Source organism: Peribacillus sp. NPDC097197 (assembly GCF_050278025.1).
Taxonomy (GTDB): Bacteria; Bacillota; Bacilli; order Bacillales; family DSM-1321; genus Peribacillus.
Genome location: NZ_JBNNST010000002.1, coordinates 299,969 through 415,311 on the forward strand (window position 1 = coordinate 299,969; position 115,343 = coordinate 415,311).

Here is a 115,343-nt window from a genome sequence, read left to right on the forward strand (position 1 = left end):
ACTTTCCCTGTTTCAAGATGGACCTGCGGATGATAGTGAACCTGAAGCTCGTTGTTTTCGATTGCTGTATGTAGCCTATTTTCTATTGTTCTTCTCCGGGTATCATTCCCCGTTTGTAAATCTTCATGATATAATTCAAAGCTATTAACCCCATTGGCCTTCGCTTTTTGTAACGATTTTTCAGCATTTATTAATAATGTTTCAACCTGTGAGCCATCAAAGGGATATAAACTAATTCCTACACTAACTGATGTATATACCTCTTCGTCATATAAATAAAAAGGCTGTTTGAGTGTTGAAATGACATCCTCAGAGACGTGGACAGCTTCTTTTACATGCTTTAAATGGGGCAAGACAATGATAAACTCGTCGCCGCCAATTCGTGCAATCACATTTTCGTTTTTCAACATTCTCTTTATTCTTGCTGCAACTTTTTTCAGCAATAAATCCCCATATCCATGACCTAGTGTTTCATTAATCGCTTTAAATCGTGCAAGGTCTAAGTGTAACACAGCGAGTGTTTGATTGTATTTTTCAGACATTTCGATTAAGCGGCACAGCTCTTCATTCAATAAAGAACGGTTAGCCATTCCTGTCAAAGCATCATACCGAATCAGTTTTTGCAGTTGATTTTCCTGATGCTTCCTATCGGTGATATCAGAAAACAACGCAACATAGTGTGTGACTTCTCCAGATTCATTCGTAATGGCAAGAATCGTTAACCACTCAAGGAAAACCTCACCATTTTTTCGTCTATTCCAGATTTCTCCGCTCCATCTTCCACATTCCCCTATCTCTTTCCACATGGCATCATAAAAATCTTTTTTATGATATCCGGATTGAAGAATATTTGGCTTTTTTCCAACTGCCTCTTCTTCTGTATATCCTGTCACGATTTGAAAGGCTGGGTTCACGGATAGAATGACACCATGCTTGTCCGTATATAAGACACTCTCTTCAATATTCATGAAAATTTTTTCAGCAAGGATCCTTTCTGTTTCTTCCCTTACCCGAAAATCATGATGATCAAAAATAACAGAGTAAAACATTTGTCCCTTTAATGAGATTCCACTAATTTTCATTTTACTTTTAAATCGCTCTCCATTTTTACGGATCATAATTGGAGAGCCAGTATAGGATTGACTACTTCGTAATTCCTTACTCATCATTTCAACCTCATGCTCACTGGCAAATAAAGAAGGAAATAAATGGCCACATTGTTTAAAATCAGAGTATCCGATAATTTTCTCCGCCGCCTTATTCCATTGGATAATTAATCCTTCTTCAGTATAGACCAAAGCCCCCTCCTGCATTTGCTGCAGCATGGTATCAGCCAATGAAAACACTTCCGGAAAACCAACCTGCATATCCCTCATGTTGAAAACCTCCGATAGTACACTAGTTTATACTTCCATGATAAAGTATTTTACACACGTAGTGTTAAGAAGGGGAAATCCGACATTGTTTTGACATATTTAGATTAGATAAAATTTCATAAACAAAACAAAAACTCTCCTTTCACAAGGAGAGTTGTTCTTTAATTGTTATATGGTAACGTTCTGTAAGCCATGTTTTGTTCCTCAGTACTGCAAGCGACTTGCGTCTCGTACTTCGGCGGTAATCATCTATCTACAGAAGCAATGCTTCTGTCCTTCTCCTCGTTCAATTCCAAGGAAGAAAGCGCCCCTACCATTAATTTGGGTTTCTCGCTCGTGGGGTTTACCTCGTTCCACCCTTTGCATTTCTGCAAAGGCTCCGTCACTGTGGCACTTTTATAGGTATTCATGCCATATCCAAAAGGACTTAGGCATTTTCCCGGCCGTCAACAGTCAAAGACTGCTGCCCAAGCTTATTTTTTCGCCAGGCACGAACACTACGGGCATCTCAGCCCGTGCGAGCATGGACTTTCCTCAACTGCATAAATGCAGCAGCAATTACCCAAACGTTAACATAACATTAATGATTATAACCCATAAACAAATAAAACACAATACAATTTCAAAAAAGAAATAAAACCAAGCAATTAATCGAACAGTTTATTTCCAAAGACATGCTTTTCTAAGTTGGATAACCGTTTTAAAATATCAAAGTTTGTAGTACCAGGAGTTGCTCCTGGAGCAGGTTGACTCGGACGTTTCGGATTCTCTTCGGTTTGTTTTTTCAATTTAAGATTTTCTTGTTTAAGATCTTCAATTTCCTGATGAAACACTTCATAATCCTTGATGATAAGATCTAGAAACTGGTCTACATCTTCAGGTTTATAACCTCGCATAGCCGTTTTAAAATCTTTTTCAAGAATATCTTTAGCCGTTAATTTTATCTTATCGGATAGCATAAGACTTCACCTCAATACTTTCGCCAATACAATCGACTTTTTATTATTTTTTCAAATCTGCTTGGATTTGTCAAACAAACACATTTTTATTTAAAATAAGGACAAATTTTTTACGACTTGCAGGACTACCTTTTGTTTCTAATTTTCATCATAATATGATTATGCTCTGGAAACAACATTTAGTCCATGATTTATTGCTTTATGGTTTAATCGTTAGCCCAGTTATCCTCTTCCGCTACTTGCTGCAAATCGTCAAAGCTAATCTGGTAAATGGGATAGGCTAGGGATTCCGCTTTTTTCATGGCTTCATAATATGGATATTTTGCAGATCCTTCCTTTTCAGGATCGAAAACAATCAACATGGCATCACTTTTCTTGACCATGTAACGATTTTTAACTTTCAACTGCTGTGGTCCTTCATAAGGCTTCTTGAAAATTGATTCGACAAAGTCGGCACGTGTCAAAATGGAACGGTAGAAATCCTGATTCGTCTCATTCCATGACTCTTCCTGATTCAAAAAAGGAGTAAGCACACCCAATTTTAAGGAAGGGTACTCCTCTTTCACCTCGAATACCACCTCAGCCCCCCATAGCTCCGATCCTAACTGGCCGGAAATGATCACCCATTCAAGTCCATCCTCGACTAAGGGAATGAGCCGTTGCCTAATCGCTTTTTTTATGTATTGTACGCCTTCATGATCATTTTTAAATATCCCTAATTCGAATGCTTTATAACCAGTTAGATACAAAACCTTCATCTAAAGACCACTCCCCCTTTCAGACATTATGTAAGAAAAATAAGGGCTTATTAGGCCCTTAATTTTTTCAGTATCCAAATTGCCTAGGTGGGCAGCAAGGATTGACTGGTGGCATACCACAAATCAAGTTTTGAGTGTAACACTCGTTCACTACAGATTGAGTATGCGGGAAATAGTGTTTATATGTGTTGCAATGTTTATTAACCGTTGTTGTATGAGATGGGTGAATAACAGGAATCACTGTATTAGATACATTTGTGTTTACGTATTGCTGAGTAGGAGATACTTGTGCCGGTGCCGTTTGCGTAGGAAGAGCCTGGGTTTGACCATGTACTGGAGAAACAGCAGTCGGATAGTGTTGCGCTCCCATCACATTGGATTGTGCCCCCATTACATTGGATTTTGCTCCCATCACATTGGATTGTGCCCCCATTACATTGGAGTGTGCTCCCATTACATTGGATTGTGCCCCCATTACATTGGAGTGTGCTCCCATTACATTTGAGTGTGCTCCCATTACATTTGAGTGATATCCCCCACAATTACGAAAATACATATATAATTCGTCCCCTTTCATCAAGATAAGTTTTGCCTTACCATTACAGACTATGAAAAAAAGGGTAGACGTGTACTGATGAAATAACCTATTTATATCAATTAATCCAATAATCAAGGAAAATTCAAACTACCTTTCATCTTATGTGGGCAGCTTTACCTCGTGCTTTTTATAAAAAAGAATAAAAACTATCTTTTAATGATGTAAATAAAACAATCGTCAAACATAGGACAACAAAAAATAGAAATAATGTGGTTTTATACATTTCTTCGCTCCGCTTTCACTATTAAATTTATTGAACGGATGGATGTTTCTACATTCATCCTCGACGACTATCATTTTACACATTATGACTTGAGGCTACAATACTTGTTTACTACATTTTTATCACAAGAAGAATTTGGCAATTGGTAGTTACTTATTAATCATTAGAGCTTTTAATGTAGGAGTCTATTTTTCCTTTCAAGCCGCAACATCCTTTTTTCTAATTCCAAAAGTTTTTTCTCCAAGTTCAGCCTATTCCCATTGCCCATTTCCAGCATTTCTTGATATGCCTTCTTGGTACAAGTAAGGGCAGCAGCGGGATTCTTGGATTGGTGCTCCAAAATTTTTGCGCATTCTATCTGAGCCTGAATCCTCATCCGAGGTATCCCATTTAACGCTACTTCCTTCCAGATTGTAAGTGCCTCGTCATATTTCCCTTGTTTCTTTTTCTGAAAAGCTATTGCATGACCTGCCGAGATCCGGTCTTCCTCATTTCCGACTTCCCTTATTTTTTCATACGCCTCCACAGAGTCTTCCTTTTTCCCTAAGTAGGCGAACCAACGGGCAATCTCCAATGATTCTTCCGTATATCCGTCCATTTGTAGGATTTTTCGGGACAAGTGAATATACAAGGTGATTAGCGATAAAATATCCAATTCATTATGTTTCATGATTCCAAAAAGAATGTCCGGATTCTTCCGTTCAACAAAATCGAAATAAATCATTGGTGCCAAGTACCCTGGGATATCATCTTCGCGTTCAAACCCTAAAATGTCCGTTTCCACTGCAGATAATTTCACTCGTTCTAATTTATCTTTCCAGAGCCGTCTTGAAGCATGATATAAATCAAAGTGACCGAATTCCGGAAGCTTCGGGACATGTTCCTTTATCAAGGTATGCCTTGATTTTAACTGTGGCCAGTCAAATGCCTTTCCATTATACGTAACAAGTGTTTCATAATTGATGTTCTCAAGAAAGCTTTGGTAAAGCGGGACCTCGCTACCAGGCTGGGGCAGGATATGCTGTTTGACGACGACTTCATCCCCTTCAAAATAAGCGTAACCCAGTAAAAAGATGGTGTTGCCTGCCCCACCACCTAGTCCTGTCGTTTCCGTATCAAAGAAAAAGAGATCTTCGCCCTTAATCCCTTTAGCAGACAAGGGGTGCTCTACAGAAGATTGATTCCATGCCTTTACTATCCCCTTCAACTCCAGGAACGAATACAAACCATGTTTATGTTCCAAGGGATAACGAACTTCACGGACGAAGCAATAATCTCCATCAAAATGGTAGGCACTCGTGTCATTTCCAAGCCACTTTTCAAGAAATGGAATGTCAGTTTTCACCATGTCGTCGCATTCCTTTATCAGTGGTTGTCTATCTTGTGTTTCATGGTTCATATGGGGCTTCATGCGATTCAGTTTATTTTTCAATGACAAAAAGCTACACCTCTATTCATGTAATCCGGCCATTGAATGGTTTTACCGAAAATACAGGTTCAACATCCGGAGAGCTTTAAAATTAACTCGTTCTTTCTTTCAACTAAAATTGGTCTAGCAACTCCACACTTCTCTTTTTGGCACGTACCCCTTCTATTTCAGTCCCTATACATGAAGGGCACCCATCTTTGCATGGGCATTTTCTTATAAGATTCTTCGCTGCCTCTTTCACCTGGTCAAAACGCTTATAAACATCTTCAGCTAGCCCTATTCCACCTGGATAATGATCGTACATAAATATAGTGGGTAGCTGGGTATGTGCCGCTTTTATTTGGGCAACAACATGGATATCATTCCTATCGCACATAACAAGAATGGGAACTACGTGTCCCAAAACATTAGCAACCCCTTGTAGGAGCTGCTCCAGTGTTTTTTCGCCAAGTGTGGAATCAACTTCTTTTATTTCCAACCAAGTTGCGCTAGTATGCAGTTCTTCCTCTGGTAAGTAAATGGGACCTGACCCTATGTTTTCAAATGTCGTTAGTTTTATCTTTTTAAAGATGCTTGGTAAGATATTGATGCTAACATCGCCATAATTGATTGACGATTCCCTCGTATTGACCGTTTTATCTATTTCCAGTACTTTTAGCTGTACGGCTAAGTTTGCATCTGTGTAATATTCCACGTCCACTTCCCGCACATATGCCTTTTTATGTTCCCAATCTAGTTTTTCAACTTGATATTGGACTCCTTCATGTAAATAAATTGCCTCATCATGTAGGAGTGTCATAGCGCTAAACCTATCCATTTCCCCGATTATTTTTACATTTGCCGTTTCTGATTGATCGACTATAACGACATTTTCTTGGGACGCAGACCGTAAACTGATATTTCCAGCCGGGAAAGATTGATTGGCCCAGTAGAATGTATCACCATTTTGGTGAATAACCCTTTCTTCCACTAGATACTCCAAAATTTCTTTCACATCCAAGGGACCAAATTCTTCATTTTCCTTAAAAGGGAGTTCGTAAGCGGCACACTTTAAATGGTCAACCAGAATAATTAAGTTTTCCGGATTAATCCGGGCCGATTCAGGAGAACGGTCAAAAAAGTATTCTGGATTTTGTACAATGTACTGATCTATGGGGGTAGAACTTGCCACCATCAGTATCAAAGCTTCCCCATGCCTTCTCCCTGCTCTCCCAGCCTGTTGCCATGTACTCGCCACACTTCCCGGGTATCCTGTCATGACACATACCTGTAACTGCCCTATATCCACTCCCAATTCTAAAGCGTTCGTACTGACAACACCTAGAATATCGCCTTCCCTTAAGCCCCGTTCTATTTCCCTTCTTTGTTTTGGGAGATATCCTCCGCGATAGCCCCTAATGGATTTCGACCCGATTTGACCTTTCACGAGGTCCTGCAAATGACTTAATATGATTTCCACTCTAACTCGGCTACGAGCAAAAACGATGGTCTGGATTTTATTCTTCAAGAATTCCTTTGCTAGGTTGTTAACCTCTACAGTTGCACTTTTCCTGATGTTCAAGGGCTTATTAACAATTGGCGGATTATAAAAAACGAAGTGTTTTCTACCGCTAGGCGCTCCGTTATCATCTATTAAGCGCATGGGATTACCAGTTAGCTGCTCCGCCAATTCCTTCGGGTTGGCGATTGTAGCGGATGTACATATAAAGATCGGATTACTTCCATAAAATTCACAGATTCGTTTCAACCTTCTAATGACATTGGCAACATGGCTTCCAAACACGCCCCTATATGTATGGAGTTCATCAATGACGACATACTTGAGATTTTCAAAGAGACTCACCCACTTTGTATGATGCGGTAAAATGGCCGAATGCAACATATCCGGGTTTGTAATCACGATATGACCAGCCTTTCTCACCACCTGGCGAATGGCAGGCGAAGTATCCCCATCGTAGGTGTAGCTTTTGATGTCTATCCCCATTTCACTGATTATCTCGTTCAGTTCGCTTTTCTGATCTTGGGCTAGAGCTTTAGTCGGGAAAATATACAACGCACGGTTTTCCCCATTTTCTGCAATGGATTGTAACACTGGAAGGTTATAACATAGTGTTTTTCCCGAAGCCGTAGGGGTTACGGCTACAATATTTTCTCCTTTCCTCAATGTTTCATATGCTGTGTATTGATGGCTATACAGGTCACCAATCCCTCTTTTTTGCAAAGCATTTTTAATTCTATCGTCAACGCTGGAAGGCAACGGTCTCGTCTTCGCTTCCCGCGGTTCAATTTCATGCCAATTAATGATATTTTCATTTTCCCTTAATTCTTTTATTAATTCCGAAAGTGATTTCTTTCCAATCATACTAGTCACCTCTTTGTACATAATAGTTTACCGAATAAACGTTTGGTTGACCAGTTGGGATATACTGCCAAACAAAAAAAGACCAAAAACTGCTTAGGTCCATAGTTAGCGTAATTTTAGCTTTCACCAATTGATAAAATTTTCACCTTCTACTATTTGACTTCTTCAATGAAATGTTCAATTTCACTCGCAAGCCTTTCAGGGTCTTCAAGCATTCCCATATGGCCGCATCCTTCTAGGACTACCTCTTTTATATTCTTACCCTTTATGGAAAAGGTCTTTTCCGGGGCGATGACTTTATCCTTTTCACCTGCGACCAAAAGGACTGGTAGCTTGGTATCCTGTAAGACGTAATTTTTATCTTTTCTATTTCTCATAGCATGTAACGATCCAATTGCCGCTGTTTCCCTCGTTTGATATCCAATCCTCTTAACCTGCTCGATTTGAGGGTCATTGGAATCCGCAAATAACTTAGGGATGAGTCCATCAATGAAAGGCGGCATACCATCAGCCTCAATTTTTTCAACTGCCTTCATGCGCCCTTCCTTCCCTCCCTCATCATCCGGAAAAGCAGTAGAATGAATAAGTGAGAATCCGTTCAATTTTTCCGGGAACTTCTCAGCAAAGGCCAAAGTTATATAGCCTCCTAGAGAATGCCCGAATAAATATACCTGCTCGATATCCTGGTCTTCTAAAAAGAGTGCAATATCCTCAGCCATATCTTCAATAGAAAAAGATGTTACATTCGATTCGCTTGCTCCATGGCCACGCAGGTCGACCGCAATGACTCTATACTTTTTCTGCAAGTTTGGAATTAGCTTCTGCCAATATTCATGGCTCCCGCAAAATCCATGAATAAACAATAGTGTATCTTTTCCTTCGCCTCGATCTATGTATGATAAATTACTGCTTCCAGTCATCTTCAATCCCCCATCCCCAAGATTATGTTTAATATTGTTATTCCCCGTGGGTCTATATCTAAACCACTTATGTCCATTCACACATCTTTAGCCTCTACATAGCCTATAGGCAAAGGAGTTTTTTAGATAGGAGGACCGTGATGACCCCTTTTGAAAAGAATGATCAACCCCAAGAAAGAAAAGAACCTTTTACCCACTTCATTAACAAAATGGATCGTTTGTTCTCTGAAAGGCCCGCCAGAGGCATGCTACAGTCCCTGGACGGATTCTTTGGCTCAGCTAAAGAACAAACTTTCCCCATCTACCTTGATGAAACAAATTCGGAATATATCCTTACCGCAAGCTTGCCCGGTATTCCCAGGAGCCAAATTTCCATCGATTTATTGCCACAATCCGTGACCATCTCCACGAAGTCCAAAGTAGGGGAAAAGTTTCGCCAACCCCCAGGCTTCATTCAAAATACGCAATCATCTAGTCAGTTAACAAAAACCATTTCCTTTTTAAAACCAATCGATGAACAAAATGTAAGGGCTAGGCATCGCGATGGCATCCTAACGCTTAATCTGCCTAAAGTGAAAGGGAATCGAATTGAGATCAACGATTGAATTAGGGCAAACTTAAGTAGACGTAAAAAGTGGCTGGGTCACTTTTTACGTCTACTTTTTTATTTTACCCATCTAAACTTTGAAGAACCCCCCTACTCCCTTGACCATCGAAGAAACTTGAGAGACCGTATTCATCATTTGTCCAGCTGTATTCATCATTTTTGTAATGTCCATCGATCCGTCCTGTGTTTTAAATTGGTTCATGACAGACTTAATTCCCGAAGGCTGCTGCTTTTGCATGAATTGTTGTTTTGGATATGGGTTATAAACTTGTTGTTGCATTTGCGGAGGTCGTTTCGTCGGCTGTAGCGGGTTATCAAAAGGGTTGAAGCCTTGAGTTTGTTTTGGCATGTATTGATTGACAGGCATTTGTTGATTGGGGTACATAGTCTGAATAGGTGGCATTGGTGACATGGGTGGCATTGTCTGATTCGGTGGCATCGGCTGCATTACACTACTGCCCGGGGCCGCCCCTGTATTCATGGCCTGTTGTGGCACCGGTTGGTAGGATGGAAAGGCAGGTTGCTGGTATGGGTCTTGATAGGGTGGCACCAAGCCTCCATTATACTGGGGAGAGTAATGGTGCATATTCGGGTCCTGAATGGGTGACTGCTGAGGGTATTGCATTGGTTGCTGATATCCCCCCCAGTATTCAGGCATGGATTGCGGGTACTGCTCTTGATTAGGGAAGACAGGATTATAATCCGATCTCATCATGTTCTATGCGTCTCCTCTTTTTTCCTGACATGGTTCCATTATTATATGAAAAAAGAGGATTTTAGTGTTTGGAAGATCATGATAGTAATCTGTCCACTTCTGATTTCACATTGTGAAGGATATACTCAATGGATTGAACATGGCTTTTAAACCGTTTATAGCTGGTCTTCGGAAAGAATGCCTGAACCGCGACATCCGAAAGATTATTGGCCGTTTGTTCGATTTGCTCAGGAAATAGATGTTTGAATGGCGTTTCTTTCATCCACTCTTTTATACCATGCTCCCATTCCGCACAATTTGCTTGGACTTGATCGGCAAACGGCTTGACCTCCGTAAAGAAGTCTTTTTCTATTCCTTCCTTTCGAACACTTTCATAAATTTCATTCGCTTGACTTACGTAATGTATTAATTGTTCGGTTAATTTTTGAAGTTTCTCTTTTTGCACGATGAATTCCTCCGTAGCATGTTTCCAACAGTATAATCGAATTGATGAAAAAATGAAATTCTAGCGACTCATACTTATACACTTAAACTTCTGCTAAAATTTTGGGTACCATCATTGATTTTATTGATTTAACGGGATAAGGTCGGCTTATTTCTTCTGTCTCAACCAAGAAATCCCCGGCTTTCTCCATCGCTTCCTGTGCGTCATCCACTAAATTGTGCTGCTCCGCCCATAGCTTACAACGAGCCGTATTCATGGTCTCACCATAAGCATTTTCCAATTGATCCAGACTGGTACTGATTTCAGCTATCATACTTAAAATTTCTTCTGTTGCTACACTTTTATTGATCATGCTGACCCCTCCCATTCTATACCTGTTACTATTCTTTTTTTAAATAAAAAGCCCTTCTAGGTTGACAAAACTAGAAGGGAATCGGCAAAGAAAGTGTAATTTTCTTAATTTATAGGGGCCTTCGACAATATGGAGCGAATGAAGCTGGCCATTTTAAACAAGAATACAAGCAGGAGGTGATTTATTTGCAGTCGAATGAAAGCAGACAGCAAAAAAACGAAAAACGACAAAAGCCGCCGGCAGAAAAGGCAGGAAAAGGTAATCCAAAACTTAGTGGTGAAAACAAACCCTCTACCTAAACGAATAGGGGTATGACCACACATCAGGGAAGGCGGAAACATCGCCTTCCCTACTTCTTTTTCAAGACCAGCTTTTTGAGCAAGATGACCGTATGCAATTGTTTTTGTTTACGATCGAACCAATCGGTCAAAAGAGGATTTTCTTTCCACTGCGGTTCGAAAAACCATTCTTTTTTTAATCTTTTCTTTATACACCATTTCTCCGGGAGAATGGGATGATGATCGATGATTGGATAAACCATACGCAGCATCGGCGTTTCATGTAGCCTGGGTATCTTTCTGTACTGTTCATAATCAAACCTCGATCCGGTCGGCTCCGTTCGACTGGCGAATTCCAAAAATAATGGAAAAAGCTCTTTCCTAAAAAGAAGATCAGCCAATCTTTTCCCCAATTCGATTCTTTCATCTAGATTCCGAAAATGAGAAACGGATGCGCCATATAACACCCCTTTACATGTGGGAAATAATACGGTGCTAAAATGCATACAATCCTGTAGAAAAAATAAGATGGAATGAAATACGAGAGATCGCTTTTTTATGATGGGTTCAATGATATTCTGTTCATTTATAATAAGGGCGGTGATTAATCTTTCCTGATTTCCATCCTCCCAAAAAGAGTACCACTCATTTATGATGAAATCAGTAATAAAAAAATATGGACATAAGTGAAACAAAGGGCGCTTAAATTTCGTCGAATAATGATAGATGAGTAACTGCGGATAGGCATCCTCAAAAATCCGCCAATTCGCTTCTTCGTAAGCAAGGAATAACTGACGTTTATATTTAGAACCTAATAATTGCGAATACCAGACCCCTTTAAGATCACACATATTCCAACCTGCATTACGGGAAACCATCCCTGCTAGAAAGGACCATTTTATTTCAGGATGAAGTAGGAAGAATTTTTCATAAGCTTGGGTTCTGGATATATTATCTTTGTTCCATTTAGCAGTTTGACCTTTTATAATAGATAACAATTGCTTTTCCATGCTTGTAATCTGATACATAAGAACCACCATTTCCAGGAATTATGACATTTTTCAATTGTTAAATCCTATCGTTCTAAGAAACAATTCTTTTTATTCACATTTTGGATTCTTTTTTTGCTAATATAGATAGGTGAAAAAAAAGGAGGGGTAAAAGTGGCATTCAATTATCCCAACGGACGGAAGTTCGTACCGCAGCCCATGAAAGAAAGGAAAAGTCCACTAAAGAAGTTCAGTTACAGTAATCGTGGAAAAACATTAGAGGATGATTTGAATGAAACCAATCAGTATTATTTAGCGCACGGGATTGCTGTCATACATAAAAAGCCGACACCCGTACAAATTGTGGATGTCCACTATCCCAAAAGAAGTGCTGCCGTTATTAAAGAAGCTTACTTCAAGCAAGCATCGACCACGGATTACAATGGGGTCTATAAAGGTAGATATATTGATTTTGAGGCCAAGGAAACAAAAAATAGGAACTCTTTCCCTCTCAAGAATTTTCACGAACACCAAGTTGAACATATGAAGCAAATCGTTCAGCATGATGGAATTGCATTTGTTATTATCCGCTTTTCTGCGACGGATAGTATATACTTAATGAGCTCCGAACAACTGGTGTTGTATTGGAATCGGATGAAAGACGGTGGACGCAAATCCATTACCCTTGAAGAGGTCAAGACCAGTTCAAAGAAGATTGCGCTTGGCTTTCAACCGAGAATTGACTATATTAAAGTAGTAGATTTACTTATCGCAGAAAATTTTTAGTTTTTTTCTAGAAAGGCAGGTTAGCTGTAATGGCTGAAAAATATAATACAAGAGAAGAACGTAGAAAGCAGGGTCAGGCACAGAAGAAGGCACCAAAAAAAGGGCCGAAAAAACCCACGAACATGCTTAAGCGAGTTTTTCTCATTCTCGTCACAATTGGAATTATTTGTTTAGTTGCTGGAGGAGCTACATTAGCTTACTTTATCAGTGATGCTCCCAAGCTCGACGAAAGCCTTTTAAAAGACCCCGTTACCTCGAAGATCCTTGATGAAGAAGGTAAATTACTTGGAGAGGTCGGCACTGAGAATCGTGACTTTGTCAATTATGAAGATATACCTGAACTAGTCGAAGACGCATTCCTGGCAACAGAAGATTCCCGTTTTTATTCCCACCATGGGGTTGACTTCCTTCGTTTAGGCAGCGCAGTCCTCGCCAATGTCAAAAATGGCTTTGGTTCAGAAGGTGCTAGTACTTTAACCCAACAGGTTATCAAACGCTCTTATTTAACACCTGATAAAACGATTAAAAGGAAAGTCCAAGAAATGTGGCTGGCCATACAGCTAGAAAGAAAATATACAAAACAAGAAATACTGGAAATGTATGTGAACAAAATTTTCTTTGCCAATCGTGCAAACGGAATTCTGACGGCTTCGCAAACATATTACGGGAAAGACTTGGATAAATTGGACCTTAACGAAGTGGCCATGCTTGTCGGGTTACCGCAAAGCCCAAGTCGCTATGATCCATATAAATATCCAGAACGGGCAAAAGAACGTCGCGATATTGTACTTCATCTCATGAATAAACATGGATATATTAGCGAACAGGAAATGAAAAAGGCACAAAACGTTAAAATAACAGCCGGACTTCAAGAAGTCGATAAAAACCAAATCGATACGACTGCTTATGATGCCTTCATAGATTTGGTAATAGAAGAAGTCGGAAATATGGGTGACTATAATGTGTTTACAGATGGTCTGGAAATCCAAACGACCATTGATAAAGACGCCCAAGAATACGTTTATAAAATGTTGAATAGTAATGATATCGTTAGTTATCCAAGTGAAGATCTACAAGCCGGTGTTACTTTGCTTGATACGCAAACAGGCGAAATTAAAGCCGTTGGCGGTGGCAGGAACACGAACGTCAAACGCGGGTGGAACTATGCAACAGATGCTAAGCGTTCACCAGGGTCGACAATCAAACCTATCTTAGATTATGGTCCAGCTGTCGAATATTTAAACTGGTCAACCTATCAACCTATTAAAGATGAGGAGTATACCTACTTTGATGGAACTCCCCTCAAAAATGCATCAGGCACTCATTATGGAACGGTTCCTATTCGAGAAGCTCTCGCGAGATCATTGAACATACCGGCCTTGAAAGCGTTCCAAGAAGTCGGGAAAGAACGTGCACGTGATTTTGCAATTGACCTTGGCGTTCCTTTTGATAAAGATAAGGAAATCAACGAATCTGCTTCAATTGGCGGTGGCACAGATGTTTCCACTCTAGAACTTGCCGGTGCATATGGGGCCTTTGGTAATGGTGGGATTTATAACGAACCACATACCGTCAAGAAAATTGTATTACGTGATAAAACAACCATCAAGAACAAAACAGAAACAAAACCTGTCATGAAAGATTCCACGGCTTTCATCGTCACGGATATGCTGAAAAGCGTCATGACAGAAAGTTACGGAACAGGGAGATTGGCCAACATACCTGGGCTTCCAGTCGCTGGTAAGACTGGATCCACTAACTTCACTCCCGAGCAACGTGCAGCAAACAACATACCTGCTTCAGGGGTAAAGGACAGCTGGATGGCTGGTTACACGACTAACTATACCGTTGCCATATGGGCGGGTTATGATAATAATGCAGGTAAAAAGATGGAATACCTAGGCGATTCATCTCAAAGAATACCAAAATACATCTTTAAGAATTTGATGGAACACATGGCCCAATCAAAAACAACGAAAGACTTTGAACAGCCGAGCAGTGTTGCAAAAGTTGGTGTCATTAAAGGGTCGAATCCTGTAGTGAAAGCCAATCAATACACTCCAAGTGATAGAATCAGTTATGAATACTATGTTAAAGGCCACGAGCCAACACAAGTTACCACAGAATATGAGAAAATAGATACACCTAGTGTCAGTGCGTCTTATAATCAGGAAAGCAACGAAATACAGCTTTCATGGTCTCATAGTGATGGAGATCCACAATTTGAAGTCCAAATGTCTGTTGACGGCGGCTCAAAAAGTGTTCTGAAAAAATCGAAGGATACTAGTTTAACCATTCCAAACCCTACACCGGGAAGTAAATATACTTTTTCTGTCGTAGCCATCGTTGATAATCAACGAAGCGACCCTGCTGGTGCTACAGTACAGATTCCTAGTGCTATTGAAGAAGAGCCTGAGGAAGAGGAAGATATTGAAGAGCCAGCCGAGGATGAGGATCTGGAACAAGATACTCCTACTGAAGACGAGGGTAATGAAGACGAAGATAAAGATAAAAACCCAGACCAGGGCAACACGGATAACAACGGGAACAATGGAAACGGTAATGGTAATGGCAATGATGATGCCACCAAAGACGATGAGGATGTCGAAGATGAGGATCCAGGAAAAGTTGATGAGGATAAACCCGCGGATACTCCTGAGCCCGCTCCCGCTCCTGACCCAGAAAAAGACAAAAATAAAAACAAAGATAAAGAAAATGGCAATTAAAAAAAGGTCTAAGCTTAACCGCTTAGACCTTTTTTCGCTTTTCTTAGCTTGTTTCTTACAAAGAGCTTTTCCAATTCGATGAATAATTCGCTAAGCTGTCTGAATGAATGGTAAAACGCCGGTCTTTCCATGATGAAAGATAATCTTTCAACCAAGTTTATCGGTTTAACCGGACAGGCTTCCATCTGTTTCTTCCATGCATTTAGCTTCACGGGTATTTCATTCATCCAATAGACTGCCGAAAAGAATAATCCAATTCCTTCTTTCATAGGCTCTAAAGCCAGTCCCGCTTTTCTATTCGAAAAAAACAATTCGCAATCCTTTTTAATGAGCCTCCATTTTTCAAACAGTTCAGGTATATGCATTTCCCCACTCTTCCAAGGTGAATAAACTTCTTCCCCCCTGTAAAAAAGCAGCTCATATGAAAACACTTCAACTTCACTGGGATTTCTCCACTCTTGATAGTCTTCCTTTTTTAAAGCTTTTATTTCTTTAGGGAAGAAGAATGGATCGTCTAATTCGACCGGCACATTTATTGAATTTAAATCGTTCATTTGGCTTCTATCCTTTTTAGCCGCTTTTTCCCTTCACGACACAAATCAAGAAGCGGACAGGTTTCACATTTTGGAGACTGGGCTTTACAATGATAGCGACCAAAGAAAATGAGTCTATGATGTGTAACGGACCATTCATCCATTGGCACTTTGGTCATTAAGGTTTTTTCCACCTCAAGGACATTGTCTTTCCAGCGGCATATACCCAGCCGTTTGGACACACGCTCTACATGGGTATCCACCGCTATCGCCGGCACGCCAAAAGCCACTGAGACGACCACATTGGCCGTTTTCCGACCGACACCCGGTAACTTGGTAAGCTCATCACGGTCCCTAGGAACTCTTCTATCATATTCGTCTATCAGCATTCTAGACAACTTTTGAATGTTCTTTGCTTTATTACGGTACAGACCGATTGAACGAATATCATTTTCCAATTCTTCAATCGGTACACTAAGATAATCCTCAGGCGTTTTATATTTTTGAAATAAATTTTGAGTAACTTTATTAACCAATACATCTGTACATTGAGCCGAAAGAGCAACAGCAATCACCAATTCAAATGGATTGGAGTGATTCAGCTCACAATGGGCATCAGGAAACATCTCGCCCATCGTATCCAGACAGTAACGAATTTGAGCCTTATTCAGCATGTTTGTTCTCCTTTAATTCACATTACTGTTCGAGCCAATTATAAAAGGGTACATCTTTCAGTGGTTGTGTCGGTTCTATTTTACGGTCCCTTTTTTGATGGACTCTGAATTTTTGTCCTTGCTCCCTTGCTTGCTCCAAGGTTTTAATCCCATTCTTTTTCCACTCGAATAAAATTCGGTCTATATAACGGAAATTCAATTTCCCTGAAATGACAGCCTCCCTTAAAGCCGCCTTGATGATATCTGGTTGATGGTCATCCTCCATCCACATTGCCAGGGTTTCACACTCAAAAGGAGATAACGGACGCCCGAACTCCTGTTCAAATATTGTATACAGGCTCTCCCCTGCCTTCTGTACCTCGGCAGATTCAGCCTGTTTCAAAGACTTCAAGAAGCAGTCCATCATTTTCTCATATAGTGGATCGAGCGAATACTTTTCCTGACCAATTTCCTGATTATTTTCAACGACCATCTGGACGAATCCTCTTTGAACCAAACGTTGTATTAAATATAGGCATTCAGATTCCTGTAATGTCATTCGGTCGGATAGTTGAGACGGTGCTGGGAATGGATTATCTCCATCGATAAAATTCTGCAATTGGAGTAGTAGAACCATTTCTTGCTCATTCAGCCCCATTGTCTTATAGTGAGTCAACAAAAAGGATGGAATCGTTATCGTTCCTTCCTTAAACCAAGCATATAAATGTTCTTTATTCATGTTTTGGACACCTCTAAATTAGTATAACATGAAAAATGTGATACGAATAAGCTTATAATTTTAACAGAATTAATAGAAAAAAACGGTTATTCGCCCAGTATGGCTAAATAACCGTTTTTTTTTACAAATCAAGGATATAAGCGATTTAAAAGACGTGGGAAAGGAATAGTTTCACGGACATGTTCAACGCCGCTAATCCATGCCACTGTCCGTTCTAAGCCAAGGCCAAATCCAGAATGTGGGACAGATCCATATTTCCTTAATTCCATATACCATTTATAAGCATCTTCACTCAAACCATGTTCAGCAATGCGCTGTTCAAGAAGCTCCTGATCATGGATTCTTTCCGACCCACCGATAATCTCACCATATCCCTCTGGTGCGATCAAGTCGGCACATAAGACGACTTCTTCCCGGTTTGGATCTGGTTGCATATAGAACGGTTTAATTTTAGTAGGATAGTGTGTAATGAAGACCGGCTTATCATAGCTTTCAGCAATGGCCGTTTCATGTGGTGAGCCGAAATCGTCTCCCCATTGAATATCTTCAAACCCTTGTTCGTGAAGGAACTTGATAGCTTCATCGTAAGTGATCCGCGGGAACGGAGCCTTGATTTGTTCAAGTTTTGTCGTGTCACGTCCAAGTGTATTCAATTCTAGCTGACAATTCTCCAGAACAGACTGAATGACGGCTGTGACAAATTGTTCCTGGACTTCTAGGTTTTCTTTGAATTCCACGAAAGCCATTTCCGGTTCAATCATCCAAAATTCGATTAAATGCCTTCTTGTCTTAGATTTCTCTGCCCGGAAAGTCGGACCGAAAGAAAATACTTTTCCTAATGCCATGGCTGCAGCTTCCATATAAAGCTGACCGCTTTGTGATAGATAGGCATCCTCATCAAAATATTTTGTCGCAAACAACTCACTCGTTCCCTCTGGTGCGCTACCAGTTAAAATCGGCGGGTCCACTTTGACAAAACCTTCATCATTGAAGAATTCATATGTAGCACGAATGATTTCATTACGGATTTTCATAACCGCATGTTGACGCTTCGAACGAAGCCATAGATGACGATTATCCATTAAGAATTCTGGTCCATGAGCTTTCGGAGTGATTGGGTAATCAACTGAATCATGAATGATTTCAATATTGTTCACCTGTAGCTCATAACCAAAAGGTGAACGCTCATCCTTCTGAATGAATCCCGTAACATACATGGAAGATTCTTGTGATACCGACTTTGCAGTAGAGAAAAGGTCTTCTCCTACATCAGCCTTCACGACTACCCCTTGGATGAACCCAGAGCCATCGCGGATTTGAAGGAAAGCAATTTTACCACTAGAACGCTTATTAGCAAGCCAGCCTCCAATTGTCACTTCTTGATCGACAAATTTGCTAGCATCTTTTATTGTAATTTTCACCGAATTTCCCTCCAAATATAACTTAACTACTAAGAAATTTACTCTATTTATTATACCTATAGGGCTCATTACAAGCAAATTATTCAGCTAATCTACTATAAATGTCTACTTTACTGCTCATAATCTTTTATCCATATAAAAAATAGGGAAGATATAAAAAAGCCTACAAATCCCCTAAACGAAATAGGGGACCTGTAGGCTTTTCAAATACTACGCCATTTTCGCTTTAACGAATGTATGAATTCTTTCAACGGCTGCTTCAAGTAGGTCCAAAGAGGTTGCGTAGGATAATCTGATGTTATCCGGAGCCCCGAATCCTGAACCTGGGATGACGGCCACTTGAGCCTCTTCTAATAATGCGGTAGTAAACTCTTCGACATTGCTGAACCCTGTTAATTCAATTGCACGTTTCACATTCGGGAACAAATAAAATGCCCCCTGCGGTTTAATGCAGCTTACTCCCGGTATATCTACTAATTTTCCATAAATCGTATCCAATCTACTTTCAAATGCTTGACGCATTTCCTCTACCGGTTCCTGTGGGCCATCATATGCAGCAATTGCGCCATATTGAGCCGTGGTAGTAGGATTGGATGTACTATGGCTAGCTAGGTTTGTCATGGCCTTAATGACGGCCTCATCACCTGCTGCATAACCAATTCTCCATCCTGTCATGGAATGTGATTTAGAAACCCCGTTGATGATGATCGTTTGCTTTTTCAATTCAGGAGAAATTTCTGCAATCGATATATGTTTTGCAGTTCCATATACCAATTTTTCATAGATTTCGTCCGAGATGATTAAAATATCATGATCTAGGCAAACTTTACCGATGGCTTCTAACTCATCTTTAGAATAGAGCATGCCAGTCGGGTTGCTTGGAGAGTTAATGATGACCGCTTTCGTTTTATCAGTGATGGATTCTTCGAGTTGTTCCTTTGTGATCTTATACTGGTTTTCTTCAGAGCCAACAACATACACGGGTTTTCCGCCAGCAAGCTTAATCTGCTCTGGGTAGCTTACCCAATATGGTATAGGAACAATTACTTCATCTTCTTCATCCAAAATCGCTTGGAACAATGTATAAAGCGCATGTTTTGCACCAGATCCGACAATAATTTCAGAAGGCTTATACTCTAGGCCTTGATCACGTTTTAACTTTGCTGCAATCGCGGCTTTCAGTTTTGGAAGCCCAGCAGAAGGCGTGTATTTGGTTTGTCCTTCATTCATGGATTGCATGGCTGCATCGATAATATGTTGAGGAGTATTGTAGTCAGGTTCGCCGGCCCCTAAGCCAATAATATCAAGACCTTGTGCTTTGAGTTCTTTTGCTTTTGCTGTGATTGCCAGTGTTGTTGAGGGTGTTAATGACTGAACCCGATTAGCTAATTTCATAGTAGTAAAATCCTCCATTCTATATACTTCGATAATACTTAAGCCATTCCCCTGTTTTGAAATCGTAATAATCATAATTATACCGTTCAGAATCGTCGAGATATGTTACCTCCCAAAGGGGAACATCCTTTTCCATACCAAGCTTAACAGATATGATTTCTTCAGGTTTTAGCTTATCATTCACTATGTTTAAAATTTCTTTTTTTGTCTTACCGTCTTTAAAATTCCTCACAACTATTTTTTTCTTCTCGTCCTCAGGAATCCAGACGATTTTTTTACTTCCATTTTTCGTCTTGCCAATGATAACAGAATATGAGGTTTGACCATTATAAAGGTAAAACTCATCCTTGGTATCAATTCCGCCTGCTTTCTTTGCCTTTTCAAAAGCCTCATTACCAGCTTCTTTTTTATGCTGTAATGCTTTAATGTATGCTCCGCTGACAAAACCGATAAAACAAAGGACTAGGATAGAAGCAATAACCAACCATTTTTTCAAAGCCGCTTTCCCTCTTTCTATGTACGATAAATAGTAAATATCGCTTTTTCTTGATCTTGTGAATCCAATGCCAGCCCGAACATCAAATCGTCCTTTTTCAACGTTCGATTCAAAGAATCCACAATCTTATACAAATCAGGTGAATTTTGCAGCCTGACTGTCGAGATCACTTCAATTTTGCTCTCCATGAAAATGCTCCTCCATTTTAACTAAAAATTGTCAACAACCACTGGTATGTATGGAATTTGAAGGCATAACTACCTTTCACATTATACCAGTTCATAGGTTATTTTTCTTCATTATTTCGCAAAATTCCACCTATAATAGGAAAAGAATAGAAGAGTCATTAAATCCACTCTTCTATCAAATCCGCCATTTCTCTGATGGAGACATTTTTCCAATCGATAGGGGGAATCGATTTTTTAAACTCATGCCCATATTTAGCCGTGATAACACGTCGATCCAATACGATCAGCAAACCCCGATCCTCTGGCGTACGGATTAACCTACCGAATCCCTGACGGAACCTTAACAGTGCTTCAGGTAAGGAATATGCCGAAAAGGCGTTCTTCCCCTGTTTTTCGAGTAGCTGACATTTTGCAGCCGTAACCGGCTCATCGGGAGGTGAAAAAGGAAGCCTGACAATGACCAGACATGATAGATCTTCTCCTGGTATATCGACACCTTCCCATAGGCTCGTCGTCCCGAAGAGCACTGCTTTCTCGAAATTTTGGAAATTCCTTAACAACCTCATCCTGCTTCCACCAGAAATCCCCTGTGCAAACAAAGTGAAATCATCCAAGACCTCGGAATCTTTTATGGCATAATATGTGGCACGCAACATCTCATGTGAAGTAAATAAAACCATCATCCTGCCCTTGGCAGCCTGGGCAGCAACAATTATATGGTTAGCTGCATTCTCGGAAAACTCATCCACTGTTAAACAGTTTATATCGGGGATATCATTCGGCACCAACACTTTTACCAAGTCCTTATAAGGGAATGGTGAAGGGTAGATGGCCGTCTGTATCAATTCTTTTTCCAAACCAAGCTGTGCCTTGAAATACTGGAAGGAATGTTTCACGGCTAACGTAGCAGATGTCATGACTACACTCTTCTGACGTCCAAAGTAAGAGTCCCACAACCATTTGCTTCCTGATATCGGTTGAACCGTCAACGTAACACCGTGCTGTGGCGCCGCTTTTGTATAATCAAGCCAATAAATATTTTCTTCATGAGGCTTAATGAAACATTCATGCAAGGAATCTCTTGTATCCTGAAGATGTCCAAGCAACACTTCGATATCATTCAGGTAAAACAAGGCATTTTTCCCTAAAGATGATTCATTATCCATTAAACGATGCAATCGCCTCTCAAGTTCCATGATCATTGAACCTGATAGATCCACTAACCGTTCCGCTATAAGTATCGCCTGTTTCCAGGAAGGGTCTTCTATTTTAAAGGCAATTCGCTTCGGACCTATAGACCGTGAGAGTTTTTCTGCTTGATTGGACAAGAAATAAAAAAGTTGATCGAATTCATATGAAAAGTCACTTAGCTTTTGATCAAATGTATAGGTTGGACTGCCATCCGACCATCCATTGTTCGAAAGCAATTTTTCAAGTCTATAAAATAACTGCTTTTGATCGAAGGTCCCTAGCCTGTTTAGCATGGTCTTTACTGAAATATAATGGAGCCTCCTACCAAGTTGTGTGGAAGCCGCCTGTTCCAAGTGATGGGCCTCATCCAAGACTAAATACCCTTCTTTGGGAATAAGGGCGTCTTCTGTAAGGAGGTCACTCATTAAAAAGGAATGGTTTGTAATGATAATATCTGCTTTTGCGGCTGTTTTCTTGGCCCGTTCAAAGAAGTCCAGTTCAATCCAGGGTTTTTTCAAACCTACATATGTAAGACCATCACTTTGAAGCCTGTTCCAAAACAATTGTCCACCACTAGTAAGATTCAATTCATCTTTATCCCCTGTTGCCGTTTCCGTCAACCAGACCAATATCTGCATTTTCGTTAAAGCAGTTTCATAATTATCTTCTTTTTCTCGCAATGCCCGCTCAAACTTTGCCAGGCTCAGGTAATTGCTTCTTCCTTTTAGCAAAACGGCTTGAAAGGAAAAAGGAAGGATCTTCTTCAGTTTAGGTACTTCATTTTGAAGGAGCTGATCCTGCAACTGAAGAGTATATGTCGAAACGACGACAGGTTCATGATGTTTCTTGGCAAAATATACGGCCGGCAGTAAATAACCCAATGATTTTCCAATTCCCGTGCCAGCTTCAATTATCGCATGCTGTCGGGATTCGAAGGAATCATGAATTAAGTTCATCATGCTAAGCTGTCCATCTCTTGCTTCAAAAGCGGGGTATGCATTTTGAAGCATGGCTATTTTCCCCTCGTCATCGAGTGGGAATTCTGTTTCTTGTTCAATATGCTCACTATCATCGGTTACTTTTTTAAATGCCAGTCCTCTAAATGTCGTAATACCTGGTAAACGGACCTCGGCTTTTGTAAGTTTGCTCGCAATGCAAGCATCTATTAATTCGGAAACCTCGCTCTGTAAGGAAAAAGATAGCCGGTATAATTGCTTAAGTGTCATCAATGGTAGGTCCAACAGCTTTTTTTTCAATTCTAACAATAATAAAGCGGTAGCATATGCATCGCTATCCGCTTGATGTGGCCTCGAATGGTCTAAATTTTCCTCTTTGGCCAGCTGATGCAATTTATATCCATCGGAAGTCGGTTTCATGATTTTCGCCAATTCTACCGTATCAAGCGTAGAACCATAAAAGGGCTCAAATCCGCACCTTACCAATTCTTCCTGTAGAAAAGATAAATCAAATAATACATTATGGGCAACAAAGCAAGCCCCTTCTATAAGATGGGCAATTTTTTCCGCGACATCTTCAAAATCTGGCGCATCCTTTACTGTCTCATTACTTATCCCTGTCAATTCTTCAATGAAAAGGGATATTTCCTGCCCAGGATGGATGAATGTTGAATAGGTATCAACAATCTGATCATTTTCAATGACCACACCAGCAAACTGAATGATCCTATCCCCTTTTTTGGGTGAATTCCCTGTTGTTTCTAAGTCAACCACTACATATCGTTGTGTCATGAATTGTACACCTCAAACTTCACTTTCTCCACTAGCTGATGGAATTCTTTATACCTTTTTTATACCATACTACACAGAATAAAGGAAACACTCCGATTGCCAGATGGACATAGGTTCAGGAGTCTGGTTGCATAAAAAAGGGGCATGCTCAACATATAGATGTTGAGCCGCCCTCTTTGCTTACAAGATTGTCGCTGCAGGTTCGTGTGAAATCAATTCAATGATTTGGTTCCTTTCATTCATGATTGCCACTTTAGGTTGGTGATCACTCACCCTTTCTTCAGCCACCATCACATAAGAAATGATAATGACAATATCATCAGGCTGGACTAATCTTGCTGCTGCTCCATTTAAGCAGACAACCCCACTTCCACGTTCTCCCGCTATCACATATGTTTCCAGTCGAGCACCATTATTATTGTTGACAATCGCCACTTTCTCATTGGGCACGATGCCCACTGCATCAATAATATCTTCATCTATCGTGATGCTTCCCACATAATTCAAATTGGCTTCAGTCACCCTTGCCCGATGGATTTTCCCATTCATCATTGTCCGAAACATGATCGTTCCCCCTACTATTCGAATTCGTTTTATAGCGTTACTATAATATTATCAATGAGTCTTGCATGTCTGAACTTAACGGCCACAGCAATGATAATATTTCCATTCAGGACATCAAGTAGCTTCAGTTCCGGATATTGATAAATTTCAACATAGTCAATTTTGCCTTTTGTCCGGGCTTTGATATGCTCCTCGACGAGAGCTATCACCTTTTGAGGGTTTCTTTCCCCAGAAATAATAGCATCTTTCGCCTTCAATAAACTTTGGTACAGTTCTTTTGCTTCATGACGCTCATCCTCAAGCAGGAAGACATTCCGTGAGCTCCTTGCCAAACCATCTTCCTCACGTACTATATCAACGGCCACTAGCTCAATGGGGAAATTGAGGTCCTGTATCAACCCGTCGATTATTGCGACCTGCTGGGCATCCTTCATCCCGAAATACGCCCTATCAGGGAGGATGATATTAAAAAACTTCGTCACGACAGTTGCTACGCCATCAAAATGGCCGGGTCGCTTTCTACCACATAAACAATCGGTGCGGTTTTGAACAACTACTTTGACTGATGGATTTTCACCATACATTTCATCCACGGTCGGATAGAAAAGATAATCGACGCCCGCATTGACTGCCAGATTTTCATCCCGGTCCAAACCACGGGGATAAGACGCAAAATCCTCATTGGGTCCAAACTGCAACGGGTTGACGAAAATACTTAAAACTACGATATCATTCTCTCTACGGGCATTTTCTATAAGGGAGGCATGCCCTTCGTGTAAGTACCCCATCGTTGCAACATAGCCTACACTTTTTTTATTGGTTCTGTCATGACGGAGTACTTTCTGCAATTCTATTGCTGATGTAAAAGTTTTCATTTTCCTCCTCCGTAAAGCGCATGAAGTTGTTCTTCCTTCATCGTAAATGAATGATCTCTCGTCGGAAAATCGCTTGATTTTACTTCTTTCACATAACTTTCAATTGAGTTTCCAATTAATTCATTGGCATTTCCATATACCTTGACAAATTTTGCAACCCGTTCAACCCCATACGTAATGAGATCATGGAAAACCAATACTTGTCCATCCGTTTCGGCTCCAGCTCCAATTCCAATCGTCGGGATTGTAAGGTCTTTAGTAATACGCTCTCCCACTTGATAAGGTACACACTCAAAAACAATGGCCAGAGCCCCAGCCGCTTCGCATTTCCTTGCATCTTCCATTAGCTTTTGGGCAGCTTCGGCATCTTTTCCTTGAACCTTATATCCTCCGAGCACGCCTACAGATTGGGGTGTCAATCCTAGGTGTGCGACTACCGGAATTCCTGCCTTCGTCAAAGCCGAAATCTTTTCGACCACATCGTCCGCCCCTTCAACCTTCACAGCATCGGCATGGCCTTCCTGCATAATGCGAGCTGCATTCTTGAGCGTTTCATCCAAAGATAGATGATAGCTCATGAAAGGCATATCCGTTACGACAAATGTATCAGGAGCCCCTCGTTTCACCGCTTTTGTATGGTGAATCATGTCTTCAACAGTCACAGGAATGGTGGAGTCGTAACCTAGAACCACCATTCCTAACGAATCCCCGACCAAAATCATATCAACCCCTGATTGCTCGGCTAACTTTGCCGATGGATAATCATAGGCGGTCAGCATGACAATTTTTTCACCTTTTTGTTTCATTTTCAAAAAATCACCGGACATCAACTTCATTACGTTTCCTCCTTTATTAGAGGAGATGAAAACATCAGTGTTTTAAAAAACTGGTGTCTAAACATTCGCTGCACAAAAAAGACCGACTAAATAGAGTCCCTAGTTCGTGAAGATAAAAATGGCCGAACAAATGGCCTTTATCATCAACGTTCAAAGTACTTTCCTTTTAGTCGATCTCTTTGGTATCTTTAGAAGTTTCATCCCTCCGTCCCCGTCCAATCATTTGGATCAAGGCAGATTTTCAAATATTTTTGTGTTATTGGGGTGCAGTTCTTTCACGATACTGCCCACTTGAATTATATCAAGCCACATTCGATTATTCTATTTATTTTTCTTATATTCTACAAAAATCTACTGAATTTCTATATCTGCAGAATAAATAGAATGGATGGTCCCTTGATCATCTTCGAGAAGAAGAACGCCAGCATCCGTGATTCCAAGTGCCTTGCCGACAATGGTATCATTAACGGTACTTGCTTTAAGAATTTGCCCTAAACTGATTGCATAACTCTCCCACAGGAGCTTAATTGGCATGAAACCTTCTTGTAAATAAAGTGTATACAGATCTTCTAGACGAAGCAGGACTCTTTGGATGACCTTGGCCCTTGAAATCTTCACTCCACTTTCTATTGAAAGAGAAGAAGCTTTCTCCTGAAGGTCCTCTGGAAAGTCTTCTTTTTGTTGGTTGATATTCATTCCGATCCCGATGATGACGGAATGTATTCTATCCGACTCAGCCTGCATTTCCGTTAAGATTCCCGTAACTTTTTTACGATTAATAAGTAGGTCATTTGGCCATTTGATCTGAGGTTGAAGTTCTGTAACATCCTCGATTGCCTGTGCTACAGCAACTGCAGCCAACAAGGTTAACTGCGGCGCCTGATGAAGAGGGATTTTTGGACGTAAGATCAGACTCATCCAAATTCCGCTGAATTTTGGAGAATGCCAAGATCTCATGAGCCTTCCTTTTCCTGAAACTTGTTCCTCGGCTATCACAAGGGTGCCTTCCTCCGCCCCTTCGTTAGCCAGCTGGTGGGCAATTTTTTGTGTCGATTCAACGGATTCCTGATATTGGATCATCTTTCCAAGGGCTTTCGTCTCCAGCCCGAATTGAATTTCACTTTTCGATACTTTTTCTGGAGCCGATACAATGCGGTACCCTTTCTTCCGGACTGCTTCAACCATATATCCTTCACCGCGCAAATCCTCTATATGTTTCCAAACGGCGGTACGGGAACAGCCAATATACTCAGCAATTTCCTGTCCTGAAATAAATGTTCCATTCGCTTTAGAGAGGGCTTGCATCAGTTTAGTCCTTAAATCAGATTGCATGTCATAAGCCACTCCTTAATTTCAGCTTTTTCATTTGTTATTTCCGAATTCAATACAGCTGCCAAAATCAGTTCCAAGTATTTTCTAACCCAAGGACCCGGTTTTTCTATATGCCATGACAATAAGTCCTCTCCAGTTACATCAAGATCTGACATACTCTTTAGAAGAAGGTTTTCGTACTTGATAGACATGGACTTTTCCGCTTCTAATACGTTTCTGCCTTCGAGAATTGCCTTAACTTTGGCTGCCTGAACCGCTTCGATATGACCTGCCTGGAATACATCAAAAGTGGAATCTTCAAATCCAGGTTCCTTTTCGACCAATTGTATAATACGTTGGACATTCCTGATTGATTTTAAAGGAAGCTTCCATGCTCTCAATACTTCCTCAATATCCTCCATATCTGCCTGGATGAGGACGACCGCCCATAACTCAGGCACTGTCAATTGATGAAGGGGGAGAAGCAATACCCTTTCCAACTTTTCCTTTTGACCAGCAAATTGGGGAAGAAACTGATATAATCCACTATCCAGTAAAAGACTTAGTGCCTTTATCCGATTGTCGCCGGCTAATAGCTTTTCAAATTCTACAAGAATTCTTTCAACGGCAATCTCCCGTAAAATAGGCCCGTTCTCCTTTAAGGATTGGAATGTTTCTTCATCAAGTTGAAAATTCAGCTGACTGACGAACCTTAATGCTCGCATCATCCTAAGACCATCTTCAGCAAAACGATCATGTGGGTTACCAACAGTCGTTATCTTTTTTTGAAAAAGGTCAAGTTGGCCCTTGTATGGGTCGAAGATGACCCCCGATTTGTCCATAGCGATTGCATTTATCGTAAAATCTCTTCTTTGTAGATCCTCAGTCAAAGAACGGACGAATTTTACTGAATCAGGCCTACGATAATCCGTGTATCCACTCTCTGTTCGAAAAGTAGTAATTTCATATGTCCCTGACTCCAGTATCACTAATACAGTTCCATGTTCGATTCCCACATCCGCCGTTTTTGGGAATATCCCTTTAACTTCCAAAGGTGTAGCGGAGGTTGCGATATCCACGTCATTAATGGGCCTGCCGAGAATATAGTCCCTGACCGATCCACCAACAAAATAAGCTTCGAACCCCGCTTCTTCAATTCTTTCAAGAATGGGTACCGCTTCTATAAATAACCGATCCAACTATGTCTCCTCCTCACTACTCCAATGAATTGGTCCCAAGCACCTGCATATAGATTTCTTCATATTCTTTCATGATCGTATCTGAGTGGAACTCAGTATTGGCACGATCCAAAGCAGCTTTTGAGAACTGTTCATGTAAGGTGGGATCACTTAATAGTTTGATCGCTTTTTGAGAGATCATTTCGACGTCTCCTAATTCACATATGTAACCCGTTTCTCCGTCAACAATGACTTCAGGTATCCCGCCGACATTCGTTCCGATGCAAGGAACTCCACAGGCCATCGCTTCTAACAGTACAAGCCCAAAGCTTTCTTTTTGGGACAACAATAAAATTAAATCACTGATTGAATATAATTCTGCCAGGTTATCCTGCTTGCCCAAGAATAGAACCTTATCGCTGATGCCCAGATCTTCCGCCAACTTCAATACAGTAGTCACTTCAGGTCCATCCCCGACAAGTAAAAGCTTGGCTGGCACCTTTTTTTGCGTTAAATAGAAGGCACGGACCACATCTTGTACTCGTTTAACTGTCCGGAAATTAGAAACGTGGATGATGACTTTTTCATTCTTCTCAAATCCGTATTCGTCCCGTAAATATCCTGAGTCGGTTTTATGATAATCGCGTTCATCAATAAAGTTATAAATGGTTTGAATTTCCTTATCCGGAGCAATCAACTCATGTGTTTGCTTGACGAGTGAATGAGAGACGCCTGTGACGACATCCGAATTTTCTATACCGAATTTGATTAAATTAGATAATGATGGGTCATGACCCAATACCGTGATGTCCGTTCCATGAAGCGTTGTGACAATTTTCACTTTATTACCTGACATCTGCTTAGCCAGAATTGCACAAACCGCGTGAGGTATCGCATAATGAACATGTAAAATATCAAGTTCTTCCCGTTTAACAACCTCGGCTATCTTGCTTGCAAGTGCCAAATCATAAGGAGGATATTGAAAAACGGAATACGAATTCACTTCCACTTGATGATAATAAATATTATGGTACATCTTATTTAACCGAAACGGGAGACTTGAAGAAATAAAATGAATCTCATGCCCCTTTTCCGCAAACATTTTGCCCAACTCGGTAGCCACGACACCTGACCCACCTACAGTCGGGTAGCAGGTAATTCCGATTTTTAATTTCATATGATTAATTTTCCCCTAACAAATCGTTTTCGACCAAAAATGGTTTTTTTGACATGAACCCTTCCGCATAATCGACACCGACTTCTTTACCGAACATCCGCTCACGTGCTTCGACTGTTTCGATATAACCGTTAACAAGCGGAGTATCCACAGTGGTATCCTTCTGTTCAAACTGACTTTCGTAAGCTCTAAGACTGTCAAGTTTCTTTGATATCGTAGAGGAAATGTCAATGACAAAATCAGGCTTATGAAAACCATTTATCATGTAATAATACATATTTTTGACACGGTGGGCTTCCAATCCAGCATTCTCCATATATTTTCTCACACCAGCAGAAAAAACTGCTTCTTCAACTAACTTTGCACAGTTTCCATGGTCAGGATGGCGATCTTCTAGAAAAGGTGCAAAGACAAGTTTGGGCTTATACTGACGGATGACCGCTATTACTTTCTGTATGTATTCTTCTTTCATATAAAGCCCACGGTCAGGAAGGTCTAGGGAGATTCTATCGACCCCGAGGATTTCCGCCGCCTTTGATGCTTCCTTAATCCTTAATGGGACAGTCCCATTGGATGACATTTCAGCCTTGGTCAAATCACAAATAACAATTTTTTTACCTTGCTGTGCATATTTAGCTATCGTGCCCCCCATCCCGATTTCTACATCGTCTGCGTGGGCCCCGAATGCCAGGATATCTATATTATTTTTGTTTGTCATTTATCTCACCTTGTTTTTCTCTAAGTTTGAGCCAGTCCATATATCCATGTTTAAGTCCTTGAATAAGGACCTCCGCTGTTCCCATATTCGTTGCCAGCGGGATTTCATAGACATCAGATAGGCGGATAAGTGCTGATACATCCGGTTCATGGGGTTGGGAAGTTAAAGGATCACGAAAGAATAGCACCATATCCATTTCCCCTCTAGCTATCATCGCCCCGATTTCTTGATCTCCTCCAAGTGGTCCAGAATGGAAACGATGGATTGGCAAAGATACTTCATCTATAATCCTTTGCCCCGTTGTACCAGTCGCAAATAGTTCATGTTGTTGAAACACATCTTTATAGGCAATTACGAATTGAATGATATCTTCCTTTTTCTTATCATGAGCAATTAAAGCAATCTTCATCATACGCCTCCTTAATCCCTACTCGATAATATTTTCCAAGCCATAAACAAGTACATCGAGTTTCATGACTGTTTCCACAGCAAGCTTTACTCCTGTCATGAATGATGCACGGTTAAATGAATCATGGCGTACCGTCAAGAGTTCCCCATCGCTCCCGAATAGTACCTGTTGATGGGCAACAAGTCCTGGAAGGCGTACACTGTGGATATGCATGCCATCGATCTTGGCTCCTCGAGCCCCTTGAATCGTCTCTTTCTCGTTTGGATGCCCTTGTTCTTTTGTTTCGCGGACTGCCGCTATCATATCTGCCGTTTTTGAGGCAGTTCCGGAAGGTGCATCCAATTTTTGATCATGATGCATTTCAATAATTTCAACATCCGGAAAGTATTTGGCTGCCATTTGTGAAAACTTCATCATCAAGATTGCGCCAATCGCAAAATTGGGTGCGATGATACAACCAATGCCTTTTTCCTTAGTCAAAGAATCCAGTTTCTCTAAATCCGATTTAGAAAAACCTGTCGTACCTACAACAGGGCGAATACCATGGTTCAAGGCTGTTTCTGTATGGTACATCCCAACTTCCGGTGTTGTTAAATCAATCAATACATCTGCTTCCACCTTGGAAAAGCATTCATTAATATCTGAATACACTGGTGCCTCAATGCCATTGAACCCCTCGATAGTAGATAAGTTCTCTCCATTAAACTTACGATCTATAACAGCGGCTAATTGAAATCCATCTGTGCGATGTACCAATTTCACCGCTTCATTTCCCATTCTGCCACGCGGCCCCGCAACAATCACTCTCACTTCACTCATCCTTCATTCCCCCTACGTTCTCATCTTTTTTTGTCCATCTGTCTTTATCCCGGGTTGTAAATTTATGCATGACCATATCATGCGATTTTTGTAGATCAATGCCAAGGGAATTAGCAAAACAGATCATCACGAACAACATATCCCCCAATTCCTCTTCAACTGTATTTTCTTTTTCAGTCAATTTTTTAGGTTTTTCGCCATAGTAATGATTGACTTCTCTTGCAAGTTCCCCTAGCTCCTCTGACATGCGTGCAAGCATGGCCAATGGGCTAAAATATCCTTCTTTAAATTGTCCTATGTATTGATCGACCTCAGCTTGCATTTGTTGAATCGTTTTCTGTTCCATTTTGTCACCCATTCTTGATATTCGATTACAAATATTTATTTCTACTCCATGTTAGCTAAAAGTGCAAGAGATGACAACCGATACGCCCACCGTAATTAATTGCTCACAAATGGTTAATTGGTTATAATAAGTAAATTACTTGAATACATACGTTTTGGGGGTCTCTAGACATGCTAAACGGTTTAAAAGTGAAAAACATCCTGTTCATCCTAATTGGAGCTGGAATTTTTGCATTCGGCCTTGTCCATTTCAATATGCAAAATAACTTGGCAGAAGGCGGGTTCACTGGTCTTACCTTGATTATATATCAACTCATTGGTTTAAATCCGTCATATTCCAATTTGATATTAAATATTCCCCTTTTCTTCGTTGGTTGGAAATACTTGGGCCGAACTTCTTTTTTTTATACAATCGTTGGCACTGTCGGTTTATCGGCTTGGCTTTGGATTTTTGAAAGGTATCAGTTTGAAATAAATCTTGGCCAAGATTTAATGCTGGTTGCCTTGTTTGCAGGGGTCTTTGTCGGTGTTGGCCTGGGCATCATATTCCGGTATGGCGGAACGACGGGCGGAGTTGATATTATTGCCCAATTTGCTCATCGTTATTTAGGGATGGGGATGGGGCGTACCATGTTTATATTCGATGCGGTCGTCATTGGTCTTTCCATTTTAACTTATTTGGATTATCGAGAAGCGATGTATACCCTCGTAGCCGTATTCATAGGGGCGCGCGTCATCGACTTTATGCAAGAAGGTGCCTACGCTGCAAGAGGAGCCATGATTATCAGTGAGAAAAATGAAGAAATTGCTGAAAGGATCATGCATGACATGGATCGGGGGGTAACCGTCTTGAAAGGCTATGGTTCATTCACAAAAAATAATCGTGAAATTCTATATTGTGTCGTTGCCAAAAATGAACTTGTCCGATTAAAAAGTGCTATAACGTCAGTCGACCCCCATGCTTTTGTGTCTGTCAGTGAAGTACATGACGTTCTAGGAGAAGGTTTTACGTTAGATGAAAACAAAAATCCAATAATACGATAACGCTTTCGGATGATCCTTGAAATATCCCTGTAGTTCGTAAGATTGAAAAAGGCATGATTTCAAAATGAAATCATGCCTTTTCTTAATCTTCTTCCCTCATACCTGTGTACATAAGCAGAAGGCGAACTAATTCGAGTACAGCTACAAGAGCAGCAGCTACATAGGTCATCGCGGCAGCACTTAAAACTTTTTTCGTTTCTCTCTCTTCATCATTTCGGATGACTCCAACGGAAACAAGTTGATCCATTGCCCGTGAGGAAGCATTAAACTCAACTGGCAGAGTGACTACCTGAAATAATACAGCTGCAGCCATGAATACGATACCCGCTAATAATAAAGCTGGTATGTTCGCAAACATACCGACTAAAATTAAAATCCAGGAAATATTCGAACCAAAGTTTGCGACTGGGACTAACGCATGACGAATCCGCAAGAATGCATAAGCTTCCTTATCTTGTATCGCATGTCCAACTTCATGGGCTGCAACAGCTACACCAGCAACTGAATGTCCATGATAGTTATCTGTGGATAAGCGTACTGTCTTATCTCTTGGATCGTAATGATCGGATAGCATGCCTGGTGTTTCTTCGACTCTTACATTGTAGAGACCATTTTGGTCGAGAATGGCCCTAGCAGTCTCTGCACCATTCATACCTGATGAAGCAGGCACTTGAGAGTACTTTTTATACGTACTCTTCACTTTCATTTGTGCGTAAATCGGGATTAAGATGATAATCGCCAAATAAATGAAATACATGGTTTCCTCCTAAGAACTATAATTACTTTTATTCTATGGATACGGGACGGTCATGTCAAATATAGTGTTCTTCAGGGTAGCGCCTTTCAATCATTACGTTCCTTGGTTGGCTTTTCACGATCTCCCTTATATTTTCTCCAACCTACATAGGATAGCGTCATAATTATTATACTGCCCGTTGAAATGATCACCCACCATAAGGAGGGGTCTGAATCGTCTTCTCCCATTTCCTCAAAGACAGCCGTCAATTCATCCTGCAGGTCTTCCATTTCTTTTTGATTTCCACCTTTCCTAATCACTTCAGGACGATATTGATCCATATACTGAATTCGGGTATCCAACTGTTGAATTGTTTCCCTGGAAAGGTCCACTTTTAAACTGGGATAAATCATTTCATATTGCGAGAGGAATAAGTTCAATTGATCATTAAAAGTGATGGCATCTTGAATGGTTGCCGCGTCTTTTGTTTGTCTAAAAGAATTCATCATTTGATCTTCCATTTCAGTCCAGAGGGGTTGATGCGTAGACTTAACTGCATCCATTACAAGTCTAAACTTAGTGACGGAATTAATCTTTTCGGAATCTCCCTTACTACTATCCTTTATCGTCATCAATGCTTCATTATGAGCAACGGTAATGATTCGAAGTTCGTCCATATCAAGAATTTGCTCTATTGCAGTCTTTTTTATAAACTGATCAGAAAAAAATGTCAGCATCTTTTCTGAATCATCATATCGCTTCAGCTTGGCCATTTCGAGAGCTTTATCCGAAATGTTGTCCAACTTCTCCAAATTTGAAGAGGATTGTGCATAAACAGGGAAATTCAAGACGGAAAATAAAAGGGCAGTGGTTAAGATGAATTTTTTCAACATGATACTCGTCCCTCCTCATATCTCTACTAAAACGATATGAGCAAAAAAACATGAGTAGACCATGTTCATGATAAAAAAATAACCTTGCCCATTTAATTATGAACAAGGTCATTTTTACTTTATGAAAGAAAGCGTAAATCTCCCTTTTCTGTATCCGAAATACCAAGCAACGAAAATGGACAATATACTGAGCCAAAACGTGAAATAACCGATCATATCCATATACTCAAATAAATCACGATAGCTGGGCATCATCTTAAAAACGTAATCGATTATATCATTATGTATGGTCCAGATTCCGGCCACAATTAAATGCCAAGGTTTTATTCTGTAAAATGGTGCGTATAATATCCCCTGAATTGCCATCCCTAAATGGGATGCCATTAACATATAGCCTTCTATTGGCAATGTGCCGGTCGTCAATAAAGTGAGTACGTTCATCACAACGGCCCAAATACCATATTTGAATAAAGTCATGATTGCCAAGGCTTCCATGAAACCAAAGTTTTTCTTGAGTAGAAATCCTACTAATACAAGTGAAAAAAACAAAGAAGCCGTTGGGCTATCAGGTACAAATGGTAAAAAGATAGCAGGTGTTTCAGCTAATTGATAACCATACCAATAATATCCATATGCCGTTCCGAATACATTCACTATTAACAAAAAAACAAGTACTTGCCGATGCGCAAACCAACTATAAATCACATTCATCCACTTTTCCCTCGCATTCTCTATATATTCATATTACAGATTCTATCCTCCAAATCCAAGTTTTTCTTTTAAATTGCCATTCAATAAAAATGACTGACAACGGAGTTGTCAGCCATTTTATTCAACAGTAGCGAAATAATGCTACCTGAATTCATTTATTTTGCTGATAAACCAGAAACGAATTCAGCTAATGTCTTCAATTCTTCATCAGAACCTTTGAACATACCAGCTGGCATCGCCCCTTGACCTTTGACAGCAATTTTAGAAACTTCTTCTGGAGTTAAACCGGTGTCAATCAAGCTAGGTGCTCCTGCCCCACCTGTCAATTCTGCTCCATGACAGCTTATACATCCGCTTGAATCCATAAGCTTATAACCATCGCTATCTTTATCGATGTCAGCACCTTCTACGATGGCCCCCTGCTTTTTAGAAGCTTCCCAATCGTGATGGGCCGCCGATTCCCATGTTAAATAAAACACTCCAGCAATAGCTAATAACATAAACCCTACAGCAAATGGGCGTTTAGCTGGACTACGCTCAGGACCGCGATCTAAAAACGGTGCCAGAAGCAATGCTCCAAAAGCTAAACCTGGTATAACCATGGCTCCAATTGCATTGTACGGACCTGAAGCATAGGTATACTTAAGTAATTGGTAAAGGAATAGAAAATACCAGTCAGGCAGCGGAATGTACGCTGTATCTGTCGGATCGGCTATCCTTTCCAATGGGGACGGATGTGCAACTGTCAAGCATAAATAGCCAACTAAAAATACTGCTCCGACCATCCATTCCTTTAAAAGGAAATTCGGCCAAAATGCTTCAGTTTTCCCAGGATATTCAGAATAATCTTTCGGAATATTCGGTTTACGGTTCGCAGAAATACGCGAGTCGCCTACGAATTTCATACCTTTCCCACGATGCATTGAATGATCCCCTCCTTTATGAAAAGGTTTTTATGATTCTTGTTCCATATTCTTTTATAGTGGACCTGAAATACCTTGCTTACGAATCATTAAGAAATGAGCCGCCAATAATGCAAATAATGCCGCAGGAAGGAAGAATACATGAATCGCGAAGAATCGAGTCAATGTCTGTGCACCAACGATTGTTGGGTCTCCTGCTATCAATGTCTTAAGTGCCGGTCCCATTAAAGGTACCGATTCGACAATGGTCAGTGTAACTTTTGTTGCAAATAGCGCTTTCATATCCCATGGTAATAAGTATCCTGTTAAACCCAATGCCAGCATAATAAAGAAGATTAATACGCCAACCATCCAGTTCAATTCGCGCGGTTTTTTGTAAGCTCCCTGGAAGAAGACACGAAGAGTATGTAAGAACATCATAACGATAACTAGACTTGCTCCCCAGTGATGCATGCCACGGACAATTTGACCGAAGGCCACTTCGTTTTGTAAATAATAAACCGATTCCCAAGCATTCTTGATATCGGGTACATAATACATCGTCAAGAACATACCTGACAAAATTTGAATGACCGTGATAAAGAAAGTTAACCCACCAAAACAATATACGAATGCAGAAAAATGATGCGCAGGGTTAACATGTTCCGGAACCTCATGGTCAGCAATATCCCGCCATAACGGCGTAATGTCTAAACGCTCGTCCACCCAGTCATATAACTTTGTTAGCAATGTTTACGCCTCCCCGTGCGGTTTTAGTTGACCTAAATAAAGAATTCCGTCTTTTTCTTTCGTGTCAAAGACATCCAAAGGTGAAATCGGTGGTGTCCCTTTCACGTTCATGCCATCTTTCGTGTACCTGCCATAATGACAAGGACAGAAGAACTGGTTTGGATTAGATTTATCCGTATTCCACGCTACCGTACAACCTAAATGCTTACAAATTGGAGATAGTGCAACTAACTTCCCATCATCCGTTTTATAAACCCAAGCTGTGTTTGTTTCTTCAGACTCATACCACCCGTCGACCTGCTTAAAGCTAAAATCAACTCGGACTGGTTCTGTAGTCAGTTCGCTTACCTTCTGCTTAGTTGCAATGTAATCCCCGCCTTTATCAGCTGATAGTACTGGATCAATTGCAAACCTAACCATAGGCATCAACATACCGGCCGCCATAAATCCACCAACGCCAGTAAGTGTGTAATTAAGGAATTGACGTCGTGAAACATTATGTTTGCTCATGCGTTTTCCCCCCCTCTATTACTATATTGAGAGCCCATTGGACCACTAAATAGCAACACTATAAAACTAGGACATTTCCATGATATATCAATAATTTCCCAAGGTCAATATTTGTAAAACCCAAAAGGTGGCAACTATGTGTCAAAAAATGAAAAAAACCCTTATTTTATTAGCTTTTCCAGTAATGAGTAAATATGTCTAGAATTTGATTGACTTGTTGGCTAATCATAGCCCTAGCTTGGGCATTTTCTAAATTTTCAAGCGGGATGGAAGGAATCCAAACCAAATGATGCTCCAATTCCAATTCATTCTTTTTCCACTCGATATCCGATGTAAGGAAAAATACATGCTTAAAGTTGTTTGCTTCCAGTTTTTCAGACCAACGCTTTAGAATGGAAAGCTTGTCCTCCTCATCACTTAGGTAGTGAAATGTTGGCATTAAAAGCATTCTGCCCTTCATTTGCTTTTCGATTTCCATACTCAAAATAGTAATGAATTCGTTATTCGAACCGGACTGTTTCATTTGTTCTCCAAAAGAGAGGGGAACCAATGGTATTAGTGCCGTATCCACAAACTCTTTTGCATGGATATACATATCCAATTCTTTTGCTGACCACTTCATATTCTTTACTCCACTCCCACTTTATCGAATCAACTCCTTTTCATTGTACCATTTATCGTAATATCTTTACCATATACCCCTAGTATTCATAAAAATGTAGTTTTTAACCATATTTTTTAAAAAAATAAAAATAAAAAACCTTTCCTGCTTCAGGAAAGGTCTTTGCAATTTATCCCAGTACTTTTAGTTGATTGAGTTGTTCCGTTAAATTCTTAAAAGCTTGTTCATCATGTTTATCCAACGCTTCATCGATTGCCTTGAGTATTCGGTCTCTCTCGAAATGAAGCATACTCTTCTCTAAAAACTGCTCAGCAAGTAGCTGATCTTTTTCATTAGCGGCTGTTGATTTTGGCATGAACGGGTTATTTTCCAATACTGCGGCGTATTGATAAGACGAATAAGCTGATTTAAAATTTAGCTGGATATAGATATCCTCATCCCGATTCAATCGAATATCATGAAAAGATTTCTCTGCATCGGTTGTCATGATATTGGATTTATAAAATCTGAAAGGCACTTCCTCCACACAATGGGTAGACATGATAAGACCACGGGGACAATATTGTGCATTCTCTACAAAATGGACCTTTTTCATTAATTGGTCGTGACTCATTAGATAATTTAAAATCCAAACACATTCTCTTCTTTTAAGTTGATAATGATTTAAAAACCACCGAATAAAATCCTTTTTCTCATTTACAGAAACAGGGGTAGCCACCATGAATTCCCTCCTCTGTCTTACTATTTTTTTTATAGCCCTGAACTTTCACCTAAACGTTCCAAAATCATCGCATATTCATCATTTGCCGGATTTATTACGAGCAGCTTGTTAAATACTTCTCTAGCAGTAGCGCTGTCTCCTTCTTCAATTAAAAAGAAACCGTAATCCTCCAGAAAATCCGGATTGTCTCTGAAAGAATTATATGCTTTACCATAGCTGGTTAATGACTCTTTATATTGCTCTGTTTTTTGATAACAGACAGCAGCTATCCATTCAAACTGTGGATCATCCTCGCCATATCTCCTTACCTCACCAATGCATTCTAAAATATCTTCATACCTTTCATTATGCATATAGAGCTTCAGTAGGGTAAGGGCAGCTTCTAAGTAGCCGGGATCGATTGCCAAAGCCTCTTTGAATAGGTTTTCCGCTTCATCCTCCAAACCGCTTTTCAAGGCGATTTTACCACCGAAGAAATATAGTTCCTTATTGAACTCATCTGCCTTGATGCCTTCCTTAACCGTATTCAAAGCCTTATCAAGATCCTCTAGATGTTCATAGCTTTTTGCTAAGTATAAGTAGAGGGAATGGTACTCATGGTCTATTTCCTTCAGTTCGATAAACTTGCGCACGGCAGTTTCATATAGACCAGCTTGGAAGGCAGTAAAGGCGTATTCAAATAGCGTATTGATTTCGACGCTACCATCTAAGGCCTTCTCGAAGTAAGGAAGGGCCTCCTCAAATTTCCCCGAACTACTCAACGCTTCCGCAAGACGCTGATTGACGTTCACCCCTGCAATTTCATGTTCCCGTTCTAATACCTTTATGTAATTTGCAATGGCATCCTGGTCTCTTCCTTGATGATAAAATAGTTCAGCTAGTGCAAAATCAATGATGATCTCATCCGGCAATAATTCCTTAGCCTGCAACAATTTCCTTTCACTGACCTCGCTCATCCCCTGTAATTGATAAAGGTCTGCTTCTAGTAATAGGGCACTTGGATAGACCTCATCTTCCGGGCTGACTTTTTCAAGCATCAGCATGGCTTCATCTTCTTGATCCATATCGATAAGGATTTCTGCTAAAGAAACAATCAACTCGCCCTCGTCTGGATACAGTGCCAGTAGATGCTCAAAAAGATCCTTAGCTTCCTCGACAAACCCAAGTTGGAACATTTCCTCAGCCAACAATAAGATGTCCTCTGCCGACTCTGATGATTTAATTCGATTTATATGTTTAAGAGCTTCTGTTAATTCCCCTTTTTTTAAATACTGAATAACTTGTTCTACTATATTCATAGCTGCTTCCTTCCTTTTGCATAAACTTAGTCTCTAGACAAACAACATCACGCAAAACGTCAACTTTCCTATCATAAAAAGGATGAAACGGATCGTGAAGATGTTTAGTAAAAACAGTAATATTTAGTTTACCATACTGCAGCCCGGTAATTCCATTGATGTAGTTCCCCCCATTCTTCATAAAAAAAGGTTACTATCTAATTCTCCATGGAAAGGAGAATCTCCTTTTTGATTAATCGGACCTTTATCATCAGTCCCCACCGTTATATTTCATAAAACGTTATTTTGACAACGCTTACAAAGGGATAGGAGCAAAAAACAAAAAAATAAAAAAAGTTTGCAGCACCAAAATATCTGCAAACTTTTTTCAATTCACTTAATCAAGTATGTTAAATGGTCAAAAAATTCCGGATACGAAACATCAATGGCTCCTGGGTCTTCCAGTTGAACATCCCCATTAGTAATTAATGCCGCTATTGCAAGCATCATTCCAATGCGGTGATCTCCATGGCTCGTGACCGTCCCTCCCTGAAGGGATTTACGCCCACTAATAATCAATCCATCTGCAGTCGGCGTTATATCCGCTCCCAGGATTTTAAGCTCATTGGCCACCGTGTCTATCCGGTTCGTCTCTTTTACCTTTAACTCACTAGCATCCTTGATTGTGGTAATACCTTCCGCTTGAGTGGCTAGGAGAGCAATGACCGGAATCTCGTCAATTAAACGAGGAATCAAATCACCACTGATCGTCGTCCCTTTTAATTGGGAACTCCGTACAGTAACGTCTCCTGCGGGTTCACCTTCTCCAGAATGTAAATCGACCGTTATATCCGCTCCCATTGCCTTCATCACTTCTATAATGCCTGTTCTTGTGGGATTAAGGCCTACGTTTTTCAAAACAACTTCACTATTTTTTGTAATCGCTGCAGCTACCATAAAGAATGCAGCCGAAGAAATATCGCCAGGCACATGTATAGTAGTTCCTTTGAACAACTGATTGCCACTTACTTTAATCGTTTGACCGTCTTTTTCAATTTTTCCACCAAATTGTTGGATCATCCGTTCAGTATGGTCTCGTGTCGCTTCCGGCTCCACGATGATCGTTTCTCCTTCAGCTTGTAGCCCCGCAAGGATAATAGCAGATTTGACCTGGGCACTAGCTACAGGCAATTGATAGCGAACCCCTTGTAATTGCCCTCCCCTTATGGAAAGGGGCGTGTATTCGCCGTCTTTACGTCCGTCTATGAGCGCTCCCATCTCACGGAGGGGATTCACCACTCTTGTCATCGGCCGTTTAGCAATGGAGGAATCACCAGCGAGGACTGCAGAAAAGTCTTGTCCAGCCAAGATACCTAGCATCAATCGAATCGTAGTTCCAGAATTTCCGACATCCAGGACTTCACGAGGCTCAGTCAACCCATTGAATCCTTTCCCCTCTATACGGACTAGCTGACCCTCTTGTTCTATGCTCACGCCAAGCTGCTTGAAACAGGAGATTGTACTTAAGCAATCCGCACCAGGTAAAAAATTAGTAACCTCCGTAACCCCTTCAGCTAGCGCTCCAAACATAATAGATCGATGGGAGATAGACTTATCCCCCGGTACAGCGATCGTTCCACGCAAAGATTGAATGTTCGTTGGCAACCTTTTTGTCTTCATACAACCATCCTTCACCATGTATTATTTTATGCCAGAATCGTTTCATAATCAGTATGCCTCGCCACACAATCAGCAGCTTTAATACGGTCTTCCTCTGTCTGGAAGCTGATTACTAGTACGCCATATATTTCTTCCCTTGTTTCGATGATTCGTATATTCGTTATACTGATTCCTTCCTGTGCCAAATAACCAGTAATCTCTGAAATGACCCCTGAGTAATCTGGTATATCAACATATAAATCATAAAACGCCGGAATGGCACCTTTCATATTGCTCGGTAAGTCATCCCTATATACCTTGGCATCAGTAAAGAAACGAAAAATTTCTTCGCTATCTTCATTGGCTACAAGTTCTTTGATATATTCCATTTCCCTTAACCAATCATTCATCAACACTAATAGCACTTCACGGTTATGTAATAAAATATCACGCCACATTTCGGGATTACTGGAAGCTATTCTAGTAATATCACGAAAGCCTCCTGCAGCAAGCCTTGAAATCAGCTCATTCTCCTGACTGTATGCTTCCGCCTGTTTGACAAGGCCTGAGGCGATGATATGTGGAAAATGACTGATCACTCCTGTAATTCTGTCGTGGGTATCAGGTGAGACTACCAAAAAATTAGCTCTTGTGCCACTTAACCATTGTTTTAACTGCTCTATTCTTTCTTCCTCGACATGTTCCTCTGGAGTAAGTAAATAGAACGCGTGCTCAAATAAGTGCAATTTGGCTGCCCCCGCTCCACTCTTGTGGGAACCAGCCATTGGATGGCCCCCTATGAAGGTGTAACCTCTATTGATCAAGCTGCTGGCCGCATTCACAACGGTTGTTTTCGTACTTGCAGCATCCGATATGATGACATCCCTTTTTAAGTCCAGATGAGCTAATTCCGCTAAAGTCCGGACCGTTTCATTGACAGGGACCGCCATTAAGATTAAATCGGCATCACAGGCGCCAGCTTCAAGAGAAGATACGGAATCATCAATGATTCCTAATAAGGTGGCTAGTTGTAAATTCTTTTCGTTTAAATCATAACCAACAATTACAGCGTCAGGATGAGCATGGCGGATAGCCATGGCCAACGATCCACCAATTAGTCCGAGGCCAATTACGAAAACCTTTCCTTTCACTCTTCTCTCCCCCGCTCCTTTAGTCCTCTAACCTAGATGAAATTAATGTATTGAATTAGAAGGCAAACTTACTTCAGTCAAGAATGATTTAATAGCACGAATCATTCCTTCATTTTCCTCCGTCGACCCAATCGTCACACGGACGCTATTTGGGAAACCGAATGACTTACCTGATCTTGCGATATATCCCCGCTCCAATAAAAACTGAAATACTGCATCAGCGTCATGATTGAAATGAATGAAAATAAAATTACCCTGAGATGGATAATATGAGAGATTTTCCGATTCACAAAACTCATAATACTGTTGTAGACCTTTTTGGTTTTCCGTCCTACATTTTTCTATGAAGGCCTGGTCCTCTAATGCCACGACGGCAATCTTTTGTCCGAATGTATTCACATTGAATGGTTCACGCGATGGATCAAGCTTCTGGATAATGTCTTCATCAGCCAATCCGTATCCAACTCTAAAGCTGGCAAGACCGTATATTTTTGAAAATGTTCGAAGTATAATCAGATTCTTATATTTATTGATCCATTGATTGGTTCTCGGATAATCCTCAGCCACTGCATATTCACTATAGGCTTCATCTAAAACAACAAGTACATCTTCCGGAACCTTTTCAAGGAATGCAATTAAATCAGGTTCGGGAATGTATTTTCCTGTCGGATTATTAGGTGTACAGATCCAAATAACAGATGTGTTTTCATCAATAGCATTAAGCATACCTTCTAGGTCATGAGCTCCGTCAATGTGCGGCACTTCTCTAATTTCCGCCCCTTCAAGGGTGGCATTATGTCGATACTGTGAAAAAGTCCCCGTAGCCATAACAGTGTTTTTTCCCGCTCCAAGCAAACTCCTTGATATTATTTGAATATTCTCATCTGATCCATTCCCAAAAATAAGTTGTGTCTCTTTAACACCTGTATGTATAGCAACGGCCTCTCTAAGCGAGGTTGCATATCCGTCAGGGTAAATAGCGAAAGAATGGCTTGCATTTTTTATGCTATCTTTAACTTTTTCGGAACACCCAAACGGATTTTCATTTGAAGCAAGTTTCACTATTTTTTCAAGACCATACATTTTCTTCACTTCATCGGTTGATTTTCCCGGTTGATAAGATTTCAAGGAAAGGACCGCTTCATTCCATTTCATATCATTCACCCCTATTTTCACTACTTTAAAGCATCAAAGTGTACAAATATTATACCATATCTTTTTTCTTGAATTCTAATTTTTTAGTTAAATCCGGCCTCAAAACAGTGGCACCCGCTTGATATACATGCTCAATATCTCTCTGCGATTTCGTCGTCTCTACATGAAGCATCACTCTTATACAGGAAGGCAAAGAATTTATCACAGGAATTTCTTGCATACAAGTGACCGGTACATATGTCCACCCTTCAAATTTCCTGAGGGCTTTGGCAGGGAAGACGGAGCGTATATCATCCGTTGCAGAAAAAAATACGGAGGCAACCATTTCAGGTTCAATATCGTTTTTTCGAATAATTTCTTCCAACAGTAGTTCAACAGCAGAAATCACTTCTGATTCTGTGTCATTTTCTACGGTTGTTGCGCCCCTTATTCCTCTAATCACACACGATTCCCCCATTCTTCAATCACATTAAATCAGTCATTTCTTCTAACAGTAGCGAATCTTCCATATCCATTAACACAGGAGAACCCAATTGTTTTAGCAAGACAAATGTAGCACCGCCATGGACGGACTTTTTATCAGTTTTCATCAAATGGAGCAATACTTCTTTTTCAAGCTGCTGAGGTATAGTTGTTTGATAACCTAAAGAGGAAACCCATTGTATGAACTCGTTAAGGTTAAAATCCAGATCCTGTTTCTTCTGACTTAATTTCAGGGCGTAGACCATTCCTATTAAAATGGATTCACCATGAGTAAAGTTACCATATCCCATAGAGCCTTCAATAGCATGACCAAGTGTATGACCAAAATTTAAATAGGCACGGATACCCGTTTCTTTTTCGTCCTTTTCTACGATGGATGCTTTTATGCTTATCCCTTTTGTAATCATGATTAGAAATTGCTCATCCGTTACATTGGTGAGATCCACAATATTCAACCTTAACCATCGGTAAAAGTCTTCATCAGCAATCAAGGAATGCTTAATTACTTCGGCAAAACCCGAACGTAACTCTTGTAATGGAAGCGTATGTAAAAATTCAAGGTCATAAAAGACCGCTTCAGGCTGGTGAAAGGCACCAACCATATTTTTTCCTAGTGGATGGTTGATGGCAACCTTGCCACCAACAGCACTATCATGCGCAAGTAAAGTCGTCGGGATCTGGATAAACGGGATTCCCCTCATAAAAGTGGCCGCAACAAATCCAGCTAGGTCGCCGACTGCACCACCGCCAAGAGCAATAATCATTGACTTCCGATTAAGTCGTTGGGATAAGGCGTAGCTTTGGCACTCGTAAAATACGTCAAATGTCTTAGCATGCTCCCCTTCCGGAACAACATGGTGCAACACCGGTTTTCCCGTCTTAATTAAAGCGCTTTTGACTGTCTGTAAATGCAATTCTGCTACTTTTTCATCCGTAATGATTAAAATCTTGCTTACATGACTATATTCATTGGAAATGAAATCGGATAATTCATGAATCGCATTCTTGCCTATTACAACCGGGTATTGCTTGGAAGCCGTTTTAATTTGTATGGATTCCATCGTTAAAACTCCTTTACTTCTTCCCGATAAGAATTTATGTATTCTTCCAATCGATCAAAGCGGTCTGAAGGAAATTGTTCCACGATTGCCGTCGCAAGTTCCCAGGCCACTACTGCCTCGGCAACCACGGCTGCAGCTGGCACAGCACAGCTATCAGAGCGCTCCACACTTGCTTCAAATACTTCCTTAGTATCGATATCAACGCTTTTCAACGGTTTATATAATGTCGGAATTGGCTTCATGACACCACGTACAACAATCGGCATACCAGTCGTCATCCCGCCTTCAAAACCACCCAGGCGATTCGTTTTCCGATAGTAGCCCTTATCCTTGTCCCAAGCTATCTCATCATGAACATCACTACCGAATCGATGAGCCGCTTCGAATCCTATACCTATCTCGACACCTTTAAAAGCGTTAATGCTCATAATTGCCGCTGCAAGCTTAGCATCGAGTTTACGGTCATAATGAACATAGCTTCCAACGCCCACTGGCATTCCTTCAACAATGACTTCCACAACGCCGCCGATTGAATCTCCCTTTTGTTTAGCATCATCAATGGCATCCTTCATTTGTTGCTCGACATTCTTATCAAAACATCTGACTGAAGATTCTTCCGTCACATGCTGTAACTGCTGAATCGACTCATATTGAGGAGGATCAGCCTTTATACCACCGATTTCAAGTACATGTGATGCCACTTCAATTCCTAACAAAGCCAGTAATTTTTTAGCTACTGCACCTGCTGCCACACGCACGGTCGTTTCGCGGGCCGATGAGCGCTCCAAAACGTTCCGTAAATCACGATGACCGTATTTAATGCCACCATTCAAGTCTGCATGACCTGGACGTGGACGCGTAATTTTGCGTTTGATCTCTTCAGCTTCTTCCTCTGATAGACCTTCACTTCCCATGATCTTGGTCCAATGCTTCCAATCGTCATTCTCGACTACCAATGCGATCGGTGATCCCAACGTGTAACCATGTCTGATTCCAGAAGATATGAAGGCTTGATCCTTTTCAATCTGCATTCTTCTTCCTCGGCCATGCCCTTTTTGCCGGCGACCCAAATCTTTGTTAATATCCTCATTTGTAATTGGCATACCCGCTGGTAAACCTTCAATAATAGTAGTTAGCTGCGGACCATGTGATTCTCCCGCTGTTAAATATCTCATTTTCCTGCCCCCTTTTAGCACTTTAAAGGATTTATGTATCAATATAACACAATTTTATGAAAAGTGGGAATACAGTTAAAGCAAAATCAATATTTCTTTATATTTCAACACTTTTCTTTTATTATTTTACATGTTCTCAAACAATTTCGATATAGTTTAATCTTTCCCAAGCTAACATTTCACCCCCATCTTCTCTCTCAGCTTACCAAAAATGGCCCTTTAGTCCAATAACGTGCATAGAAAAGAGAACTGAATGTTCCATTCAGCCCTCTATACTGTAAATCTATTTACTTTTTCTTATAAAAGAATGTGTCTATGGTTTCAAATTCATATTTTCCCGGATTAAAAATCTGTTCTGTACTCCCCACAAAAAAGACACCACCACTTTTCAAAGATGCACTGAATTTATCATATAAAAGACATTTTGCGTCTTCAGTAAAATAAATCAAGACATTTCGACAGACGACTAAGTCAAAACCCTGTTCAAATCGATCTGCAAGTAGATTATGTTTCTTAAAGGTGACTGTTCGCTTAATTTCATCTTCAACACGATAAAAATCATCTTCTTTTTTAAAGTGCTTGTTCTTTATATCATCTGGCACTTCATTCAAAGAACGCTCAGGATACACCCCTATTTTCGCCCGGGCAATTACGTTTTCATCTAAATCCGTTGCCAATATTTCAATTTGGCTTAATGGAACAAGATTCGATAAAATCATCGCAATTGTATATGGCTCTTCACCGGTTGAACAGGCAGCACTCCATATTTTTAATTTTTTTTTGCTGGCTAAGAGGGAAGGCAGGACTCTTTTCTCTAAAACTTCCCATCTCTTCGCATTCCGATAAAATTCCGAAACATTAATCGTCATTCTGTCTAAAAACTCATTTAATACTTTAGAATTGGACTGAATGTCTTTAAAATATTCCCGGAATGATCGATACCCTCTTTTCTCATACAGAGAGGTGAGACGACGTTTCATTTGCCCTTCCTTGTACAATGACAAATCAATGCCTGTCAACACTTTAATATTGCGAATAAACTCTTCATATTCTTGAGGCATTGCTGTGACTCCCCCGAACTTATTGATTTATGTCGTTCTTCTCTTTATATCGGAGTGGGCTTGGGATTCTTTAAATAATAATGCCGCTTTACGCCTTTAATTTCAATAACTGCAAAGATACAAAAAAAGCGGGTCTGTCGAATCATTCGACAAAACCCGCTTTTATATTCTTACCTACCTAATTAGTAAACCCATTCGTTAGCGATTTTAGAATACTCAACTAGTTCTTCTTCTTTGAAGAATAAACCAATTTCACGTGCAGCGCTTTCAGCTGAGTCTGATCCGTGAATGATGTTTTTGCCTACAGTAACTGCGAAGTCGCCACGAATTGTAGCTGCTGCAGCATCTTTAGGATTAGTAGCACCCATCATTTGACGAGCAGTTGCAATTACGTTTTCACCTTCCCAAACCATTGCGAAAACAGGGCCTGAAGTGATGAAGTCCACTAATTCACCGAAGAAAGGACGTTCTTTGTGCTCTCCGTAATGTTGCTCAGCTAATTCCTGAGAGATAACCATTAATTTTGCTCCAGCTAATAGGAAGCCTTTCTTTTCGAAACGAGAAACGATTTCACCGATTAAATTACGTTGAACGCCGTCAGGCTTTACCATTAAAAATGTTTTTTCCATAATTGTCACTCCTAATATGTATCATAGTTATTTGCCTTTATAAGGCAATCCTTTTAGAATACTACCATGGTTTGTCCAGTTGCGCAACTGCAAGCTTTAAAACTTCCTTTTTCCGATGTTTTTTGCTATGTCAGATAATGTCTTCCTCGCCTTTATGGCGGGAAGTCCTTTCAATTCCGAGAAAGCCTTTTCTAAATAAAGGTCACTTATCTTAGCCGCTTGTTCAATGGCACCTGAAGACTTGATAGCTGTAATGATTTTCGATAAATCTTCTTTGGACATATCTTCCCTAACCGTTTCGATTAGCTTTTTAAGCATTGGGTCTTCCATTGCAATCAAAACGGGTAAGGTGATGTTTCCCTGTATCAAATCACTGCCTGCCGGCTTACCCAATTCTTCTTCAGATGCAGTGAAGTCCAGGATATCATCTGTTATTTGATAAGACATGCCAACATAATAACCAAATCTAAATAACTTTTGATGGATTTTTTCATCAACACCGGCAGCAATCGCCCCGAGCTGGCAGCTTGAAGCTATGAGTAACGCTGTTTTTCTCTTTATCCTTCGAAGATAAATTCGCCAGTTTTGATTGAAATTGTATTTATCCTTAATTTGCTCTATTTCCCCGAGGCACAATTCGACCATGGTATCCGCGAGAATCTTATGTGCAAGCGGGGTCTCAATCACTGCCATCATTTCCAGTGCTCTTGCAAAAATGAAGTCGCCGGTATACATGGCAACACGATTGTCCCATTTCGATTTAATAGTGGCAGACCCTCTGCGTAAATCCGCATCATCTACAACATCATCATGTACGAGTGAAGCCGTGTGTATCAGTTCCAATGTCGCTGCAACATGCTTGACTACATGGATATCATAATCGCCAAACTTCGCCCCTAAAAGGACGAATACCGGGCGAATACGTTTTCCACCTGATTGCAGTAAATGTAGTGAAGCTTCCCGCAAAACCGTGGAATCCGCTATAATTGCCGCTTCTAATTCTTTTTCAATTAATTGCAAATCTGTATTCAAGAAGGAATACATCATTCTATATTTCATAAATTCCACCCAGCTTTGTCCATTGCTTTTATGCTTTATTTAAAGGCTTATATCCGAAATGTGTTGCAGCAACGCCACCAAAATGCGCTTTATAACTCACTTTTTCCATGCCTGCCTGCTTAAACATACTTTCAAGTTTTTTCATACCCGGGAAATCGCGTGCAGATTCCTGAAGCCAAGAATATTCATTATAGCTTTTAGCGAACAACTTGCCGAAAACCGGCATGATAAAACGAAAATAAAAATAATAGCCCTGTTTAAAACCTAGCATCGTTGGCTGCGAAGTATCGAGACAAACGACCATTCCCCCAGGCTTTACCACTCGGTTTAATTCTTTAAGGACTTGCATGTAATCTGGCACATTCCGAAGGCCAAAGCCAATCGTTACGTAATCAAAGCTATTATCATCAAAAGGGAGTTCCATTGCATTACCATGCATAAGAGAAACATGATCCAATTTAAGATCTTTGACTTTTTGTTCGCCAATTTTCAGCATGTTCTTACTGAAATCCAACCCTATTACTTTTCCTTCCGGTCCGACTTCATTAGCGAGCGCAATGGTCCAATCCGCCGTTCCACAGCATACATCGAGTGCATGGGCGCCCTTTGGGACTTTCATGATATCCATGGTCGCCTTTCGCCATTTTAGATGCTGCTTAAAGCTGATGAGGGAATTCATCTTGTCATAATTTCCGTATATCTTTTCAAAAACATGATGAACTTTTTGCTCTTTAGACTGTTCCATGGCTCAACCTTCTTTCACACATGAATTCGCTTGATTCTTTGTTTGCTTAAGTATCTCGCTCACTCTTTGTAAGATTTCTTCATTTTTTTTTGTTACATTCCGAGAGGAAAGTTCTACAGCTTTACTTACATCTCTTAGACATCTATCTATTTCAATCCTTACTCGTTCTTCTTTTTCTGATGAATGGACGTCATTACGCTTACCTTCATCGATGATATTTCTCATGTTATCAAAGACAATCGATTGGCCAGTAAGCAAATAGTTTGTCTTTTCAGTCTGCAGTCGATTTAAAAGAAGCAGGTCTTCCGAAATCTCCATCCAATCAGGTCGTTTATAATATTCGGCCATTTTATAAACAAGCGAGGATTCGATTGCCTTTAGAGTATTTAGAAGTGTAGGAAGATCGCTTATGCATTTTTGATAAAGAATAATTTTATTATCGTTGATTTTCTTTATCGCACTTGAAAGTACGCGGATCATCTCAATGTTTCCGATACTCGCTAGCCCCTGATAATACAGGCCGCTGTAGTAATCACCTGCAAGGACTTGTAATTGCCGATTTTTCAAAACCTGAGGCGTTTCCGGCCCATCGAATGAATTAGAGACGATTTCATGGGTATCAAGAGCAATTTGAACGAGCATGGTCGATTCAATGTATTGATTCCGCTCTTCGTTTAAAACGTCCAGATCATTAAACAAGCCCCAAAGTAATATTAATTTATTTTCATCAACTAATGGCTTTTGGATATATTTAAGTAAATAAGGATGTTGAGCCTTTGTTTCTATCGTTTGTTTTAATTGTCTTAAGTCATTCGTTATGTTTAACAATTGAGATCACCTTTGCATCCCCGAAAGATAATTTTTTCATACATATTCGTTTCTTATCTGTGTAAAATACACATTATTATACCATAAAAACAATCAGTTGAAATGAACAACGTTTATAAAATGATACATCCCTGAATGGGAAGGAGTATCTTTTATTCTTTCTAACCAACTGGATGCAGAAGTTTTCTTAAATAAATGTGTGAAATAGGTGAGGAATAACCTTTTAGGTGAGAATCATTTACTTAACGGTTGAATTCTTTTTTGACTCACTTTCCATTTCACCGTAGGGAGTGTAAATCTTTGCATGTCCTCTTATTTTTATGGCCGATGTATGCTCCGTGAATTGAGCTATCATCACTTCCCCTGAGTCAAGCTTCTCAGAATGATGAAACTTGGTATCGGTCCCTCTTGTCAACCCAATCACGTTTACGCTATCTTCAATGGCTTTAATGACTACAAAATCACTTGAGAATTTTTCGTCCATTTCTATTCTCCCCCTATATCCTTAGTCTTTAATGAATGCCAATACTTCGGCCCGAGTACGATGGTCCTTTGCAAAAGACCCTCTAACCGCTGAGGTCACTGTTTTAGACCCTGGTTTTTTCACGCCCCGCATGGTCATACACATATGTTCAGCCTCTACTACAACCATCACACCATGTGGCTCCAGCTTCTCCATAATCGCATTTGCGACGGTCGATGTTATGCGTTCTTGCAATTGTGGTCGTTTTGAAACCGCCTCGACAGCTCTGGCTAACTTACTCAAGCCTGTCACTTTTCCGTTTTTAGGGATGTAAGCGACATGGGCTTTCCCGTAAAAAGGCACTAAATGATGCTCACAAACCGAGTAAAAAGGAATATCCTTCACAAGAACGAGCTCTTCATGATCTTCACCAAAAACCGTATCGAAATATTCTTTTGGATCCTGATTCAGCCCTGAAAATATTTCTTCATACATTCTAGCCACGCGCGCTGGAGTATCTAGTAACCCTTCTCTCCCAGGATCTTCCCCAACTGCCTCAAGAAGCATCTTCACCGCTTCTTCTATTTTTGCATGGTCGACATTTGCCATTCCCTTACCCCCTATTTAAATTGAACTAATATGTATTAGAAAAAAACACAAGACAAAACGCCTGGCATTTAATGTTCTTTCACCAAAAAGCTTTTTAACCCAGTATAAAGATCAATAAATAATTCATGTACCATTCATTGCATTCATTGATACTTATTATTATATTATCTTTTCTTCAGTATTCACTGCCTTTTATAATAGCATAGATAGAAATTAAGAAGCAAAAAAAGACCGCGTATGCACGCGGCCCTTTTTGTCGGTTAAGCACCCGTATGTAATGGTAAAATTACTTCACTGCATCTTTCAGTGCTTTACCAGGTTTGAAAGCTGGCACTTTGCTAGCTGCAATTTCGATTTCGTCACCAGTTTGTGGGTTACGACCTTTACGAGCCGCACGTTCACGAACTTCAAAGTTACCAAAACCGATCAATTGTACTTTATCTCCAGATTTTAGAGCTTCTAAGATTGTATCAAAAACAGCATCAACAGCTTTTGTAGCGTCTTTCTTAGAAATTTCAGTTGCTGTAACAACTTCATTAATTAATTCTGTTTTGTTCATGCCATTCACCTCCTCCCAAAAGGATCTTTATAAAAAATCATTATTACAACACGATAATAGTGATTTGATATTTAATTCAATGGGAACTTTTCCTACTGCTAACCATGTGTAACCTATCTTGAATAATTTTCCAAAAGGACACATCAGCTAAGTTAAAAATAGGTTGAAACCGCTGTTATAACGCGTTTTCTGTATGTAGATTATCACAAATCCTATTCGCTTAGCAAGGGAATTCAAAAAATAATGGGAATCTTTTCATAAAAAATTGTATAATTTATAAATTTTGTCTCCCGCTAATCATCATTTCCCTTTTTTATAGAAAGTAAACTCCTAATCCCACTGAAAATCCCATAACACTAGGGTTTTTAGAGATTCCATTAAAAACTTACTAAAAAATCGTATCGGTCAGATTCTTTTTACCCTTATAAGGACTGATGTAATCCTAACAATAAAAAGACCAATCCCACGAACGGAATTGGTCCCATTTAATATGGTTCCTTATAAAATGATCGCTATTAAACCACCACTACCTTCATTGATGATTCTTTCAAGCGTCTCCTTCAACTTATACCGAGCATTATCTGGCATCATGGCTAGTTTCACCTGAATTCCTTCTCTAACATATGAGCTTAGGCTTCGGCCAAAGATATCGGAATTCCAAATGGAGAGTGGATTATCTTCGAAATCCTGCATTAAATACCTGACTAATTCTTCACTCTGCTTCTCCGTACCAATGATCGGTGAAAACTCTGATTCGACATCTACCTTTATCATATGAATAGATGGGGCAACCGCCTTTAACCTGACCCCGAACCTGGCTCCCTGACGAATGATTTCCGGCTCATCCAAGCTCATATCGTTCAAAGATGGAGCCGCTACACCATATCCGGTTTGCTTAACCATCCTTAAAGCATCTGCTACTTGATCATATTCGGCCTTGGCATATGCAAAGTCCTGCATAAGGGATAGGAGGTGATCCTTGCCACGTATCTCGACACCGACAATTTCCTTCAGGATATCGTCGTAGAGTTCATCTGGGGCATATAAGTCGATTTCAGCCACACCCTGCCCCATTTCTATCCCCGCGAGTGCAGCATGGTCAATAAATTCAAACTCATTAAAATGCCCGACTACCCGGTCAACATCCCTTAGACGTTTGATGTCTTTTACAGTCTCTTTGACCGCTTCCTGATAGCTTTCCCTTAACCAATGGTCTTCTCGGAGGACCATTACCCAACTCGGAAGGTTGACGTTGACTTCAAGAACCGGAAACTCATAGAGAGCTTCACGAAGCACACTGTATACATCCGATTCGCGCATCCCTTCCACACTCATCGCCAATACAGGGATATCGTACTTTTCCTGTAAAGAATCCCTCAGTGCCACCGTATTTGGATGATGGGGTTGCACGGAATTAATGACTATAATAAACGGCTTTCCAACCTCTTTCAATTCTTCGATGACCCTTTCCTCGGCCTCTAAATAATCACTGCGGGGAATTTCACCAATTGTCCCGTCTGTTGTAACCACAATCCCTAAAGTCGAGTGATCCTGGATTACCTTCCGTGTACCAATTTCTGCTGCTTCATTGAAAGGGATCGGTTCTTCGTACCATGGAGTATGAATCATACGGGGCCCATTTTCATCTTCATACCCTTTGGCCCCAGGTATTGTATACCCTACACAATCGACTAATCGAATATTCACTTCTAGACCTTCCGCTACCTGAATGGAGGCTGCCTGGTTAGGCACGAACTTAGGTTCAGTCGTCATGATTGTTCTTCCCGCTGCACTTTGCGGCAGTTCATCTTGAGCTCTTGCTCGGTCTGCTTCTGACGGTATATTCGGAATGACAACAAGCTCCATGAATTTTTTTATAAATGTGGATTTCCCTGTCCTGACAGCTCCAACTACACCTAAATATATGTCTCCACCGGTTCTTTCAGCAATATCTTTAAAAATATCTACCTTTTCCAAGGTATCCCCTCCCGAATTAGCGTTTTGGGATCACGATTATCCATTTACTCATGTTTAGGACACTATATGTCTATGATGTTGTCCGAAAAATTTATTCCGATTATTCCCGTACCCATACTCCTCCACCAACAGATTTTATATAAGGGTTTTTATTTTAAAAGTAAGATAAAATGAAGATAAAGAAATAACCCTTCCCCTACAATATATTTTGTAGAAGAAGGGTTATGACTATTTTGTGAGAAATATTGGGCTTTTACTTTTTTCATCGATGGTATATGGCAGTGAATAAGCTGGAACGAATTCCGAACTATCCACAAGAAGTTCCCGAATATCTTCTCCCGTCTTGATTTTTCCATCATGCTGCTGCAGTACATCATATAAATCCGGTGTGTAATCAACATAAAGATTTCCATCCCCATCCACCACTAAATAAAGGTCCTTTTGTGAGTAGGGGCTCGTAACAGTTGGTGCTTCCTTTAGACCCATCTTTTTATAATCAAGCGTAAAGACATTTTCCGATATCCTCTCTTTATAAGGGGGATACCCGTTACTTTGCTGATATGCCTGCAACCGTAAAGAAATATCTTGAATTTTCTGGGCCATCCGGACATCCAAAAGTTTCACCGTCGGATCGTTCTCTACGTTCACTAAGACATATTGAAAAACCCCTCCCGATTCATAAGCATTATCAGGCGGTTCCGCCATATACCTTGGTGAGATTTTCGTGAACTTGATTACATACTTTTGATAAATCGGAGTGTCCGCTTCTTTCGTCACAATGGGAAGAATCCCGCCTTCGTCTTCCTTAAATTGATCAACAGCGCTTTGAACAGATTGAATTTGTTCTTTATATGGTAATTGATTTTGAACTTTTTGCTTCTGAGGATACAAACAGCCTGTCAATAATCCAGAGATGCATAATAAACATAATATTTTGAAAGAATTTCTCATCATATCTCCTCACCTATTAAGTGGTTGGGCCGCTCAGAACAACGATAAGGATGATCAAGCCGGCTAGAAGCATAAGTATGTATGCAATAATTGCTGTTAAGCCTTTCCAGATTCCTTTTAGTTTATAACGACTTCCATAAATAAGTAGGATAGAGATAACCATAAAGCCCATCGCTATAAAGGATATCCACATTTTTTGCAGAGCTGGTGTCATATCATCTTCACTCCTTTTTCCAGAAATTATTATAACATACCAAATTACGTTAAAGGTATTAAATCGTTGTCCAAACTGTTTAAATTATTGCTCAATTAGCTTTTTCGTTTAAAAATAATGTTTAAAAAGTTAAGAAAAGAATAACCAGTTTGACAAAATAACAGCCCAGCAACAACTTTTTTCATGAAGGATGCTATAGTCATTCACTTAGCCGAAAAGAGGCCAACACATGGTTTTGAATTGTTTCATAGCCCAATAGAAACAATGGCACTTCCACACGTCCAAAACCCTCTTGTGGAGTCACGATTCGAGTGATGATGAGTTCCCTTGGTTAACATTTACTGCTGACAGGGGAAAAACTTGAACATATGAAGGATATTTCTCCATAAAAAAAAGCAGAAGATAATAAGATATCTTCTGCCATTTGACTAAATCCCCCGTGCCGAGGTCAAATTACTAGTTTACTTTCGTTGCATTGTATGCTGATACCTTGTAACTCGCATCCTCAAATGCCCATTTTAATGAAATTCTTTTAACAGATTTACAGTCCATGGAATTATTTTTCCTGTCTATTATCCAATATGTTAAAAAGTTCTTCCATTTCATTGGTTTTTGAACGGTTCATCAAGAGATCAACAGCCTTCTTCACTTCTTCCCCATTAAATAACACACGATATAGGGCTTCAGTGATTGGCATGTTCACATCATACTTATGAGCTAGCTGATAGGCTGCTTTAGTCGTTCTGACACCTTCAACGACCATACCCATATTTTCTAATACTTCTTCTAGGTTTTGCCCTTTACCAAGCAAATTTCCGGCTCTCCAGTTCCGAGAGTGCACGCTTGTACATGTCACAATCAAATCGCCGATGCCAGCTAAACCTGAAAATGTAAGGGGATTGGCACCCATTGCAACTCCTAGTCGAGAAATTTCCGCCAGTCCACGCGTAATCAAGGCAGCCTTTGCATTATCCCCATAACCCAAACCATCCGTTATTCCGGCAGCCAAAGCTATGATGTTCTTCAAGGCTCCTCCGATTTCAACACCAACCAAATCCGGGTTCGTATAGACACGGAAAGAATGATTGATAAAAAGGTCTTGAACCTTTTCTGCGGCTTTCATATTTTTAGATGATACGGCAACCGTTGTTGGATGGCGCTTACTTACCTCTTCAGCATGGCTTGGCCCAGAAAGGACCACTATATCTTTAAGCCATTCCGGCGAAGAGACTTCTTCAATCATCTCGGAAATACGAAGTAGAGAATCTGGCTCGATACCTTTACTCACATGTACAATCGTTAACGGAATATCGTGAACCGCTTCAATTTGCCCAAGCACTTCACGATAGGCTTTAGTCGGAACAGCCAAAATAACGATTTCAATGCCACTTAAAGCCTTCTCCATGGAGGAATAGCCCTTAATCCCCAATGGCAGCTCAATGCCTGGCAAATATTTATTATTGGTATGTTCTACATTTATTTCATCAATCTGCTTCGGGTTATGTCCCCATAATCTCACTTCATGCTGGTTATCGGCTAACACCATGGCTAGAGCGGTTCCCCAGCTACCGGCACCAATAACAGCGATGCTTTCTTTTTCATTCACCATTGTACATACCGCCTTTCTATTTTCTTTGGCGTCCAAAAATCCGTATCGGCGTTCCTTCGAATCCAAAGGCATCCCGAATACGATTTTCTAAAAATCTCTCATATGAGAAATGCATTAACTCTGGATCATTAACGAATACAACGAAAGTAGGCGGCTTGATTGCCACTTGTGTCGCATAGTAAATTTTCAAACGGTTACCATTATGTGTAGGTGTTGGATTCATGGCCACTGCATCCATAACCACTTCATTCAGGATATTTGTTTGAACGCGTATAGCATGGTTTTCGCTAGCTCGATCAATGACCGGCAACAATGTATGCGTGCGTTTCTTAGTTAGGGCAGATAGATAAATAATCGGAGCGTAATCAAGGAATTGGAAATTATCCCGGATTTTTTCTTCAAATTCCTTCATCGTCTTTTCGTCTTTCTCGATGGCATCCCATTTATTGACCACGATGATAACCGCTCTACCCGCTTCATCAGCATATCCAGCAATTTTCTTGTCCTGTTCGCGGATGCCTTCCTCCGCATTCAGAACGACAAGAACAACATCAGAGCGTTCAATTGCTCTTAAAGCACGAAGAACACTATATTTCTCTGTGCTTTCATACACTTTCCCTTTTTTCCTCATACCTGCCGTATCAATGATGACATACTCTTTGCCATTGAATTTGTACGGTGAATCAATTGCATCACGTGTCGTACCTTCGATATCACTTACGATAACACGTTCTTCCCCCAATAAAGCATTCACTAGGGATGATTTACCGACATTTGGGCGTCCGATCAGACTGAATTTGATTACGTCGTCAGCATAATCCTGGCCACCGTATTTAGGGAAATGTTTAGCGGCTTCATCCAACAGATCACCAAGCCCCAGTCCATGTGAACCTGAAATTGGGAATGGATCGCCAAAACCTAGAGCATAGAAATCATAAATTTGATCTCTCATTTCTGGGTTGTCCACTTTATTGACAGCAAGAACGACTGGCTTTTTCGATCTATAGAGGATTTTAGCAACCTCTTCATCTGCTGGAGTTACACCTTCACGTCCATTCGTCATGAAGATGATAACATCTGCTTCATCAATGGCGATTTCAGCCTGCGAACGAATTTGTTCCAGGAATGGCTCATCACCGATGTCGATTCCACCTGTATCAATGATATTAAAGTCATGAGTTAACCATTCACCTGAACTATAAATCCTGTCTCTTGTTACTCCTGGAACGTCCTCAACGATTGAAACACGTTCTCCCACTATTCTATTAAAGATTGTTGATTTACCAACGTTTGGCCGACCAACTATCGCAATTACCGGTTTTGGCATTGCTATTCACCCTTTCTGCTACTATATCTCTGTCAAAGTCACGAAATTCATGAATGCATTCTTTTAATATTTCATCTGCACTGTGATTTTCATTAATTCCTTTTTAAGGAAAAGGCTGTATGGATCATCATATAAAGGAAACTTCCATCAGTACAAGAAAATACCTATACTGTTGGCAAGTTAAACGTATCAAGTATATACAGGCATGAGTCCGCCTATCCCCTTGTTCCTAAGAGAACATATGGCAAATCCGCTGCTTGCTAAACATGATTAAAAACAGCCAAGAAAAAATGAAGACAGCCAAAAAACACCTTCGGCAACAGCTTCCATTTAATATAATTAGAGCACTTTACGATTTATCTACAGACCTCTAACTATCCTATAGTACCAAATTTCTCACTAATCAACAATGATTGTATGCATAAAAGCCCATTCTCCTACAATATTCCCCGCAAAAACTCCTTATGAAAAGTATTATATTAAACAAATTTTCATCCTATCTATTGGGTAAAGTTCTCCTTCCTTTCCTCCGACAATACCCTTGCTTGTGATGATGCAAAAATATATCCACATAAGACCTCGAGCAATCGCCAAAGAGCATTGGTCGTCAATACCATGACTACATTATCATGCCATGCATAAGATAGCGCCACGTAAGTCATCGAATGGAAATGAAGGAGGCCTGAATACACAAGATCGCCCAGCGTCATTCCTAACAACAGTACCGACATGCGCGATTTCCAGTCTTTAAACAGTAAGAGAATCAAATAATTCAGGAAAATGCAAAGAAGATAGGGCGCCTTGATAAATAGCCAAATGGGATCTAGTAAAGAGAACAACTGAAAACTTGCATAGGCCAGAGTGACAATCAAACTTCCTATAACAAGCTCTATTGTTTTCAAGGGAGATCGCTTTCTTATGTATACACACAGAATAAGAAAAAGATATAGCCCACTAATATGCATAGTAAAGGAGGATACCTCAAGGGTATATCCCACAAGGACCATGATAGCTAACAGATGGAAAAGGAAATCGAATCGATAGGCAACGGTTTTGGGAATAAAAAACATGACACATACCCACACTATCCATGAAACCCAATAAAAAAATATTCCATCCATAATAGCTTCTCCCCTTTTTAAGAAACATTATGGGTTATTTATGGTAAGAATAAACATGGCGATTTTTTTGATAAGTTACTAAATGCATGCCTGACAATAAAGGAGGTGTAATCTCGTGGGCAAAGACCGCCAGGAAAAGAAATTAAGGGAAAGCAAACGTTTGGAATCGGATCGGGACCAGTCCCTCGATAAAAAAGGGGCAACCAAGCTGGAAAGTCCTGAAGATGCAAGAAATAGAAACCATTGACCACTAAAAAAAGAGCACCTCTATTGTCATGATAACAATAGATGGTGCTTCTTTTATTGTCATTTTGCATAGGAAGTGCAGTCTATCCCTCTTTGAGTCAACCAGTGATAGGTATCACCGGAGATCACGACCTTTGCCTTTCTAAGCTCGGAAATATTAATAGCACCAAGTGCCGTCATAATAATCTTAAAATCGTCATGTATGTAATTTATTTCCCTAATTAGCTGCTCTAAACCGCTTTCTTTGTGCACCTTCAAGAAATGGCCAGCTATCCCTATTCCTCTTGCTCCTAAAGCTAAGCTTTTGGCAATCTCTAAAGGATTCTGAATACCGCCTGAACCCACGACTGACAATGCGGGTGAAACATTTACCGCTTCTACTATGGAAGCAGCAGTGGGAATACCCCATTCATTAAAATATCCGAGTATTTTGGAGCGTCTTTCATTTTCAATCCTAGCAAAATTCGTTCCACCGAAACCGCCCACATCTATTATGGAAACTCCAACAGAATGCAATTGCTCTACGGTTTCCTTACTCATGCCAAACCCTACTTCTTTTATTATGAGTGGAACTCCTAAATTTTTATTGATTTCTTCTATCCTAGACAGTATACCTGCAAAATCCCTATCTCCTTCAGGCATGGTCAACTCTTGAATGGCATTGATATGAATCTGGAATGCATCAGCCTCAATCATATCGCTCGCTCGCTTTGCTTGTTCAACAGTGGCTTCACCACCAAGATTTCCAATGAGGATTCCATTAGGATTCTCTTGTCTTACCACTTTATATGAAGCTTCCTGACTTGGATCTTTAATGGCTCCCATTTGTGAACCGACTGCCATTGCCATTCCAGTTTCCCTGGCAGCAATGGCCAGTTCCCTATTGATTTTTTCAGTTTCCAGTCCACCGCCGCCGGTCATGGCATTTATGAAAATTGGCGAACTTAATGTAAGTCCGCCAATTTCCACCGTAATATCCACATTATCCAATGAAATCCCAGGTAAGCTTTGGTGAACAAACGAAACATCTTCAAACCCGGATTTACGTTGCTGGCCTGTTTTCAATGCAATGTTTATATGGTCTAATTTTCGTTGTGCTCTCTCCAAGGCTCTCTCCAATTATTATCTTATTTTAGTTTTTTTAATTGATCGCCAATCATTTCACCAAGCTGGAACCCTTTTGTTTCAGCTGGAATTTCATAATCCGACGAGTAATTAGATTGTGGATCTTCCAGTTCTTTGATGCTTAATGATAACCGTTGATCCGCTTCATTGACGTCCAAAATCTTCACTTTGACCGACTGACCCTCTTGCAGGACTTCCTGCGGTGTTGCTATATGTTTGTGAGATATCTGTGAAATATGGACCAATCCTTCCACTCCGGGAAAGATTTCAACAAAGGCACCGAAGGAAACAAGACGTTTAACTACACCTTCTTGTATCGATCCTTTTGCTGCTTTATCAGCGATATCCACCCATGGACCAGGAAGGGTGTCCTTTATGGATAAAGAAATTCTCTCGTTATCACGGTCAATCGAAAGAACCTTCACCTGTACTTTATCGCCTTCAGTCACGACATCTGACGCTTTATCGACATGTTGGTGAGACAGTTGAGAAATATGAACAAGTCCGTCTACGCCACCAATATCAACAAAAGCTCCGAAATCGGTTATTCTTTGTACAGTTCCCTCAATCACTTGGCCACTTTCAATTCCATCAAGAACACTAGCTTTCTGCTTTTCCTTTTGCTCCTGTACAACTGCCCGATGGGAAAGAATCAAACGGTTCTTATCCTTCTCTAGTTCGACAATCTTGAATGTTAAAGTTCGGTTTTTGTAATCAGAAAAGTCCTCAACAAAGTAGTCTTCTACTAAAGAAGCTGGAACAAAACCACGTACGCCTAGATCTACAACAAGTCCGCCTTTGACAACATCTTTGATTTCTGCTTCAAATACGACTCCATTTTCAAATTTTTCTTCTAGGTCATCCCACGCTTTAAGAGCATCAATTTTACGTTTTGATAGAATAAGAGCTTCTTCTTCCACTTTGATAACTTCAAGCTCTAAGATGTCTCCTTCTGAAACGGCATCAGATGCTTTTTCGACATGCAGGCTTGACAACTCACTGATAGGAATGATCCCACCGGACTTGCTGTTTTCCACATCGACAATGACCTGTTTTTCTTCTACCTTTGAAACGGTTGCTTTAACTTGATCCCCAACATTGTAATTGTTCACTTCTACTTGATTCATATCTTCTGTCATTACTAACTCCTCCTTAACCCATGACTGATCAGCAAATTCATCGGCCATATATTTTATTTAAAGTGATTGGATAAATACACTTTTTATAAAGATAAACCAGCCTCTTTTTAGGGTAAAAAGGTCAAATTACCTTTTTTATTCCTATAAAGGAATATTACCCCTAATTTATAAATTCTAACAAAATCAGTGAATTGTCAAGCGGAAAGGATTATTTATGTTCAGAAATCAATTTTCCGATATGCGCCATAACGATCTTGGTCGCTTCATCAGCTGAAATCCTTTTCTCCCGATATTCTGTAAAGTCAATTGGTGGGCCGTAAACGACCTTTAGAGGGCGCAATAATTTATATGGTCCAATTATCGCACAAGGAATTATCACAGCTTCGGATCGCAATGCGAAAAAACCGGCTCCTGCCAATCCTTCTTGCAATTCACCCGTTTTGCTTCTGGTACCTTCGGGAAATAGCCCAAGTACTTTGCCTTCTTTTAAAAGCTTCAGCCCTTTTCTAAGTGATTCCCGATCGCTATTTCCCCGCTTAACGGGAAAAGCGTTTACCCTAGGTAATATACCCTTTAATATAGGTGCATGAAACAACTCTTCCTTCGCCATGAAGTGAATATCCCTTGGAGACGTCATTCCGACGACGGGCGGGTCCAAATTATCAATGTGATTGGCACAAATCAGCACCCCTCCCTCTTTAGGTATATTTTCCTTCCCTAACGTTTTAACCCTATAAGCAGGCATTAAAACGCCTTTTACGACGTTTTTACCAAAAGTATAAAAATCCAAGGTCATCTTTTCCTTTCTTCTATCAATGACATGATACTTTCTGCCACTTCTTGGATGGAAAGCGAAGTCGTGTCAATCTCGACAGCATCCTCTGCCTTTTTCAAAGGGGAAACTTCTCTCTCGGAGTCGAGCTTGTCCCTAGTTGCAATTTCTTCTTTTAAGATCTCAATATCAGAAGGGAATCCTTTTAGTAGATTTTCCTGATGTCTTCGCTGAGCCCTTTCATCCACAGAGGCAATTAGGAATACCTTAACCTCGGCATTCGGCAGTACATGGGTACCTATATCTCTGCCGTCCATGACCACTCCGCCATTTTCACCAAACATTTGCTGCCTTCTAACCATTTCTTCCCGAATGCTTCTGTGCTTTGCCACTTCTGAGACAGACCCAGTCACTTCATTGTTTCTAATTTGAGCGGTAACATCCTCATTATCCACAAACACCAATTGTCCCGCTTCACTCGGTCTTAAAGATATATCGGTATCGATCAACATATTGAATAAAGCGTTCTCATCATTCAGGGCAACCCCGTGATTCAACGCTTTATAAGTTAATGACCGGTACATCGCACCTGTATCTACATATATGTAATTGAACTTTTCTGCAACAATTTTTGCAACCGTACTTTTTCCAGCAGCAGCTGGTCCATCGATTGCAACTGATAATTTTTTTGTCATAAATCCTCCCAAGAATCCTACGATCATGATGATAGTTTACTACCCCTTCATTTTATCACAATTAGCGAGAAAAAGATTAATAAAAGGGCGTGTCAATTGAAAATCACGTCTGTTTAAAACACCTTATCGGTATTTATCCGAGATTCCTTGCTAAAGGCGTGTTCATCTAGAAAAAGGCGGGAATCCCGCGCTTTTATTTTGATGTCCCATTAAAGGTTTCAATAATTTTAGTATAGTTATTTGTATTGACCCCTTCATACTTTGAAAGCTTTGTCAGCTCAAAGATGCGATCTTCCTTACTTAGAAGAAGTTGAAAAAAAAGCAAACAGATTAGTTGGATGATTATCACTTTAATTAAAAGCCTTTCAATTGTTTTCATGAACTGTCCCTTCCAAACTAGGTAATACAATCAGTATGGAAAGAAATCCGACTTCTCATTCACCTCAATTACATATACAGACCTTTTTTCTTCAAGTCCACTTGCTTTTCAAAAATGAACCTCATCAATGTTTGAACCTCATTTCTTGGAGGGTCTATAAATTGAATATGAAGTAACCTATTGCCATGGTCCTTCTCCGTCACCCTTATCACTTTACTTTTCAACCGCAAGTATTGAATTTCCCCTGACTTTAATGTAAGGGCCATCCATAGATATAGTTCTGAGACAGATCCGATATCCACCCCTTTTAAAAGCCTGATTGAAGCCCCACCCGCACTGATGTCCTCGGTCAGGGCTCGGAATGGGGAAAACTCATACTGTATGGGATGCAATGCGATATCCACCGTTACATCAAGACGGACATACTGTCTCCTCTGAATTTTCACAAACGTCTCTACTTCGGGTACCATTAGTTGAATCATCGGGATTTGCCCTTTCACTTTGCCCAATACCTCGGAATCAAAAATATAAACGGCTTGTTCCTCATCCGTAAAGGAAATGTTCAGTTGAGTTCCATCCACTAGAAATACAACTTTTCCCGTCTCGATATTTATGGGGTAGTCTACGTAAACGCAACCAGATTCCATTTCTACGACCATACATTTAAACTTTTCCTTTTGGGAAGAGTATTTTTGCTCTAGCGTCAGCATATCGCCTATTTTAAACATTGTGTCTACACGTCCTTCGTTATTCTTAAAAAGGATCACCACTGAAGGAATTAATGAAATTAAACCCTTAATTTATTCCACATAATCCATAAAAAGTTTATTTGTATTATGTCATGGAAATGGAAAAAGGAAAAGTACCTAGGCACTTTTCCCTATATTTATTTTAGATATTAGTGTGGATGTTATATTAGATTAACTTTTCATAAACAGGTTCTGCATTTTTCAATTTTTCTACCTTTTCTTCCCTGCCGTTGTCAGCATTAATGAAAATTCGGTAGGTATCTTCCTTAATCGTTCCAAGAAACTCGTAACAAAGTACCTCTTCACCTATGTCATTTATAATTAATGCCTTTCCCTGCTCCATGATTTTGACGTTCGGATTAATTTTTTCTTTCGCTTCTTTTTCTGTAATTGTGGCGTCACCAATATCCCTAATCTTATTTGCTTTTAAATATTCTTCTGCAGAAAATCCGATGATGGATCCATCGTCCAAAGCCACTTTTACCTTGACCGAGTCTGGGTAAACCCTTATTCCATTGACAGAAGAGACAAAATTAAACAGACCTATGTGACCATATTGCACACTTTCAAACAACTCAAGCGATCTAAAGTCATGTTTCTTAAGAAAAGCGGATGCTTTACCGTAAGCTTGATTTAAATCAATATTCGTTTTTTGCACCTCCCGATTATTGATATACCAGATGGGATAACCACCCTTTTTGGTCATATCCATATTCACCTCGGTATCCTTTTCCTTATCCAGGATACTTATGCTATAAAATCCATAATCAGAGCCTTTTCCGTTTTCTTCAACATTTACTTTTACATTTTCACTTTGATTATTTGAATACGCTCGCGCGGCCGTGACAGCCTCTTTTTTCGTCAATGCTTTCCCGTTTAAATTTTGATAATTTTTGTCCTTCTGCTCTGCAGAGATATATGTTGGATTCATTTCATTCGTTTCACCATATCCTGCGACTTTTTTCTCTACCGTTTTAAACCCATCAATGATTGTATTATCATTATTCTCTTTACCCGTCGCTAGCGCTAACTCGACATCCATCCATCTTAAATTATTTTTAAGTACAAGATATTGCACTTTTCTTAACTCACCTTGAATATCTCCAGCTTGAGTATACAAAGAATTTAAATTCGCGTATTCTTTATCGCTCAGCGGTTGCTTTTCCAAATCACGAACCGCCGTTCGGTAACTGAAGTCTGCGATTTTCGATAAAAATTCTTCTGTCTTATTAAAAGGAAGTAAGGTCAGTGGCAGCTGCCCAACATCACTCTGTGCCTCAGAAGTGATTCGCCAAACGTCGGTAAGGGCTGGACTTAAAGAATGTTGTGAATTCATGGCGAGCGTACTCCCAATTTTGTCATGTAATAGGTCCACCTGATAGCTTAAATCATGAAAGGCCCGCTGATACGTGTTTTCGGCATTAATTAATACAGCATTTTTTTCTTTATGTTCTTGGTATCCCCAAAAGGCAGTTCCTCCAACGACTAAAACAAGCAGGACAATTACTATATTCCTAACCATAATTCATCACCTCTTTACTTACAGAAAATATGCTTTCCGATTTTTTTAATTTGTGGTCTGGACCAAATCCACTTGCTTGTTGCTGTTTCAGGATTGAAATAATATTCCGCATTACCGCTTGGGTCCCAACCGTTAATCGCATCCAAGACCGCTTCTTTCGCCCTTTCGTTCGGAGTCAACCAGATTTGCCCATCCGCAACTGCCGTGAACGCACGAGGCTCAAAAATCACGCCTGAAACGGTATTTGGGAACGAAGCGCTCTCCACCCTATTGAGGATCACTGCGGCCACTGCAACCTGCCCTGTATATGGTTCGCCTCTGGATTCCCCATATACGGCATTTGCCATCAGTTGGATATCATTCTGTGAATATCCTCCTGGAAGGTTCGCAGATGTAGCGGTACCTGTAGACTTATTATCCGATGTAGAGTCATTCGCCTTACTTGTAGAGGCATTCTCTTTATCTTTAACTTTTACTTGCTTATCAATGTCGACTCCCCCGTAATAGGTAAACTCATTTCCTTTATTGATCTGGTCATGGACAAATTCCTTATTGAAATTAGATGCATCTGAAAGTTTCTTTTTTGTCGTTGACCCTGCAAGACCGTCGATTGGCAGGCCGAAGTCTTCTTGGAAATTACGAAGTGCCCAGTAAGTTCCCCAGCCATATGCCCCATCGATTTTCCCTTGATAATAACCAATGTTTTGTAAGCGTGCCTGTAATTCAATTACATCATCGCCAACAGCGCCCCTTTGAATAACTTGACTCGAAAAGGCATTTGTTCTTGTTTCCGGGAAAATTCCGAAACAAATCGTTATGCATGAAAGTAGCAAGAGCCATTTCCACGTTGACGAAATTCCTTTCATCAAAAACACTCCTCTTTACTTGAATTAACGTTATTCTATTTTCTTCTTAACCCGCGCTTTTATTCCAAGGCAATAAAAAACGGAGTGGGCAAATTATGCCAACACTCCGAAATAAGAAATAATATTATTTACTTAGATAATGATTTTGAGAAATCTTTTCTGCATGAAACTTTGACAATAAGCGGGCTTTTTTCACTTTTTTCATTCCCAGCCACCATAGGTAAACCATAAAGGGCATGATTAAATGTACCCAGAACTTCTGGGAAATTAAAATATAATCATAGATGCCATGTAACAAAATCGGGATAATCAATGCCAGGAATACGTACAACCTATTATTATCAGCGGAAAATTTTGCTTTACCCAAATAATACCCCATGATTACGCCGAACAAGGCATGGCTCGATACCGGCAGGATCGCTCTACTGAAAGCATGCTCCACACCATTCGCTAGCAGGTACAAAATGTTTTCCATTGTTGCGAAGCCAAGGGAAACTCCTGCCCCATAAACGATCCCATCATATGGTTCATCAAAGGCAATATGCTGATAAATGACGTAGATAAGTATGAACCACTTAAAAAATTCTTCAAGCAAAGCTGCCCATAAAAATGCATTGGCGAGATTAGTATCTAAAATGTGTTCCGTTTCGAGCACATATTGTATAAACATAATTGGCAGAACAAGGAATACACCGAATAGAAAAGTTTTGATGACCACCGAAATGGGTTCGGTATCATATTGATCTTTCAAATAAAAGTAGCTGAGTAACGCCAACCCTGGCGCAATAGCCGCTGACAAAATGACCAGCATGGCCGACCTCTTTTCTTTTCCTTAATCGTACCATGGAATGGAGAAAAATAAAATCCTGTAATTAGTCTTCCTGTTTTTTTACTTGGTCAATATTTAAAGTGCTTTCCGTCTATAGCTGCTTCACTCGCCAGAATGATTGCTAATTTAATACGCGCTTTTTTACTGTCATAATCCGCGCCTAGAATCACTCCTCTATGCTTTAAGTCTGCAGCACTACCTACATAGTCATATGCGGGGTATACCTTCCCCTCCTCGGCAGCTGTAGTCATGACGATGGTAACCCCTTTATCGATTGCATCTTGGATGGCAGGCACCATGTGCGGGGTTACTTGACCTCTACCAACCCCCTCAAGTACGATTCCTTTGGCATCATGTTCGACAGAAGCCTTAATATAAATACCATCGGCGCCGGTGTGGCATTTGATGATATCAACTCTCGGTATATTACGTTGAATCTCAAAACTCTCCCTGTATAATGGTTTTTGATAGATGCTAACGACTTCGTTATCAATAATCCCCAAGTACCCATACCCATAGGATTCGAATCCTTGTAAATTGGAAGCATGTACTTTCTTAACATACTTTGCCGAATATATCCTTTCGTTAAAAACTACGACTACCCCTACATTTTCAAGAAGAGGGCTCGCAGCAGTTAAGATAGAGTTTCTTAAATTGGAATACACATCTGTTCCAACTTCTTGCGGAGACCGTTGCGAACCTGTCACCACAATCGGGCGATTGTCATTAATTGTGAGATCCAAGAAGAAAGCCGTTTCCTCTAATGTATCCGTACCATGGGTCACAACTATTCCAGCCACATCCGGATCTTTCAATTCTTCTTGAATTGCTTGTTTAAGTTCATCCATTCTATTTAAATCCATGGACATGCTCGGTATTTGAAAAAGATCAACCAGTTTAACTTCAATTTCCTTTGGTAGCTCGCAAAGGGATGCCAACTCTTTTCCACTCAAAGCGCCTGATGATAACATGCCGCCCGTGGTTTCTTTACTTGCAATCGTTCCACCTGTCGTGATTAATGATATTTTCTGCATTGTTACCCAGCTCCTTATTTACATATCCTTTGAAGCTAAATGTTGAGCAATTAATCCGCCGTGGAACCTGCCATTTTCAATGAAAATTTCATTGGCATTATTTCCTGCTGCCAGGACACCCGCGATATAAAGGCCTTCAACATTTGTCTCCATCGTCTTCTCATCATAAGTAGGTCTTCCTGTTTCTTGATCAATCGAAATGCCCATTGCTGCTAAAAATGAATGATCGGGGTGGTAACCCGTCATGGCAAATACAAAATCGTTTTTAATTACCTTTTGCACGTCACCAACATGATAAGCCACACTATCTTCAGTGATCTTATCTACAGTGGCGTTAAATTCCATCACGACTTTACCATTACGGACCAATGACTCGAACTCAGGAAGAATCCATGGTTTAATACTTGTAGAAAATTCGGATCCTCTATAAAGGACTGTAACCCTTGCCCCGGCCTTGACCAATTCCAGTGCTGCATCCACACTTGAGTTTTTACCACCAATGACAGTAACGTCACAGTTAAAGTAAGGATGTCCCTCCTTGAAATAATGGAACACTTTAGGAAGCTCTTCGCCCGGAATGCACATATAATTAGGATGATCATAATAACCTGTAGCTACGATGACACGTGACGCCGTATAATTACCTTTAGATGTTTTAACGAAAAAGCGTCCGTCATCCTGTTTTCTCACTTCTTCAACCTTCTCGAACTTATGTACCCGTAATTCTTTTCTCCTGACAACTTCCCTATAGTAGGCCAGTGCCTGATTTCGCACGGGTTTCCGATTTTCGGTAATGAATGCCGTATCCCCTATTTCTAACTTTTCACTGGAACTGAAAAAGGTCTGATGGGTAGGATATCGATAAATGGAATCGACTACGTTTCCTTTTTCTATAACAAGGGCCTGAATTCCCTCTTCTTTTAGAGCAATAGCAGCTGACAGTCCACATGGGCCCCCACCGATTATAATTACTTCTTCTTCATTCATTTTACACGCACTGCCTTTCCAACAATAATATTAAGTTATATTCTTCTCCTATTAAAAAATCCTATCATTAAATGATAGGATTTTTTACATATCTTTTCAATGATAATGCTCGTACGCTCTAGCAATACAAGTTAATCATACATCATTAAATTATTAAATCCATCCACGGAAGCGAGATGCTTCTGCCATTTTCCTAACACCGACCATATATGCTGCCAATCGCATGTCAACACGTCTGGATTGGGAAAGATCATAAATATTATTGAATGATTTCACTAGTATTTTTTCGAGCTTTTCGTCAACTTCTTCTTCAGACCAATAATATCCCTGATTGTTTTGGACCCATTCGAAGTAAGATACGGTAACGCCCCCAGCCGAAGCCAAGACATCAGGAACCAATAAGATTCCACGATCCGTTAGAATTTGCGTAGCTTCTATAGTAGTCGGGCCATTGGCTGCTTCAACCACGATGGAAGCTTTAATGTTTGAAGCATTCTCTTCCGTGATTTGGTTTTCAATGGCGGCTGGAACCAAAATATCGCAATCCAATTCTAGAAGTTCTTGATTAGTGATTGTCGTTTTGAACAGTTTTGTAACCGTACCGAAACTGTCTCGACGGTCAAGTAAATAATCAATATCCAAACCATCTGGGTCATGAAGTGCACCATAGGCATCGGATATACCGATCACTTTAGCACCGGCATCATGCATGAATTTCGCTAAGAAACTACCTGCATTCCCAAATCCTTGTATGACGACTCGTGCCCCTTTAATATCAATGCCGCGTTTCTTAGCCGCTTCATTAATGCAGATGGTCACACCTTTAGCTGTTGCAGATTCACGTCCATGAGATCCACCTAGTACAAGAGGTTTACCAGTAATGAAACCAGGCGAGTTGTATTCATCTATACGGCTATATTCGTCCATCATCCACGCCATGATTTGTGAATTAGTAAATACATCTGGTGCAGGAATATCCTTTGTGGGTCCTACGATTTGGCTGATTGCACGGACATAACCCCGGCTAAGTCTCTCCAATTCCCGGAAGGACATATTACGTGGATCACATACAATTCCACCCTTCCCACCACCATAAGGAAGATCAACAATGCCACATTTCAAGCTCATCCAAATGGACAGTGCTTTTACTTCACGTTCCGTCACATTCGGATGAAAACGAATGCCACCTTTTGTAGGACCAACAGAATCATTATGCTGTGCCCTATATCCTGTGAAAATTTTGACGGAACCATCATCCATACGAATTGGCATTTTCACCGTCAATAATCGTAAAGGCTCTTTTAAAAGCTCAAATACTTCTTCAGGATACCCCAGTTTGTCCAGTGCTTTATGTATTACTGTCTGGGTAGACTTTAGCACGTCATGTTTTTCTTCCTCATTCACATGGCTATTCCCTTTTGCCGATTCCATTATAGTACCCCCTATATAATCTAGATCCATTATTATTAGTGATAAGTGCTCTTCAGTGCTAGTATACACCTTCGCAATATTAAAGCAAAGAGTAAAAATGGGAATTTAAAAGTTAGAAATATTCAAAAAATGAAAACGGTAACATTTACGTTTATATACTTGATACTTCCCCTAATCTTAGAGGTTAAACCGAAAAGGAACGAGGTTATCCAGGCAAACCGTTTTCGGCTATATTTGAAGTGTCTGCCCTGTCTCCTCTTTTCTACTAAATGAAATGCGTGATTAAAACATGTATGGCTTCCTTTTCAATTAGGCGGGTTCCGTATTCATTTATGCGGGATAATGTCAGCGTCGAAGCATGGCCATATTCGGCTGCAAGGGAGATGACCGTTTCATAAGTTGCATCCCTAACACCCTCAATCAATAAATAGTATTTTCCTTCATAAAAATAAAGGGCACTATTGAGCATCCCTTGGAGGGTCAGACGATGACACAACTGAATTACATCTTCAAAATCGTGGAAAACATAAAGAATATGGGGAGATTCATCAACTTTAACCTGCAAATCCAGAAATTCTTCTTCCTCAGTAAATAATTCTTCTTCATCCTTCGTTACTATAATGATCAACCCTTGAGCAGGTAGGGAAAATATTTCAATGGCAATCGAACCACTCATTTTAAAACTGAGCTCTTCACAAGCTTCTTCCACCATATCTTGAAACAATTTGTGCACTTTCAAGGAATTCCCTAAGATGTCTTCTTTTGTGATGCCTCTATCAATTAAATCATCGAGGGTCAAAAAAATCTTAATCTTATTGTTCGTTAATCGTTCCAGTTTCATAAAAAAATGCCCCCTGGTTTCCATCTTCATACATCATATGAAGACTTGGTCTCAAGGTGCATATCCATTATTTATGAGGAAAACATTAAAATTTCAACCACTTATTCCAATCCGATTGGAGACCGCCAATGAATACATGCTTGAATTTATTACGGTCATCGTCAGAAAGATGATTCAGCGCTTCTCCCCCAAGACCTATTTTCAGGTCAGGGAACTCCTGCCATAGCTCATCTATCAACTTTAAAGTTCCCGGGAGATTCTCAGAAAGCGAACATGACATAAAGAGGTAAGATGGTTTGATTATATTCAATACAGTAAAGAGGTCTTCATCAGCTATCGATTCACCTAAATAAACCGTTTCATACCCTTTTCTTTTTAAGAAGATTGTGAAAATCAGCAAACCGAATTCATGCTTTTCCCCTGGCGCACAAACGGTTAGTGCTTTTGGCAATAAACCACTTGTCGGGATAGTATGCATAATCGAACTGATTCTAGCTTTGATAATGGATGAAGCAAAATGTTCATGGGCTGAAGTAATTTCACCATTTTCCCATTTATTGCCTATTTGAACCAAGATACCTCCAAGTACTTCAACTACCGTTTGCTCGATACTGTACATACTGAATGCCTGACTAATAATCAGCTGGGCCTTATTTTCATTGAAGCTTAACAGTGCATCAAGGAGTTCATTCGCTAATTTGAGCGTTTGTTCATTATTTTGCTTGGTTTCGTGGACATCTTCCGCTATCCTTTCAGATCCTTCAAGCAACGAAACGGCTTGACTAATCGTGAACCCTTGGTCTGTTTTATTGATTAACCACTTTAGGATTTGCAGATGCTTTTCCGTATACAATCTGTGACCTGAATCATTCCTGATAGGTTCAATAAAGTGATAACGTCTTTCCCACGCCCGTAAAGTACCTGGCTGGATACCTAGCAGTTTAGAAACTGCCTTAATATTATATTTACCTTCTTGCATAAGTTTACAAGGCCTCCAATAACAGAACATCATTGATGAAATTATAGTGGATTAATTCCACTCTGTAAAATTCAAATATGCTCATTGAGTTAACGGCCTAATAGATTTTCTCCAAAACCTCTCCATATTCTGTAGATTTCCCTTTTTTCAATGTGAACAGATGGGTTTCCGGCTTTGCCTCAAGCCTTAATGGCACAGTACTTGTCCCATATCCATTACTAGTTATGTACATGCATTCCGTTTCGTTCCTTATGCCTCCCAAACGATATGGGCCAAATCCAAATATGCGTATCTGCCCACCATGGGTATGCCCCGAAAGAACGAGACTGATACGATTTTCTGACTTTAGTTGTTCTTTAACAAGTGGATTGTGACTGATCAAAATCCGAAAATGCTCATCCCCGCAGTCCGAAAGAGCAAGGTCGAGTCTGTCTCTTTCAACTGAAATATCATCTATGCCTAAGAGAGCAACCTTTTCTCCTGACTCCGACTCAAAAGAAACGGAAGTGTTATCCAATATCTTGACCCCGAGATTCAGAAGTGAGGCATCCAATTCATGAAAGTCCCCTTCGTAATCATTATTCCCCCATACAAAATATATAGGACCAATCTCTTTCAGTTTCAAGATATTTTTTTCTACCCGCTCTAAAGGGACTCCACTTTCCCTAATATCCCCTCCAATAATGACTAAATCCGCTTTACCAACGACATCTTCGATTAAACGATCCGATATGATTCTCCGATGTAGATCGGAAATAAAAAAAATCCGAATTTCCCCAAATCCTTCCGGAAAGTTGCTGAAATATAAATCCTGGATAAGTAGCCTATCTTGTTTAGCTGTACGCCACATGTAAAAAACCATCACACATATAAGCAGTACCAAACCCAAAAACACATAAACCAAAAACATCTTTCATTAAACCTTCTTTCTTTTCAATTACCGAAATCCTTCCGAAACTTACTCATAAAACCATAATACCCGCTATTCAATATTCCTAACTAGGAGTTTATTTATTTTCATGAAATAAGTTAATATCATAGTTCTTCTTCATCATGTCAAATACCTTGTGCCGATTTTTCCATTCATCCTCTTTTTCCCACAACTGTTTGCTTTTGTTGATAATTTCACATCGAAGCAATTGAAATTCCTTTTCTGCTTTATCCATTTTCTTTTTGATCATCATCATATAACCATAGATTCCGGTCGTCGCAGCCAAAAATAAAAAATGGCTAAAATGGTCAACAAAGACACTGAACATCTTAAAGAACGAATAGGAATAAGGAACAACTATATATAAATAAAGATATATCAAGAAAAGAGCAGCGATAATCATTGTTGCCCATAAACTATGAAGATGCTTCTTTTTGAGCGTCTCGAATTTTTTTTTGCGGACCACAACATTCTGTAACATTTGTTTTGCCGCCTGATCGGTTTTATCATCCAATAAAATGATTGCCGGTTCCATTTATCTTCCCCCTCTTTCCTAATCCTTCAAATCATGATATGAGGTTGTCTTGGAAAAAATGATAATGGGGGCGGACCTTTACTATAAATAACCCAACCTTAGGAAAAAAAGCACCCTGTCGATCTTAAGAGACAGAGTGCTTTTGCTTTTACTTTTTCAGTGGTATCTTCAAGACTTGTCCCTTCGAAATCTCATTGCCATTCAGCCCGTTCCATTTCTGAATTAGCGCAATGCCTTCCTGCGATTTGTAGTAGTTCATCGCAATCCTGAACAATGTCTCTTCTGCCTGAACCGTATGGTAAACAACTTTATATCCGTCAGCCTCCGATTTGGTAGCTGCGGCATCCCCAGAAGCTACTTTATTATCTGCTTCTTGTTTGGCTTTCGCTTCCGCTTCTGCTTTAGCCTTTGCTTCTGCCTCTTGTTTGGCCTTCGCTTCCGCTTCTGCTTTAGCCTTTGCTTCCGCTTCTTGTTTGGCTTTTACTTCCGCCTCTGCTTTAGCCTTTGCTTCCGCTTCTTGTTTGGCTTTTTTCTTTGCTCTTTCTTCTGCAGCCTTATCTTCCTCTTGCTTTTTTTCTTTAAGCTTAGCAGTATCTTTTTCTTCTTTTTCCTTAATATCCCCGGCCGTTGCCGTTGTCGGCACAGCCTCTTCTATAGTTTCTTCGTCATCACTAAAATTCACCACTTCACTACTTTTGGTATCCTTTTCAGGCCTATCCTGAAGGTATGTATAAAGACTATAAAATCCTATAGGAAGCAAAATGAAAAATAGCGATAATAATTTAATCATTGGGAACTTTATCTTCACTTTGCTTTTTTTCTTTTTACTCTGATGAACCTCACTTCTTTTTGGTAAAGATGACTTCACCTTATGACGATCGGATCGCGTACGAAGTTCTCCAGCTTGATCGTTTTCATTCTCTTTTACACGACTCATCTAAGTCACCACCCTCTTCACATACTGCCAGCTTTACATACTTATGTCTTATTAATATACCGAGGATAAAATCTATTAAAAAATGGGCTGTGATCGTCACTAAAATATTTTGGGTCCATTCAAACAAAAATCCGATGAGAAAGCTTAAAAGCGTCACATTCAAAAATAAAAACCAATTAAATAAGTAACGATAATGAACCGCCGCAAAGATAATGCTCGTCCACAATAAGCCTATATGTGTCTGCATAACACCACGAAATAATAATTCCTCGCTAACCGCTACTAACAAAGAGACGATAAAGATCATGGGATATGGTAGGCTACTGAAAATGCGTTCATTGACTCCACCATCATCCTGATAGGAAACAGGGGTCACTTTCATCATGACCACATCAAAAATGACCACTAAGATTCCAGCAGGGACACCTATCAACAAAATATCCATATCTTTAATGTCAAATAAAGAACGAAAGGTAGAAAAATCTTCAAATAAGATAATACCTAAAAAAAAGCCAATCGTTAAGAGAATAATTTGGGTCAGGAACAAATTATATAGTAACTGTTTGTCTGTCAGCTGTTTAATTAATTGCGCCTGCTTATTTTTCATGCCCATTATCCTTATCCAATAAGATAAAAGCTAATTCCTGTTTCCATGTAGAATATGAATTACCCTGCTGTTCCTTTACTGCCGGCCATACATCCAAGATATTTTTTGCATCTATTCCACAACGATCGCAACATACGTCATTCCCTTTTCGCTGCTCTTCTTCAAAATAATGCAAAATGCCCAAACGCCTACATATTTTAGTATGAATCCAATTCAAAAAAACGTTCAGCTTTGCCTGATTTTGCATCTTTCTTGTATGACAATAGTCTTTCATCCTTGTTCTATGCAATGGTGAGTCATCATCCGTCAGAAATTGTGTAAAAAAACGGAATTGAATATCATTCAAGGAAAAGCTCTGAAGAAGATGCTCTTTTTCAGAAAGACTTAAATCAGCCATACTTCTATTCGCTTCATTTAAATACGAACAAACGGCCTCAATTTGATGGTCAGTTGGTAGCTGTTGTTCCATCAAATGCAACGGAAGTCCTTCATCTCCTTCGCTATATAGTAAAATGGCTACACTTTGTTTTTGGTCACGGCCTGCCCTCCCTATTTCTTGAAGGTATGATTCCATTGTGGATGGCATATGAAAATGGATGACAAATCTAACATCAGCTTTATTGACTCCCATTCCAAACGCACTCGTTGCACAAATGATTTTTAACTGGCTCAAGATGAATTGCTGCTGAATGAGCATTCTTTGCTCCTGTTCCATACCTCCATGATAATAATTGACACTACCGACTCCATTTTCCTGTAAAAAACCCGAGACCGCTTCAGCCACTTTTTTCGAAGAAAAATAAATAATTCCACTACCTGGGAATTCCCTGACAAGCGAGAGGACACGGGCAAGCTTTTCTTCGTAGCTATATATATTTTCCACAAGTATCCCGATATTTTCCCGATCAACGGATGAAACGATTTCCTTATGTTGGGATATATTCAATTTCCTGATAATATCTTCCCGTACTTCTTTTGTTGCTGTTGCCGTCAAGGCAAGCGTTAATGGGTTATTTAACTTACGCCTCACTTCTCCCAAGTTCAAGTAATCCGGCCTGAAATCATATCCCCATTGAGAAATGCAATGCGCCTCGTCAATGACAAATAAGCCTATGTCAATTTTCCTTAAAGACTGGATTACACTTTCTAGCCCAAGCATTTCGGGAGACAGAAAAATAAACCGATACGTTTGCAATCGTTCAAATGCCTGTTTTTTTTGATACGCGGTCAAAAAAGAATTGAGGGTCAGAACACTTTTTTCCCCTCTCATCTTAAGCTGATCCGCTTGATCCTGCATCAGGGATAATAACGGCGAAACAATTATAGCCGTCTTATTGATAAGGTAAGCAGGGAGTTGATAACATAATGATTTACCAGACCCTGTGGGAAGCATTGCCAATGTGTGGGTCCCTTCTAGCAAGGATTCGATTACCTCATGCTGTCCAGGACGAAAATTGTCAAATCCAAATTTATCTTTCAGGACTGTATTCAAGTTCATCCTCTATCACCTATTTTCGCAAGTACAAGCCTTATTTGAAAAAAACTAATTTGCTCATTATCGACAGCTTCCTTGATTACCTTGAGTTTTCTCGTATTCAACCGTTTAATGACCGTAATGATTTTGTCTTCATCCTCTATTGGAACATAGTCATTTATCGAAAAACTTTTGTCCGATAGCACGATTTCTACGAGATGATCCTCAATCGTATTTCCTTTTAAACGACGAATCTCTGCAATTTCCTGTAGCGTTTTCCCTGCCTGAATATATTGCAGAGTCGTATGTGTCGATTGTGTTAGATGAGGATGCCCACCATTTTTCCAATCATGGATTAGAGAAGCCAACAGAGGGTAATCGCGTACTGTTGATATCTCTGCGAGCATTTGATGCAATGAATCGAGAAAAACGTAGTGCACAAACCACTCATCAATTTCTTTCCTTTTTCCAATCTGCTCAAACGTAAGTCCGATTCGATTGACTCCCGTAATTTTCAAAACAAAAATGTCACGGTTCAACTCACTTTGCATCTCTAAGAGGGTGACCAATTCATCAAAAAGATGCTGAGCAAGTAACTCTCGATTTTGTTGGTTGGCATATAAAAAACCCTTTACGAATTCCTGTACTCGTTGATTCTGTTGTATCGGATAAAAAGGCCTTTCATTGTGGACAATATGGGATATAGTTTGGATAAGAAGATTGAGTCTTCTCCAAAAATCCGGGGTGATGTTTTGGTATTTCCACCCATTTAGTGATAAAGGAAGAGGCCACTTTTTGAAATAAGAGGCCAACGCCCCTCCTCCTTGTTCACTAATCAAATACACATCGTTTTTTTCCGTTGGTTCGATTAGTTTCAGTTCAAGAAACAATTTTATGTTTTGAGATAACTCCTCCCGGGTAAAACGAGGCATAGTCCCAAATATGTTCGTCAGCCCAAATAAGTGCGCATCCTGAATAGTCTGGGACGATTTTTTACCCTGAAGCATATGATAAATTGCGTAGATGGAACGCTCACCTTGGAACTTTTGTATCGCATATAAAATGATTGCTTGAAGATAATTGTTCATGAAACTCACATCCTTGTTCCATTTATCCAATTATATTGTAACAAAAATCTGCAAATACCGCCTTTTTTTATGTCATATATGCAATGATATTTGTGAATAAACAACTAAATACGTACTCGTTATAAAGAAATTTTCCCAATAATTTGTGTTGACTTTTCATATACTTCCGTATTATCGTTACATTTTCTATTGATAAGTTCGGCTTTCGGTCTTACAATAAGAAAGAGATGTTAATCTATAATAAAAAAGGTTTTGAGTTGTAAATCAACTTAGGAGGGGTTTTATTCATGGCTAAATTTACTATTGTTGATAAAGAAACATGTATCGCTTGTGGAGCCTGTGGAGCTGCAGCACCAGATATCTATGATTATGATGATGAAGGAATTGCTTTTGTTACGCTAGATGATAACGAAGGAATCGTTGAAATCCCCGATGTTCTTATAGATGACATGATGGATGCATTTGAAGGATGCCCCACAGACTCTATCAAAGTCGCAGACGAATCATTCGAGGGCGACGCTTTAAAATTCGAATAAGTATAAAAGCCATTTTCATTTTGAGAATGGCTTTTTTTATGTATTTTTTAAAACTCTCCCCATACATTAAAGAGGCAGAAACAACCCAGTTATCATCTGGTTGTTTCTGCCTCTTTTTATATATTAAGCATGTTTATATAATACTTGTTTTATTGATCCATGTTTGGAGTTTAACAAATAATAGCATGAAAACGGAAGTGATGAGCACCCCTTTAATGATGTTAAAAGGGAGTATTGCCGCAGTTACGAATTGTCTTGACTCTGGTGCGGTCATGGCATCCCATCCCATAAAGAAAGTATATGCCGGTAAAAAGACATAATAGTTTAAGACACTCATAATTAGCGCCATGGAAACTGTTCCGGCTAGCAAGGCAAATGTCATTCCTTTTTTCGAACTTATTTTTTTATATACATAATATGTTGGCAGTATGAATAATACCCCCGCTATAAAGTTAGAGATATGTCCAACCGGTACACCCGTATCGCTTCCAGTCATGACCATATCCAATAAGTTTTTCAGGAATTCAACTAAAACTCCTGCAAGCGGTCCGAAAATCAATGCCGCCATCAGTGCTGGGATGTCACTAAAATCAATGTTCAGAAAAGGCGGAAATCCCGGAAATGGAAAATTCAAAAGCATTAGTAGGTAGGAAAGACTTCCTAGCATTGCAAGTGTGACCATCTTTTTAACTTTGTTCGATTTCATAGTTCTCTCTCCTTCTTTTTCTTGATCTACCTTGAAAAAGAGGTTAGGGATCCTTCATGAATGTTGATGTTCAATAAAAAAACCCTTAATTCCGACAGAATTAAAGGGATAAATTAAAGGTTTCATCAAACAAACGTTCAGCACTTGACTGTTTGAACGCATTCAGGAACCTCCATCTTCTCCCATCCAGACTATACTGTCGGCTTTGGAATCTCACCAAATCCTGCCCTAAGGCTCGCGGGCTTAGAAGAATTTTTCTTCATCACCGCCGGTGGGGAGTTACACCCCGCCCCGAAGATAGACCTATAAAATTAATTTACAATTTTCATTATAAATGATTTTTCTTTTTTTGAATAGTATTTTCATCGCAACTATGAATTTACGACAATCAAATATTACACTTTTATTCATTTTAAACAAAATATGTATTTATAATCACGACGTTTTACTCGGTCTAAAATAATTTTTATTTTTAGAAAATTACGACTCAAACCCTTTGCCCTTGCGGTTTTGGACGAGTGAATTTCAAAGTAAATTTAATTAAAGCGCTTACATATAGGTATGCCAAATTGACAGTTTTCCTATTTCAATTGTAAAATTAACTGAAATTTAAGAGAATTTTACCTAGGAAGGTGTTTACACGTGTATCAGATTTTAGTAGCAGATGCCATCAAACCAGAAGGACTCGGACCGCTTTCAGAGGCATCCAATATTCTTCTTATTCAGAAGACTGTAGAAGAAGCAGCAAACGAACTTGATCAGATCGATGCAATACTGGTTAGAAGTGCAACAAAAGTTACAGAAGATTTAATGAACCGCATGCCAAAACTAAAGATCATTGCTCGCGCAGGTGTCGGCGTTGATAACATTGACATTCCTGCTGCAACAAAACGAGGAATCGTTGTTGTGAATGCTCCTGACGGAAATACAATTTCAACAGCTGAACATACATTTGCCATGATGGCTTCTTTGATGCGCCATATTCCGCAAGCTTATGCTTCCCTGAAAAATGGAGAATGGAAACGATCTTCTTATACAGGAACGGAACTTCGCGGAAAAACTTTAGGTATTGTTGGTTTCGGACGAATTGGTGGAGAGATTGCCAAACGCGCAAAAGTTTTCGGCATGGAAGTCATAGTTTATGACCCATTCTTAACAGCTGATCGTGCAAAAAAAATGTCCGTAACTTCCCTGACTTTAGATGAATTGCTCCCTAAAGCAGATATAATCACTGTACATACACCTCTAACGGACGAAACTAGAGGGTTAATCAATAAAGAAAAGTTACTAACCTGTAAAAAAGGCGTGTACGTATTAAACTGTGCACGTGGCGGAATCCTTGATGAAGATGATTTATATGAAATGATTGTCGAGGGACATGTAGCTGGAGCCGCATTGGACGTTTTTGTTGAAGAACCACCGCTTGGCCATAAATTACTTGAACTTGATAACGTCATCGCTACTCCTCATTTAGGAGCTTCCACTAAAGAAGCCCAATTGAATGTTGCCGTTCAAGTCGCCCAAGAAGTATTAACCTATTTTGAAGGTAATCCTGTATCAAGTTCAATTAACCTTCCAGCCATTTCTAAAGAGGTGTTTGAAAAGGTTCAGCCATTCTATCAACTAGTCCAACAAATGGGCTCCATTGCCTCACAATGCATGAAAGAAGGCATTCAGGAGATTTCCGTAACTTATGCAGGTGAGTCATTGGACTTCGACACCGCTATTCTAACAAAAAGCCTAATAGCAGGCTTCTTCAAATCAAGAGTAGATGCTTCAGTTAATGAAGTGAATGCGCTATTGGTTGCTAAAGAGCGTGGCATTACCATTGGCGAAAAGGTTTCTACTGACTCTCTAGGTTATTCTAACCTGATCAGTCTAAAAGTAAAAGGCGACACTCGCGAATTAACCATTAGTGGTACTCATATCGAGAACTATGGTTCCCGGATTGTCAATCTGAATGGTTTCAAAATTGATTTCCATCCAGAAGCTAATTTACTTTATATCCAACACACTGATAAACCTGGAGTAATCGGTAACGTCGGTAAAATTCTTGGTGATCATGCCGTAAATATCGCGACTATGCAAGTTGGTCGTAAAGAAGCTGGCGGGGAAGCTATCATGGTATTGAGTTTCGATAAACCATTAGAAGATAATATGAAGCAATTCTTAGAGGAAACACAAGAAATTACTTTCATGGCCCGAATAGCTTTATAATTTCCACTTAAGGATGCCCCACTAGCGGGCATCCTTTTTTTGTTGAACGACCCTCATCTGCCTCTCACATCGCAAGCATGCACTTGACCTTTAATTAACTAAGTTAGGAGCAACGGGTACTGTAATCTCTTCCGATAAATTCAGAGAACCTACCATTTCTACAGGGGAGTTTTCAAACTTCACCTTTGCATAGCCAAAGTCTTTAGCTGTAAATAGAATGACTTCCAAACCTTGAAGCGACTCTGAATCATTCTTCAAGCGGCCATCTTGTGCCAGTTCTACAGTTACTAAACCCCCATCATATGTTAGGTTCTCCCACTTCAAACTCTCCGGTAGAGCAGAAGAAATCCCTTCTATGCCAGGTTCCTCCTTTGCCGCTTGTAGGGCCTCTTCCATGTTCTGATAATCGATATTGCTAGGCACAAGGAAACTTGAAGATGATTTATCCGTGTGATAAAGAAAGAATGTGCGATTCTTGTGCTGGGGAATTTCTTCTTCTATTACTGTTCCGGCATGAGCAAAACTGGCACCAGATTTTCCGTCCGTTGTAAATGTCACTTTATCAATATTTAGATAGGATAAGGTTTCTTCCATGGTTCTAAGAAACACGATATCCTCATCCAGCAGATTACTGCCTGCCCGTAATTCGATATTTGCTGTGTTGTTGGTGGGAACATGGGATACCTTAATATCTAGAGGGAAATAATCGGACAGGCCATATTTTTTCTCATTAATGGTCGACATCTTTTTTACCACCTGATCCAAGGCTTCCGTTTCTTCGATAGTATCGACTACAAAAGATAGAGGTACGATAAAATTCTGTTGGTGATCAGGCACGCCTAGAGTTATTGTCGACTTCCCCTGCAAATCTTCTGAGTAGATCGCACGAATGGGTGTTTTTTCTTTTTCCACTTGTTGAGATTTACTTTTCAATTCATTTTTTTCTATTGGTTCGCCCTCAATATCTTCCTTTACATCCTGCTTTTCATTTGATTCAATATCATGCTTTTCTTGCTTATCCAAAATGATCTTACTTTCTGAAATGGCCAATTTTCCATTGCCGTGGCTATTAACCTCCTGCTCTTGAGATTCATCTTTTCCAATCATCAGTGAAGATCCAATGATCATCATTAAGAATAAGGAGGCAATGCCCACAATACGAGGAATCCAAAGTTTTTTACGGTTTCTTCTTTGCTTACCTTCTATCCTCGAAAACACTTCTTTCTTCGAGCGTTTATCTTTTACCTCCGGAAGTTGGCGAAGCAAGTCCTCAATTTCTCTTTCTTTCCAACGGGATTTCTTCAAAGGAATTCCTCCCCTCTTCTGATGAATCATCCATCATTTTTTTAATCGCTTTTAAAGCGCGGTGTTGCGTTGTTTTTACCTTACTTTCACTCCAATTCAGTACATCCGCGGTTTCTGAAATGGACATGCCTTGTATGTACCGTAAAATAATGACTGCTTTTTGATTAACAGTACATCGATTCAAGCAACGATATATCTCTCTGACATTATCATTCATAATGGCCACTTCTTCGGGAATCGGATGATTATCTTTAATCATCTGACCATCCCAATCAATAGTGGGAATGATTTTATTCTTCCATCCTTTTTGTTTCCGAAAATAATCAATGGTCACATTTCTCGCAATGGAATACATCCAGGTTTTTTCACTACTATTGCCTTCAAAACGATTATAGGCCTTCATTATCCTGATATAAACTTCTTGAACCAGGTCCTCTGCCGTTTCACGGTCTTTGGTCATATAATAAATGAATTGATAAATTTCCTGGTGATATTTTTCATAAAGATCGTGGAAAATGGAATTCATTATTTCTCCACATCCGTTCATAATTATAGTCGATATTTTCATATGAAAGTTACATACTTATTTTATACTAATTACCCAATTTACTCCATATACTGCCCGCAAATAAAATATGGGCAAAGGCAATTAGGAGAATCCAATTGCCTTTGCCCACTCTGTTTCTCATGTATCAAGATTATTTGCCAAGCAATCTGACATTTATTCAGCATTTTCCAATATTCGAGGTAGAATAAAGCTGAATGTTGTTCCCTTTTCTGGTAAACTGTTCACCGAAATATATCCATCATGTGCATCAATGATATTTTTAACAATGGCCAGACCTAGGCCCGTACCAGACCGTCCACGGGTACGTGCTTTATCCGCTTTATAAAATCTCTCGAATACGAATGGTAAGTCTTCTTCCGGAATACCTGAACCAGAGTCCTTCACATCTATAATCAAGCCTCTGCGATCACTCATTTTTTGAATGACATCGATTTTTCCGCCTGCAGGAGTATGACGGATTGCATTATCAATTAAATTCGTCAATACCTGCTCAATTCTATCAGGGTCAAAATTCCAGTTGACCCCATCGTCTTGAAGATGCGTCGTAATCGTGATCCCTTTATCTCTAGCCAGTCCATAGAACTTACTTGTAATCCTCTTTAAATAGGGGGAGACGGAAACCAGGTCATAAGTAAGGTTCATTTTCCCTGATTCCAATCTGGCTAAATCCAATAAATCATTAACTAAACGTCCCATCCTCAACGATTCATCATAAATGATCTGAGCCATTTCCATTTTTTCAGCTTCACTGCCTGCTATATCATCTACAATGGCTTCACTATACCCTTGTAGCATCGATATCGGGGTCCTTAACTCATGGGACACATTGGCAATGAAGTCCGTCCTTAGTTTATCCATGCGACGTTCATCACTCATATCACGGATGATGGCGACAGCACCGCGGATATTATCTGCAGTTGAATATAAAGGACTGACAATCAGTCCCCAATTTCTACCCTGTAAAGTAATTTCTCCAACTTGTTCCTTATCATAGGACTCTGATTCGTCAAATAGATTCATTAGTACTGATGGTACATTCATATTGTCTTCCCGATTGTATCCTTTTTCAAAGTACCATGCTTGCAAGAACCGGTCAGCTGGAGGATTCGTCTCAAGTATAGTACCATCTTTATTAAAGGTAATAACCCCGTCTGCCATACTGCTTAGAATGCTTGCAAGGTGTTCCTTTTCTTGACTGAGGGCATTCATGTTGAATTTCAGCTGTTTTCTCATCTGATTAAATGCAATGGCCAACTCACCTATTTCATCCTGGGTGAGGATGGGAACCTTGGTATCAAATTTACCACGAGCTATGGCCAAGGCAGCTTCCCTCATTTTTACTAGTGGAGCATTGATTCTCGTAGATAAAAAGAAAGCGAAAATCGTTGTCAATATTATAGCGATCCCTGCAGCTAAGAGGATGAACTGCGTTGTGGATTTCGTTGTTTCTTCCATCGATTCCAATGACTGAATCAAGAAAACCTCATCCTGCTGACCATTTAATTCAAGAGGAACCCCCACTACAATTGCTGACAATGTATCTTCATCTGTCCCCTCAGTCGAAAGCATCATCTCTTTTTTTACAGTTTTTCTCTCTGTAAATACCTTTAATAATTCGGGATCATCTTTAATGAATTCAGGCGTTATCTTAAACCCATTCTCATCAACAGATGAAAAGACCATTTTATTGTCATTCAAGATGATTACTTTCGTTTCATCACCTATCAATTCAGAAGCTATTTGGAGTACTTCGTCTCCAGTGCCCCCATGTTCATTCGTGACCGTAATGATTTGCTGTGCCATTTTGGTTAAATCATTTTCGACATTCTCTATCTGAAAATTATCAAAGAATTCAACCAGAAGTACAGTCAAAACAATCAGAACAAAGGATACCAGCAAAAGAATCGTTGCCCAAAGCTTACCAACAACACTGCCCCATAGCATCAGTCGTTAATAACTTCGAACTTGTAACCCACGCCCCAAACAGTGACAATCATTTTGGCAGCATTTTCGGATATACGGTTTAACTTTTCACGCAAGCGTTTGACATGCGTGTCCACAGTTCGAAGGTCTCCAAAGAATTCATAATGCCACACTTCTTTTAGCAACTGTTCACGATCAAAAACTTTATCGGGGGATTTCGCCAAGAAATATAATAATTCATATTCTTTTGGCGTGAGAGATACTTCCTTGCCATCCGCGAGCACACGATGGGCATCATTATCAATCGTTAGGTGGGAAAATACGATTACATCTTTTGCTGATGCTTCGGTTTGCATGTAATTTGCATTGGAAGAACGGCGCAATAACGCCTTGACCCTTAATACAACCTCACGTGGACTGAAGGGTTTGACAATATAATCATCTGTCCCCACTTCGAATCCTTGGACTCTATTCACTTCTTCACCTTTAGCGGTAAGCATGATGATAGGTGTCGTTTTTTTCTCTCTCAACTCCCGACAGACTTCAATACCATCTTTGCCAGGCATCATAATATCCAATAAGATTAAATCATAATCATTTTCTAGAGCTTTCACTAAAGCCTCATCACCATTTTCAGCTTCATCAATTATGTATTCTTCTCTTTCTAAATACATTTTTAGCAAGCGGCGGATTCTTTCTTCATCATCCACCACAAGAATTTTAATAGCATTATACATTTCGTAACCAGCCTCCTATCATTTATTTTACAAAATGAAAGCTTTAATGCCTAATATTATTTCTTAACAAATCCCGATAAACAGCCAATTCTATAGGCTCTTCCTTAACTTTTCACTATATTGTCACAATAATTACCACAAGCTATCTAAAAGCCCTCTAGGATTTATTTCCCTAGCAATAACGCTTTAATCATAAAAAAGGGATCGTTTGGTAGGAATATCGATAAAATTAACGACATTACTATCAAAAGACCCCCTTCATCTAATGATAAGGTTCCCTTAATTAGGCATATGAATGCAAACCAGCGATAACCAAATTCACAAATATCAAATTGAATATCATGATGGCAAAACCAATGACCGCAAGCCAGGCTGATTTTTCTCCCTGCCATCCCTTAGACATACGCAGATGTAAAAAGGCTGCATAAAACAACCAGGTGATAAGGGCCCATACTTCCTTCGGGTCCCATCCCCAGAATCGTGTCCAAGCAATCTGGGCCCAAATCATGGCAAAAATAAGTGCCCCGAGTGTGAAGACCGGAAATCCAATTAGAACGGAACGGTAACTGATTTCATCCAGCAAGTTCAAATTAACATTTTTAACAAGCGGTTTTATTAGAGCAGCGACTCTTTTCCGAGAAATCAACCTTATCAAGCCATACAGGACCAGTCCTGCACCAATCGACCATATGACTGTGTTCAGTTTTTTCGCATTGATTATTGCAGGCATCTCCATCAATGGTTGGAATTGTCCCTTTTCAAGCATAACCCCTTCATGAGGACCAACCAAGGCAGGAAGTGTATATTCCTGTTTGGCTGCCATATCTTTTTTATCAACCCAATCAAAACTAGCTTTATAATCCATCATGGAGAAAGTGGAGGATACTATTACAAGTGCAAGTGTACTGACTAACGTATACATGATGATTTCAAGAAAAAATGTCCGTTTACTTGCTTTTGTCTGTTCCACCGATTTAACCAGATAAATGATAGCGGCGATAAAGCTGATGGCAAGAATGGACTGCCCTGCCGCTGCAGTTGTTACATGGATATGTAGCCAATCACTCTGCAAGGCTGGTATGAGCGGCGATATTTCCGTCGGAAACAGACTTGCATACGCAATGATCAATAATGCAATGGGGAGGGCAAACAACCCAAGGACGGGCGTTTTATAAAGAAAGTAAATCAAGATGAATGCCCCTACCATCATCATGCCGAAAAATGTTGTAAATTCAAACAGGTTACTAACAGGTGCATGGCCCGCAGCAATCCATCTTGTAATAAAATAACCCACCTGCGCTGCAAATCCTAAAATGGTCAAGGTGATTCCTAATTTTGCCCAGTTATTTTGTTTTTTCTCCTCTGCTCCTTTTTTATCCTTTATCGAGCCTCCAAAAATAAAGGTCGCAATTAGATATAAAAAGAAGGCCGCATATAATAAATTACCGCTCAAATCAGCCATTTAAAACTTCCCCCTTATTAGAAGATTTCTCCTCTTCTAGTAAATCTGTTGGTTCACAAAGTGGTGTTGATTCAATCGCATTTTTTATATCTTTCTTAATGCCATGCCAGTTTTTATTGGTATGGCCGGCTATCAAAATCTCACTCTCATTTCTTTTAATCCATATACGGCGATGATTCCAATACGAACCTTGGATAACACCTATCATGAAGATAATTCCCCCGGTGAAAAGAATCCACAATGTAAGATCTTTCCTGACAGTCAAAGCTGTAACGTCTTTCGTTTCAACTCCAGCAAAAGCCAGTTTATATGTATTTTCTCCTAATGGTTCCACCGTCTCTTTTATAGCTACGAAACTCACTTCTCCATCTGGTTTATCTGGGGTCTTCATATTAAAGATAAATGCCGGATTATTCGGAACCTTTGATATCGTCGTCGGTTCTCCTTTTTCATCAAATTCGAAATCGGGGAAATAACTCATTAACTCGACAGAATACCCTTTATTCAATTCATACATCTTCTGCGGATTATTCAAATCCACCGTGATATTTCCAAATTTCTCTTCTGTCTCTTTATTGATAAGATTAAAAGACATGGTACTAAGCTCGTCCAATTTATAATCCACCTGATAATAAGCAAAGTGATCGTGTTTCAAGGGTTCATTCACTTTTATTTTAAAATCCTTAACTTTATCAAGTTCTGCTTTTTCACCTGGCAACGCTTCATTTTGACGCTCGAACAATGTCACATCTGCTTCATAAGTCTTAGCTATCGTACCAGTTTTATCAATGGCGGCACTGAATTGCTCGTCTTCTTCATTCTCTTTATCATAGACTTCCAGTGTGAATTCATTATTCTTAAGATAATACTCACCATTTGTACCAGGAATCTCTTTTGTCTCGCCTTCCCTTAGCCAAAGCACTTTATCAATATACATTCCAGGTACTGAGCGTAGTAAAGCCCCAATTAAAAAAATGATAAGTCCGATATGGTTGACGTAAGGGCCCCAACGTGAAAAACGGCTTTTTTCTGCAAGAATGTTCCCATTTTCCTCACGTATATGATAGCGCTGCTTTTTCAACCGCTCTTTTACTTCTTCCAAATCTACTCCCTGGCCCTCAAGCTTCGTCACTCCCGATACCCTTTGTCGCTTCATGAAACCATCATGGCGAGTAATTCCTTGTTTCTTTAAAGACCGATATAATGGGAAAAAGCGGTCGATACTTGCAATCAGAAGGGATATGCCCAACATCGCTATAATGATTAGATACCACCATGAACTGTATAAATTATGAAATCCGAATTCATAATACAACTTCCCTAACGTTCCATACTCCGATTGGTAATGTTCGGCGGGTGTTACAGAAGAAGGGATATACATTTCCTGTGGAAATATTGTTCCGATTGCAGAAGCAACCAAGGCCAGGACTATAAGGGTAACCCCAACCTTAACGGAAGAGAAGAAATTCCAGACTTTATCAATGATCGTTTTGTTATAAGTCTGTGAACGTCTGGCACTTCCCTCATAGCGCATATCAATTAATTTTTTATCTTCTTTATCCAGGATACTCCCGCAAACTTCACAAATTTTTGTACCATATGGATTTACATGGCCACAATCGCATTTTACTTCTTTCATGTCAAAAACTCCCCAGTATTATGGTTTAATTCTCTCCATATGCTTTTGGATGCTCTCTTCTGTCAAGGCTCCGGTAATGATATCTATCACCTTTCCTTCTTTATCTATCAAGAAGGTGACCGGTAAAATATCAACGCGATACGCATTCTCCACTTCCCTGCCTTTATCAATCATGATTGGGAAGGTAAGATTATGTTTTGCAGCATAATTATTGACCGAATATTCAGATTCCCCGACATTGACTGCTAATATCTCAACACCCTGGTCCTTGTATGTTTGATATTGACTTTCCATATAAGGCATTTCGTATTCACAAGGCTTACAATATGTACCCCAAAAGTTCAGGAAAACACCCTGTCCTTTATAATCCGACAACTTATGTTCTTTGCCTGCCATGTCAGTCAAAACAAAATTAGGAGCTTCCTTTCCTTTTTGAAGACTGTCATTCTTATCTTTAGTGAAGTTCGTATAAAGGGCAAACACTAAAGCTGCACCTAATAACAGTAGAATGATGGTCCTGCTCACTAGGCGTCGCTTTTTTCTATCCATAGAAATCCTCCTAAGGCAGCTCTATATTTCACCATACCAATATAACATGTAACACGATGACCATATATTGAAGATTCGTCGACACCTTTTTCGTATCATGAAAGAAAAGGAATTTACAGGCTGTTTTCCACCACCCCATTCAACCGCTTGGATGAATGGGGTAACGGTTTCAACCTGTTAATAAAGAGAAAAAACGTATTACATTCTCCGCTGTTTAGGGTCAGTCGATGCCATCGTCCGCATTAATTTAACTTCATGGGGAGTTAACTCTCTTGAATCTCCCGCAGTCAGTCCATCTAATGTTAAGAAACCATATTGCTCCCGTTTTAATTTAATTACAGGATGGCCTATCGCTTCAAACATCCGACGGACCTGGCGGTTTCTCCCTTCATGGATAGTGATTTCTATAATGGCCGTTTCCTTTTTCTTATCAGTCGTCAGTACTCTGGTCTTAGCTGGAGCTGTTTTTCCATCTTCAAGCATGATTCCTTTTTCTAATTTCCTTAGGCTCTCACGTAAAGGAATGCCCTTCACTTTAGCTACATACACTTTGTCGACTTCATGTTTTGGATGCATGAGTGTATTCGCAAAATCCCCGTCATTCGTTAAAACCAATAAACCGGAAGTATCATAATCGAGACGACCTACAGGATAAATCCGTTCTTGGACGAATGGGAAGTAATCCGTTACGACTTTTCTATTTTTATCATCCGAAACAGCTGAAATGACTCCGCGTGGTTTGTAGAATACGAAATATACAGGTGGTTCTTTCTCGAGTGGGATTTCATTAACCTGTACTTTGTCATTAGGACCTACCTTCACACCTAATTCTTTCACTACTTTACCGTTCACTTTTACCTTGCCTTCTAATATTAGCTCTTCGGCCTTGCGACGCGATGCTAATCCTGCATGTGCTATTACCTTTTGTAATCTTTCCATCTATCTTCACCTCATAGTATAATCATTCGTTTGTTATTGTCTGTACATACACAATCATACAATTATTACATATAGCGAGGCAAAAACAAAAGGTTTTTCGTGAATATGGCCGTTTCTTTTATTATTTCATCCATTTAGGATCTGTTATATAGGCTGGTTTCCATAATGAGTGTAACATAGCTTAATTTTCCATGGCAAAAAAATGTATCCTTTTCTTAAAATCGTAAAATATAGGATATCAATAAAAAAAGGAAATGGATACATCCATTTCCTCGGCTTACTTTGTACCAAAAACAAGCGTGACCACAACCACTGCTGCTATAACCCCGACTAAATCCGCCAATAAGCCAACCTTGAGTGCATCACCCATTTTTTTAATTCCCACTGCTCCGAAATATACAGTCAACACATACAGGGTCGTATCTGTACTTCCCTGGATCGTAGCCGCCAAGCGACCAACAAAGGAATCCGGACCATATACGGAAATCAAGTCACTCGTCATCCCTAATGCAGCCGTTCCCGATATAGGACGGATGATCGCCAGGGGGAAAACCTCAGCCGGGAAGTGAAGAAAGGCTAGAATCGGTTTTAATGCCTGTACGAAGGAATCAAGAGCCCCCGAGGCTCTAAACACCGAAATGGCGACGAGCATTCCCACCAAGAAAGGGATAAGGGAGAAAGACATACTGATTCCTTCCTTCCCCCCCTCTACGAAGGTCTCATAGGTGGGAACCTTCTTATACGTACCGTATAATAAAATCGAGAGAATCAAAAGTGGTATCAACCAAATCGAAATGGCGGTCATCCATTGTAGCATTCCTATTCCCTCCCATTCCGCTTTCTCCTGTAATAAAAGTATCGATCTATCGCTATTCCCCCTACCGCCGAAATGGCTGTAGCCACGATAGTTGGAAACACTATGTCAGTCGGGGAGACGGCATCGTAATTCATCCTTATAGCAATGACGGTCGTTGGGATCAATGTCACACTTGAAGTATTCACCGCTAAAAAGGTAACCATCGAACGGCTTACGGTCGCTTTATTACCATTTAATTTCTTTAACTGCTCCATGGCTTTAATCCCTAATGGTGTCGCTGCATTTCCCAATCCAAACGTATTCGCCATCATATTGGATAAAATATAGCCCATTGCAGGATGATTGGGAGGGACTTCAGGGAATAACCATTTCATTAAAGGCTTGAACAAAACGGATAGTTTTTCGAGCAGCCCCGATTCTTCCGCGATTTTCATTAACCCCAGCCAAAAAACCAGAATGCTCATCAAGCCTATCGAAAGGGTGACAGCTTCCTTGGCGCTAACAAAAAGTGCTTCATTCACCTGATTCATGGTCCCATTAATCATGGCGAATACTATACCGATTACTGTCATTCCAACCCAGATATAATTAACCATTTCTATCTATTCCCAATACTGCTTCGAATAGAGCAGCCCACGAGGATTGAAAAGATTGCTGGTTGAAACTTTCTACAGTTTCACCATAAAAGATGGAACGCGAACCGACCTGTTTTCCATCCAGATAGATATAAGCCTTGCCCACTACTTCCGGAATATTTCGTTTATCTTCCCAACTCTTCTTCGGCTTCAGAAATTTCATTTTAACCTTTATTGAATTCCTTTCGTCCTTAGTAAGAGGATAGGAAAAATCATTTTTGAAATAAACATGCCCTCTATACGTTTTATTCTTTATGTCCTTTATGGCGCCTTCAGGAAGAATTTCAGTCAAACTGTAATTCTTGAAAGCAGATTCATACATATTGATGTGGTCATTCCAATCATCCGGCCCATTCAACGTGACAGCGATAAGATTATGATTATTTTTAGTCGCTGTAGTGACCAATGTCCGCTTTGCAAGTTTAGTATAGCCCGTTTTCCCGCCGGTACAATACTCATATAATTGCGTGAGTAGCCGATTCTTATTTTTCCATACATAATCCCAATTCTCGGTCGAGTTAGGGGCCCGATGTACTTTAGTGCCAGCTATTTTGGCATATGTCTTGTTTTGCATAGCATAACGGGTGAGTAAAGCCATATCATATGCCGTTGAATAATGATTCTTGGTATTATCCAATCCATGAGGGTTCGTAAAGTGGGAGTTCTTCATACCGATTTCTTCCGCTTTTTGATTCATCATCCAAATGAAACCATCAAGGCTCCCTCCCACCTTTTCGCTGATCGCAACAGCCGCGTCATTCCCCGAACGTAACATCAAGCCATAAACCAAATCTTCAAGCTTGATCTTTTCACCTTCTTTCAAATAAAGGGAAGACCCTTCAGTACCAAAAGCATTACTACTGATTGTTACGGTCTCATCCATTTCTCCCGATTCGATAGCTAAGATAGCAGTCATGATTTTCGTGATACTTGCAATTCGGTTCTTTTCGTGAGCATTCACTTCATAAATGACCCTTCCACTTTCTTCGTCCATTAAAATGGCACTATGGGCACTGACGGCTACGTTGGCTTGAACGCTCTGTAATGGTGCTAGAAAAGAAAACATGAGAATGACCATACACAATTTGGGTATTTCTTTATATAGAAAACGCATGAGTGCCCTCCCGTTTCTTTACTTGTTTTTGTACAAGTTTATGCAAATGGACAAGGGTTATGATTAAATAATCGAAGGTCTTTAAAGATAATAGGAAGGGTACAAGCATAATTCAATTAGGTTAAGGTACAAAAAAACGAAAAAAAACCGATGAACAGACATGTTATGTCCATCCATCGGTTTTTCATCTATTAAACTAATAAAGCAGCAATTTCATCGATCTTCTTCGCTCCGAACACTACTTCCTCATCATTGATGATCATAGCCGGAACACTCATAACTTTATACTTTTTCTTAATGTCTTGGAAATTACTGATGTCGACCATCTCAGCTTCAACATTAGGATTTTCAATGGCGATTCTTTGTGCTCCAACTACAACGTCAGGGCAGAAGTGGCACGCTAAAGATACCATGACTTTAATATTTGTCTTCTTGCTAATTGATTTGATTGAATCCCGAACAGCAGCATCCATCGCTTGACCCGGACCAGCAAGATTGTAGATAGCTAAAATGAAGGAGTTCAGTTCATGTCCGCCTGGTACACCGTGATATTTGACCCCACTGTATTCCCCATTCGAATTTAACAGGGAGACTACAGGGAATTTATCGGCATTCACTTTTTCTTCCATATCTTTATTTTCACCTTTATTATATAGCTCAAGATGAAGCTTGTCCCCTAATTCTGCAACATCTAATAAGAAGTCACGTAATTCTACCGATTTGGGTAGGCTTTCATCCACGATTGATACTAAGGTCACGTCATTCTCCATCTTATCGAAGATTCCTTTTAGTTGGCCTCTTAACGTATCGCTCAGTAAGGAGCTCTTACCTGCTGGTGCAGCAGCTTTTTTCTTTTCCTCTTTCTTTTCTTCCACTACCGGCTCATCTTTAATGCCTAAGCGGTCTTTTTCTTCTGCAACATATTTACCCGCATCCGTAGCGGCTATCGCTCCATCAGATACTGCTGTAATGATCTGACGCAAGGACTTCGGTCTCAAGTCACCTGCTGCGTAAACACCCTTTACATTTGTTTTCATATCATCGTCAGTTAGGATATAGCCAGCACGGTCCATTTCAATATGGCCTTGGAAAATGGCCGTTTGAGGTTGATAACCAATGAACACGAAAATGCCAAATGTACTGTCTTCTTCCTTCGCTTCATATTCCCACTCTTCTTTTGTTACGTTATTGATGAAGCGGGCACGTTGAATCATGCCGTCGCCATAAGCACCAAGAATCTCTGTATTGAATTTGACCTCGATTTTCTCATTGGCCATTACTTTATCGACAATGGAAGGGGCACATGAGAAGGCTGATTCGCGGGCGATAATGGTTACTTTTGTTGCAAAGCGAGTAAGGAAAATGGCTTCTTCAGCCGCTGCATATCCTGCTCCAATGACGAAAACTTCCAAGCCTTCAAAGAACTCTCCATCACAGGTTGAACAATACGCTACGCCTCGGCCAGTGAATTCTTCTTCTCCTGGAAACCCAAGTTTTCTTGGGGTGGCGCCCGTTGCAATGATTACAGCGCGTGCATGATAGTCCCCACTAAGCGTTTTTACGATTTTTACTTCCCCAGAGAAATCTACGCCGGTTACATCTGATTTAGCGAACTCCACACCAAAATCTTCGTTTTGAAGTTTCATTTCCTCCACTAGCTTTGGACCTGAGATGTTGCGAATACCAGGATAGTTAGCTATTTCTGAAGTGGTGGCTGCTTGCCCACCGCCAGTTCCTTTTTCAAGGATGATCGTTTTTAATTTTGCTCGACCTGCATAAACTCCCGCAGAAAGACCTGCTGGTCCTCCCCCGATAATCAATAAATCATATATTTTTTCCATAGTTGATCTCCTTGCTGTTTAAAAAATTTTATTTTTAAAGGACAAAAGGCACTTATTGAAGTAAGTGCCTTTTGTCAATCATAGCTGTTTTATATATCAACTAGTTGATATATGTATAGGGAAATATCCTAAAATTAAAGTTTTCCTACTAGGTCAAAGCTTGGCTCTAATGTATCTTCACCTGGAGTCCATTTAGCAGGGCAAACTTTATCTCCATGTTCTGCTACGAATTGTGCAGCTTGAACTTTTCTAATAAGTTCTTCAGCATTACGGCCGATTCCCATGTCATTCACTTCATATGATTTGATTTGGCCTTCTGGATTTACGATGAAAGTACCACGTAAAGCTACGCCATCTTCTTCGACTAATACTCCAAATTGACGAGATAGAGCTAGTGCTGGATCTGCTAGCATTGGGTATTCGATTTTACCGATTGTATCAGTAGCATCTGCCCATCCTTTATGGCTGAAATGAGAATCAGTTGAAACCGAGTAAACTTCACAACCGATTTCTTTGAATGTTTCATAGTTATCTTGAAGATCAGCTAATTCTGTTGGACATACGAATGAAAAGTCAGCTGGATAGAAGAAGAATACAGCCCATTTTCCTTTTACATCTTCTAGTGTCACTTCTTTGAACTCTCCTGATTGGTATGCTTGAACTTTAAAATCTTCAACTTGTTTATTAATTAATGACATATTATTATTCCTCCAGAAAAAATATTTTTTGCTTCCTGTTTATAATAATTATTATTTAGTAACTAGTCAATAAATATAACTTAATAATTGTCATGTTCACATTTTCGACACAACTTTATACTAATATACATAAAAACAAGTTATAATCCCTATGAATGGTCTATTTAACATACCCACATTACTATATCAAGAACTAATATGAAAAATATAAAATTATTTTAGAAGAAATATCACGCCCTAATTCTAATAACAATAATTTACAATTGAGAATATTCACCTGAAGTATTCACTCCCTTTCGGTCCCTAATTTCCTCTTCCTGTCATTTTTCCATACTTTTCATACCCCCGAAAATAATCTAAACGAAAAAGATGGAACCACTATGGCCCCATCCATCCCTTCCTATCTTTTCGCGAGAACTCATTTACTATTCATTGTTGTTTCCAAATCAGTTTTTTTGCTTTATTGAACCGTAATGTGGTTTGCGGCCAATTTATGACATTCCACCATTTTTTTACATAGGCTGCCCTATTGTTCTTATATTGAAGATAATAAGCATGTTCCCAGACATCCAGAACAAGGACAGGGATGGTATCCCATTGTGTCAAAATCATATGTCGCTCAGATTGAAGGATCTCTAACCTACGTGATCGGGGAACCCAGACCAAAATGGCCCAGCCAACGCCTTCCACCTGTTTGGCCGCTTCGCTGAAGTGACTTTTAAAAGCCTCGAAGCTTCCAAAGTCTATCTCAATCTGTTTTAGGAGGTCCCCCTTCGGCTGACCTCCACCTCCGGGCATCATGCCTTCCCAAAATAATGTATGCAGATAATGTCCGGAACCATGGAATGCCGCCTCTCTTTCCCAATGTTTCAAAAGTGAAAAATCATTGGATTCTCTTGCCTTTTTCATCATTAACTCCGCTTTATTCAAACCATCCACATATGTTTGGTGATGCTTATCATGATGCAAGCGCATAATTTCTGCCGAAATGATTGGTTCAAGTGCATCGTATGAATATGGCAAGGGGGGAAGCGTATGTTTCCCGATACCTACAGATCCCTCTGTTTCGTTCTGAGATTGGAACCCATTTGCCCTTTCTTTGATTTCTCTATAAATCCTGTTTATTTCTTCTTCAATCTTTTGTAGTTCTTCATTATCTATATCTCCGGTTTCCAATGTCTTTGTCCATCGTGAAAGCTGTTCCATATTTGCTATCATTCGTCGGTCCTTAATATCAATACTCTCCATGTACCCCATCATTTGTTCGATCCATTCACTGACATCCATCACATACTGTCTTATATCCAATAAGCACACCCTCCAAAAATCTCAAATAAGACATCAACCCATTTTATGCTCCAAATAAAAGAAAAGACCATTAACAAAAAAAACAGCAAGGCTATTAGGCCCTGCTGTTTCCTTATCGAGATTGCAACATCTTAGTTCGATAATCGGTTTCGTAAAACTCCAATTCTTCACGCATGTTCTGGAATCCACTCTCTACGGTCTTAAGAATGGTGATGATACTATCCGGTACCGTTTGATGGAACTTGATGGAGTTTTTCCCTGTATAAGCTGAACGACTGTCTTCAAACCATCGGTCCGATTTTGGTGAAAAGTACTCTTCGATACATTGATGATACACTCTATAAAGCGTCTTTTCCGCAGCAGCTTTATTAAAAACCTCATTTTTAAGAACGATTTGACATGCTTCCAAACCCTCTTCACAACTTACAAGCATTCTTCTTAAACTAGAGAGAATTCCTTTATAATAGCTTTCTTCACCATTTTTTTCCTGTTGCAACTTAGAATAAGTCGTTTCATTCAGAAACTCCTCTAGCTGAGCCACTGTCGTTTCTAAAAAGCTTTTTACATCCTCAAGCTGTGATTTTACCAATGTATTCCCCAACCGTGAACCCTCCTCATAATGATTATGATTGATAAAAGTCTAAATATGTTTTAATATCATATGGTTTAGCTTGTTCAATAGATCTAAACACTTCCTCTAGTTTTGGAAAGTTTATATTTAGAAAGTAACTTGCTAACTCTTTTTCTGAATTTATATATATTCGCTTTCGGCTGGATAAACTTGGTTCTTTGATGAGACAAATCAAAGCGATAATATCAGCCATATAGATATCTCTAGTCAGGCTTTTGAAAACGGGATTTTGAGAATATGGAGTCCAACGGGCGATCATCTCATCGAAGTAACGAAGATACAATACATTCAATACCTTTTCTTCACCGGCCTGTATGTATTTGACAGTGGAACGGTTAAAGAAGTCCTCGGGAGAATTTGATTTTTCTTTTTCAAGCGCATACCCATTGCACGCTACAATGCGCACCTGCAACCCCTCCAAACATCCATTTTTTTCTATATTATCACAAAATCATGAGGATTTGTTATTCGATTGTTTTTTGGAAGTTCTCGAAAAACAGATCAGCTTCTCCGTTTTCGAAGCTTTCTTCCGTATTATCGGCAAGTGGCGGCAACTCGTTTATGGATTTTAGTCCGAAGTAATCTAAAAACTCTTTCGTTGTGCCGTATAAATAAGCGCGACCAGACCCTTCAGCTCTACCGACCTCTTTAATTAAAACTTTCGTAACAAGCGTATGAATAGGACGGTCTGTTTTCACTCCGCGTATCTCATCTATTTCCGCTCTCGTAATCGGCTGTTTATAGGCGATTATGGCCAACGTTTCCAAAGCTGCCTGTGTCAACCCTTGTGAACTGGATGTTTCCACAAGTTTCTTTAAATAATCGGAGTGTTCTTTCTTAGTTGCCAGCTGGAACACACCGGCTATTTCAATAATTTGAATCCCCCGTGTATCCGTGAGATAGTCTTCCTTTAAACTTTCAATGATGTCCGTTGCTTGATATTCTGTGATTTCAAGGACTGAGGCAATTTGCTTGATGGAAAGACCTTCATCTCCGGATGCAAACAAAAGGGCCTCGAGTATCCCTTTCCAATTAATAACTTCCAACTGGTTCTACACCTTCCTTAGCTACAATCATGATTTCCGAAAAATTATCTTCTTGTTCAACTTTAATTTCATTTAATTTCATCAGTTCCAATACCGCTAAAAATGTAATCACTATATGCTCCTTGACTGGCTCTGGAAACAAATCAAAAAAGCTCTTCTTACCTTTAAACGTTTGGAGGTCTGCCATAATTTCTTCCATGCGTTTTTCAATGGAAATCTCTTGTTTCGTCACTTTTGTATAAAGGGGCTTTTGAATCTTTTGCCGGCGAAGCAACTTTTGCAAGGCACCCAACATATCGTAAAGGCTAACATTTAACTCCTGCAATTCACTTTCCGTTTCTTTTACATATTCAGACAGATCACTTGGCGGTTTAGTGAATATCAAGTTCCGTTCTTCTTCCAGTTCTTTGAATTCTTCTGCTGCAGATTTATACTTTTTATATTCCAATAGTTTCTCTACAAGTTCGTCACGAGGATCTTCTTCGAATAATTCCCCATCTTCATCCATCAATAGCTCATCTTCATGCTTAGGCAGCAACATTTTACTTTTGATGGCGAGTAAAGTAGCGGCCATGACTAAATATTCGCTCGCAATATCTAATTCAAGATGCTGCATCGTATGGATATAGCCTAAATATTGCTCTGTGATATCAGCCATAGGGATATCATAAATATCTATTTCTAGACGGTTTATCAAATGAAGGAGTAAATCCATCGGTCCTTCGAATGCATCAATTTTAATATTATAACCCATCAAAATACCCCATTTAAATCTAATTGGCCTTTAATTGGCCTATTTCTTCATTAATCAAGTATAGAGGATTACCGGCCCTTTATCCATTACAAATAAAGCTCTGCTTGATTTAAAGTTTTTTCATGCGGATTTTTTAAATTGGGTCGTTGCCCAATCATATTGATAAAATGAACATAGTCTAAGAATGTAAGATAAGCAGAATAAAGGAGGTACTTATATGGGTGGCAATGCAGGAGGTTTTGGTGGCGGATTTGCGTTTATCGTAGTATTATTCATTTTATTAGTTATCGTCGGTGCTTCTTGGTTATAATTGAAAACTGACGACACAAGCTGATTGCATAGCAATCAGCTTTCCTTATTTTTCTGGACATTTTTTTATGGTACTATGGTATTTATACTTAAAAAGCGGTAATCGTCTAAAAAAGCTTTCTTAACCTAAGGGAAAATAAGGCACAAGGAGGGGTTATTATTGCATTTACCTGAAGACTATCTCTCTTTCCTCATCCATTTTCACGGAACTCGAGATTACTTTGAGTGTCACGAAATACTTGAAGAGTATTGGAAAGAAACAGCTCCTAAAGAACGTGATTCACATTGGGTCGGCCTGATTCAAATCGCCGTTGCCCTATACCATGATCGCAGGGGCAATAATGCAGGGGCTACAAGAACTCTTGCAAAGGCCATATCCAACCTTCATTTAAAAAAAGCCGAGCTGCGACAATTGGGTCTTGATCCCGAAGCCCTGCTCGATTTGCTTCAACAGACACATGAACGAATGTTGCTTAAAAAACCCTATAGAAGCATTAACCTTCCCATTAATGACCCGGAACTACTTGCACATTGCCAAACCTTATGCAAACAGAAAGGATACACGTGGTGCATGGACAGTGATTGTACGAATGTAGGGTTGGTCGATAAACATTTAACACGCGATCGTTCTGACGTTATCTTGGAAAGGGCCAAACAACTTTCCTTAAGGAAATCAAAAATAGAGGACCGCTCATGAGAGCATCCTCTATTTTTGATTAGATAAGTTTTTCAACACTTTTCAATAAAACTTTCCGTATGCTCGTTTGCCTTTAATTCTTTGTCAGGGTATTGTTCCTTCACTGACCTAACCATTTCTTTGCCTATCCCTTGCTTACGGAAAGAAGGATTTACAGATATATGTTGAATCTCGATGAAATTGGAACTTGTCTCTATTCCAATCAAGCCGACGATTTCTTCATCTTTCCATAAGAACAACTGCAAATTTTCATCTGTTTCATAATTCTTCATGGTATTCCGAAGCACTTTTATCTCTTTTTCATTTGGCATGAAAGATAATAACCCCATGGCAAACTTTTCATAACTTTTCTTATACTTAATCAACATAATATCCCTCGTTACTAAATAACGTTTTTTATTATTTACCTGTTTATCTAGTTTATACACTTTGATGATTACTCTCACTTATGACATTTACATCATACATAAAAACTTTATTCGTTTCAACATCACTTTCAGCACTTGAATTATAGATTCCCTAGTGCTACGCGATAAATGTCCAGTAGATAATTCCCCATATCAAAGCCACAACAAGCATCATAAGTAAAAGTGTTTTATTACTCCTTCTCATCCCATACTCCCTTTATTTTTATGAATAACTATTTAAATATCGAATTCATTCTACTATAACTTAGCACATTTTGACAAATCCCCTTGCAATCTCGCTCTGTTTTTACTACATTGATAAAGGATATAATGGTTTCATGGCCTGTATCTTCATTACGAATGATGGAAGATCGTTCAGCTACTTTAATAGGGACTAATTTTTGGTGAAAAAAATTAATAAAAACTGTATCTTTTTTTCGCTTCGATTCGTCCAATCTAATGTAACCCTATCAGTAGGTTATAATCTATTAAGAACAGAGGAAAAGTTAAGGAGGAAAATCATGAAAAGTCCAAAAAAATGGGTCATTGTGACCATTTTATTATGTCTGTTATTGCCTTATAAGGCCTTTGCGGATGCCGCAGTTGGCGATATGATCGTTACACTAGGAGAAAATTTGTCTAAAGAACAAAAAAGCATGCTCCTTTCAGAAATGAAAGCACCTGACGATGTGGAGGTCCTGACAGTCACCAATGCGGAAGAACATGAATATTTGGGAGATTATATAGCTAGCAGATTAATAGGTACAAAAGCTATATCCTCTTCTGCCATTACGCTTGAGGAAAAAGGCACAGGCCTAAAATTGGAATCCAAGAACATTAATTGGGTAACTGATGAAATGTATATCAATGCCCTTGCGACTGCTGGGGTTAAAGATGCTACCGTTTATGTCACAGCACCTATTCCAGTTTCCGGTACAGCTGCCTTAACAGGTGTCATTAAAGCCTATGAATTATCTTCTGATAAAGCAATCTCCGAAGATGTAAAACAGGCTGCCAATGAAGAAATGGTCACCACTGCTGAATTGGGAGATGAAATCGGTACGGAAGAGGCTTCTGCACTCGTAACGAAAATCAAAGAGAAAATGGCAGACAACCCTCCTGCCACTACAGAGGATGTTCGTAAGATCGTAGAATCCGCTGCAAATGATCTTGGCCTAGTCTTAAATGAAGGGCAAATTCAAAGCCTGATCGATCTATTCAATAAATTAAAAGAATTGAATATTGATTGGAACGCCGTTGGTGACCAATTGACAGAAGCTAAAGATAAATTGTCCAACTTCCTTGAATCTGAAGAAGGACAATCATTTCTAGATAAATTAAAGGATGTCTTCAATAGTCTAATAGATGCTATCAAATCTTTTTTTAGCTGATTCACAATAAAATGGCGGTACCTAGAAGTACCACCGGTAAATAAATAGCAAAAGGCAGAAACGTTCATCACGTTTCTGCCTTTTACTATTTTAAAAAAGGAGTTACATCCTCTTTTTGATTATTCTTTATTCAAACCAACCGCTTCGTGAAAAGCTAAATCATGACGGATAAGATCATCGAAGGTTTCACGCCTGATGACTAAACGCGCTTCCCCGTTTTCAACGAAAACCACCGCCGGTCTCGGAATCCGGTTATAATTGTTAGACATGGAATACCCATAAGCCCCTGTACAGAAAACAGCTAAAATATCTCCTCGTCCAGCTTTTGGCAAGGGTAAATCCCAAATCAGCATATCGCCGCTTTCACAACATTTCCCGGCAATAGCAACCGTCTCCTCCACTGGATCAAGTGGGCGATTGGCTAGTACCGCATCGTACTTCGCTTCGTATAAGGCTGGACGAATATTATCGCTCATGCCCCCATCGACAGCTAGGTATTTGCGGACGTCCGGCACTTCCTTTTCTGAACCCACTTTATATAAGGTGATACCTGCATCTCCGACCAAGGAGCGACCAGGTTCAATCCAAATCTCCGGCATTTCTAAATCAGACTGGGCAATCTGTATTTGCACTTCCCTCACGATTTCTTCTACATATTGAGATGCTGGAAGCGGATCGTCTTCTTCTGTATAACGGATTCCGAAGCCTCCGCCTAAATTTAGCACCTTTGGCTGAAAACCAATTGCTTTATGCCACTCTCTTAGCTTGCCAATGATTTTTTGGGCGGCCAAAAGAAAGCCAGTGGTTTGAAAGATTTGGGAACCTATATGGCAGTGCAACCCGAGCACTTCAAGCCACTTGCTTTTTAACGCCTGTTTAAGGGCGCCTTCCGCCTGACCATTAATTAGATCGAAACCAAATTTCGAATCTTCCTGCCCTGTTAAAATATAATCATGTGTATGCGCTTCAATGCCAGGTGTCACACGTAAAAGAATTCTGACCTTTTCTTCTCGGTTTGAACAGATTTCTTCAAGTAGTGTCAATTCAGAAAAGTTGTCCACCACAATACACCCTATTTGGTAATCTAGTGCCATATGTAACTCTTCGACACTTTTATTATTCCCATGGAAATGGATACGTTCGGTTGGGAAATTAGCCTTGATGGCTGTATATAATTCCCCCGCTGAGACCACGTCGAGTGACAAGCCCTCCTGTTTGGCCAATTGAATCATGGCAATGGATGAAAATGCTTTACTTGCGTACGCCACCTGAGCCGGTATTCCCAATTCTTCAAATGTCCGCTTAAATCCTCTTGCCCGTTCGCGTATTAACTCTACATCATAGACATATAACGGCGTACCATATTTTTCTGTTAACTTAACAGTATCCACTCCGCCAATTTGTAGATGTCCACGGTCATTTACATGACTAGTCCCAAACAAATGCATAATAGTCTCACCTTCCTGATCCAAACTTACGGTTAAATGAAGTGAGGGATCGTAAGAGGTTCCTCGAAAAGGATTATATCCCTTTAAATCTCCTCATCCAAATTCCTCGTTTACTATTCTTATTTACCTGTTTCTACACGTTCCCATTAAATATAATTGCGTAGTTCGAAATCAGATTGGTTTAACTCCATAGAGCCCAAACTCTTTGTGAAGCCACTTTACTGCTTTATTCGAATAAAATTAAATTAACACAACTTTTCGACAACATCAACCTTAAGATTTCCTAGGCTGCCTGTATTTGTCCTGTGGATGGACGATACTCGGCCGTTCTCTGGAACCTGGAAAAGGTCTTCTTAATATAATATGTGACAAGGCTCTTGGTTGAAACGGGATTAACGGCCATAAATAGGGTGTATTCAATGCTTTTATGCTCGTTAATAAAATGATATATAGCGTTATTCCTATGATTAACCCAGGCAGCTTGAACAAGGCAACCAAAACGATCAAAGCTAATCGAGACAGTTTATTGGCAACCCCTAATTCCAAACTTGGGGTGACAAATGTCCCAATGGTCGCAACCGATGCATAAAGAACGACTTCCGGCACAAATAACCCTACATCAATAGCAATCTGTCCGATCAAGACCGCAGCAATTAATCCCATTGCAGTTGAAAGTGGGGTCGGGGTATGGATGGCGGCCATCCGTAAAAATTCGATCCCGATATCCGAAATGAAAATTTGGACAACAATCGGAATATGCGTTTTTTCATTTGGCCCGATAAATTCCAGTTTATCCGGAAGGAAGTCAGGCTCTAAACAAAACAACAACCACAATGGAAGCAAAAATAACGAAGCGGCTATCCCGAGAAATCTGGTCCACCGTACCATTGTTCCAACAGCGGGGGATTGTCTGTACTCTTCTGCATGCTGCATATGATGGAAGAGGGGAGCAGGGGTGATGATGACACTAGGTGAGGTATCCACATAGACTAGTACATGGCCTTCCAGTAAGTGTGTTGCGGCTACATCAGCACGCTCTGTATATCGGACAAGAGGATATGGATTATATCCTTGCTTAACGATAAATTCTTCTACCGTTTTATCCGCCATCGTTAGCCCATCTATTTTTATATCTTCCAATTTCGTACGAACGGTTTCAATTAAACCCGGGTCCGCTATATCTTTAATATACCCTATCGCAATATCCGTTTTAGAGCGTTCGCCGACCTTCATGATTTCGAAACGTAATCTCTCATCCCTGATTCTCCGTCTAGTGATGGCTGTATTTACAATGATATTTTCTACAAATCCATCCCTAGAACCACGGACAACTTTTTCTGTATCGGGTTCTTCAGGCTGTCGTCCAGGGTAACTCCTGACATCGACAACCAACCCTATATCGTATCCATCCATCACAATGACGATTAAACCGGAAAGGACTTGGTCAACCAACTCATCCATCGTACGTATTTCTTCCACAGATTGGTGAACGAGTAAATTTTTCATGAAATCAAATACTTTTGTCGTTTTTATTTCAGTATTTTGAGAATGGACCATCGAGTTAAGAAGTTCAATGATGAATTCCGTATCCGTAAGTCCATTCACATAATAAAGGTGAACTTCTTTTCTTAAAACTTTTATTTTCCTTACGCCTAAATCAAAACTGACACCCAGACCGACCCTCTTTTCCATGAAAGTATCGACTTCCACCACGTTAGTCGGAATGGGCTTCATATTTTGTTTATCCTCTGATGCCATCAAGACCGCTCCTTTCCAATATAATTTGCACAGCAAGTTTTGTGATTGGTGCTCCTTTTTTAAAGTCGTCCTGGTGTGACATTTTTCCAATGTCTCCAATGCCTACAACGATCGGAGCTTTTAACTCATCAATGCAATACACCGTATCCCCGGTTATCTTCCCTATCTCAAATTCCTGGGCTCCGAATTTGTCCACCCCATTTTCCGTCAACTGCCCATCCCTATCGATACAGACATCCACCTTAGTCCACTCTTCCCTTCTACTTTTCGAAGCAACGGCTATGATGCCCAGGACATGGATGTCAGGATGGCTTGCAACCACCTTCATCGCCGTTTCACCGAATCCCTCACCCATGAAGCCACTATCATCGAACATGACCAACACGGGGTCATTCTTCGCTTTCTTTATAAGGTCTACCAGCTCCAAACCTGTATAACGGGACGGATTCCCTTGTGACATTGAAATGCAGCGCCCTCCGATTTCTCTTGCAACTAGCTCAACAGCACGATTTGCATATACATCTCCATCTGTTATCAATATCACTTTTCGTTTGGTCACCATCAGGAGCCTTCCTTTCATCAGGTATGCGTATGGTCGTTCTTATAAATCGACAAAATAAATCCATTGAAATAAGGATCCAACTATTTTACCTAACACTAGTGCCATTAACAGATAAATGATTTTATCTTGTATGCCTACTCGTTTGGACAAGATCGGGAAAACATTCAACACCTCAGTCAGTGCAGCTGCAAGCATTCCATTAAAAATACCGTCCGCAAGTCCGATTGGAATTAATAAGAAAGAAGGAAGAGCAAAGGTCGTCCCCTGTAGGCCAAACCATGTTCCTCCGACCACTCCTGAAATTATGGCCACTTCATAATACCGAACCATTTTTAACGTTTTTGTCAGCTGTGTCAGCCTTGGTATGACACCAAGTACAGTCAGAAAAGCTACAAAACCAGCACCTGTAGCGACACCGCCGGCTAGCCCAACAAAAATCCCGAAAATGATATTACCTGTCATCGAGATGACGCACGCTCTCATTATTCTCATTCATAATGACGTACCGATCTAAATCCTGCTGGTAATTGAACATTTCAACCTCGAGTGGGCTAGGTTCTTCATTAAAGCGTTTTTTAAAGAAGTGATTAAAAAACAAAATCATTCCAATCCCAATACCGAAACTATAGGGTATTTGGATCAACAAAGGCTTTTCATCAACCCTTCCTGTTATTAGCGTAAAGAGTTTTTGATGAACTTCTCCCATACTTACATCCACATGGAAATTCATGATGGTAATACCCCCTCCAATGAACATAAGCAACCAGATAACGGCGAAAGTAACGAAAGACATTTTCTTTTTGGGATAAATGACTTCGATGATTGTCTGGGAGGGACCAAATGTCTCCACTTCGATATGTGGATCGATTGCCTGTATGGCCATGATGAGTTGGGCCAAATCGATGATAATGATATTCTTATCTTCACTATTCACCGTTAATAAAAGGGCCCCTTCAATACTAGAAACCAATTCTTCAGGACCAATAATTTTTGCAATATCTTTTATTCTTACCTTTTGGTTTACATTTACATGCACCCGGTTCCTCATTCTGGTGTAAATGACTGCCATCACTTTTCACATCCCGACCTTTTATTTCCTTATAATAGTAGTATGGATTGGAAACAGAGTGAAAATGCAGAAAGAAAATGATGTCCAAATATTACTAATTCAAAGAAATGAAATAAAAAAAAGACATGCCGGATATCAGCATGTCTTTTTGTAAAATATTTATAAATTAATGAGTTGGGAAGAAGATCATTTGAATCAAGAAAACCACGCCAAAAATATAAATGAGCGGGTGAACGGATTTACCTTTTCCACTGAAGAATTTCATCAAAGGATAGGTAATGAACCCCATTGCAATCCCTGTCGATATGCTTGAAGTAAGCGGCATCGTTAATATGATTGCAAATGCCGGAAAAGCTTCATCAAATGTTTTCCAATCCACTTTCGCAAGACCTTCCATCATCAAGCAACCTACAATTATCAATACAGGTGCCGTGATGGCAGAAACGGAGGAAATGGCCGCTATTAATGGAGAAAAGAAAATGGAAAGAGCGAATAAGATGGCAACGACCGTGGCCGTTAAGCCCGTACGTCCCCCAGCTGCTACTCCAGTACTCGATTCAACATAAGCGGTTGATGGGCTTGTTCCAAACAACGAGCCAACCGTCGTGGCAATAGCATCTCCCAAGAAGGCCTTTTTAGCACGAGGGATCTTTCCATCCTTCGTTAATCCCGCTTGTTCCGTCACTCCAATTAATGTACCTGTCGTGTCAAATATCGTTACAAGTAAAAAGGCAAATACGACAGTATATAAAGAATTGCTAAATACTCCAGCAATATCAATATCGAAAAAGACCGGTGAAGGTGGTGTTGATAGAATTCCATCAAATTTCAGCATCCCCATAAAGTAACCAATGATTGCTGTAACAATCATGCCAATGAAGATAGCTCCTTTAACATTCCGAGACATCAAGATTAGAGTGAATAATAAACCTATAAGGGCCAAAACGGTGCCTGGTTGGTGTAAATCCCCGAGTGAAACCATGGTTCCTTCATTCGGTACGACAATCCCCGCATTTTTCAAACCCATAAATGCGATGAATAGACCAATACCAGATGTGATTCCAAATTTCAACGAATTTGGGATGGCATCAATAATCATTTTGCGCAAGCTCGTAACACTTACCAGAATAAATAATAGACCTGCTATGAAAACTGTACCAAAAACTGTTTGATAAGAAAGACCGTGTGCACCTACCACACTGGCAAAATAAGCATTCAGCCCCATACCTGGTGCAACGGCAATCGGATACTTCGCTAATAATCCCATAATTAAGGTACCTAGGACTGCAGAAATGACGGTCGCCATAAAGACCTGTTCAAATGGTATTCCTATTGAAGATAATAAAGCAGGATTGACAATAATAATATAAACCATGGTGAAGAATGTCGTAACACCTGCCATAATTTCAGTGCGAACATTCGTCCCATTTGCTTTTAAGGAAAAAAACTTTTCTAAAAACATATTTTTCTGACCTCCATATATTAAGGAAACACCATTCAATCGCTTGCACAAAGGTGACCTTGCATTAATACTTCATCTTTCATCTTTCAAATTTCAACGAGATAAAAACCTTATGAAAATAGTTTTAAATCCGAATGAAACCAGCGACCTTTACTATAATATTCGTTTTTAACTTCAAATTCAACTAAAAAATTCGTTTTTCTTCTTTTTTCACAAATATATATTTCCTTTTCAACATTCCTACCAAATGTTGTGTGGCACACTTCCCCTTCACTTCCTTACTATTTCCAAAATCCCACTTTTTCTCCCAGCAAATGAAAGACCACATGAATCAACGATTCATGTGGTCTTTCATTTGCTGAAGGATTTTTTTCTCCAACCGTGATACTTGAACTTGTGATATTCCTAGCCTAACGGCGACCTCCGACTGAGTCTGGTCTTTATAATATCTCAAAAAAACAATTAACCTTTCCCGTTCATTCAATTCTTGGATGGCTTCTTTTAAAGCGATTTGGTCGAACCACGATGAATCATTATGGTCGGCAATCTGGTCGAGAAGAGTAATTGGGTCTCCATCATTTTCATAAACCGTTTCATGAATGGAAGAAGGGCTACGGCTAGCTTCTTGGGCCATGATAATTTCTTCAGGTGATAATTCAAGATGTTCTGCCAATTCATTGACAGTCGGAACACGACCGTGCGTTTTTGAAAGTTCTTCTCTGGCCCGACGGATTTTATTCGCCATTTCCTTTAAAGAACGGCTTACTTTCACAGTACCATCATCACGGATAAACCGTTGAATTTCACCAATGATCATGGGGACAGCATACGTCGAGAATTTCACTTCAAACGTTAAGTCAAATTTATCAACTGATTTTAATAACCCGATGCAGCCAATCTGATACAAATCATCCGGTTCATAGCCACGATTGAGGAACCTTTGGACAACGGACCATACAAGCCTTAGATTGCTGTTGACAATTAAGTTCCTTGCATCCTGGTCCCCACTCTGACTGAGTTTAATCAACCTACGCAATTCCTCATCTTTTAAATGGGTCTGGCCTTTCTTGCTCTTCTCGTATTTAACCTCCACATCCATATGCAAGTCTCCCTTAATTGCACAAAGCTCTGCTTGTAGTTAAGTGCTTTTTTAATCGAATGATCGTTCCTTCGCCCTTATGCGAAATGATATGGATCTCATCCATGAAGTTCTCCATGATCGTAAATCCCATGCCGGATCGTTCAAGTTCGGGTTTCGTCGTGAATAGTGGCTGCTTAGCCTCTTCAACATCCTCAATGCCCAATCCTTCATCACGAATTGTCACTTCGACCGTATCTCCTTCGATGACTACAGAAATGTAGACCCACCCTTCCGGATCGTTTTCATATCCATGAATGATTGAATTCGTGACCGCTTCAGAAACGACCGTCTTAATCTCTGTCAATTCATCCATCGTGGGATCTAATTGAGCAATGAATGCCGCAACCGTCACCCTTGCGAATGATTCATTTTGGCTAAGTGCTGAAAATTTCGTTTCCATTTTATTTTTCATGTTAGGCAACCCCCAGTCTTTGCAAAGCGTTTTGTTCGGATAATTCTAGTTTAACAATTTTAAACAAACCTGACATCTCAAATAACCGCTTTACTGCTGGAGAAATTGCACAGACAACCATCTCACCATTTTTCTGATGTACCTGTTTATACCGACCGATAATTACGCCCAATCCAGAACTGTCCATGAAATGCAGTTCATCCAAGTTAAGGATGATATGTTGGATATCATGCTTTTGAATGGCCGCCTCTGCCTGTTTTCTTAACTTTTCTGCTGTATGATGATCTAAATCACCTTTGAGACGAATGCATAATATTCTACTCTTCGCCTCCATATCAATCGTAAGACTCACTATATACAGCCTCCTTCACTGTCTTATAATGAGTCAAATTCTCTGTTTAATCTTCAGATTCCTTCTTCCTGGCAAAACTAGTGGCCATTCGCCTAAACTAGTATATTTACACGCCTTTCCGACAAGTTAATCATTTCGTTTGTGTAAACATGCCGAATGCCCGTTTATACAGTTGCCACCAACTGGCTTTTTCAACAGTTTCCTTTGAAACAATCGGTGATTCGACATATACTTTTCCGTCTTTAATCAATTGGAGCGTTCCTATTTGATCTCCTTTTTGAATGGGAGCCTTTAGGTTTTTATCGAGAATAACCTTTTTCGTAAAGTCTTTTGCCGCACCGCTCTTGGCCGTCAAAACAGATATTGGTTCACTTGTTACCCCTACTGCCATCTTTTTGCTGCCCTTGCTTACTTTCGATTCGCCCAAGACCTCTCCTCGTTTGTAAATCGGATAGGTAATAAATTGTGAAAAGGCATAATCAAGCATTTTCGTTACCTGGGCATTTCTTTCCTTTGGAGAAGCCGCACCGAACACCACAGCAATAACACGCATATTCCCTTTTTTCGCCGTAGCTGTCAGACAATACTTGGCTTCATTCGTAAACCCTGTTTTTAATCCATCGACTCCCGGGTAAAATTTCACTAGTCGATTCGTGTTCACAAGCCAGAATTTTTTATCTGTATTTTCACGGAGGTAGTCCTCGTATGTACCCGTGAATCTTGTAATCATGTCGTATTTCAACAATTCCTTTGCCATGATGGACATATCATGTGCCGAGCTGTAATGGTCCTTAACTGGTAAGCCTGTTGCATTTTGAAATTTCGTGTTCTTTAATCCCAGGTCTTTTGCTTTCTTATTCATCCGTTTGACGAATTCTTCTTCGGATCCAGCAAGATGCTCTGCCATAGCGACCGATGCATCATTTGCAGAACCGATCGAGATCCCTTTAAGCATTTGTTCGGTTGTCATTTCTTCTCCTAATTCAAGAAAGATTTGAGAACCTCCCATCGATGCAGCGTACTCACTCGTCCTGATTTTATCCTTCATGTTGAGTTCACCTTTATCGATGGCTTCCATGATTAAGAGCATCGTCATGATCTTCGTCATACTAGCAGGCGAAAGACGTTCATCTGCATTTTTATCATACAAAACTGTACCTGTATCCCGTTCAATTAAAATAGCTGATTTTGCATTTTCCGCTAAGTTGACACCTTTTTTTTCTGATGCTTGAGTATGCGGGATGCTAAAGCCAGTTGCTAGTAACACGATTAAAAATAGAGAAAGAATCCGCTTCATCTCCATAGCCTCCAATCTTTATATATTCCATTTTTTCCATATAAGCCATTTTTATACAAATAAGTTGGTGGAATTATTATTTAAAAAGGGAGAGGACAGTTTTAATGAGGAATATACAAAAACAGAGGACATTGTTGCCTGAATAAAATTATGCTGAACGTAAAAAAAGGTCACTCTTTTAAAAAGAGTGACCTGCTTGGCGAATCATTATTCCATGATTTCTTTATAGATCAACGTTGGTTTTTCAACTTTTTCCTTGGAAATTGTAATGTTTTCGTATAATTTCTCTTTTACTTTTGAAACATCTTCAAAGTTACTGTATATGGTTACAAGTGATTCACCTTTAGCCACGGTTTCACCGATTTTCTTACGAAGCATAAGACCTACAGCCAAATCAATTTCCGATTCTTTAGTAGCACGTCCAGCACCTAATAACATGGCAGCCGTACCGATTTCATCAGCAACGATTTCCGATACATATCCGTCTTCTTTAGCTTCAAGCTCAAAAGTGTATGCAGCCTGTGGAAGTTTTTCTGGCTGTTCTACAACTGAGCCGTCTCCTCCCTGTGCCTCCAAGAAGATTTTGAATGAACGAAGCGCTGAACCATCCTTGATTGCATTTTCAAGCAGGGTTCTGGCTTCTTCAAGGGAGCCCGCTTTTTTAGCAAGGTACACCATATGACTTCCTAACGTTAAAGATAGTTCCGTTAAATCTTCCGGACCTTCACCTTTAAGCGTATCAATCGCTTCTTTAACTTCAAGAGCGTTCCCGATTGCGTAACCAAGAGGCTGGCTCATGTCTGAAATGACTGCCATCGTATTACGGCCGACATTATTTCCTATGCTCACCATTGCATGTGCCAGTTTCTCGGAATCTTCAAGTGTCTTCATGAATGCACCTGCACCCGTTTTCACATCAAGAACAATCGCATCTGCACCAGCAGCTATTTTCTTACTCATGATGGAACCAGCAATCAACCCGATGCTATTGACGGTAGCCGTTACATCACGCAATGCATAAAGCTTTTTATCTGCAGGAGTTAAATTACCACTTTGACCAATAACGGCTATCTTGTTTTTATTGACAAGTTCAATGAACTCATCATTTTCAATTTCCACATGAAACCCTTTAACGGATTCCAATTTATCGATGGTTCCACCTGTATGGCCAAGGCCACGCCCTGACATTTTTGCCACTGGAACGCCTACAGCTGCCACTAATGGTCCAAGAACAAGTGTGGTCGTATCACCAACGCCACCTGTAGAGTGCTTATCGACCTTAATTCCCTCTATCATCGATAAATCTATTTGATCACCGGATTCTACCATGGCCATCGTTAAATCAGCACGCTCCTGCTCGTTCAGCTCCTGAAAATAGATTGCCATTGCCCATGCGCTCATTTGATAATCAGGAATCGTTCCATTTGTAAAGCCTTCCACAATAAACTGAATCTCTTCAGTGGAAAGTGTCTTTCCATCACGTTTTTTTGCGATTAAGTCAACCATTCTCATAAGTCATTCCCCATTCTTTAAAGACAGCCTTAGTTTCGACTGTACTTGTATTATTTTAAATCCGATTTATAAATCTTTAACAATCGACTTAACAAACTCCAGAAAACTGCTTTTTACTTTTTCTGTCGTTTCAATAACTTCCACGTGTGACAGGGGCTGGTCCAAAATACCAGAAGCCATGTTTGTAAGGCAAGATATCCCGAGTACTTTCATCCCACAATGTCTAGCAACGATAACTTCCGGAACAGTGGACATGCCCACTGCATCCCCACCAAGAACTCTTGCCATCCTTACTTCTGCCGGAGTTTCATAGGTCGGCCCAGAATTCCCAATATAGACGCCTTCCTTTACATCCAAGCCCAGCGTAGAAGCGATCGTCTTAGCTTTTGCCCGCAATTCTTTATTATAAGCTTCTGACATATCAGGGAAACGAGGACCAAAGCGGTCTTCATTCGCACCAATCAATGGGTTAGTTCCCATTAAATTGATATGGTCCGTAATGATCATCAGATCTCCCGGTGCATAGCTTTCATTCACACTTCCAGCAGCATTGGTTACGATTAATGTTTCAACACCAAGCAGTTTCATCACACGTACCGGGAAAGTGACTTTCTCCATTGAGTATCCTTCATAGAAATGGAAACGACCTTGCATGGCTACAACCTGTTTGCCACTCAGATTTCCGATGACAAGCTGACCTGCATGTCCTTCTACAGTCGAGACGGGAAATTCCGGGATTTCATGATAAGGGATAATTATCGGGTTTTCAATTTCATCTGCCAATACCCCAAGACCAGATCCAAGAATCAAGCCT

Annotated in this window: 120 protein-coding genes, 1 other RNA gene and 1 riboswitch (2 of these 122 running past the window's edge); of the genes, 10 read left to right on the plus strand and 111 right to left on the minus strand. The window is 39.9% G+C overall.

Translation table 11 applies throughout. From position 1 onward, the window contains the following. The 8 genes from ACQKL6_RS03840 to ACQKL6_RS03875 all read right to left on the minus strand — a co-directional run. A protein-coding gene (locus ACQKL6_RS03840) for a sensor domain-containing protein (RefSeq protein WP_427650606.1) crosses the window boundary here: on the minus strand, positions 1 to 1,376 show its 5' portion. It extends 709 nt beyond the left edge of the window; only the first 1,376 of its 2,085 coding nucleotides appear in the window; it begins with the start codon at positions 1,374 to 1,376; its stop codon lies beyond the left edge, outside the window. Between the two features lie 181 nt (positions 1,377 to 1,557). Beyond that, positions 1,558 to 1,946, minus strand: an RNA gene (rnpB, locus tag ACQKL6_RS03845) — RNase P RNA component class B. 77 nt (positions 1,947 to 2,023) lie between these two features. Further along, entirely contained in the window at positions 2,024 to 2,335 is a 312-nt protein-coding gene (gene gpsB / locus ACQKL6_RS03850; protein ID WP_402869090.1) for a cell division regulator GpsB, read from the minus strand. 206 nt (positions 2,336 to 2,541) lie between these two features. After that, on the minus strand, positions 2,542 to 3,093 hold the full coding sequence (locus ACQKL6_RS03855) for a DUF1273 domain-containing protein (protein ID WP_402869092.1): 552 nt from the start codon (positions 3,091 to 3,093) through the stop codon (positions 2,542 to 2,544). 67 nt (positions 3,094 to 3,160) lie between these two features. Beyond that, the gene (locus ACQKL6_RS03860; protein ID WP_403079397.1) at positions 3,161 to 3,649 is read right to left on the minus strand and encodes a CotD family spore coat protein; all 489 of its coding nucleotides are present in this window, start codon (positions 3,647 to 3,649) and stop codon (positions 3,161 to 3,163) included. A 437-nt stretch (positions 3,650 to 4,086) separates the two neighbouring features. Next, positions 4,087 to 5,325, minus strand: a complete 1,239-nt coding sequence (locus tag ACQKL6_RS03865; protein WP_427650609.1) for a ribonuclease H-like domain-containing protein — start codon at positions 5,323 to 5,325, stop codon at positions 4,087 to 4,089. Positions 5,326 to 5,455: 130 nt separating this feature from the next. Beyond that, a complete protein-coding gene (locus tag ACQKL6_RS03870) occupies positions 5,456 to 7,702 on the minus strand; it encodes a DEAD/DEAH box helicase (RefSeq protein ID WP_427650670.1) in 2,247 nt (748 codons plus the stop codon). Between the two features lie 155 nt (positions 7,703 to 7,857). Further along, positions 7,858 to 8,625: an alpha/beta fold hydrolase gene (locus tag ACQKL6_RS03875; protein ID WP_402869098.1), complete on the minus strand. Its 768-nt coding sequence runs from the start codon at positions 8,623 to 8,625 to the stop codon at positions 7,858 to 7,860. Positions 8,626 to 8,765: 140 nt separating this feature from the next. Here ACQKL6_RS03875 and ACQKL6_RS03880 point away from each other — a divergent pair, with 140 nt between their 5' ends. After that, complete coding sequence (locus tag ACQKL6_RS03880) at positions 8,766 to 9,230, plus strand: Hsp20/alpha crystallin family protein (RefSeq protein ID WP_402869100.1); 465 nt, start codon at positions 8,766 to 8,768, stop codon at positions 9,228 to 9,230. Between the two features lie 72 nt (positions 9,231 to 9,302). Here ACQKL6_RS03880 and ACQKL6_RS03885 read toward each other — a convergent pair whose 3' ends face one another. From ACQKL6_RS03885 to ACQKL6_RS03900, 4 genes are all read right to left on the minus strand, one after another. After that, positions 9,303 to 9,947, minus strand: coding sequence for a YppG family protein (locus tag ACQKL6_RS03885; protein ID WP_427650611.1), 645 nt, complete (start codon positions 9,945 to 9,947; stop codon positions 9,303 to 9,305). A gap of 76 nt (positions 9,948 to 10,023) precedes the next feature. Then, positions 10,024 to 10,392 (minus strand): YppE family protein, encoded by a 369-nt coding sequence (locus ACQKL6_RS03890; RefSeq protein ID WP_402956741.1) that lies wholly within the window; start codon positions 10,390 to 10,392, stop codon positions 10,024 to 10,026. 82 nt (positions 10,393 to 10,474) lie between these two features. Next, positions 10,475 to 10,744 carry a hypothetical protein gene (locus tag ACQKL6_RS03895; RefSeq protein ID WP_402869107.1) on the minus strand — a complete coding sequence of 90 codons (270 nt, stop codon included), beginning with the start codon at positions 10,742 to 10,744 and terminating at the stop codon, positions 10,475 to 10,477. Between the two features lie 349 nt (positions 10,745 to 11,093). After that, on the minus strand, positions 11,094 to 12,032 hold the full coding sequence (locus ACQKL6_RS03900; protein ID WP_427650612.1) for a DUF2515 family protein: 939 nt from the start codon (positions 12,030 to 12,032) through the stop codon (positions 11,094 to 11,096). A 153-nt stretch (positions 12,033 to 12,185) separates the two neighbouring features. On the opposite strand from ACQKL6_RS03900, the gene recU reads away from it, so the two are divergent. Together recU and ACQKL6_RS03910 are read left to right on the plus strand one after the other, a co-directional pair. After that, positions 12,186 to 12,797, plus strand: a complete 612-nt coding sequence (gene recU / locus ACQKL6_RS03905) for a Holliday junction resolvase RecU (protein WP_402869109.1) — start codon at positions 12,186 to 12,188, stop codon at positions 12,795 to 12,797. A gap of 29 nt (positions 12,798 to 12,826) precedes the next feature. After that, positions 12,827 to 15,523 carry a PBP1A family penicillin-binding protein gene (locus ACQKL6_RS03910; protein ID WP_427650614.1) on the plus strand — a complete coding sequence of 899 codons (2,697 nt, stop codon included), beginning with the start codon at positions 12,827 to 12,829 and terminating at the stop codon, positions 15,521 to 15,523. 14 nt (positions 15,524 to 15,537) lie between these two features. Here ACQKL6_RS03910 and ACQKL6_RS03915 read toward each other — a convergent pair whose 3' ends face one another. The 18 genes from ACQKL6_RS03915 to ACQKL6_RS04000 all read right to left on the minus strand — a co-directional run bounded on the left by ACQKL6_RS03915 (position 15,538) and on the right by ACQKL6_RS04000 (position 32,120). Continuing rightward, complete coding sequence (locus tag ACQKL6_RS03915) at positions 15,538 to 16,077, minus strand: YpoC family protein (RefSeq protein WP_402869112.1); 540 nt, start codon at positions 16,075 to 16,077, stop codon at positions 15,538 to 15,540. Further along, positions 16,074 to 16,730, minus strand: a complete 657-nt coding sequence (gene nth / locus ACQKL6_RS03920) for an endonuclease III (RefSeq protein WP_402869114.1) — start codon at positions 16,728 to 16,730, stop codon at positions 16,074 to 16,076. The genes ACQKL6_RS03915 and nth overlap by 4 nt, the downstream gene beginning before the upstream one ends. Before the next feature lie 22 nt (positions 16,731 to 16,752). Continuing rightward, positions 16,753 to 17,448 carry a DnaD domain-containing protein gene (locus ACQKL6_RS03925; protein ID WP_402956728.1) on the minus strand — a complete coding sequence of 232 codons (696 nt, stop codon included), beginning with the start codon at positions 17,446 to 17,448 and terminating at the stop codon, positions 16,753 to 16,755. Between the two features lie 128 nt (positions 17,449 to 17,576). Next, complete coding sequence (gene asnS / locus ACQKL6_RS03930; protein ID WP_427650616.1) at positions 17,577 to 18,869, minus strand: asparagine--tRNA ligase; 1,293 nt, start codon at positions 18,867 to 18,869, stop codon at positions 17,577 to 17,579. Positions 18,870 to 19,079: 210 nt separating this feature from the next. Then, the gene (locus ACQKL6_RS03935; RefSeq protein WP_402869119.1) at positions 19,080 to 20,264 is read right to left on the minus strand and encodes a pyridoxal phosphate-dependent aminotransferase; all 1,185 of its coding nucleotides are present in this window, start codon (positions 20,262 to 20,264) and stop codon (positions 19,080 to 19,082) included. Positions 20,265 to 20,283: 19 nt separating this feature from the next. Continuing rightward, positions 20,284 to 20,760, minus strand: a complete 477-nt coding sequence (locus ACQKL6_RS03940) for a DUF5590 domain-containing protein (protein WP_402869121.1) — start codon at positions 20,758 to 20,760, stop codon at positions 20,284 to 20,286. 17 nt (positions 20,761 to 20,777) lie between these two features. Next, complete coding sequence (locus ACQKL6_RS03945; RefSeq protein WP_214772022.1) at positions 20,778 to 20,948, minus strand: YpmA family protein; 171 nt, start codon at positions 20,946 to 20,948, stop codon at positions 20,778 to 20,780. Positions 20,949 to 21,106: 158 nt separating this feature from the next. Continuing rightward, positions 21,107 to 23,887 (minus strand): ATP-dependent DNA helicase DinG, encoded by a 2,781-nt coding sequence (gene dinG / locus ACQKL6_RS03950; protein ID WP_427591751.1) that lies wholly within the window; start codon positions 23,885 to 23,887, stop codon positions 21,107 to 21,109. 180 nt (positions 23,888 to 24,067) lie between these two features. After that, positions 24,068 to 24,451: an aspartate 1-decarboxylase gene (gene panD / locus ACQKL6_RS03955; RefSeq protein ID WP_402869126.1), complete on the minus strand. Its 384-nt coding sequence runs from the start codon at positions 24,449 to 24,451 to the stop codon at positions 24,068 to 24,070. A gap of 29 nt (positions 24,452 to 24,480) precedes the next feature. Further along, positions 24,481 to 25,326: a pantoate--beta-alanine ligase gene (gene panC, locus ACQKL6_RS03960; RefSeq protein WP_427650618.1), complete on the minus strand. Its 846-nt coding sequence runs from the start codon at positions 25,324 to 25,326 to the stop codon at positions 24,481 to 24,483. Then, positions 25,323 to 26,153: a 3-methyl-2-oxobutanoate hydroxymethyltransferase gene (gene panB / locus ACQKL6_RS03965; RefSeq protein WP_427650671.1), complete on the minus strand. Its 831-nt coding sequence runs from the start codon at positions 26,151 to 26,153 to the stop codon at positions 25,323 to 25,325. Before panB ends, panC begins: the two co-directional genes overlap by 4 nt. A gap of 360 nt (positions 26,154 to 26,513) precedes the next feature. After that, entirely contained in the window at positions 26,514 to 27,494 is a 981-nt protein-coding gene (locus ACQKL6_RS03970) for a biotin--[acetyl-CoA-carboxylase] ligase (protein WP_427650620.1), read from the minus strand. After that, complete coding sequence (locus ACQKL6_RS03975; RefSeq protein ID WP_427650622.1) at positions 27,479 to 28,672, minus strand: CCA tRNA nucleotidyltransferase; 1,194 nt, start codon at positions 28,670 to 28,672, stop codon at positions 27,479 to 27,481. The genes ACQKL6_RS03970 and ACQKL6_RS03975 overlap by 16 nt, the downstream gene beginning before the upstream one ends. 16 nt (positions 28,673 to 28,688) lie before the next feature. Beyond that, the gene (gene bshA / locus ACQKL6_RS03980) at positions 28,689 to 29,828 is read right to left on the minus strand and encodes an N-acetyl-alpha-D-glucosaminyl L-malate synthase BshA (protein ID WP_402956712.1); all 1,140 of its coding nucleotides are present in this window, start codon (positions 29,826 to 29,828) and stop codon (positions 28,689 to 28,691) included. 4 nt (positions 29,829 to 29,832) lie between these two features. Further along, positions 29,833 to 30,546: a bacillithiol biosynthesis deacetylase BshB1 gene (bshB1, locus tag ACQKL6_RS03985; protein WP_402869135.1), complete on the minus strand. Its 714-nt coding sequence runs from the start codon at positions 30,544 to 30,546 to the stop codon at positions 29,833 to 29,835. Continuing rightward, positions 30,530 to 30,955: a methylglyoxal synthase gene (locus ACQKL6_RS03990; RefSeq protein WP_427650624.1), complete on the minus strand. Its 426-nt coding sequence runs from the start codon at positions 30,953 to 30,955 to the stop codon at positions 30,530 to 30,532. The genes bshB1 and ACQKL6_RS03990 overlap by 17 nt, the downstream gene beginning before the upstream one ends. Positions 30,956 to 30,973: 18 nt before the next feature. Further along, positions 30,974 to 31,774, minus strand: a complete 801-nt coding sequence (gene dapB / locus ACQKL6_RS03995) for a 4-hydroxy-tetrahydrodipicolinate reductase (RefSeq protein WP_402869139.1) — start codon at positions 31,772 to 31,774, stop codon at positions 30,974 to 30,976. Then, a complete protein-coding gene (locus ACQKL6_RS04000) occupies positions 31,767 to 32,120 on the minus strand; it encodes a nucleotide pyrophosphohydrolase (RefSeq protein ID WP_402956708.1) in 354 nt (117 codons plus the stop codon). The genes dapB and ACQKL6_RS04000 overlap by 8 nt, the downstream gene beginning before the upstream one ends. Before the next feature lie 170 nt (positions 32,121 to 32,290). On the opposite strand from ACQKL6_RS04000, the gene ACQKL6_RS04005 reads away from it, so the two are divergent. Next, positions 32,291 to 33,163 carry a YitT family protein gene (locus ACQKL6_RS04005; protein ID WP_402869141.1) on the plus strand — a complete coding sequence of 291 codons (873 nt, stop codon included), beginning with the start codon at positions 32,291 to 32,293 and terminating at the stop codon, positions 33,161 to 33,163. 82 nt (positions 33,164 to 33,245) lie between these two features. On the opposite strand, the gene ACQKL6_RS04010 is transcribed toward ACQKL6_RS04005, so the two are convergent. From ACQKL6_RS04010 to ACQKL6_RS04150, 29 genes are all read right to left on the minus strand, one after another. After that, on the minus strand, positions 33,246 to 33,920 hold the full coding sequence (locus ACQKL6_RS04010; protein ID WP_402956706.1) for a zinc metallopeptidase: 675 nt from the start codon (positions 33,918 to 33,920) through the stop codon (positions 33,246 to 33,248). 86 nt (positions 33,921 to 34,006) lie between these two features. Then, positions 34,007 to 34,792, minus strand: coding sequence for a sporulation protein YpjB (gene ypjB / locus ACQKL6_RS04015; RefSeq protein ID WP_427650626.1), 786 nt, complete (start codon positions 34,790 to 34,792; stop codon positions 34,007 to 34,009). Between the two features lie 114 nt (positions 34,793 to 34,906). Beyond that, entirely contained in the window at positions 34,907 to 35,503 is a 597-nt protein-coding gene (locus tag ACQKL6_RS04020) for a DUF1405 domain-containing protein (protein ID WP_427591746.1), read from the minus strand. Between the two features lie 155 nt (positions 35,504 to 35,658). After that, complete coding sequence (locus ACQKL6_RS04025; protein WP_402869148.1) at positions 35,659 to 36,426, minus strand: menaquinol-cytochrome c reductase cytochrome b/c subunit; 768 nt, start codon at positions 36,424 to 36,426, stop codon at positions 35,659 to 35,661. A gap of 54 nt (positions 36,427 to 36,480) precedes the next feature. Continuing rightward, entirely contained in the window at positions 36,481 to 37,155 is a 675-nt protein-coding gene (gene qcrB, locus ACQKL6_RS04030; protein ID WP_034307974.1) for a menaquinol-cytochrome c reductase cytochrome b subunit, read from the minus strand. Positions 37,156 to 37,158: 3 nt separating this feature from the next. Then, the gene (locus tag ACQKL6_RS04035; RefSeq protein WP_402869149.1) at positions 37,159 to 37,665 is read right to left on the minus strand and encodes a ubiquinol-cytochrome c reductase iron-sulfur subunit; all 507 of its coding nucleotides are present in this window, start codon (positions 37,663 to 37,665) and stop codon (positions 37,159 to 37,161) included. 169 nt (positions 37,666 to 37,834) lie between these two features. Next, positions 37,835 to 38,287, minus strand: a complete 453-nt coding sequence (locus tag ACQKL6_RS04040; protein WP_402986068.1) for a YpiF family protein — start codon at positions 38,285 to 38,287, stop codon at positions 37,835 to 37,837. 169 nt (positions 38,288 to 38,456) lie between these two features. After that, the gene (locus ACQKL6_RS04045; RefSeq protein WP_402986070.1) at positions 38,457 to 39,008 is read right to left on the minus strand and encodes a ReoY family proteolytic degradation factor; all 552 of its coding nucleotides are present in this window, start codon (positions 39,006 to 39,008) and stop codon (positions 38,457 to 38,459) included. 29 nt (positions 39,009 to 39,037) lie between these two features. Then, complete coding sequence (locus ACQKL6_RS04050) at positions 39,038 to 40,306, minus strand: tetratricopeptide repeat protein (protein WP_402956702.1); 1,269 nt, start codon at positions 40,304 to 40,306, stop codon at positions 39,038 to 39,040. A gap of 372 nt (positions 40,307 to 40,678) precedes the next feature. Then, positions 40,679 to 41,965: a 3-phosphoshikimate 1-carboxyvinyltransferase gene (aroA, locus tag ACQKL6_RS04055; RefSeq protein WP_402869157.1), complete on the minus strand. Its 1,287-nt coding sequence runs from the start codon at positions 41,963 to 41,965 to the stop codon at positions 40,679 to 40,681. 26 nt (positions 41,966 to 41,991) lie between these two features. Then, on the minus strand, positions 41,992 to 43,095 hold the full coding sequence (locus tag ACQKL6_RS04060; protein ID WP_402869158.1) for a prephenate dehydrogenase: 1,104 nt from the start codon (positions 43,093 to 43,095) through the stop codon (positions 41,992 to 41,994). A gap of 42 nt (positions 43,096 to 43,137) precedes the next feature. Next, positions 43,138 to 44,250, minus strand: coding sequence for a histidinol-phosphate transaminase (gene hisC / locus ACQKL6_RS04065; protein ID WP_402869160.1), 1,113 nt, complete (start codon positions 44,248 to 44,250; stop codon positions 43,138 to 43,140). A 49-nt stretch (positions 44,251 to 44,299) separates the two neighbouring features. After that, positions 44,300 to 44,692 (minus strand): chorismate mutase, encoded by a 393-nt coding sequence (aroH, locus tag ACQKL6_RS04070; RefSeq protein ID WP_402869162.1) that lies wholly within the window; start codon positions 44,690 to 44,692, stop codon positions 44,300 to 44,302. A 22-nt stretch (positions 44,693 to 44,714) separates the two neighbouring features. Beyond that, entirely contained in the window at positions 44,715 to 45,794 is a 1,080-nt protein-coding gene (gene aroB, locus ACQKL6_RS04075; protein WP_402956694.1) for a 3-dehydroquinate synthase, read from the minus strand. A gap of 2 nt (positions 45,795 to 45,796) precedes the next feature. After that, on the minus strand, positions 45,797 to 46,969 hold the full coding sequence (gene aroC, locus ACQKL6_RS04080) for a chorismate synthase (RefSeq protein WP_402869166.1): 1,173 nt from the start codon (positions 46,967 to 46,969) through the stop codon (positions 45,797 to 45,799). Positions 46,970 to 47,256: 287 nt separating this feature from the next. Beyond that, positions 47,257 to 48,030, minus strand: coding sequence for a CheR family methyltransferase (locus tag ACQKL6_RS04085; RefSeq protein ID WP_427591740.1), 774 nt, complete (start codon positions 48,028 to 48,030; stop codon positions 47,257 to 47,259). A 182-nt stretch (positions 48,031 to 48,212) separates the two neighbouring features. Beyond that, positions 48,213 to 48,659: a nucleoside-diphosphate kinase gene (gene ndk / locus ACQKL6_RS04090; RefSeq protein ID WP_402869169.1), complete on the minus strand. Its 447-nt coding sequence runs from the start codon at positions 48,657 to 48,659 to the stop codon at positions 48,213 to 48,215. Positions 48,660 to 48,755: 96 nt separating this feature from the next. Beyond that, positions 48,756 to 49,718, minus strand: coding sequence for a heptaprenyl diphosphate synthase component II (gene hepT / locus ACQKL6_RS04095; protein WP_402956690.1), 963 nt, complete (start codon positions 49,716 to 49,718; stop codon positions 48,756 to 48,758). Positions 49,719 to 49,746: 28 nt separating this feature from the next. After that, a complete protein-coding gene (locus ACQKL6_RS04100) occupies positions 49,747 to 50,463 on the minus strand; it encodes a demethylmenaquinone methyltransferase (RefSeq protein WP_402869172.1) in 717 nt (238 codons plus the stop codon). Between the two features lie 3 nt (positions 50,464 to 50,466). Further along, the gene (locus tag ACQKL6_RS04105) at positions 50,467 to 51,291 is read right to left on the minus strand and encodes a heptaprenyl diphosphate synthase component 1 (protein ID WP_427650629.1); all 825 of its coding nucleotides are present in this window, start codon (positions 51,289 to 51,291) and stop codon (positions 50,467 to 50,469) included. 238 nt (positions 51,292 to 51,529) lie between these two features. Further along, positions 51,530 to 51,775 carry a trp RNA-binding attenuation protein MtrB gene (gene mtrB / locus ACQKL6_RS04110; RefSeq protein WP_402986084.1) on the minus strand — a complete coding sequence of 82 codons (246 nt, stop codon included), beginning with the start codon at positions 51,773 to 51,775 and terminating at the stop codon, positions 51,530 to 51,532. Between the two features lie 21 nt (positions 51,776 to 51,796). Continuing rightward, on the minus strand, positions 51,797 to 52,363 hold the full coding sequence (folE, locus tag ACQKL6_RS04115) for a GTP cyclohydrolase I FolE (protein WP_402869176.1): 567 nt from the start codon (positions 52,361 to 52,363) through the stop codon (positions 51,797 to 51,799). Between the two features lie 286 nt (positions 52,364 to 52,649). Continuing rightward, positions 52,650 to 52,922, minus strand: coding sequence for an HU family DNA-binding protein (locus tag ACQKL6_RS04120; RefSeq protein WP_318683240.1), 273 nt, complete (start codon positions 52,920 to 52,922; stop codon positions 52,650 to 52,652). 498 nt (positions 52,923 to 53,420) lie between these two features. Then, positions 53,421 to 54,899: a stage IV sporulation protein A gene (gene spoIVA / locus ACQKL6_RS04125; RefSeq protein WP_402869179.1), complete on the minus strand. Its 1,479-nt coding sequence runs from the start codon at positions 54,897 to 54,899 to the stop codon at positions 53,421 to 53,423. Positions 54,900 to 55,127: 228 nt separating this feature from the next. Further along, complete coding sequence (locus tag ACQKL6_RS04130; RefSeq protein ID WP_402869181.1) at positions 55,128 to 55,850, minus strand: hypothetical protein; 723 nt, start codon at positions 55,848 to 55,850, stop codon at positions 55,128 to 55,130. 16 nt (positions 55,851 to 55,866) lie between these two features. Continuing rightward, positions 55,867 to 56,064 carry a DUF2768 domain-containing protein gene (locus tag ACQKL6_RS04135; protein WP_402869182.1) on the minus strand — a complete coding sequence of 66 codons (198 nt, stop codon included), beginning with the start codon at positions 56,062 to 56,064 and terminating at the stop codon, positions 55,867 to 55,869. A gap of 556 nt (positions 56,065 to 56,620) precedes the next feature. After that, positions 56,621 to 57,673: an NAD(P)H-dependent glycerol-3-phosphate dehydrogenase gene (locus tag ACQKL6_RS04140; protein WP_402869184.1), complete on the minus strand. Its 1,053-nt coding sequence runs from the start codon at positions 57,671 to 57,673 to the stop codon at positions 56,621 to 56,623. Between the two features lie 16 nt (positions 57,674 to 57,689). Further along, positions 57,690 to 59,000, minus strand: coding sequence for a ribosome biogenesis GTPase Der (gene der, locus ACQKL6_RS04145; RefSeq protein WP_402869186.1), 1,311 nt, complete (start codon positions 58,998 to 59,000; stop codon positions 57,690 to 57,692). A gap of 500 nt (positions 59,001 to 59,500) precedes the next feature. Beyond that, positions 59,501 to 60,121 (minus strand): YphA family membrane protein, encoded by a 621-nt coding sequence (locus tag ACQKL6_RS04150; protein WP_427650631.1) that lies wholly within the window; start codon positions 60,119 to 60,121, stop codon positions 59,501 to 59,503. A gap of 115 nt (positions 60,122 to 60,236) precedes the next feature. On the opposite strand from ACQKL6_RS04150, the gene ACQKL6_RS04155 reads away from it, so the two are divergent. Then, on the plus strand, positions 60,237 to 60,368 hold the full coding sequence (locus tag ACQKL6_RS04155) for a YpzI family protein (RefSeq protein ID WP_402869190.1): 132 nt from the start codon (positions 60,237 to 60,239) through the stop codon (positions 60,366 to 60,368). A 59-nt stretch (positions 60,369 to 60,427) separates the two neighbouring features. On the opposite strand, the gene fni is transcribed toward ACQKL6_RS04155, so the two are convergent. From fni to ACQKL6_RS04255, 20 genes are all read right to left on the minus strand, one after another. Then, a complete protein-coding gene (fni, locus tag ACQKL6_RS04160; RefSeq protein WP_402869192.1) occupies positions 60,428 to 61,474 on the minus strand; it encodes a type 2 isopentenyl-diphosphate Delta-isomerase in 1,047 nt (348 codons plus the stop codon). A 20-nt stretch (positions 61,475 to 61,494) separates the two neighbouring features. Then, entirely contained in the window at positions 61,495 to 62,631 is a 1,137-nt protein-coding gene (gene rpsA / locus ACQKL6_RS04165; protein ID WP_402869194.1) for a 30S ribosomal protein S1, read from the minus strand. A gap of 208 nt (positions 62,632 to 62,839) precedes the next feature. Continuing rightward, positions 62,840 to 63,421, minus strand: coding sequence for a lysophospholipid acyltransferase family protein (locus tag ACQKL6_RS04170; protein WP_402869196.1), 582 nt, complete (start codon positions 63,419 to 63,421; stop codon positions 62,840 to 62,842). Between the two features lie 2 nt (positions 63,422 to 63,423). Further along, the gene (gene cmk / locus ACQKL6_RS04175; protein ID WP_402869198.1) at positions 63,424 to 64,098 is read right to left on the minus strand and encodes a (d)CMP kinase; all 675 of its coding nucleotides are present in this window, start codon (positions 64,096 to 64,098) and stop codon (positions 63,424 to 63,426) included. 193 nt (positions 64,099 to 64,291) lie between these two features. After that, positions 64,292 to 64,477, minus strand: a complete 186-nt coding sequence (locus ACQKL6_RS04180; RefSeq protein ID WP_402869200.1) for a YpfB family protein — start codon at positions 64,475 to 64,477, stop codon at positions 64,292 to 64,294. 68 nt (positions 64,478 to 64,545) lie between these two features. Continuing rightward, positions 64,546 to 65,205: a flagellar brake protein gene (locus ACQKL6_RS04185; RefSeq protein WP_402869203.1), complete on the minus strand. Its 660-nt coding sequence runs from the start codon at positions 65,203 to 65,205 to the stop codon at positions 64,546 to 64,548. 187 nt (positions 65,206 to 65,392) lie between these two features. Continuing rightward, positions 65,393 to 66,748, minus strand: a complete 1,356-nt coding sequence (gene ypeB, locus ACQKL6_RS04190) for a germination protein YpeB (protein WP_402869205.1) — start codon at positions 66,746 to 66,748, stop codon at positions 65,393 to 65,395. Between the two features lie 14 nt (positions 66,749 to 66,762). After that, positions 66,763 to 67,617 (minus strand): spore cortex-lytic enzyme, encoded by an 855-nt coding sequence (gene sleB, locus ACQKL6_RS04195; protein WP_402869207.1) that lies wholly within the window; start codon positions 67,615 to 67,617, stop codon positions 66,763 to 66,765. Positions 67,618 to 67,738: 121 nt separating this feature from the next. Further along, a complete protein-coding gene (gene prsW / locus ACQKL6_RS04200) occupies positions 67,739 to 68,425 on the minus strand; it encodes a glutamic-type intramembrane protease PrsW (protein WP_402869209.1) in 687 nt (228 codons plus the stop codon). 86 nt (positions 68,426 to 68,511) lie between these two features. Continuing rightward, positions 68,512 to 69,477, minus strand: a complete 966-nt coding sequence (locus ACQKL6_RS04205) for an asparaginase (protein ID WP_402869211.1) — start codon at positions 69,475 to 69,477, stop codon at positions 68,512 to 68,514. Between the two features lie 18 nt (positions 69,478 to 69,495). Next, positions 69,496 to 70,464, minus strand: a complete 969-nt coding sequence (locus tag ACQKL6_RS04210) for a YpdA family putative bacillithiol disulfide reductase (protein WP_402869214.1) — start codon at positions 70,462 to 70,464, stop codon at positions 69,496 to 69,498. 153 nt (positions 70,465 to 70,617) lie between these two features. Continuing rightward, positions 70,618 to 71,895 carry a Glu/Leu/Phe/Val family dehydrogenase gene (locus ACQKL6_RS04215; RefSeq protein ID WP_402869216.1) on the minus strand — a complete coding sequence of 426 codons (1,278 nt, stop codon included), beginning with the start codon at positions 71,893 to 71,895 and terminating at the stop codon, positions 70,618 to 70,620. A 265-nt stretch (positions 71,896 to 72,160) separates the two neighbouring features. Next, positions 72,161 to 72,736, minus strand: a complete 576-nt coding sequence (locus ACQKL6_RS04220; protein WP_402869218.1) for a genetic competence negative regulator — start codon at positions 72,734 to 72,736, stop codon at positions 72,161 to 72,163. Positions 72,737 to 72,821: 85 nt separating this feature from the next. Further along, on the minus strand, positions 72,822 to 73,715 hold the full coding sequence (locus ACQKL6_RS04225; RefSeq protein WP_402869220.1) for a MerR family transcriptional regulator: 894 nt from the start codon (positions 73,713 to 73,715) through the stop codon (positions 72,822 to 72,824). A 97-nt stretch (positions 73,716 to 73,812) separates the two neighbouring features. Continuing rightward, a complete protein-coding gene (locus ACQKL6_RS04230; protein ID WP_402956975.1) occupies positions 73,813 to 74,619 on the minus strand; it encodes a metallophosphoesterase in 807 nt (268 codons plus the stop codon). A 103-nt stretch (positions 74,620 to 74,722) separates the two neighbouring features. Further along, complete coding sequence (locus tag ACQKL6_RS04235) at positions 74,723 to 75,181, minus strand: DUF2663 family protein (protein WP_402869222.1); 459 nt, start codon at positions 75,179 to 75,181, stop codon at positions 74,723 to 74,725. A 148-nt stretch (positions 75,182 to 75,329) separates the two neighbouring features. Then, complete coding sequence (locus ACQKL6_RS04240; protein ID WP_402986111.1) at positions 75,330 to 76,118, minus strand: LysM peptidoglycan-binding domain-containing protein; 789 nt, start codon at positions 76,116 to 76,118, stop codon at positions 75,330 to 75,332. Then, on the minus strand, positions 76,096 to 76,725 hold the full coding sequence (locus ACQKL6_RS04245) for a CPBP family intramembrane glutamic endopeptidase (RefSeq protein WP_402869226.1): 630 nt from the start codon (positions 76,723 to 76,725) through the stop codon (positions 76,096 to 76,098). Before ACQKL6_RS04245 ends, ACQKL6_RS04240 begins: the two co-directional genes overlap by 23 nt. Further along, positions 76,715 to 78,223 (minus strand): RecQ family ATP-dependent DNA helicase, encoded by a 1,509-nt coding sequence (locus ACQKL6_RS04250; protein ID WP_427650635.1) that lies wholly within the window; start codon positions 78,221 to 78,223, stop codon positions 76,715 to 76,717. Before ACQKL6_RS04250 ends, ACQKL6_RS04245 begins: the two co-directional genes overlap by 11 nt. Beyond that, positions 78,220 to 79,287, minus strand: a complete 1,068-nt coding sequence (locus ACQKL6_RS04255; RefSeq protein ID WP_402956663.1) for a helix-turn-helix domain-containing protein — start codon at positions 79,285 to 79,287, stop codon at positions 78,220 to 78,222. Before ACQKL6_RS04255 ends, ACQKL6_RS04250 begins: the two co-directional genes overlap by 4 nt. Positions 79,288 to 79,574: 287 nt before the next feature. Here ACQKL6_RS04255 and ACQKL6_RS04260 point away from each other — a divergent pair, with 287 nt between their 5' ends. Further along, complete coding sequence (locus tag ACQKL6_RS04260; RefSeq protein ID WP_402869232.1) at positions 79,575 to 79,823, plus strand: ferredoxin; 249 nt, start codon at positions 79,575 to 79,577, stop codon at positions 79,821 to 79,823. A gap of 133 nt (positions 79,824 to 79,956) precedes the next feature. Here the strand turns inward: ACQKL6_RS04260 and ACQKL6_RS04265 are convergent, their stop codons facing one another. Continuing rightward, on the minus strand, positions 79,957 to 80,529 hold the full coding sequence (locus ACQKL6_RS04265; protein ID WP_402986117.1) for an ECF transporter S component: 573 nt from the start codon (positions 80,527 to 80,529) through the stop codon (positions 79,957 to 79,959). Between the two features lie 170 nt (positions 80,530 to 80,699). Next, positions 80,700 to 80,832, minus strand: a riboswitch (FMN riboswitch). A 339-nt stretch (positions 80,833 to 81,171) separates the two neighbouring features. Between ACQKL6_RS04265 and serA the strand changes: the two genes are divergently transcribed. Then, positions 81,172 to 82,746, plus strand: coding sequence for a phosphoglycerate dehydrogenase (gene serA / locus ACQKL6_RS04270; protein ID WP_402956658.1), 1,575 nt, complete (start codon positions 81,172 to 81,174; stop codon positions 82,744 to 82,746). A 90-nt stretch (positions 82,747 to 82,836) separates the two neighbouring features. Here the strand turns inward: serA and ACQKL6_RS04275 are convergent, their stop codons facing one another. The 18 genes from ACQKL6_RS04275 to ACQKL6_RS04360 form a co-directional block, all read right to left on the minus strand. Then, positions 82,837 to 84,051 carry a hypothetical protein gene (locus ACQKL6_RS04275; RefSeq protein ID WP_427650638.1) on the minus strand — a complete coding sequence of 405 codons (1,215 nt, stop codon included), beginning with the start codon at positions 84,049 to 84,051 and terminating at the stop codon, positions 82,837 to 82,839. Next, the gene (gene sigX, locus ACQKL6_RS04280; RefSeq protein ID WP_427650639.1) at positions 84,017 to 84,619 is read right to left on the minus strand and encodes an RNA polymerase sigma factor SigX; all 603 of its coding nucleotides are present in this window, start codon (positions 84,617 to 84,619) and stop codon (positions 84,017 to 84,019) included. The genes ACQKL6_RS04275 and sigX overlap by 35 nt, the downstream gene beginning before the upstream one ends. 153 nt (positions 84,620 to 84,772) lie before the next feature. Next, on the minus strand, positions 84,773 to 86,566 hold the full coding sequence (locus tag ACQKL6_RS04285) for an ATP-binding protein (RefSeq protein ID WP_427650672.1): 1,794 nt from the start codon (positions 86,564 to 86,566) through the stop codon (positions 84,773 to 84,775). Further along, positions 86,563 to 87,279, minus strand: a complete 717-nt coding sequence (locus tag ACQKL6_RS04290; protein WP_402956654.1) for a response regulator — start codon at positions 87,277 to 87,279, stop codon at positions 86,563 to 86,565. The genes ACQKL6_RS04285 and ACQKL6_RS04290 overlap by 4 nt, the downstream gene beginning before the upstream one ends. A 283-nt stretch (positions 87,280 to 87,562) precedes the next feature. Next, positions 87,563 to 88,741 (minus strand): c-type cytochrome biogenesis protein CcsB, encoded by a 1,179-nt coding sequence (gene ccsB, locus ACQKL6_RS04295; RefSeq protein ID WP_427650641.1) that lies wholly within the window; start codon positions 88,739 to 88,741, stop codon positions 87,563 to 87,565. Beyond that, positions 88,734 to 90,380: a cytochrome c biogenesis protein ResB gene (resB, locus tag ACQKL6_RS04300; RefSeq protein ID WP_427650643.1), complete on the minus strand. Its 1,647-nt coding sequence runs from the start codon at positions 90,378 to 90,380 to the stop codon at positions 88,734 to 88,736. Before resB ends, ccsB begins: the two co-directional genes overlap by 8 nt. A gap of 18 nt (positions 90,381 to 90,398) precedes the next feature. Continuing rightward, complete coding sequence (resA, locus tag ACQKL6_RS04305) at positions 90,399 to 90,929, minus strand: thiol-disulfide oxidoreductase ResA (RefSeq protein WP_402956650.1); 531 nt, start codon at positions 90,927 to 90,929, stop codon at positions 90,399 to 90,401. A gap of 198 nt (positions 90,930 to 91,127) precedes the next feature. Next, positions 91,128 to 91,868 carry a pseudouridine synthase gene (locus ACQKL6_RS04310; protein WP_402869246.1) on the minus strand — a complete coding sequence of 247 codons (741 nt, stop codon included), beginning with the start codon at positions 91,866 to 91,868 and terminating at the stop codon, positions 91,128 to 91,130. A 277-nt stretch (positions 91,869 to 92,145) separates the two neighbouring features. Then, positions 92,146 to 92,685, minus strand: coding sequence for a spore maturation protein (locus tag ACQKL6_RS04315; RefSeq protein WP_407406941.1), 540 nt, complete (start codon positions 92,683 to 92,685; stop codon positions 92,146 to 92,148). Between the two features lie 2 nt (positions 92,686 to 92,687). After that, the gene (locus ACQKL6_RS04320) at positions 92,688 to 93,281 is read right to left on the minus strand and encodes a nucleoside recognition domain-containing protein (protein WP_402869248.1); all 594 of its coding nucleotides are present in this window, start codon (positions 93,279 to 93,281) and stop codon (positions 92,688 to 92,690) included. Further along, positions 93,274 to 94,434, minus strand: coding sequence for a D-alanyl-D-alanine carboxypeptidase family protein (locus tag ACQKL6_RS04325; RefSeq protein ID WP_402869250.1), 1,161 nt, complete (start codon positions 94,432 to 94,434; stop codon positions 93,274 to 93,276). The genes ACQKL6_RS04320 and ACQKL6_RS04325 overlap by 8 nt, the downstream gene beginning before the upstream one ends. A 191-nt stretch (positions 94,435 to 94,625) precedes the next feature. Continuing rightward, entirely contained in the window at positions 94,626 to 96,275 is a 1,650-nt protein-coding gene (locus tag ACQKL6_RS04330) for an FAD-dependent oxidoreductase (RefSeq protein ID WP_427650645.1), read from the minus strand. 134 nt (positions 96,276 to 96,409) lie between these two features. After that, positions 96,410 to 96,973: an alkyl hydroperoxide reductase subunit C gene (gene ahpC, locus ACQKL6_RS04335; protein ID WP_402869253.1), complete on the minus strand. Its 564-nt coding sequence runs from the start codon at positions 96,971 to 96,973 to the stop codon at positions 96,410 to 96,412. Positions 96,974 to 97,402: 429 nt separating this feature from the next. Beyond that, positions 97,403 to 98,281 carry a superoxide dismutase gene (locus ACQKL6_RS04340; protein ID WP_427650646.1) on the minus strand — a complete coding sequence of 293 codons (879 nt, stop codon included), beginning with the start codon at positions 98,279 to 98,281 and terminating at the stop codon, positions 97,403 to 97,405. A 112-nt stretch (positions 98,282 to 98,393) separates the two neighbouring features. Next, positions 98,394 to 98,882, minus strand: coding sequence for a YpuI family protein (locus ACQKL6_RS04345; RefSeq protein WP_402869256.1), 489 nt, complete (start codon positions 98,880 to 98,882; stop codon positions 98,394 to 98,396). A 22-nt stretch (positions 98,883 to 98,904) separates the two neighbouring features. Continuing rightward, positions 98,905 to 99,318, minus strand: a complete 414-nt coding sequence (locus ACQKL6_RS04350; protein WP_402869258.1) for a hypothetical protein — start codon at positions 99,316 to 99,318, stop codon at positions 98,905 to 98,907. Between the two features lie 58 nt (positions 99,319 to 99,376). Beyond that, positions 99,377 to 99,958 (minus strand): SMC-Scp complex subunit ScpB, encoded by a 582-nt coding sequence (gene scpB, locus ACQKL6_RS04355; protein WP_402869259.1) that lies wholly within the window; start codon positions 99,956 to 99,958, stop codon positions 99,377 to 99,379. Beyond that, on the minus strand, positions 99,945 to 100,712 hold the full coding sequence (locus ACQKL6_RS04360; RefSeq protein WP_402869261.1) for a segregation/condensation protein A: 768 nt from the start codon (positions 100,710 to 100,712) through the stop codon (positions 99,945 to 99,947). The genes scpB and ACQKL6_RS04360 overlap by 14 nt, the downstream gene beginning before the upstream one ends. Before the next feature lie 217 nt (positions 100,713 to 100,929). Here ACQKL6_RS04360 and ACQKL6_RS04365 point away from each other — a divergent pair, with 217 nt between their 5' ends. Further along, positions 100,930 to 101,022, plus strand: a complete 93-nt coding sequence (locus ACQKL6_RS04365; protein WP_402869262.1) for a YjcZ family sporulation protein — start codon at positions 100,930 to 100,932, stop codon at positions 101,020 to 101,022. A gap of 159 nt (positions 101,023 to 101,181) precedes the next feature. Beyond that, positions 101,182 to 101,718: a DUF309 domain-containing protein gene (locus ACQKL6_RS04370; RefSeq protein WP_402869264.1), complete on the plus strand. Its 537-nt coding sequence runs from the start codon at positions 101,182 to 101,184 to the stop codon at positions 101,716 to 101,718. Positions 101,719 to 101,750: 32 nt separating this feature from the next. Here the strand turns inward: ACQKL6_RS04370 and ACQKL6_RS04375 are convergent, their stop codons facing one another. Next, complete coding sequence (locus ACQKL6_RS04375; protein WP_402869266.1) at positions 101,751 to 102,086, minus strand: GNAT family N-acetyltransferase; 336 nt, start codon at positions 102,084 to 102,086, stop codon at positions 101,751 to 101,753. Positions 102,087 to 102,646: 560 nt separating this feature from the next. On the opposite strand from ACQKL6_RS04375, the gene ACQKL6_RS04380 reads away from it, so the two are divergent. Next, positions 102,647 to 103,516, plus strand: a complete 870-nt coding sequence (locus tag ACQKL6_RS04380) for a DUF1002 domain-containing protein (protein WP_402869268.1) — start codon at positions 102,647 to 102,649, stop codon at positions 103,514 to 103,516. A 119-nt stretch (positions 103,517 to 103,635) separates the two neighbouring features. Here ACQKL6_RS04380 and lysA read toward each other — a convergent pair whose 3' ends face one another. From lysA to ACQKL6_RS04440, 12 genes are all read right to left on the minus strand, one after another. Further along, positions 103,636 to 104,964 carry a diaminopimelate decarboxylase gene (gene lysA, locus ACQKL6_RS04385; protein ID WP_427650648.1) on the minus strand — a complete coding sequence of 443 codons (1,329 nt, stop codon included), beginning with the start codon at positions 104,962 to 104,964 and terminating at the stop codon, positions 103,636 to 103,638. Positions 104,965 to 105,237: 273 nt separating this feature from the next. Continuing rightward, positions 105,238 to 106,722: a spore germination protein gene (locus ACQKL6_RS04390; protein WP_402869271.1), complete on the minus strand. Its 1,485-nt coding sequence runs from the start codon at positions 106,720 to 106,722 to the stop codon at positions 105,238 to 105,240. After that, a complete protein-coding gene (locus ACQKL6_RS04395; protein WP_402869273.1) occupies positions 106,706 to 107,284 on the minus strand; it encodes a stage V sporulation protein AE in 579 nt (192 codons plus the stop codon). Before ACQKL6_RS04395 ends, ACQKL6_RS04390 begins: the two co-directional genes overlap by 17 nt. Positions 107,285 to 107,323: 39 nt before the next feature. Continuing rightward, positions 107,324 to 107,746 carry a stage V sporulation protein AB gene (locus ACQKL6_RS04400; RefSeq protein WP_402869275.1) on the minus strand — a complete coding sequence of 141 codons (423 nt, stop codon included), beginning with the start codon at positions 107,744 to 107,746 and terminating at the stop codon, positions 107,324 to 107,326. Continuing rightward, on the minus strand, positions 107,736 to 108,332 hold the full coding sequence (locus tag ACQKL6_RS04405) for a stage V sporulation protein AA (protein ID WP_427650649.1): 597 nt from the start codon (positions 108,330 to 108,332) through the stop codon (positions 107,736 to 107,738). The genes ACQKL6_RS04400 and ACQKL6_RS04405 overlap by 11 nt, the downstream gene beginning before the upstream one ends. 187 nt (positions 108,333 to 108,519) lie before the next feature. Further along, entirely contained in the window at positions 108,520 to 109,815 is a 1,296-nt protein-coding gene (locus ACQKL6_RS04410; RefSeq protein WP_402869279.1) for an NCS2 family permease, read from the minus strand. A 331-nt stretch (positions 109,816 to 110,146) separates the two neighbouring features. Further along, on the minus strand, positions 110,147 to 110,914 hold the full coding sequence (sigF, locus tag ACQKL6_RS04415) for an RNA polymerase sporulation sigma factor SigF (RefSeq protein WP_402869281.1): 768 nt from the start codon (positions 110,912 to 110,914) through the stop codon (positions 110,147 to 110,149). Positions 110,915 to 110,927: 13 nt separating this feature from the next. Beyond that, complete coding sequence (spoIIAB, locus tag ACQKL6_RS04420; protein ID WP_402869282.1) at positions 110,928 to 111,368, minus strand: anti-sigma F factor; 441 nt, start codon at positions 111,366 to 111,368, stop codon at positions 110,928 to 110,930. Position 111,369: 1 nt separating this feature from the next. After that, positions 111,370 to 111,720 (minus strand): anti-sigma F factor antagonist, encoded by a 351-nt coding sequence (gene spoIIAA / locus ACQKL6_RS04425; protein ID WP_402869284.1) that lies wholly within the window; start codon positions 111,718 to 111,720, stop codon positions 111,370 to 111,372. 130 nt (positions 111,721 to 111,850) lie between these two features. Beyond that, positions 111,851 to 113,017, minus strand: coding sequence for a D-alanyl-D-alanine carboxypeptidase family protein (locus ACQKL6_RS04430; protein WP_402956634.1), 1,167 nt, complete (start codon positions 113,015 to 113,017; stop codon positions 111,851 to 111,853). Positions 113,018 to 113,224: 207 nt separating this feature from the next. Beyond that, entirely contained in the window at positions 113,225 to 114,529 is a 1,305-nt protein-coding gene (locus tag ACQKL6_RS04435; protein ID WP_402869288.1) for a pyrimidine-nucleoside phosphorylase, read from the minus strand. A 66-nt stretch (positions 114,530 to 114,595) separates the two neighbouring features. After that, positions 114,596 to 115,343, minus strand: partial view of a purine-nucleoside phosphorylase gene (locus tag ACQKL6_RS04440; RefSeq protein WP_402869290.1) — the 3' portion only. Its footprint extends 65 nt past the window's final position; the window shows 748 of its 813 coding nt (coding positions 66-813); its start codon lies off the right edge, out of view; its stop codon occupies positions 114,596 to 114,598.

What these genes read in the sequence shown, in the direction of transcription:
- gpsB (WP_402869090.1), bottom strand. Translation starts at nt 2,335, where the DNA reads ATGCTATCCGATAAGATAAAATTAACGGCTAAAGATATTCTTGAAAAA.
- ACQKL6_RS03855 (WP_402869092.1), bottom strand. Translation starts at nt 3,093, where the DNA reads ATGAAGGTTTTGTATCTAACTGGTTATAAAGCATTCGAATTAGGGATA.
- ACQKL6_RS03860 (WP_403079397.1), bottom strand. Translation starts at nt 3,649, where the DNA reads ATGTATTTTCGTAATTGTGGGGGATATCACTCAAATGTAATGGGAGCA.
- ACQKL6_RS03865 (WP_427650609.1), bottom strand. Translation starts at nt 5,325, where the DNA reads ATGAAGCCCCATATGAACCATGAAACACAAGATAGACAACCACTGATA.
- ACQKL6_RS03875 (WP_402869098.1), bottom strand. Translation starts at nt 8,625, where the DNA reads ATGACTGGAAGCAGTAATTTATCATACATAGATCGAGGCGAAGGAAAA.
- ACQKL6_RS03880 (WP_402869100.1), top strand. Translation starts at nt 8,766, where the DNA reads ATGACCCCTTTTGAAAAGAATGATCAACCCCAAGAAAGAAAAGAACCT.
- ACQKL6_RS03885 (WP_427650611.1), bottom strand. Translation starts at nt 9,947, where the DNA reads ATGATGAGATCGGATTATAATCCTGTCTTCCCTAATCAAGAGCAGTAC.
- ACQKL6_RS03895 (WP_402869107.1), bottom strand. Translation starts at nt 10,744, where the DNA reads ATGATCAATAAAAGTGTAGCAACAGAAGAAATTTTAAGTATGATAGCT.
- ACQKL6_RS03900 (WP_427650612.1), bottom strand. Translation starts at nt 12,032, where the DNA reads ATGGAAAAGCAATTGTTATCTATTATAAAAGGTCAAACTGCTAAATGG.
- ACQKL6_RS03910 (WP_427650614.1), top strand. Translation starts at nt 12,827, where the DNA reads ATGGCTGAAAAATATAATACAAGAGAAGAACGTAGAAAGCAGGGTCAG.
- ACQKL6_RS03915 (WP_402869112.1), bottom strand. Translation starts at nt 16,077, where the DNA reads ATGAACGATTTAAATTCAATAAATGTGCCGGTCGAATTAGACGATCCA.
- nth (WP_402869114.1), bottom strand. Translation starts at nt 16,730, where the DNA reads ATGCTGAATAAGGCTCAAATTCGTTACTGTCTGGATACGATGGGCGAG.
- ACQKL6_RS03925 (WP_402956728.1), bottom strand. Translation starts at nt 17,448, where the DNA reads ATGAATAAAGAACATTTATATGCTTGGTTTAAGGAAGGAACGATAACG.
- ACQKL6_RS03935 (WP_402869119.1), bottom strand. Translation starts at nt 20,264, where the DNA reads ATGAAATTAGCTAATCGGGTTCAGTCATTAACACCCTCAACAACACTG.
- ACQKL6_RS03945 (WP_214772022.1), bottom strand. Translation starts at nt 20,948, where the DNA reads ATGGAGAGCAAAATTGAAGTGATCTCGACAGTCAGGCTGCAAAATTCA.
- dinG (WP_427591751.1), bottom strand. Translation starts at nt 23,887, where the DNA reads ATGACACAACGATATGTAGTGGTTGACTTAGAAACAACAGGGAATTCA.
- panD (WP_402869126.1), bottom strand. Translation starts at nt 24,451, where the DNA reads ATGTTTCGGACAATGATGAATGGGAAAATCCATCGGGCAAGGGTGACT.
- panC (WP_427650618.1), bottom strand. Translation starts at nt 25,326, where the DNA reads ATGAAAACTTTTACATCAGCAATAGAATTGCAGAAAGTACTCCGTCAT.
- panB (WP_427650671.1), bottom strand. Translation starts at nt 26,153, where the DNA reads ATGTCCGGTGATTTTTTGAAAATGAAACAAAAAGGTGAAAAAATTGTC.
- ACQKL6_RS03970 (WP_427650620.1), bottom strand. Translation starts at nt 27,494, where the DNA reads ATGCAATCTGATTTAAGGACTAAACTGATGCAAGCCCTCTCTAAAGCG.
- bshA (WP_402956712.1), bottom strand. Translation starts at nt 29,828, where the DNA reads ATGAAATTAAAAATCGGAATTACCTGCTACCCGACTGTAGGTGGGTCA.
- bshB1 (WP_402869135.1), bottom strand. Translation starts at nt 30,546, where the DNA reads ATGACAAACAAAAATAATATAGATATCCTGGCATTCGGGGCCCACGCA.
- ACQKL6_RS03990 (WP_427650624.1), bottom strand. Translation starts at nt 30,955, where the DNA reads ATGAAGATTGCTTTAATTGCTCATGATAAGAAAAAGGAAGATATCATT.
- dapB (WP_402869139.1), bottom strand. Translation starts at nt 31,774, where the DNA reads ATGAGTGAAGTGAGAGTGATTGTTGCGGGGCCGCGTGGCAGAATGGGA.
- ACQKL6_RS04000 (WP_402956708.1), bottom strand. Translation starts at nt 32,120, where the DNA reads ATGGAACAGAAAACGATTCAACAAATGCAAGCTGAGGTCGATCAATAC.
- ACQKL6_RS04005 (WP_402869141.1), top strand. Translation starts at nt 32,291, where the DNA reads ATGCTAAACGGTTTAAAAGTGAAAAACATCCTGTTCATCCTAATTGGA.
- ACQKL6_RS04010 (WP_402956706.1), bottom strand. Translation starts at nt 33,920, where the DNA reads ATGTATTTCATTTATTTGGCGATTATCATCTTAATCCCGATTTACGCA.
- ypjB (WP_427650626.1), bottom strand. Translation starts at nt 34,792, where the DNA reads ATGTTGAAAAAATTCATCTTAACCACTGCCCTTTTATTTTCCGTCTTG.
- ACQKL6_RS04020 (WP_427591746.1), bottom strand. Translation starts at nt 35,503, where the DNA reads ATGAATGTGATTTATAGTTGGTTTGCGCATCGGCAAGTACTTGTTTTT.
- ACQKL6_RS04025 (WP_402869148.1), bottom strand. Translation starts at nt 36,426, where the DNA reads ATGCATCGTGGGAAAGGTATGAAATTCGTAGGCGACTCGCGTATTTCT.
- ACQKL6_RS04035 (WP_402869149.1), bottom strand. Translation starts at nt 37,665, where the DNA reads ATGAGCAAACATAATGTTTCACGACGTCAATTCCTTAATTACACACTT.
- ACQKL6_RS04040 (WP_402986068.1), bottom strand. Translation starts at nt 38,287, where the DNA reads ATGAAGTGGTCAGCAAAAGAATTGGATATGTATATCCATGCAAAAGAG.
- ACQKL6_RS04045 (WP_402986070.1), bottom strand. Translation starts at nt 39,008, where the DNA reads ATGGTGGCTACCCCTGTTTCTGTAAATGAGAAAAAGGATTTTATTCGG.
- ACQKL6_RS04050 (WP_402956702.1), bottom strand. Translation starts at nt 40,306, where the DNA reads ATGAATATAGTAGAACAAGTTATTCAGTATTTAAAAAAAGGGGAATTA.
- aroA (WP_402869157.1), bottom strand. Translation starts at nt 41,965, where the DNA reads ATGAAGACAAAAAGGTTGCCAACGAACATTCAATCTTTGCGTGGAACG.
- hisC (WP_402869160.1), bottom strand. Translation starts at nt 44,250, where the DNA reads ATGAAATGGAATGAAGCGGTCCTTTCCTTGAAATCTTATCAACCGGGA.
- aroB (WP_402956694.1), bottom strand. Translation starts at nt 45,794, where the DNA reads ATGGAATCCATACAAATTAAAACGGCTTCCAAGCAATACCCGGTTGTA.
- aroC (WP_402869166.1), bottom strand. Translation starts at nt 46,969, where the DNA reads ATGAGATATTTAACAGCGGGAGAATCACATGGTCCGCAGCTAACTACT.
- ACQKL6_RS04085 (WP_427591740.1), bottom strand. Translation starts at nt 48,030, where the DNA reads ATGCCTCAAGAATATGAAGAGTTTATTCGCAATATTAAAGTGTTGACA.
- ndk (WP_402869169.1), bottom strand. Translation starts at nt 48,659, where the DNA reads ATGGAAAAAACATTTTTAATGGTAAAGCCTGACGGCGTTCAACGTAAT.
- hepT (WP_402956690.1), bottom strand. Translation starts at nt 49,718, where the DNA reads ATGAAATATAGAATGATGTATTCCTTCTTGAATACAGATTTGCAATTA.
- ACQKL6_RS04100 (WP_402869172.1), bottom strand. Translation starts at nt 50,463, where the DNA reads ATGGAACAGTCTAAAGAGCAAAAAGTTCATCATGTTTTTGAAAAGATA.
- mtrB (WP_402986084.1), bottom strand. Translation starts at nt 51,775, where the DNA reads ATGGACGAAAAATTCTCAAGTGATTTTGTAGTCATTAAAGCCATTGAA.
- folE (WP_402869176.1), bottom strand. Translation starts at nt 52,363, where the DNA reads ATGGCAAATGTCGACCATGCAAAAATAGAAGAAGCGGTGAAGATGCTT.
- ACQKL6_RS04120 (WP_318683240.1), bottom strand. Translation starts at nt 52,922, where the DNA reads ATGAACAAAACAGAATTAATTAATGAAGTTGTTACAGCAACTGAAATT.
- ACQKL6_RS04130 (WP_402869181.1), bottom strand. Translation starts at nt 55,850, where the DNA reads ATGAGAAATTCTTTCAAAATATTATGTTTATTATGCATCTCTGGATTA.
- ACQKL6_RS04135 (WP_402869182.1), bottom strand. Translation starts at nt 56,064, where the DNA reads ATGACACCAGCTCTGCAAAAAATGTGGATATCCTTTATAGCGATGGGC.
- ACQKL6_RS04140 (WP_402869184.1), bottom strand. Translation starts at nt 57,673, where the DNA reads ATGGTGAATGAAAAAGAAAGCATCGCTGTTATTGGTGCCGGTAGCTGG.
- der (WP_402869186.1), bottom strand. Translation starts at nt 59,000, where the DNA reads ATGCCAAAACCGGTAATTGCGATAGTTGGTCGGCCAAACGTTGGTAAA.
- ACQKL6_RS04150 (WP_427650631.1), bottom strand. Translation starts at nt 60,121, where the DNA reads ATGGATGGAATATTTTTTTATTGGGTTTCATGGATAGTGTGGGTATGT.
- rpsA (WP_402869194.1), bottom strand. Translation starts at nt 62,631, where the DNA reads ATGACAGAAGATATGAATCAAGTAGAAGTGAACAATTACAATGTTGGG.
- cmk (WP_402869198.1), bottom strand. Translation starts at nt 64,098, where the DNA reads ATGACAAAAAAATTATCAGTTGCAATCGATGGACCAGCTGCTGCTGGA.
- ACQKL6_RS04180 (WP_402869200.1), bottom strand. Translation starts at nt 64,477, where the DNA reads ATGAAAACAATTGAAAGGCTTTTAATTAAAGTGATAATCATCCAACTA.
- ACQKL6_RS04185 (WP_402869203.1), bottom strand. Translation starts at nt 65,205, where the DNA reads ATGTTTAAAATAGGCGATATGCTGACGCTAGAGCAAAAATACTCTTCC.
- ypeB (WP_402869205.1), bottom strand. Translation starts at nt 66,748, where the DNA reads ATGGTTAGGAATATAGTAATTGTCCTGCTTGTTTTAGTCGTTGGAGGA.
- prsW (WP_402869209.1), bottom strand. Translation starts at nt 68,425, where the DNA reads ATGCTGGTCATTTTGTCAGCGGCTATTGCGCCAGGGTTGGCGTTACTC.
- ACQKL6_RS04205 (WP_402869211.1), bottom strand. Translation starts at nt 69,477, where the DNA reads ATGCAGAAAATATCATTAATCACGACAGGTGGAACGATTGCAAGTAAA.
- ACQKL6_RS04210 (WP_402869214.1), bottom strand. Translation starts at nt 70,464, where the DNA reads ATGAATGAAGAAGAAGTAATTATAATCGGTGGGGGCCCATGTGGACTG.
- ACQKL6_RS04215 (WP_402869216.1), bottom strand. Translation starts at nt 71,895, where the DNA reads ATGGAATCGGCAAAAGGGAATAGCCATGTGAATGAGGAAGAAAAACAT.
- ACQKL6_RS04220 (WP_402869218.1), bottom strand. Translation starts at nt 72,736, where the DNA reads ATGAAACTGGAACGATTAACGAACAATAAGATTAAGATTTTTTTGACC.
- ACQKL6_RS04225 (WP_402869220.1), bottom strand. Translation starts at nt 73,715, where the DNA reads ATGCAAGAAGGTAAATATAATATTAAGGCAGTTTCTAAACTGCTAGGT.
- ACQKL6_RS04235 (WP_402869222.1), bottom strand. Translation starts at nt 75,181, where the DNA reads ATGGAACCGGCAATCATTTTATTGGATGATAAAACCGATCAGGCGGCA.
- ACQKL6_RS04240 (WP_402986111.1), bottom strand. Translation starts at nt 76,118, where the DNA reads ATGAGTCGTGTAAAAGAGAATGAAAACGATCAAGCTGGAGAACTTCGT.
- ACQKL6_RS04245 (WP_402869226.1), bottom strand. Translation starts at nt 76,725, where the DNA reads ATGAAAAATAAGCAGGCGCAATTAATTAAACAGCTGACAGACAAACAG.
- ACQKL6_RS04250 (WP_427650635.1), bottom strand. Translation starts at nt 78,223, where the DNA reads ATGAACTTGAATACAGTCCTGAAAGATAAATTTGGATTTGACAATTTT.
- ACQKL6_RS04255 (WP_402956663.1), bottom strand. Translation starts at nt 79,287, where the DNA reads ATGAACAATTATCTTCAAGCAATCATTTTATATGCGATACAAAAGTTC.
- ACQKL6_RS04260 (WP_402869232.1), top strand. Translation starts at nt 79,575, where the DNA reads ATGGCTAAATTTACTATTGTTGATAAAGAAACATGTATCGCTTGTGGA.
- ACQKL6_RS04265 (WP_402986117.1), bottom strand. Translation starts at nt 80,529, where the DNA reads ATGAAATCGAACAAAGTTAAAAAGATGGTCACACTTGCAATGCTAGGA.
- sigX (WP_427650639.1), bottom strand. Translation starts at nt 84,619, where the DNA reads ATGAAAATATCGACTATAATTATGAACGGATGTGGAGAAATAATGAAT.
- ACQKL6_RS04290 (WP_402956654.1), bottom strand. Translation starts at nt 87,279, where the DNA reads ATGTATAATGCTATTAAAATTCTTGTGGTGGATGATGAAGAAAGAATC.
- ccsB (WP_427650641.1), bottom strand. Translation starts at nt 88,741, where the DNA reads ATGGCTGATTTGAGCGGTAATTTATTATATGCGGCCTTCTTTTTATAT.
- resB (WP_427650643.1), bottom strand. Translation starts at nt 90,380, where the DNA reads ATGAAAGAAGTAAAATGCGATTGTGGCCATGTAAATCCATATGGTACA.
- resA (WP_402956650.1), bottom strand. Translation starts at nt 90,929, where the DNA reads ATGGATAGAAAAAAGCGACGCCTAGTGAGCAGGACCATCATTCTACTG.
- ACQKL6_RS04310 (WP_402869246.1), bottom strand. Translation starts at nt 91,868, where the DNA reads ATGGAAAGATTACAAAAGGTAATAGCACATGCAGGATTAGCATCGCGT.
- ACQKL6_RS04315 (WP_407406941.1), bottom strand. Translation starts at nt 92,685, where the DNA reads ATGCTACAATGGATGACCGCCATTTCGATTTGGTTGATACCACTTTTG.
- ACQKL6_RS04320 (WP_402869248.1), bottom strand. Translation starts at nt 93,281, where the DNA reads ATGGTTAATTATATCTGGGTTGGAATGACAGTAATCGGTATAGTATTC.
- ACQKL6_RS04325 (WP_402869250.1), bottom strand. Translation starts at nt 94,434, where the DNA reads ATGCGTTTTCTATATAAAGAAATACCCAAATTGTGTATGGTCATTCTC.
- ACQKL6_RS04330 (WP_427650645.1), bottom strand. Translation starts at nt 96,275, where the DNA reads ATGGAAAAAATATATGATTTATTGATTATCGGGGGAGGACCAGCAGGT.
- ahpC (WP_402869253.1), bottom strand. Translation starts at nt 96,973, where the DNA reads ATGTCATTAATTAATAAACAAGTTGAAGATTTTAAAGTTCAAGCATAC.
- ACQKL6_RS04360 (WP_402869261.1), bottom strand. Translation starts at nt 100,712, where the DNA reads ATGGGTTATAATATTAAAATTGATGCATTCGAAGGACCGATGGATTTA.
- ACQKL6_RS04365 (WP_402869262.1), top strand. Translation starts at nt 100,930, where the DNA reads ATGGGTGGCAATGCAGGAGGTTTTGGTGGCGGATTTGCGTTTATCGTA.
- ACQKL6_RS04375 (WP_402869266.1), bottom strand. Translation starts at nt 102,086, where the DNA reads ATGTTGATTAAGTATAAGAAAAGTTATGAAAAGTTTGCCATGGGGTTA.
- ACQKL6_RS04380 (WP_402869268.1), top strand. Translation starts at nt 102,647, where the DNA reads ATGAAAAGTCCAAAAAAATGGGTCATTGTGACCATTTTATTATGTCTG.
- lysA (WP_427650648.1), bottom strand. Translation starts at nt 104,964, where the DNA reads ATGCATTTGTTTGGGACTAGTCATGTAAATGACCGTGGACATCTACAA.
- ACQKL6_RS04390 (WP_402869271.1), bottom strand. Translation starts at nt 106,722, where the DNA reads ATGGCATCAGAGGATAAACAAAATATGAAGCCCATTCCGACTAACGTG.
- ACQKL6_RS04395 (WP_402869273.1), bottom strand. Translation starts at nt 107,284, where the DNA reads ATGGTGACCAAACGAAAAGTGATATTGATAACAGATGGAGATGTATAT.
- ACQKL6_RS04400 (WP_402869275.1), bottom strand. Translation starts at nt 107,746, where the DNA reads ATGACAGGTAATATCATTTTCGGGATTTTTGTTGGGCTAGCCGGCGGT.
- ACQKL6_RS04405 (WP_427650649.1), bottom strand. Translation starts at nt 108,332, where the DNA reads ATGAGGAACCGGGTGCATGTAAATGTAAACCAAAAGGTAAGAATAAAA.
- ACQKL6_RS04410 (WP_402869279.1), bottom strand. Translation starts at nt 109,815, where the DNA reads ATGTTTTTAGAAAAGTTTTTTTCCTTAAAAGCAAATGGGACGAATGTT.
- sigF (WP_402869281.1), bottom strand. Translation starts at nt 110,914, where the DNA reads ATGGATGTGGAGGTTAAATACGAGAAGAGCAAGAAAGGCCAGACCCAT.
- spoIIAB (WP_402869282.1), bottom strand. Translation starts at nt 111,368, where the DNA reads ATGAAAAATAAAATGGAAACGAAATTTTCAGCACTTAGCCAAAATGAA.
- ACQKL6_RS04430 (WP_402956634.1), bottom strand. Translation starts at nt 113,017, where the DNA reads ATGAAGCGGATTCTTTCTCTATTTTTAATCGTGTTACTAGCAACTGGC.
- ACQKL6_RS04435 (WP_402869288.1), bottom strand. Translation starts at nt 114,529, where the DNA reads ATGAGAATGGTTGACTTAATCGCAAAAAAACGTGATGGAAAGACACTT.